This is a genomic window from Sphingobium soli (assembly GCF_020782245.1).
GTDB lineage: Bacteria > Pseudomonadota > Alphaproteobacteria > Sphingomonadales > Sphingomonadaceae > Sphingobium > Sphingobium soli.
Genome location: NZ_JAJGNP010000002.1, coordinates 1 through 111,547 on the forward strand (window position 1 = coordinate 1; position 111,547 = coordinate 111,547).

Below are 111,547 nucleotides of genomic sequence, written 5' to 3' on the forward strand. Positions count from 1 at the left end.
GGGACGAGTTCAACATGGGTCAATTCTCAGTGGAAATTTACGCCCTACCCGGGTCACTTCTCAGTGGAAATCAACAGGCTAAGGGACCATGCCATCCTGCAACTGCTCGCGACCTATGGCCTGAGATCGGGCGAGATCCGCAACCTGTTGATCGAAGACATCGACTGGCGCGCGGAATCGATCCGCATCAAGCACACCAAGACCCGCGCCTGTTCGTTCCTGCCGCTGATGGCGCCGGTCGGCGAAGCAATGCTCGCGTATCTGCGCGCGGGACGGCCTGTGACTGATGCCCGGGAAGTCTTCATCCGCACGCGCGCGCCCTATCGCAAACTTGGAATGCTGGCTAGCGTGGTGCGACGACGGCTTCGCGACGCCGGGGTCGAGCCACCAGGCAAGAGTGGTCCGCACATCTTCCGCCATGCCCGCGCGGTGGAAATGCTGCGCGCTTCGGTGCCGCAGAAGATCATCGGCGACATGCTCGGACACCGTTCGACCGAGTCCACGGCGCCTTACCTCAAGCTTGCGACGGAAGATCTCAGGGCCATCGCACTCGACGTGCCGGGACGGGAGGTGCGGTCATGACGATATGGCCCGATCCCGGCAGGATGTTGATGGCGCGCTATCTTGCGAGCCTTGGCCTGCGCAGCCCCAACAGCCGCGCCTATTACAAACAGGTGCTAGGCAGCTTCCAGGACATCGCCGAGCACCACGCCGAACTCGGCAACGACGTGTTGGTGGCCTGGCTGGAGTCGTTTTCGGCCCAGTGGGCAGCCACGACGCGGTTGCACCGCACTCGCATCATCGACCGGTTCCTCGACTATCTTCTGGAAGCCGGCGCGATTGAATGCAATCCCGTCGCCGCCTTGCGCGATGCGTGTAATATCAAACAGTGCAAGCCGGTGTGGCGGGCGCTGGCGTCGCGCGATCCGGACGGCGCGCTTGCCGAACTGCGCCAGCCCACGCCGTTCGGCAGCGTGCTAGGCGAAATGATGGCCGGGCACGTCGTCCTGATGCGGAGCCGCGGTTACAAATACACGTCGCAGCACGTGTGGCTCTTGCGGTTCGACCGTTTCCTACAGTTGAACCCGGCGCTTCAGGATCAGCCGCTCGGGGTTATGCTCGAGCACTGGTCATCAGCCAAAACGACACGCAATCACGCGAACGAGTGCGAAAAGCTGAAGCGCCTCCTTGCGAAAATCCTACGTCACCGGGATCCGTCGATCCCGCCGCGTCGGCCGGACCCGCGTCCGGGAAAGGAAGTGGCCAAGCAATGGCGCAAACCTCATATCTATACGCCCGCCGACGTGCGGCATATGCTCGACATTGCCCGTTCCTACCCCTCGCCAAGGGCGCCGCTTCGCCCGTTAAGCATCTACACCATGCTGCTGCTCGCCTATTGCGCGGGACTACGGCGAAGCGAGCTTGCCCGTCTCGATCTGAGTGACGTCGATCTCCAGGGAGGCACGATCACGATCCGACAGACCAAGTTCTACAAGACCAGAATCCTGCCGCTTCCCAACAGCGTGATGGCCGAGCTTCGGGCCTATATCGATGCACGGCGTAAGGCCGGTGGATCACATGATCCGCGCTCCGGCCTGTTCTGGCACGAGCAGCGCAGCGCCCGCTACACAAAGCAAGCCGTCGCATGGCTGCTCGTTGACGTCATACGCCGGGCCGGGCTGAAGCCGCGGCAGGGGCGAACGGGGCCTCGCCTGCACGACCTGCGGCACTCGATGGTCGTGAACCGTATTCTCGAATGGTACCAGACCGGCATCAACCCACAGGAGCGCCTGCCGTTCCTCGCGACCTATTTGGGCCATCGGGATATCAACTCTACCCTGGTCTACATCACGATCACGCAGGACCTGCTGCATCACGCCAACGAGAGGTTCCGCGCGGTGGGCGCACCATGCCTCAATCTGGAGCAGGAGGTGCGGGCATGAGCAAGATCAATCGGTTCCCGGACCTCATGCGCGCGTTCTTCTACGAATGGCTGGTCGAACAGCGCAACGCATCTATCCATACGGTCCGATCATACCGCGATACCTGGCGGCTGTTCCTCCGGTTCGTCGCCCAGCGTGCAAGGACGAAGGTGGCGATGATCACGCTGGCTAATTTGTCCGCCGGCGAGGTCATCGCGTTCCTCAGTCACGCCGAACATGAACGCGGTAGTACGATCGGCACCCGCAACTGCCGGCTCGCCGCGATCCGGAGCTTCTTCAACTTCGTGGCGACCAAGGATCCCGCGTTGATCGCGCAATGCGTCGAGGTCCTCAACATCCCAGTCAAGCGCAGACCTGTATCGGAACCCTGTTACCTTGACCCGGCGGAAGTGACGGCGATCCTCGCTCAGCCAGACCGTTCGACTGTTGAGGGTATGCGTGACCATGCGCTGCTCTCGTTCCTCTACAACAGCGGCGCACGAATACAGGAAGCGCTTGATCTGTGCCCCGGAGCGATCCGGTTCGAAAGCCCGAACTGCGTGAGCCTGATCGGCAAGGGGCGGAAGGAACGCATCTGTCCGCTCTGGCCGGAAACCGTGATGTTGTTGAAGAAGCTGCTCGACAGGCAGCCACGAGCGCCAGACCAGCGGCTGTTCGTCAACCGCTATGGCGAACCGCTCAGCGCTTCAGGAGTCCGGTTCAAGCTTGCCGCCTACGTGACCGCTGCGGCCGAAACCACGCCAACACTGCGCGCCAAGCATGTGACGCCGCACGCCTTCCGACACGCAACCGCCGTGCACCTCATCTCGGCGGGCGTCGACGTTACGGTCATCCGCAGTTGGCTCGGCCATGTGAGCCTCGACACGACCAATCACTATGCCAGGGCCAATCTGGAAACGAAGCGGAAGGCCTTGGAACAGGTTGCCGTTCCGGCAACTCCCGGCGGTCAGCCATCTTGGAAGCGCGATGCAAGCGTGCTCGCCTGGCTCGACACGCTCTGAAATAATGTAAAGGGACGTCGGAAAAAACCGTAGATATCAGCCAATCTGGCCGCGTTCCTTCACATTATCAGTACCTCGCGATTACTCGATTTATGTTCATCTCGCCATAACTTGATCCAAGCGCCGATGTAATCCGAGTGCCGCACCGTTGGCTGGATGCCGAGCGTTGCGCAGGTGAACGCCGCCGTCATCTCGGCTGCCAATTCTTCCTTTGCGTACTCGATAGAGCCGAACCGCCCGGACTGATCGCGCTCCAGCCGCCCCTTGCCGCCGACCCAATGACCCATTTCGTGCAACGCCGTGCGAAACCAGTTTATGGGCTCATGAAACGCTGCCTGCGGCGGCACCTGCACATAGTCCTGCCTCGGCGAATAGAACGCCTCGCTCCCGCCGATCCGGAAGTCCGCGCCGCTCGCGGCAATCAGCCTGTCCACCTCGGCAATCGCCATGACGGAATCGGGGACGACCGGCTCGGCGTCATACTGCTCGGGCAGTCCCTCGATCTGGTCGAGATTGAACACGGTGAAGCGCTTCAGGAAGGCAACCGTGCGCGCTTCGCGGTCCTCGCCTGCGGCCTTCGCCGCCTCAGCCTTCGGGGTGAAGCGGTCAGCATAGCAGATCACCGTGCCTTTCTCGCCTCGCCGCACATGCCCGCCTGCCTGCTCGGCCTGCTTGTAGGTCAGCCAGCGCTGCGAAGAAAACTGGCGTTCCACCGCCTCGCACCACAGTATAAGAATGTTGATCCCGGAATAGACCCGTCCGGACACGGCGTTATGTGGCATCGTGCAAGGGCACCGGGCGCTGTCCCAAGGCTGCACCCATGGAAGGCGTCCTTCCTCCAGCTCGGCGATCACGCGTGCGGTAACCTCGCCATAAAGGCTCTGACGGTCGGCCATGACTTCTCACTCCTTTCCTCAACCGCCATTGACCGGCGCCAGGGTGGCGGGGGGCGGCAGGAGCGAACCGGCAGCCCCGCCGGCTGAAGGCGGGGCGCACCCGAAGGGCTGAAATGAAATGGAGGACCCGGAAGCGAAGCGGACGGGTTGCGGCCCGTCGAGGCGGGGCTACAGGGCAGCGACGCCCCCCGCCACCTTGGAGCCGTCAAGGCTCAACGCCGCCGCGCGCAAAGCGCGGCGACCCTTGACGGGTGCCAGCAGCATCCCGACCGAACCGCCCAAGGCGGGGCGGAACGCGTCAGCGATCGTAGCGGCTATGCCGACGAGACGCCGCACGACGGCTCGGCTGGAGCGTCAGCGGAAGTAGAGCGCGGTCAGCCCGTGAGGGCTGGGACGCCGCACCACACTTGGTTCAACAAACCGTTCTAATGGTTCAACAAACCGTTCTAACATCGAGAGGCCTGTTCAACATCACTGCTGTTAAATGCGGATCGGGCTCCTAAACGCGCTGACGCAGCCCGCAAACCTCACGACCCGCTGTGGCCAAACTTGGGCCGCAGGATGGTGGCGCCGCCGCGCAGCTGATCAAGATGATCCGACCAGTGCTGCATCATGCGAACACGCTCCTCCCAGTATTGACCGCGTGCATAAGCGCGGCGGATGGAGTTGCCGTCCGCATGGGCGAGCTGACGTTCGATCGCATCGGGGTTCCAGCAGCCCATTTCGTTGAGCAGTGTTGCGGCCAGCGCCCGAAATCCGTGGCCGGTCATTTCGTCCTTGCCGTAGCCAAGACGCCGGAGCGCAGCATTGATCGTATTGTCCGACATCGGCCTGTCCACCGAGCGCAAGGAGGGGAAAAGAAAAGGGCTGTAGCCCGCATCGTGTTCGATCTCACCAAGTATGGCGACAACCTGTCGGGTAAGGGGGACAGCGTGAGGCCGGCGCATCTTCATCTTGTGACCCGGGATCGTCCAGACGCGCTTGTTCAGATCAAACTCGCTCCATTCCGCCCAGCGCAGTTCGCCGGGCCGCACGAAAACATGCGCCAGCAAACGCAGCGCGGTCCGCGTAAGCGGATAGCCGTCATATTCATCGATAGTCCGCAGCAAAGCCCCGGCTTCGATCGGCGTGGTGATTGCGGCCCGATGTGTCGTTCGAGGGGTGACGAGGGCGCCGCGAAGATCCGAGGCGATATCGCGCTCGGCTCGAGCCGTGGCAATCGCATATCGAAAGACCTGGCTGCCTGCGGTCCGTGCCCGATTGGCGGTGTCGTAGCGTTTCGTGGCCTCGATCTTCTTCAAGGCCAGAAGCAGCTCATGCGCAGAGATTTCGCGGATCGGGCGCTTTCCGATCGCAGGATAGAGCTTCGCGAGCAGCCAGCGTGCCTTCTTGAGCGTCATGGCTGCTGCGCCTTCAGCGGCTATCTTTTCGAGCCACTCGTTCGCCACAGCTTCGAAAGTGTGCGCCGCCGCGAGCATCTTCTGGATCTTTTCAAGCTTGGCATGCTCGACGGGATCGACCCCCTTGGCGAGAAGCCGCCGCGCATCCAGCAGTCGTTCTCGCGCCTCTCCCAGCAGCAGCTCTGGCCAACGCCCGAAGGTTATGGTTCTCTGCTTGCCGAGAAAGCGGTAATTCATTCGCCAGACGCGTAAGCCGCTGGGTTCGATCTGGAGGTAGAGCCCATCGCGATCGCTGAGCTTGTAGGCCTTATCTTTGGGCTTAGCACGCGACACCCAGGCGGCGGTAAGCCCGGACTTCTGCCGCTTTCCTTCCAACATGATGGTATCTCCCCATCGCTATGGCGGGGCGTACCATCAAATCTTCCATGATTGGGGTGAGATTTGGTGAAATGGCCCGAACCTGTCGGAGACATTTTACCACGTAAAAATGGCGGAAAACAGCCACTTATGCGATGCTCTCAGACCCTCTGAGAAGCAAAAATGGAGGCCCGAGCCGGAATCGAACCGGCGTGCACGGATTTGCAGTCCGCTGCGTCACCACTCCGCCATCGGGCCTTGCAAGTGGGACGCCGCAAATGTGCGGCTTTGATCGCAAAGTCAAGCCGGATGGCTTGGCGGCGCCCTAAGATTCTTGGGCGTGTCCATGCAAAGCCGCTTGGCGCGGCGCGCCCGCTGATTTAGAGGTCCGATGATCTCCTTAGTGTATTGCATTGCCAATACAGTTGTGCCAAGCGAGGAACTATCGTGAGCGAGCAGACCTATTCTTCGATGCGGACCGCCATGGTCGAAAGCCAGTTGCGCACCAGCGACGTGGACGACCAGCGCGTGATCGCCGTGATGGCCCGGGTGCCGCGGGAAGATTATGTTCCCGCCGAGCGCCGCGCCATGACCTATATCGACCGTCCCATTCCGCTGAGCGGTGGCCGCGCGCTCAACGCGCCGCTGGTGACCGGTCGGCTGCTCAAGGAAGCGCAGGTTGATGCCGGGGACAAGGTGCTGCTGATCGGCGCGGCGACCGGCTACAGCACCGCGCTGCTCGCCGAAATGGGCGCGCAGGTGACAGCGGTGGAAGAAGAAGGCGGTCCCGAGATTGCCGTCCCGGGCGTGACCCTCGTGCGGGGCGCTCTGGCCGCCGGCGCGCCCGATGGCGCGCCCTATGACATATTGTTCATCGATGGCGCGGTGGAGGAAGTCCCCGCCGCGCTCGTTCAGCAGCTTGCCGATGGCGCCCGCGTCGTGACCGGAATCATCGATCGTGGCGTCACGCGTCTGTGCGCGGGCCGGATGGTCGGCGGCGCGCTGGGGCTTAGCAGCCTGGCGGATATTGAAATGGTGGCTCTGCCCGGGTTCGGCGCGGCCAAGACGTTTACGTTCTAGAAGGAGGATGAGCGGGGGAGATGACAGGCAAGCGCACCTATAAACGGCACCATGCCGCAGCTGCCCTGCTGTTGCTGTCTTCCGCCATCAGCCTGCCCGTGCATGCCGAAACGCTGCAGGGTGCGCTGGCGAAGGCCTATGCGTCGAACCCGACGCTGACCGGCGCGCGCGCGGGGCAGCGCGCGACCGACGAAAATGTGCCGATCCAAAAGGCCAATGGTCGACCGGCCGCCGACATTCAGGGCAGCTATAGCGAAAGCATCCTCAAGCCCACGATCAGCTTCACCTCGCCCCAGCGCACGCTGAACGCCCAGGCATCCCTGAGCGTGCCGATCTATTCGGGCGGGTCCGTACGCAACAGCGTCAAGGCCGCCGAAGTGCGGGTGGAGGCGGGGCAGGCGGGCCTGCGCGGCACCGAAGCCAGCATTTTTTCGCAAACCGTCGCGGCCTATATGGACGTGATCCGCGACAGCGCGATCGTGTCGCTCAATCAGGCCAATGTGAATGTGCTGGAGGTCAATCTTCAGGCGACCAACGACCGGTTCGAGGTCGGCGACCTGACGCGCACTGACGTCGCCCAGTCCGAATCGCGGCTGGCGCTGGCCCGGTCCGACCTGCAGACGGCGCAGGCCAACCTCATCACCAGCCGCGAAAATTACATCGCGCTGGTGGGGGAAGCGCCCGATGCGCTGGAGCCGCCGCCGCAGCTTCCCGGCCTGCCGGCCGATCCGTCGATCGCGGTGCGCGTCGCGCTCAATGACAATCCCGACATATTGGCGGCCAAGAAGCAGCGCGATGCGCGGCGTTATGACGTGAAGGCGGCGCGCGGCACCGTGCTGCCGACCATCTCCGCCTTCACCCAGGCGGGTTATACCAACTATCTCCATACGCTCGGTGGCACGGCGCTCGACGCCGACGGCAACAGCATCGAAGGGCCGCAGGTCAACAAGCAGGCCGCCGCCGGCGTCCAACTGACGATCCCGCTCTATCAGGGTGGACGACCCGCCGCGCAGGTGCGGCAGAATCAGGCGCTCGAATCGCAGGCGATCGAGCAGGAGATTGAAACCGAACGCAACGTCATCGCGCAGACGCGTGCGGCCTATGCCAGCTGGCAGGCGTCGCTCCAGACGATCCAGTCCAGCCGCAAGGCGGTGGACGCCACGGGCTTGTCGCTGGAAGGCGTGCGGGCGGAAAATTCGGTGGGCAGCCGCACCATCCTCGACATCCTCAATGCCGAGCAGGAAGCGCTGATCGCCCGGGTCGAACTGGTGTCGGCGCAGCGCAACGCCTATGTCGCCGGCTTCACGCTGCTCGCCGCGATGGGGCACGCCGAAGCGAAGGATTTGGGACTGGAAAGCGGCACGCTCTATGATCCGATGGTCAATTATGACCGGGTAGAAGGCAAATGGTTCGACTGGGACTGGGGCGCCGCGCCCGCGCCAGTGGCGACGCGGACCGTTGACACGCCCGCGCAGGATGCCAAAGTCGATCCCGCGACGGCCCGCCAGCCTTAACCGCTTGTTAACCGGATCAGGTAATTCTAAGGCGGTATCGCTGCGCAATGGATTTTGGACGGGGACTATCCATGGGTGACATGACCAAGGAACCCTCGATGGAAGAGATACTCTCGTCCATCAAGCGGATCATCGCCGAGGAAGGCGAGGAAGCGGTGCAGGCCGCGCCCCGCCGCACCCGCGCCGATAGCGCCCGGGCGGCGTCCGTGCCGGTCGCGCCAGCGATCGAAGAAGTGCTGGAATTGACCGATGAGGTCGCGGAGGAGGAAGTGATGCCCGCTCCCAAAGCTGCTGCCACCAAGCCGTCCGATCCGAAAGGCGAGGATACGATCCTGTCGGTCGAAAGCGAGGTGGCCGCGCGCCATTCGCTTTCCGCGCTGTCCTCCATGCTGGTCGCGCCGCGCGATGGCGAGGAAAACACGCTGGACGGCCTCGTCCGCTCCATGCTGCGACCGATGCTCAAGGAATGGCTCGATGCACGCCTTCCCGCGCTGGTCGAGGATATGGTGGCCAAGGAAATCGCGCGCATCACCAGCCGCTAAGGCCGGTCTTGCGGCCGCTGACGCAGCGGCCTAGACCCCTGTCATCCTGACGGCGCACGGGCCTTGCGGCCTTAACCGTCGTCTGCACGACATGGGGACATATGCATGAAGACTTTGCTGCTTGCAGGGATCGGCGCGATGGCGCTGGCCTGCGCGCCCGCGCTGGCCCGGCCGTTCACGCCCGCCGACATGGTGAGCCTTGACCGGATCGGCGCGCCGGCGGTGTCGCCGGACGGCAAATGGCTGGCCTATCAGCTGCGCAGCACCGACCTGGCCGCCAATCGCGGGCGCACGGACCTTTATCTGCTTGCCATCGATCGGCCAGGCCAGACGCCGCGCAAGATCGCTTCGGTGGCGGACAAGAATGAAGCCTCGCCCGTCTTTTCGCCCGACGGGTCGGCGCTCTACTTTCAGTCGGACGCCAGCGGCGACGATCAGCTCTGGCGCGTGGCGCTGAGCGGCGGTGATCCGGTTCAGATCAGCAAGGCCCCCGGCGGCATTTCCGGTTTCCTGCTCAGCCCCGATGGCATGAAGGTCGCGCTATGGGCCGACCGGCCGGTGGGCGCGAAGACGCTGGACGATGTGAAGCCCGACGCGCCGGCGGATGCGGGCAGCGGCCGCGTTTACGAGCAACTGTTCGTGCGCCATTGGGATACATGGTCGGATGGCCAGCGGTCCCAAATCTTCGTCATGCCGGTTGCGGGCGGCCCCGCCATTTCGGTGATGGGCGGCTTGGTCGGCGACAGCCCGTCAAAGCCCTTTGGCGGCGCGGAAGAGATCGCCTGGAGCAGGGACGGCAAAACCCTGTTCTTCGCCTTGCGGGAGGCGGGACGGATCGAGCCGCTGTCGACCAATCTCGACATTTTCTCCACCCCCGCCGATGGCAGCGCGGCGCCGACCAACCTGACCGACGCCAATGACGCGACCGACACGATGCCGACGGTGTCGCCCGATGGCCAATGGCTGGCATATGCCGCGATGAAGCGGCCGGGTTACGAAGCGGACCGGCTGGTGCTGACGCTGCGTAATATCGCGACCGGCGAAACGCGCGCGCTGACCGAAGGATGGGACCGGTCGGTCGGGTCGATCGCCTGGACGGCGGATGGCAAGTCGCTGTTGGTGACGGCCAATGACGTGCTCGACAATCCGGTGTTCCGGGTCGATGCCACGTCGGGCAAGGTGACGCGCCTGACCGGCAAGGGCCATGCCGGCAGCGTCATTCCCTTGCCGCAGGGCGGGTTCGTCTATGCGCTCGACAGCATCCAGTCGCCCGCTGATTTCTGGAAGATGCCGGCCAGGGGCAAGCCGGTGCGCCTGACCCAGGTCAATGCCGACAAGCTGGCGGGCGTCGACGATGTGTCGGTCGAACGCTACAGCTTCAAGGGCGCCAATGGCGACACCGTCTGGGGGCAGATCGTCAAGCCCAGGGGCGTGACCGGCAAATTGCCCGTCGCCTTCCTGGTCCATGGCGGGCCGCAGGGCAGCTTCAACGACAGCTGGTCCTATCGCTGGAATCCCAAGGCTTTCGCCGCCCATGGCTACGCCGCGGTGATCGTCGATTTTCACGGCTCCACCGGCTATGGCCAGGCCTTTACCGACAGCATCAACAAGGATTGGGGCGGCAAGCCGCTGGAAGACCTGAAACTGGGCCTGGCCGCCGCCGCGGCGCAGGATGCGCAGGTCGATGCCGGCAATGCCTGCGCGCTCGGCGCCAGCTATGGCGGCTATATGATGAACTGGATCGCGGGGCAGTGGCCCGATGGGTTCAAATGCCTGGTCCAGCATGACGGCGTGTTCGATGCGCGGGCCATGGCCTATGAAACCGAGGAGCTTTGGTTCGACGAATGGGAACATGGCGGCCCTTATTTTGAGGTGCCGCAGGAGTTCGAGAAATGGAACCCGGTCAACCATGTCGCGCAATGGAAGACGCCGATGCTGGTGGTGACGGGGGAAAAGGATTTCCGCATTCCCTATACTCAGGGGCTGGCCGCCTTCACCGCATTGCAACGGCGGGACATCCCATCGAAACTGCTGGTTTTCCCCGATGAAAATCACTGGGTGCTCAAGCCCAAAAACTCGCTGCAATGGTATGGCGAGGCGCTGGGCTGGCTCGACAAGTGGACGGCGAAATAGACAGCAGCGCGGGCTGTGATAGACTGGCCGCTTCCTTGGGTAGGGGGCGGCCATGTTGATGGTGATGAGTGCGGCGATTGCCTTTGTCGGCACGCATTTCCTTTTGTCCCACCCCTTGCGCGCGCCGCTGGTCGCGCGGGTGGGGGAGAAGGGGTTTCTGGGGCTCTATTCGCTGGTGGCCTTCGCGACCCTCGGGTGGTTGGTCATGGCGTATCGTTCCGCATCCGTAACGGAAATGCTCTGGCCGGTTGGCGATGGCCTGTGGGCGCTGGCGACGATCATCATGTTGGTGGCGTCGGTCCTTCTAATGGGATCGCTGGTCGGCAATCCGGCAATGCCCGACCCGGACGGCGCGGTGCGCGTGCCGGCGCAGGCGAAGGGCGTATTCGCGGTGACGCGTCATCCCATGCTCTGGTCCTTCGCGCTGTGGGGGATTTGCCATATTCTGGTCTATCCGGTCGCCAAGAATATCATCGTCGCGCTCGCCATCCTGATCCTGTCGCTGGTCGGCGCGGCATTGCAGGACCGGAAAAAGGAACGGCTGCAACCGGCGCAATGGCGGGAATGGGAGGCGAAAACCAGCTACTGGCCGTTCGCCGCCATCGTGGCGGGACGGGCGCGGTTCGGGCGGTTCGGCGCGCATGCGTTGGCGGGCGGTGTGGTCGTGTGGCTGGCCGCGACCTGGGCGCATATGCCGCTTGCGGGCTGGGCGGCGGGCATCTGGCGCTGGATCGGCTGATAGTTTCGCTGGAATGGAGCGGGCAGGGCCTTTAAGGGCGCTGTCATGACCGAGCTGCCCAAGACATTCGACCCCGCGTCCATCGAAACCCGCTGGTATCAGCATTGGGAGGAAAAGGGGCTGTTCCGCCCCGACCGCCCCGATGCCACGCCTTTCACCATCGTCAATCCGCCGCCCAATGTCACGGGCAGCCTGCATATCGGCCATGCGCTCGACAACACGTTGCAGGATATCGTCATCCGCTACGAGCGGCTGCGCGGCAAGGATGCGCTGTGGGTGGTGGGCACCGATCATGCCGGCATCGCGACGCAGATGGTGGTGGAGCGCCAGCTCAACGCCAAGGGCGAAAAGCGCACCGATTACAGCCGCGAGGATTTCATCGCCAAGGTGTGGGAGTGGAAAGCCGAAAGCGGCGGCGCGATCACGCGCCAGCTGCGGCGGCTGGGCTGCTCCATGGACTGGGCGAACGAGCGCTTCACCATGGACGAGGGCTTTTCAAAGGCCGTGGTCAAGGTGTTCGTGGAACTGCACAAGCGCGGCCTGCTCTATCGCGACAAAAGGCTGGTCAACTGGGACCCGCATTTCCGCTCCGCCATTTCGGACCTGGAGGTCGAGACGGTCGAGACCAAGGGCGGCTTCTGGCGTTTCCGCTATCCGCTGGCAGACGGCGTGACGTTGGCCGATGGCAGCGACCACATCGTCGTCGCGACGACGCGGCCCGAAACGATGCTGGCCGACATGGCGGTCGCGGTGCATCCCGACGACGCGCGCTACAAGGATGTCATCGGCAAGCAGATCGTTCTTCCGATCACCGGCCGGCGCATCCCGATCGTCGCGGACGATCATGCCGACCCGGAACTGGGCACGGGCGCGGTCAAGATCACGCCAGGACATGACTTCAACGATTTCGAGGTGGGCAAGCGCGCGGGCTTCAAGGCCGGCGACATGCTCAACATGTTCGACGCAGACGCCAATGTCGTCCAGACCGCCGACGGCCTTATCCCCGACGCATTTCTGGGGCTGCACCGCTTCAAGCGCGACGGCGTCGATGGCGCGCGCGAAGCCGTGGTGGCGGCGATGAAGGCGCTCGGCTTCCTCGTGCCCCATGTGACGAAAAACAAGGAGGGCGAGGAGGTCACGGCCGATTTCGAACCGCGCACGATCCAGACGCCGTTCGGGGATCGCTCCGGCGTGGTGATCGAACCCTGGCTGACCGACCAATGGTATGTCGATGCGGCCAAGCTGGCGGTTGCGCCGATGCAGGCGGTGCGCGACGGCGCGATCGAGATCGTGCCCAGGACATGGGAAAAGACCTTCTTCAACTGGATGGAGAATATCCAGCCCTGGTGCGTGTCGCGGCAACTGTGGTGGGGGCATCAGATTCCGGCCTGGTTCGATGCGGACGGCAACAGCTATGTCGCTGAAACCGAAGCCGAAGCGCAGGCTCTGGCGGGCAACAAGGCGTTGACGCGTGATCCCGATGTGCTCGACACCTGGTTCTCGTCCGCGCTCTGGCCGTTCGGCACGCTGGGCTGGCCGGAACAGAGCGAGACGCTTTCACGCCACTATCCCAACGATCTGCTGATTTCAGGCTTCGACATCCTGTTCTTCTGGGACGCGCGGATGGCGATGCAGGGCATGGAGTTCATGGGTGATGTGCCGTGGCGCAAACTCTATCTCCATGGCCTCGTCCGCGCCGCCGATGGGCAGAAAATGTCCAAGTCCAAGGGCAATGTGGTTGATCCGCTGGGCCTGATCGACCGGTTCGGCGCGGATGCGCTGCGCTTCTTCATGGCGGCGATGGAAAGCCAGGGCCGCGACGTGAAGATGGATGAAAAGCGGGTCGAGGGCTATCGCAACTTCGCCACCAAGCTGTGGAATGCGGCGCGCTTCCTGCAAGCGAACGGGGTCACGGCGTCCACAAGCCATGAGGCGCCCGCCGCCCACCTGCCGGTCAATCGCTGGATTATCGCCGAGACGGTGGCCACGGTGCAGGCGATTGACCTTGCCATGGCCGACCTGCGCTTCGATGCAGCGGCCAACGCCATCTATCACTTCGTCTGGGACCAGTTTTGCGACTGGTATATCGAACTGACCAAAGGCGCGATGGATGACGAAACCCGCGCCGTAGCGGGCTGGGCGTTCGATCAGATTCTCGTCATGCTCCACCCGTTCATGCCATTCATAACCGAAGAGTTATGGAGCCTGACCGGCGCGCGCGCGAACGAACTGATCGTGGCGCAATGGCCGCAGGCGCTGGCCGCCGTCGACAGGCAAGCGCAGGCGGAAATCGACTGGCTGATCCGACTGGTGAGCGCGATCCGCACTGCGCGGACAGAACTCAATGTCCCGCCGGGCGCGAAGCTACCCATGGTCGTGAGCGGCGCAGCGGAGGACACGCACCGCCGGCTCGACCGGCAGGGCGTGGCGCTGGCGCGGCTTGGCCGGGTGGAGAGCCTGAGCTTTGGCGAACCGCCCGCCGGCGGCGCGGCGCAGATCGTGGTGGACGAGGCGACGTTCATCCTGCCGCTGGAAGGCGTGATCGATATTGCGGCGGAAAAGGCGCGACTTGCCAAGGCGCTGGCCAGCGCGGAGAAGGAGCGCGATGGTCTGGGCGGTCGCCTGTCCAATGCCAGCTTCGTCGAAAAGGCCAAGCCCGAAGCCGTCGCCAAGGCGCGCGAGGATCATGCTGAAAAGACTGCCGAAGCCGAGCGGTTGAAAGCGGCGCTGGATCGGTTGGGATAAGCACGCGCCTATGACCCGTTCGGGCTGAGCTTGTCGAAGCCTCTTTCTTCCTTGATAGAAGAATGGCCCTTCGACAGGCTCAGGGCGAACGGAGGCGGCCATGGTCCGCCTCCTCATCCAGCCTGTGCGGGGAGATGCAGACAATGGCGACAGGCAAACCAGACCGCAAAGACCTGACGCAGGGGGCGATCGGATCGACGCTGCTGCTCTTTGCCATGCCGACGCTGGCGTCCAACATCCTCCAGTCCTTGAATGGTTCGATCAACGCCATCTGGGTCGGGCGCTTTCTGGGCGCGCAGGCGCTGGCGGCGACCGCCAACGCCAATATCATCATGTTCCTCATGTTTTCCGTCGTGTTCGGGTTCGGCATGGCGTCGACCGTGGTGGTCGCCCAGTCGGTCGGCGCGAAGGATATCGATGCGGCGCGCCGCGCCTTCGGCACCGCCGTCGGCTTCTGTTCGATGCTGGGGCTGGGCGTCGCCATCGCCGGCTGGATCGGCGCACCCGCGCTGCTGCGCCTGCTCGCGACCCCGCAGGAGGCGTTCGACCTGGCGCTCGTTTATCTGCGCGTTATTTTCTTCGCCATGCCCGCGACCTTGCTGGTCGTCATGATCATGATGGGCCTGCGCGGCGCGGGCGACGCGCGCACCCCGCTCATCTTCATGATCGTCAGCGTCGCCATCGACCTGGTGCTCAATCCCGTACTGATCCTGGGGCTGGGGCCGGTCCCGGCTTTCGGGATTGCGGGGTCAGCGGCAGCGACGGCGGCGGCCGGGTTCATCAGCCTGATCGGCGTCGTCGCCTTCATCTATGCCAAGGACATGCCGCTGCGGCTGCGCGGGGCCGAACTGCGCTACCTCTGGCCCGCAGCAGACCAGATGCGCGTGCTGCTGGGCAAGGGGCTGCCGATGGGGTTGCAGATGATCGTCATGTCGCTCTCTGGCCTGGTGATGATCGGCCTCGTCAACCGGGAAGGGTTGCTGGTGACGGCCGCCTATGGCGCGGCCCAGCAGATCTGGACCTATCTTCAAATGCCCGCGATGGCCATGGGCGCGGCGGTCAGCGCGATGGCGGCGCAGAATATCGGCGCGGCGCGGTGGGACCGGATCAGCCGCATCACCGGCTATGGCCTGGGCTATCTGCTGGCCGTGACCAGTGCGATGGTGGCGGTGATCCTGCTGTTCCACGAACCACTGCTGGCGCTGTTCCTGGGCAATAATCAGGCAGCGATTGAGGCGGCCTGGACGATGCAGCTGCTCGCCAGCTGGAGCTTCATCTTCTTTGGCTGCACCATGATCCTGTTCGGGGTCATGCGCGCCAATGGCGTGGTGGTCGCGCCGCTGCTGATCCTTATCTTCACATTGTTCGCGGTGCGGCTGGGCTTTTATTATCTCGCCTATCCGGTGCTGGATGCGAACGCCCTGTGGCTGAGTTTCCCGGCCGGATCGCTGACCGCGCTGCTGCTCGCGTCGGCGGTGTATCTGCATGGGGGCTGGCGCAAGGCGAAGCTGATGGCGCCGGTCCATGCCGAACAATGCCGCGAAAGCGTGAACAGCGAAACCGAGCCTGCCGGCCGAATCGCCCCGGTAGGATAAGGTGTCAGCGCCCCTGGCTGCGCCAGCGGGTGATGGTGCGCGCCAGAATATCAGCCTCGCCGCCCGATTGCCGCCACAGATCGGTAAAGCTGGGATCATTGGATGCCGGGCGGCGCTGCGGCTCCAGATTGTCGAGCGCGACGCGGATCGGCACCGCGACGCCTTCGCCGCAGATGATCGCCTCGCGGTTGCGCAGCGCAGGAATGGTATCCAGGAAGCCGCGCGCGCCTTCGGGCATCGCCGCCTTCACGAACGCCTGGTCGCGATCATTGTTGAGTCGCATGGCGATGATGGTGCCGCATTGCGACAGCACGCCTTCGGCCAGATCGGATGGTCGCTGGGTGATGAGGCCCAGCGACACGCCATATTTGCGGCCTTCCTTGGCGATCCGCTCCAATATCTTGCGCACGGCCTGACCCGATCCGCTGGTGGAGGAGGGGATGTAGCGATGCGCTTCCTCGCACACCAGCAGGATCGGCCGCTGCGGTTCGTCCCGCGCCCAGATGGCATAGTCGAACACCAGCCGCGACAGCACCGACACAACGGTCGAGGTGATGTCGGATGGCATGGCCGACACATCGATGATGGAAATGGGCTTGCCATCGGAGGGCAGGCGGAAAATCTTGGCAATGAACTGCTGCATCGTGTCCGCGACCAGCATGCCCGAAAACATGAAGCTGTAGCGCGGATCGGCCTTGATCTCGTCGATCTTGGTCTTGAGCCGCATATAGGGCAGCGCGCCCGTGCCCTTGTCCAGCTTTCCCATCTCGTTCTGAAGGATGGTGGTGAGGTCGGACAGAAGATAAGGGACCGGCGAATCGACCGTCAGCCGACCGATGCTTTCGGCCAGCCGGTTCTTCGATCGCGCGGCGAGCAGGCATTTGGCCAGGATGTCGCTGTCGACCGTGCGGTCGGCCCCCTGCGAGGTCACGAACACCTCGCAATGCTCCTCGAAATTCATCAGCCAATAGGGCAGGGCCAGGTTGCTGACGTCATAGACCGCACCATTCTGCGCGAAGGCAGCGCCATATTCGCCATGGGGATCGATCATGACGATATGCCCCTGGGGCGACAGGTCGCAGATGCGATGCAGGATCAGCGCCGCGCTGGTCGACTTGCCGGTGCCGGTCGAGCCCAGCAGCGCAAAATGCTTGCCCAGCATCGAATCGACATAGAGCGCCGCGCGCGTTTCGCTGGTCGGGTAGACGGTGCCGATTTCGACATTGGCGCGGTCATCGGCGGCGTAGATTTGTTGCATGTCGGCGCTCGACACCGGGAAGATGTCGGTGCCGGGCGTGGGATAGCGGGTGACGCCGCGCCGGAAATGATGGATGCGGCCGGTCGCCGACTCCTCATCGCCTTCACCCAGAAAATCAATGTCCGCTATGACGCTGTGCGTCGCCTGATCCAGCGCCATGGTGCGCACGCTGGCGATGAGCCAGCAGCCGCCGACCCGCATCTTGACCTGGCTGCCGACCTGTCCCGCCATCGCGACGCAGGGATCGGCGTCCTGGCCCAATATCCCCAGGCGCTGCGCGTCGATCAGCACTTTGGAACTGGACCCGGCAATCTGGAAGATCATGCCCATGGAATGCGGATGATCCGGCGTGGACGACGCGGCAAAATTCTGGGCGTCCGACATGTAGGACATGGTGCATCCGTTTCCTTGGCGCCGATTGAGACCCGGCAAACATCAAGGCTTTAGAAGGAAGAGGTAAATTTTGGCTTAGCCGCGTCGGTCGTCTGTGATGCCGGTTGCATGCTAAGGCTGGACAAGGGAACATGGATCAGCTTCAGGCATTTCAAGCGCCAGCTGAACACAGGATGCTTTCTTGTCCGAAACGATAGTCGCCGACCGCGCACGCCGATCCGACGCCATCGCCATCGCGCGGGTTATCTGCATATTGGGCGTGGTCTATGTCCATGCCTGGACCGGGCTCAACGGCATTGCGCTGGCGGCTTTGCGGGGCACGGGGCAGGACACGCTGCGCTGGACGCTGATGGAGGTGTTCGGGCGCAGCGCGGTGCCGCTCTTGGGCCTGATTTCGGGCTGGCTGGTGGCGGGATCGGGCACCTCGCGCGCCTGGACCACCCATGTCGCGCGCAAGGCGCGGACGATCCTGCTGCCGATGGTGCTGTGGAACGCGCTTGCCATCCTGTTCGTGTCGGGCGCGGCCTTGCTGTTCCATCTTAAGGCGCCCACGCCCAGTTCGCTGGAATGGGTGGCGCAGGAATTGTTCATCCTGACGCGCAATCCCGACATCAATGTCCAGATGCCGTTCCTGCGCGATCTGTTCCTGTGCATGCTCGTCGCGCCCCTGTTGGTGCGGCTGCCTGGCTGGGTGCTGATTCTGATCGCACTGGCAGCAGCCGCCGCGCAGGTGGCGGGGCTGGGGCCGCCGGTGCTGATGCGCGCATCGATCCTGTTCTTCTTCGTCATCGGCATATTGGCGCGCCGGCAGGGGACAGAGCAGGTCGTGGCGCGCATGCCGCTATGGCTCGCGCTGCTGCCCTTCCTCTTGCTGATGATGGTGCAGCTTTACCGGGCCGTGGCCGTGGGGGATGGCGAATGGACGACGGTGCAGCGCGCAATCGACATGAGCGTGCGGATCGCTGCTGCCGTCGCTTTCTGGCGGATCGCCTGGACACTGGCGGGATCGGGCGCGCGGGGGCTGCTGCTGCGGATCGAACCCTATATGTTCTTTCTGTTCTGCGCGCATCTGATCCTGATCTGGCTGGGCGGCCCGTTGATCGGAAAGATCACCGGCGACATGGGATCGCCGCTCTATCCGATTTACCTGATCCTTCAGCCGCTGATCGTGCTGCTCGTCGTCATTGCGGTCGGATCGGCGCTGCGGCGCGTCGCGCCGCGCGCGGCGGCATTGCTGAGCGGCGGCCGGCTCGGCCCGGCCCGGGTCAGGGATCAACCGGTTCTGGTGCGCGCGCCGTAATCGCCTGCGCGGCGGCCATGGCGATGGCGAAGCTGTGCTTGCGCGCATCAGGATCGTGGATCTGCCCGGTCAGGATGATTTCATCGGCCTGCGTGCGATCCAGAAAGGCGGCAAGATCGCGTTCGACATCTTGCCTGGTGCCGATGCTCGACACGCTCATCACATCGGCCAGCATCGCGCGCGCCTGCATGGGCAGGCTGGCCAGATAATCGGGCACCGGCGGTTGCAGCTTGCCCGGCTGGCCAGTGCGCAGCCGCACGAAGGCCTGCTGCATCGAACTGGCGAGCAACGTCGCCTCCTCCTGGCTGTCGGCGGCGAAGACGTTATAGGCCGCCATGACATAGGGCCGGTCGAGCTGGGCGGAGGGGCGAAAGTCGCGCCGGTAGATGGCGATTGCCTCATCCAGCGCGGCCGGCGCGAAGTGGGATGCGAAGGCATAGGGCAGGCCCAGCGCGGCGGCGAGTTGCGCGCCATAGAGGCTTGAACCCAAGATCCACAGCGGCACGTCCGCACCGGCGCCCGGTGTCGCCTGAATGCCCAGTCGATCGTCGCCCGCTAGAAAAGCCTGCAATTCCATCACGTCGCGGGGGAACTGATCAGCGCCGCCGCTGAGGTTCCGGCGGATCGCCTGCGCGACCTTCTGATCCGATCCCGGCGCTCGGCCAAGGCCCAGGTCGACGCGGCCGGGAAACAGCGCGTCGAGCGTGCCAAACTGTTCGGCAATCACCAACGGCGCATGATTGGGCAGCATGATGCCGCCCGCGCCGATGCGCATGGTGGAGGTGGCATGGCCGATATGCGCCAGCACCACGGCGGTCGCGGCCGATGCAATCCCCGCCATGCCATGATGCTCGGCCACCCAGAAACGGTGATAGCCAAGGCGTTCGGCATGGGCGGCAAGGTCAGCTGTCTGGGCCAGCGCGGACGCGACGTCGCCGCCTTCGCGCACGGGGACAAGGTCGAGCAGGGAAAAGCGTGTCATGCCCACCATATGGGGGCATGATGCGTTTCAGTTCAAGACGTATTAGGTGAGGTCTGCGATCAGCCCGCGCGCCCGAAGCTGGCCTGCGGCGCGCCCACGCGGCGGCCAAAGCCCCCCGGACGGCGCGCCGCCAAAGGATTGGCATCACGGTCGAGCAGGGCGATGGTTTCGCTAAAACAGGGGCGTAGCGCGACGACCGTTTCGATCAGTTCGTCGGGCGTCTCATGCATTTCAACACAGCGGCGCGCGGTCATTTCGATCGTTTCGGCAAGCGCCGACAGGCGATGCGCGCAAAATTGGGCGGATTCGCCCTTCAGCGTATGGGCCGGGCGCACCAGCGCGGTTGCATTGCGGGTGCGCATGGCTTCCTCGATCTCATGGATCGATTTGACGCCGTCTTCCTTGAAATAGCTCAGGATGCGCAAATAGGCTGCGCCGAGCTCCGCGCGCGCGCGCGCCAGCTCGGTCAAGTCCACCAGGTCGGATTGTTGATGCAGCACGCGCCACTCCCTTACATGCGCGTGCGAACATAAGGGGGGCGCGTAAACAGCCGGTTAAATTTCGTGGGCTTCGGGTCCGCTCACGCGATGCGAAAGCCGATAGCGATCCTGCCCGATCGCGGCGAAATCCCAGCCATGCTGGGCCGACAGCGCGGCCAGTTCCGCGCCCGCGATGGGATCATCCGCCTCGATCAGGATGGCATGCGCCTCGCGCATCGCGCGGGCGGCGCGCAGTGCGGGCCAGGGGCATTTCATCCCCCGCGCGTTGATCGCCACCGAATCATCGTCATTTGCCAAAGGGGTTCTTCGCGCTGCGCAGCGTCAGCCGAACCGGCACCGCGCCAAAGCCCAGTTCCTTGCGGATGCCGTTCACCAGATAGCGGCGATAGCTTTCGGGCAGTTCGTCGAGCCGTGTGCCGAACAGAACGAAGGTCGGCGGCCGCGTCTTGTTCTGGGTAATGTAGCGCAACTTGATGCGCTTGCCGCCGGGCGCTGGCGGCGGATTGGCCTCCAGCGCGCGTTCGAACCAGCGATTGAGGATGCCGGTGGAAATACGCTGCGACCAGGCGGTGCGCGTTTCGAAGGCGACATGGATCAGGTCATCCAGGCCCTTTCCGGTCGCGGCCGACACGGTCATGATCGGCACGCCGCGCACCTGCGCCAGACCGTCGGACAGCGCCTGCTTGATGCCCTGATAGAGCGCCGAGCCATTGTCGACCGTATCCCATTTGTTGAGCGCGATGACGAGCGCACGCCCTTCCTCCAGCACCTTGTCGGCGATGCGCAGATCCTGCGCTTCCAGCCCGCGCGTGGAATCGAGCAACAGCACGACCACTTCGGCAAAGTTCACGGCGTTCAGGCCGTCGCTGACCGCCAGCTTCTCCAGCTTGTCCTGCACCTTCGCGCGCTTGCGCATGCCCGCTGTGTCGATGAGGCGCACGGGCCGCTCCAGCCCCTCGCGGCTGGTCCAACTCCAGTCGACGGCGATGCTGTCGCGGGTGATGCCGGCCTCCGGCCCCGTCAGCAGACGATTTTCCCCCAATAACCTATTGATAAGAGTGGACTTTCCTGCGTTCGGGCGGCCCACGATCGCCAGTTTAAGCGGCGCGTTCTCCATGTCCGCTTCGCTGTCGCCGTCCGCTTCCGGCTCCTCCTCTTCCTCACGGTCGAGGTGAGGCAGCAAGGCCTGGAACAGGTCGGCCATGCCCTGGCCATGTTCGGCGGAAAAGGGGATGGGTTCGCCCAGGCCCAGGCCAAAGGCTTCCATGACGCCGCCTTCGGATGCCCGGCCTTCCGCCTTGTTGGCGACCAGCACGACCGGCGCATCGCCTTCGCGCAGCCAGCGGGCGATTTCCTCGTCCAGCGGCGTGATCCCCGCGCGCGCGTCGACCAGGAACAGGGCGACGTCGCAATTGTCGACCGCCGCCTCCGTTTGGATACGCATCCGGCCCGGCAGCGACTGCGGATCCTCATCCTCATAGCCGGCGGTGTCGATGATGGTGAAGTCCAGACCCAGAAGATGCGCCTCACCTTCCCGCCGGTCGCGCGTAACGCCTGGCTGGTCATCCACCAGCGCCAGCTTCTTGCCGACCAGGCGGTTGAACAGGGTGGACTTGCCCACATTGGGGCGTCCGACGATCGCTACGGTGGGCAGCATGGCCCTTATCCTTCCAGTCAAAAAACAGATGCTCCCGCGCGGGCAGGGGGCTGGCCCATCGAGTGGACCCCACCCCCCTGCCTGCGCAGGAGCACGCTTAGCATGAGTATGCGGCTTAACGGAACGCCGTCAGCTTCCCGTCGTCGGCCAATATGTAGAGCATGTTGTTGGCGACGACCGGGGACAGCGACATGGAACGGTTCATGTCGACTGTCGACTGAACATCGCCAGACGCGGGATCGACATAGACCATTTCGCCCCGCGTGGACACCACGATCAGGCGGCCGCCCGCCAGCACCGGGCCGGTCCAGCGGATCGCCTTGTCCTTCTTCTTTTCCTTCACCCAGCGGCGCAGTTGGCTGATCCAGCGGATCTTGCCGGTCGCGCGCGATACACACAGCAGCTTGGCATCGCTGGTGACGGCGAAAACCCATTCGCCCACCACCGCCGGCGTCGAAATGCCCGCAATGTTGATTTCCCAGATGCGCTGGCCGCTGGTGAGTTCATAGCTGGCCATGCGACCGCCCTGGCCAATGGCGAAGACGCGACCGCGGTCGATAACCGGATCGGCATCGATGTCGGTCAGCGTGGCGACAGCGGTCGAGATGCTGGTGCGCGACAGCGCGTCACCCCACAGCGAACGGCCATTTTCATAGCGATAGGCGGAAATTTCGCCCGAGCTGTAGCCGGCGATCACCGTGCCTTGCGCGGCGGCCGGGGCTGCAACGCCGAAGATGCCCGTTACCTGCAACGTACCGCTGTCGGTCCATTGGGTGACGCCGTCGCTCTGGTTCAGCGCGAAAATCTGGTTGTCCTGTCCCATGACATAGACATGGCCATTTTCCAGCGTCGGCGCGCCGCGCAGCGGACCGCCCAAATGCTTTTGCCACAGGATCTTGCCGGTCGCCGCCTCCATCGAAACCACATCGCCGACGCCCGTGCTGGCGAACAGCCGGTCGCCCAGCACGCTGACGCCACCGCCGAACAGCGCCCGGCCATTGCCTTCGGCCGGCAGCGATGTCTGCCACAATCTGGAGCCGCTCGCGGCGTCGAAGGCGATCACATGCGCGCCCGCATCGATGACATAGAGCTTGCCGTCCGACACCACGGGGGACGCGGCCAAGCGCGCCTGGGGCTTGCTGCCCTGAATCGACACGGTCCAGGCCTGGCTGGGCGATCCGGCTAGCGAGACATGGCCCATCGCCTTGGACGAATTGCCGCCGGGCTGGCTCCAGCTGTCGTTGACATAAGGGGCGGGCAGGGTGACGGGCACGTCCGCCAGCGCCGGGTCCACTTCCACGCCCTGTTCGTTGGACAGGATCGACACGCGGTTGCCGACCACCGGGGTCTTGGGGCCGCCCTTCTTGCCACCGATGATGCCACAGCCCGCCAACATCGCGATCATCGCCGCCACGGTCATGGCGCGGCCCATAGGCGCCAGGCTCTTCATGCTCACCATCGCCATCTTGTCGCTCATCCCTCGCTCGGCTCTGCCGGAATCTCTACCGCGTCTATCCCCATGACGCCCGCCATCTGACGCGCGCGTGAACGGATCGACTGCGGCACCTTGTCATCCTTGGCCATGGCCGCGAACATTGGGCCGGCCAGATCATTCTTGCCCATCTTCATATACGCAACCGCGACCAGTTCGCCGGCGCTGCCGAACCAGGGCGCGCCTTCCACCGCCAGCGGCTTCAGCCGGTCGACCACCTGCTGGGGTTTGAGGCTGTCGAATTCCAGCGACGTCTGGCGGATCAGCGCCAGGTCGCGATAGGGCTGGTCCAGGCTGTCGTCGGCGGCAATCGCGCGATAGGCGGCGATTGCGGCCTTGGCGTCGCCCTTGCGCGCGGCGACGCCCGCCTGCACCAGAAGCGCCGATGCGCGATAGCCCGGCTGGCTGGCCTTGGTCAGCGCGGCGAGTTGCTTGGGATCGGGCGTTCCGCCGCCGACCGCCGTGTCGAGCAGCGTGTCCATCTGTTCCGACACCGCTTCCGACTGCGTTTTTTGATGATGCTGCCAGTAGAGCCACCCGCCAAAGGCCGCCAGACCCACCACCAGCACGACGATGAGGATGCGGCCATAGCGTTGCCAGAAGGTCGTCAGCTGGTCCTGCCGGACGGCGTCATCGACCTCACGCATGAAGGCTTCGCTGTTTTGCGGCGTCAGGGCCACGATATTCTCCGAGAAATGGATCAGAAACGTCTGGCGGAAGGCGCGATCAATAGCGGCGCTTATGCCACAGGCAAATCACTTTTTGGGGCGATAGACCTGATCGTCGGTGGGGAAGGCGCGGCTGCGCACATCGGCGGCGTAGCGGGCGGCGGCGTCGCTGATGGTTTCGGCCATGGCGCCATAGCGTTTGACGAAGCGGGGCGTGCGTTCGAACATGCCCAACATGTCCTCGGCCACCAGCACCTGCCCGTCGCAGCGCGCCGATGCGCCAATGCCGATGACCGGCACCGCCACCGTATCGGTAATGAGGTCGGCCAGTTCTTCCATCACGCCTTCGACCACCATGGCGAAGGCGCCGGCGGATGCGACGGCGCGGGCGTCGCCCACTATCTTGGCATGTTCCGCCTCGCTCTTGCCGCGCGCGCCGTAGCCGCCGAGCGCGTTCACCGCCTGGGGCGTCAGGCCGATATGCGCCATGACCGGTATGCCGCGCTGGCTGAGAAAGGCGATGGTGTCGGCCATGGCCTCCCCGCCCTCCAGCTTGACGCCCGCCGCGCCGGTTTCGGCCAGGATGCGGCTGGCGCTGGTAAAGGCCTGCTGCGGGGACGCTTCATAGCTGCCAAAGGGCATGTCGACGATGACGACGCTGTGATAGCTGCCGCGCACAACCGCCGCGCCATGGGCGATCATCATGTCCAGCGTTACGGGCAGGGTAGAAGGCAGGCCGTAGATCACCTGGCCCAGCGAATCGCCTACCAGCAGCAGGTCGCAATGCGGATCGAGCAATTGCGCTTGCCGCGCGGTGTAGGCGGTCAGCATGACGAGCGGCTCGGCGGTCTGCCCGTCCACCTTGCGCCGCTGAATGGCGGGCACGGTCAGCCGCTTCATCGGCGCTGGCGTCGGTGTGGCGCGGCTTGTCGCGGTGTCGATCGTGAAGGTCGTGGACATGATGGCGCTCTACCCCAGCGCGGGGCGCGGCGCAAATCATGCAAAGGGAAGAGGAGCGGCACTGCCATGCCGCTCCTCCTCAGGGGGCCGTACTTTAAAAATCCGCCTTGATGGTGAGGCCATAGGTGCGCGGGTCGCCCGGCTGCCCGGCGATCAGGCCGGTATTGCCCGGCGTGGTCGCCAGCACCTCCATATAATTGCGGTCGAAGATGTTGCGCACCCAGCCATAGACGTTGATCCCGTCGCTGTTGCGGAAGCCCAGGCGCAGATTGTTGAGGCTGTATCCTTTGATATCCATATAGATGGAGCGGGACGCGTTCGACGAGAAGGTCGAGCGATAGCTGCCATCCCAGCCGATATAAAATTGTCCGTCACCGCTCAGCACGGCTGTAGGCACGTTGAATTCCACGCCGTAGGATAGCGAATATTTGGAGATGCCGGGCAGCAACTGGCCGGATATGTCGCAGGTGGCCGGGCTGGACGATCCGCCTGACAGTTCGGGCGGGCAGGGGGCATTGGTGAAGCGCAGATATTTGGGGTCGGTATAGGCGCCGCTGGCATAGGTGCTGATCCGGTCGGACGGGCGGACGGAGAAGTCCGCCTCGATCCCGCGCACCCGCACCTTGTCCGCATTGGCGAGATAGCCGCGCAGGACGCTGTTCTGGCCATTGTTCACGATCGCCTGATAATCGCGGATTTCGGTCCAGAAGCCGCTCAGGTTGAGCGTCGCGCGCTTGTCCCAGAATTGCGTTTTCAGGCCGACTTCATAATGGTTGACCTTTTCCGGCTTGACGGTCGCCACGTCCAACTGCGGGTTGCCGTTCGCGTCCAGCGGCACGCCGTTCAAGTTGATGCCGCCCGATTTGAAGGCGCGCGACCAGGTGGCATAGGCCATCACATCGTCGCTCACTTCATAGGACGCCGTCAGGTCCCAGGACAGGTTCCAGTCGCTGAACCTGGCGTCGAAGGACTGCGGCGCCAGCACGCCCCGTTGCGCGACGATCCAGGGGTCGGTACTGGCGAAGGTGACAGTCTGGCGCGTGCCGTCCGACGCGGTGCCGGTGACGGCGGACTCGTAGCTGCCCGTCTTGCGGTCATAGTTGAGGCGCAGGCCGGGCTGGAGGCTGAGGCGGTCGGTCAAATGCCAGGTCAACTGACCAAACAGTGCCGCGCTGCTGTTCTTAAGGCGAATGTCATTGTCGGCGGTCAGCCCCTCCAGCACGGCCGGGATTTGCGACAGCGGGCTGGATGGGTTGAGCAGCCATGCGCTGGCGTCTGCGCCCTGCACCTGGCTGCCGGTGGTGTGGATCGTCTGGTGAAAGGCGAACGCGCCGACGACAAAGTCGATCGTCTGCCCTTCCTGCGCATAGCGCAGTTCCTGGGTCCATTGCTTCTGCTGGGTCGGGTTCTGCGACTTGGCGGTGATATCAAGGCCGGTGAAATCGCGGTCGTTGGACGGCTGCCAGTCCCAGTAGCGATAGGCCGACACCGATGTCAGCGTTCCAGCGCCAAGGTCCCATTCCGCCCGAAGCGACGCGCCGCCCATTTCGTTGCGCGCGCGCAGCGCCGCGTCAAGGTCGGTGAGGCGGTCATAGGGATTGGTGCTGGGCACCTGATAGCCAAGCGCCGCCGTCAGGGCAGGATATTGGCGGTTGGCCGCGCGCTGCGTCGGGCCATAGCCGGCATAGATTTGCGCGCAGCAGACCGGGTTCTGGAGATTATAGTCACCAGACAGAGTGAGGCTGAGCGTATCGGTCGCCTTCCACAGCAAGGATCCCTTGAGGCCCAGGAAATCCTGGCTGTTGACGCGCTGGTCGGTGGCGACGTTGTAAATCGTGCCATTGCGATCCGTGACCGATGCGCCGATGCGCACGGCCAGCCGATCGGTGATCGGTCCCGACACCGTCGCCTTGGCCTGTTTGAAGCCAAGATTGCCGACCGAGATTTCCGCCTTGCCCTCATAGCTGAAGCTGGGCGCGCGGGTGGTGATGTTGATCGCGCCGGCGGTCGTGTTCTTGCCATAGAGCGTGCCTTGCGGCCCGCGCAGGACTTCCACCTGCTCGATATCTACGAAATCCAGCGTCGCGGCGGCGACCCGGTTATAATAGACCTGATCGATATAGATGCCCACGCCCTGTTCGATGCCGTCGTTGGTGAGGCCGAGCGGCGCGCCGATGCCGCGAATGTTGATCGAACTGTTGCGCGGGTTGGTGGAATAGAATTGCAGCGTCGGCTGCAACTGCGTCAGCCGCTGGATATTGTAGCTGCCAGTCTGCTCGATCGCGTCGGCATTCAGGACGGAGACCGAGAGCGGCACATCCTGCAACTCTTCGGCGCGGCGACGCGCGGTGACGACGATGGCGCCGCCGACGATGGCCGCGTCCGCTTCCTGCGGGGCGGTGTCCTGCGCATGGGCGGCAGGCAGGATGAAGGATGCGCTCGCGACGCTCGCGAGCAACAGGAAACGCGCAATCATGACAAATCCCTTTCCGGCTGTCCGGTGGTTGTTGATCACGGCATTTCCGGCGGTCCGGTCAAAGCCACAGGTCTGTGCGGGAATGACAGGCGTTCAATTCATGCGGCTCACCCCCAAACCGCATGGGCCGATCGGGCGGGAGCCCGAAAAGGCTATGGTCGTCCGCTCAGGCGGTCAGTCGCGTCTTTTCGGTGACGTCGATCTGGACCACGCGCGCGTCATGAACGGTCAGCGTGATCGATCCGAAGCGAAGCTGTTCCAGAACATCGCGCACCTTGTCGATGCTGGCGACGATATCTCCGCGCATCCCGTCCGGGCGCGCATGGCGGTAATCGATCGGTCGTTGGTCGGTCATGGGCACCTCTTGCTGCTGCTTTTATCTCAATCATAATAGTAGACAAAAAAGGAAAAATAATGGGCGGTCAAGTTTGTCTTGTCCCACCCGAATGATGTGCGTGATGCGCTCAGGGATGGCCGGATGACCAAATGCTGCGGGTCGCTGATGGCCTTTGGCGCGGCGGGATCGGCGCCGCATCGGTGCTCAAGGCCAGGCTATGCGCGTCGTCGACCAGTTCGTCGAGCAGGCTCTGGCCAAACGCCCAGTCGCCAAGACCCGACTGCGCATTGATATGGCCGCGATGGCCGGCATCGACAAAGCGACTGCCCCAATATTTGCCCATGCTGTGCGCGCGTTCGAAAAAGATATAGGGGTCGTCGCGGCTGGCGACCAGGATCGACGGGAAAGGCAGCGACGATCGCGGTACCGGTCCGAAACTGCCGATCATATCGGGCGTTTCTGCCCGGTCGCAATCGGGCGGCGCGACCAGCAACGCGCCGGTCACTGGCCAGCCATAGGCCTGGTTCTGCAACGCGCCCCACCAGGCGACGGTGATGCAGCCCAGGCTATGGGCGGCCAGGACCACCGGCCCGTCAATCTGGCGGATGGCCGCGTCCAGTCGCGTCACCCAGGCGTTGCGGTTGGGGCTGGCCCAGCGGCCCAGGTCCACCCGCTGACAATCTCCGCGCTGATCTTCCCACAGCGTTGGCCAATGGCCTTCTCCGCTATTGTTAAGGCCCGGTACGGTCAGCACCACGGGCGACCGGCGGCTGCCGGCAGATCCGAATCGGTTCATGGTCCTTCTCCTCATCGTAATGGGGTAAAGACCTATACTCTATTTAATCAGTAGACAATAAAATGTCGCTGAGCCGTGCCTGGGCGTCGCCATCCGGAAAGCAGAAGGGGGCGGCAACGCTTGGCTGCCGCCCCCGACTAGTGCTGGGAAACGCTCTTACCAGGGATAGACCACGCCATAATATTGATAGACGTTGCGGCCATAGGCCTCGTCATAATCCGGGCGGGCATCGGCTGCGTAGCGCGGGGCATTGTCCAGCACGTCTTTGTCCAGGTCGATCACATAGCCGCCCTTGTCGGTGTCATAGGTCAGGACCGACCAGGGCAGCGGATAATGATCGTTGCCAATGCCCAGGAACCCACCGAAGGACAGGACGGCATAGCGCACCTGACCGCTGCGCTTTTCGACCATGAAATTGTCGATCTTGCCCAGATGCTCGCCTTCCCGGTTGTAGACGGCGGTTCCTTCCACCCGGTCGGATGCGATAAGGTCGTTCCGGCTGTCAGCCATAAAATCGGTCATTGTCACTCTCCTGCATGAAATTGCCTATCTAATGGCAACAAGGCGGGGCCACAGGGGTTCCCCCTTTCTTTGCCATGGAGACGCATATGAAGATCAATCGCAGCGGATCGGCGGCCTGGAGCGGCGGCCTGAAGGATGGAAAGGGCACGATTTCGACCCAGAGCGGCGCGCTCGACGCCTATCCCTATGGTTTCGCCACGCGGTTTGAAGGCGTGCCCGGCAGCAACCCCGAAGAACTGATCGCCGCCGCCCATGCGTCCTGCTTCACCATGGCGCTCTCGATGATCCTGGGCGAAGCGGGGCTGACCGCGGAGAAGATGGAAACCAGCGCTGTCGTGACCCTGGAACAACAGGATGGCGGCTTCGCCGTCACCGCCAGCCGCCTGTCGCTCAAGGCGACCATCCCCAGCGCCGACGATGAAACATTCCAGGAGCTTGCGGCCAAGGCGAAGGCCAATTGCCCGATTTCCAAGCTGCTGAAGGCCGAGATCAGCCTCGAGGCGGAACTGCTGAACTGACGACCGGTCGCCTGGCGCGGACATGTTCGCGCCAGGCGATATACAGGCCGCTGGCAACGATCAGGGCCGCGCCGATCCAGGTGGTGGCGAGCGGCCAGTTCTCGCCGATTGCGACGCCCAGCAACGTGGTCCAGATGATCGCGCTATAATCCATCGGCAGGACGACGGATACCGGTCCCCAGCGCAGCGCGGCAGTCAGACATAGCTGTGCAATGCCGCCGAACAGGCCGATCATCAGCAACAGGCCCCATGTCATCCAATCGTGATTTTGCGCGACAAAGGGCATGGCCAGCCCCAGCGGGATCATCGACAGGGTCGTGAACCAGAAGACGACGACGCCGGCTGGTTCTGTCCGACCAAGTTCGCGCAGGACCAGGCTCACGCTGGCCGTCACCAGCGCCGCAGCGATGGCGACGGCCACGCCCTGAAGCGGGAAATGGCCGGCATCCGGCCGGATCATCACCAGCACGCCGACAAAGCCAAGCGCCACCGCGCCCCAGCGATGCCATCCGGTCGCCTCGCGCAGGATGAGCGCGGACAGGATGGTGCCGAATATCGGCATGGTGAAGCCGATCGTCGCGGCTTCAGCAGGTGGCAGCAGGATATAGGAGAGGAAATTGAGGCACATGCCGGTGAGGCCTATGGCCATGCGGCTGGCATGGACGCCGATCCGCTTGGTGCGCACGGTCGCAAGCCCGCCTGCCGACATGAGCCAGATCGCCACCACCGGCAGGGCGAGCGCCTGGCGATAGAAGAGAGATTCGATGACATGCACGCCGCGCTCGCTTGCCAGCCGCACCGTGATGAACATCACCGACAGACAGATGACTGCGGTCAGGCGCAGCGCAATGGCGAAAAGCGGGCGGTGGGGGCGGGCGGGGGCAGTCACGCCCCCGCCTTAGCCTACCCGGGCGCGGGCGCAAGCAGCTTGCCCGCCGCCCGGATCATGCCGTGGGCTTGCGGAATTTCAGCGTCATCCGGTCGCTTTCGCCAATGCCCATATATTTGGCCTTGTCGACATCCTTGTTGCGCAGCACTGGCGGAAGGGTCCACACGCCCTTGTCCCAATCGGCTGTATCCTTGGGATTGGCGTTCACTTCGGACGCGCCGACATATTCAAATCCCGCGTCCTCGGCCAGCTTGCGCACGGTCGAAACCTTGAGATAGCCGCTCTTCATTTCCGCGGCGCTGTCGCGATCCTCCGGCAGACGGTGATCGACCACGCCCAGCGTGCCGCCGGGTTTCAGCATCGTGTAGAAGGCCTTGAACGTATCGGCCGCCTTGCCGCCCATGACCATGTTGTGGACATTGCGGAAGGTCAGGACCGTGTCCACGCTGCCCGCAGGGATGCTGGCGGCCTCTTCGGGATAGGCGACCAGCTTGACCTGATCATAGACCGGATTGGACGCCAGGAAGCTCTTATACCCGTCCAGATAGCTGCCGCTCGGTTGCAAGGCGTAAAAGGTGCCGTGATCGCGGATCAGCGGCGCCAGAATTTCCGAATACCAACCGCCGCTGGGCGAATATTCGACCACGGTCTGCATTGGCGTGACGCCGAAAAAGGCGAGCGTCTCGGCCGGATGGCGATATTGGTCGCGCGCGACATTGGCGGGCTTGCGGGTGGGCGCGGCAACGGCGGCGGCGATCGGATCGGCCGCCATCTGGTGGCCGGCATGGGCATCATGCTGCGCCAGCAGCGGCATGGCGGGCAGGGCTAGGCCGGCAATCGCCAGGCCAATCGGAACGAGACGGTTCATGGCACCAATCCTCTCTTCATCGCGGATGAAGGCAGATGTGCCGTTGTCGACAGGGGTGCGCAAGGGGCGGCGGGGAATATTCCCCGCCAGCCACGCAATGTTACAGACAGGCTTCCAGGAAAGGCTGGTCGAACCCGAACATCCGCGCCTTGTCCAGCGTATAGGGGCGCAGCCCCATGGAGCGATATTCGCCCACGATCTTCCCGCTATCGTCCTCGTCATGATATTCGAACTTGAACAGTTCCTGCGTGACGATGACGTCGCCTTCCATGCCGATGACTTCGGTGACGTTGGTGACGCGGCGCGACCCGTCGCGCAGGCGCTTCACCTGGACGATGAGGTCCACCGAATCGGCGATCTGCTTGGAAATGGCTTCCTTGGGGATCTTGATGTCGCCCATCAGAATCATGTTTTCCATACGGCCCAGGCATTCGCGCGGGCTGTTGGCGTGCAGGGTGCACATCGATCCGTCATGGCCCGTATTCATCGCGGCGAGCAGATCGAAACATTCCGCGCCACGAATTTCGCCCAGGATGATGCGGTCAGGGCGCATACGCAGCGCGTTCTTGACAAGGTCGCCGATGGTGATCGCGCCCTGACCCTCCAGGTTGGGCGGGCGGGTTTCGAGCGGCAGCCAGTGCGGCTGTTGCAGGCGCAGTTCGGCCGCGTCCTCGATCGTCAGCACGCGCTCGCCTGGGTCGATCATCTTCGACAGGGCATTAAGCATCGTCGTCTTGCCCGAACCGGTGCCGCCCGAAATGACGATGTTGAACCGGCACGCGCCCGCGATCTTGAGCGCGGTCGCCATCTTCGGCGACATTGCGCCCCATTGCGCCAACATGTCGATGGTGATCGGCTTGGCCGAAAATTTACGGATCGAAATCGCCGTGCCGCGCAGCGAAAGCGGCGGCACGATGACATTGACGCGCGAGCCGTCGGGGAGGCGGGCGTCGGCCAGCGGCGTGGTCTGATCGACGCGGCGGCCGACCTTGTTCACGATGCGCTGGGCGATCTGAAACAAATGCTCCTCATCGCGGAACTTGATCGGCGCGACCTGCAGCTTGCCCTTCTTTTCGATATAGGTCTGTTCCGGGCCATTGACCATGATGTCGGTCACATCCGGGTCGGACAGCAGCTCTTCGAGCGGCCCAAGGCCCAGCAGTTCATCGACCAGCACTTTTTCCAGCGCGAATTGTTCGCGGCGGTTGAGCGTCAGTTTCAGTTCCGCCAGCACTTCCATGATGATCGGGCGGAACTCCTCCGCCAGTTCATCCTTAGTCAGCGTCGCCGCCGCTTCGGGATCGACACGCTCCAGCAGGCGGGGCAGCACCTGTTCCTTGATCTTGTGGACGCTGGCTTCAAAACCCTGCGGCCCGGCATCGGGCACATGCTCTGCATTGGCGCGCTCGGACAGGCGCGACATGGCGTCGGCGTTGCGCTGCATCTGGCTGGTCGGCGCGGCAAGCGGATCGAACGGTGCTTCGCCGGGCAGGGATGCGATATCCAATGGCGGAAATTGATCGCCGCCGACCGGCAACTCCTCTTTGGTGGCGGTCCCGCCCCCCTGCATCGGGCGTGCAATGCCAAAGCCGGGCTTGGTGCCGGCAGGTCCATTCTTCCGTCCAAAGGCGCTCATATTTCTCCGCCATCATTGCGTGATCGGTCCGGCGAACCCGATAGGACCGATGTAAGACTGAAAAAGGTGAATAGGCTGGAAACTTTGATAAATGCCTAATGCCGGGGGCTGGCGATCGCAGGCGCAGTGACGAAGCGCGGGTCCGTGCCGAACCATGCGCCCACCAGCCGCGCGCCATCCAGCAGCTTGCGGCCCTGCGGCGTGATGTGGATACGCCCCTGGTCTACCCGGATATTGCCCGACAGGCTCTGTTCGGCGATCCGCCGGTCGATCTGGCGCATGTCGCCCAGATACTGGCGGACATAGACCTGTTCCAGCCCCGCAGCGTCCAATTGCCCGTCCTGCCGCTCGATCCGCGCGAGCAGAAACATGGTGATCGACCGGTCGAAGGTGACGGGAAAGACGATCAGGAAGCTGATGTTGAAGGCAAGCGACAGGGCGACCGCGCCTACCAGCGTCTCCGGGGACAGGTTAAGCCGATGCCGCGCGATGATGCCGGCGAACAGCAGGAGGAATGCGGTCACACCGGCGATTGCCACGCCCCTGTAAAACAGAATGGCGACGTAGCCCAGCAGCGGACTGCGGATCAACGCGACATAGAGCAGGAAGCCCAGCGCCATGGTGGCGCAATAGGCCAGCGCCAGCAGCAGCAGGCTGCGGATCAGGGTCATGGCAGGGTCTTTCTGGGCAGGACCTTTCGGGTCGGGGATGCGATGCAGATGTCGGCCGTGCGGTAGAGGCAGGGCAGGGCGGCGGGCGGGCCGCCCAGCGCCTTCCACGCCGGATCGCGCCGGGTGAAGAGCAGAGTGTCGCTCCGCCCGCGCGCGGCGCGATCCCGATATTGGGCCAGCGTCAGCGGCTGCGTGAAGACCGGCGTGAGCAGCGCCACGCGCGCGGCTACGGCGTGTCGGTCTGCCCCGAACAGGAAGGCGTCCCTGTCCGCGACCGCCGGCCAGTGCCGGGTATAGAGGCCGAAATCGAGCGCCCGCCGCTTGAGCACCGGATTATGCTGGAGCGTCGCGCCTTCGGGCAGATGCCGGTCGGCCCAGCGATAGGCCTCGCGCAGGGCGTAGGCCATGGCGGGGTCGTCATTCACCTCGATCGCGCGGACGGGGAAGGCGGGCGCGCGAATGAGGCGCATGCCGACAATGTCCCAGACCGTGCCGGTGAGGCCGAGAGCCAGGAGCAGTCCGCCCAGGACCCCAAAGCGCCGCGCCGCGTCGTCCTCCTGCGCCACCCGCATCGTCCAGACCATCAGCGGCACCAGGATGAACAGCGCCGCGCGCCAACCCAGATCATTGTTGATGATGACCGATTGCAGGAAGCTCGCGACCAGCAGTCCCACTACCAGGGTGCCGAGCAACAGGGCGCGCACCGGGCGGCCCGCCGCATCGGCCGGCCGCTCGCTGCGGGCATAGAGGCTTGCGCCCAGCATCACGAACCCAAATTCCAGCGCATAGTTGAGCGGCAGGAGGATAAGGCTCCAAAGCTGCGCAGCCATGTCATGGCCGGCGAACAACGAAGTGAAGGGTCGGATATGCAGCGCCACCGGAAAGACATCGGGCGCGCGGCCATGGATGAGGTCGAGGCATTGGGGCACCGACAAGAGCAGGGCGACGACGCCCGACAGCAGTAGCGTGCCATCCCGCCGCCATAGCGCCATCATGCCCCAGACGATCAGGACCGGCGCGAGGGTCAGGCTGATCCACACCGACGCGCCGAACATGCTGGCATAGGCCGCGCCAGCCCCTACGGCCAGCCACAGGCGCTCCGGCGTATCAAGGCTGCGCGCCCGCGCGTTCAGCAGCAATCCGGTCCACCCCGCGACCAGCGCTAGAATGTGGTGCGGCACCCAGATGGTCGAGGTGGCGAACATGCGGATCTCGCTGTTCCAATTCTCGATTTCCGGTTCGATCCGCCCGACCATCAGGTAGCGCAGCGCCATGAAGAGAAGGTCCGCGCCCGCGACAAAGCACAGCAGGATGGCGATCATCAGCACGCGCCGGCCACGTCCTTCCCGGATCAGGCTGGCGTCAGCGGCGATGCGCCACAGCAGGGCGACGACCGCAATGCCCGTCCAATAGGCGCAGGCGGCAAAGGCCATGACCGGCGATATGTGAAAGCCGCTCGCCCAGCGAATCGCGGCAGGCCAGACATAGAAATAATGATAATAGCCCGCGATCCCGTCGCGCGCGAAAAAGGGATCGGTGAAGGGAATGCCCTGCCGCGCAATCTGTTCGATCACGGCGCCGTGCTTCACCATGTCGAACACGACCAGGCTTTGATAGAGCCGCCCGTCGCGATCGAAATCCATGAGCGTCCAGGCGCAGATCAGCCACCAGCCAAGCGCGACGAGCAGGAACGCGCCCGTGCCGCGACAGGCGGGCGTGATGCCTCTCAACTGGTTGATGCCGAACAGAGCGAGTGCGCCATTGAGCAGCAGCATGCCCGGCATGCCGATAGCCCGGATCGCGAGGACATCCAATACTGGCAGGATGGCGAGCGACAGGAGTATCGCCCAGCCGGCGCGCGGCCAGAAGCCTTCCGCCGCCGCCAGTCCGGCACGGTCCAGCAGCCGCAGCAGTCCGAAGCCGGCGACGCAGAATAGCATCGGCGCGAGCAGCGTCGCGCCGAGCAAACCGCCAAGATTCTCTAGAAGATAGGACATGCACACTCCCCGACCGATCATCGATCTAGGCGCGCAAGGTTAAGGAGCCGCTAACCAGAAAAGGGCCGCGCCTCCATGTCGGAGGGCGGCCCTTTTCATTCCGGTGCAAGGGCGGGTCAGCCCGCCTTTTCGGCCAGGACCGTCAGACCCTTTTCATTCACTTCGGCAAAGCCGCCTTCGACCGGAATGACTTCCGGCGCGGCGCCCGCGCTGGCGAAAATCTGGATCGCGCCGTCGCGCACGGTCGACATGAAGGGGGCATGGCCCTCCAGCACACCGAAATCGCCATCGGTGCCGGGCACGACGACCTGATAGACTTCCACCGAGCGGACCAGCTTTTCCGGCGTCACGAGTTCGAAATGCAGTGCCATATCATTTTCTCCCCCCTCCCTATCAGGGAGGGGCCGGGGGTGGGTGCCATTGCGAAGCGATGGCCTGCGCCCTAGCCGAGAAGGTGGACGCTCGCTTCGCTCGCTACCCACCCCTCAATCCCCTCCCTATAAGGGAGGGGAGGGTTTGTTTTTACGCCGCTTCAGCGGCCAGTTTCTTGGCCTTCTCGACCGCTTCGTCGATGCCGCCGACCATGTAGAAGGCGTTTTCGGGCAGATGGTCATATTCGCCTTCCACCACGGCCTTGAACGACTTCACCGTGTCTTCGATCTGGACGAACTTGCCCGAAATGCCGGTGAAGACTTCGGCGACGTGGAAGGGCTGCGACAGGAACTTCTGAATCTTGCGCGCGCGGGCGACGGTCAGCTTGTCCTCTTCGCTGAGCTCATCCATGCCCAGAATGGCGATGATGTCCTGCAGCGACTTGTACTTCTGCAGGATCGACTGGACCGCACGAGCGGTTTCATAATGTTCCTGACCGACGACGCGGGGTTCCAGAACGCGGCTGGTCGAGTCCAGCGGGTCGACCGCCGGATAGATGCCCAGTTCCGAAATGGCGCGGTTGAGAACCGTGGTGGCGTCCAAGTGCGCGAAGCTGGTCGCAGGCGCCGGGTCGGTAAGGTCGTCCGCGGGAACATAGACGGCCTGCACCGAGGTGATCGACCCCTTGTTGGTCGAGGTGATGCGTTCCTGCAAAGCGCCCATGTCGGTCGACAAGGTCGGCTGATAGCCCACGGCCGAAGGAATGCGGCCGAGCAGCGCTGACACTTCCGCGCCCGCCTGGGTGAAGCGGAAGATGTTGTCGACGAAGAACAGCACGTCCTGATTTTCGACGTCGCGGAAATATTCGGCGATGGTCAGGCCCGACAGGGCGACGCGCGCGCGGGCGCCCGGCGGTTCGTTCATCTGGCCGTACACCAGCGCAACCTTCGACCCTTCGCTGATCGCGTTGCCGTCGGCATCCTTGGCGATGACGTTGGCGTCGAGGAATTCATGGTACAGATCGTTACCTTCACGAGTGCGTTCGCCCACGCCTGCGAAGACCGAGGTGCCGCCATGGCCCTTGGCGATGTTGTTGATGAGTTCCTGGATCAGCACGGTCTTGCCCACGCCCGCGCCGCCGAACAGGCCGATCTTGCCGCCCTTGGCATAGGGCGCCAGAAGGTCGATGACCTTGATGCCGGTGACGAGGATCGACGCATCGGTCGACTGGTCGATGAATTCCGGTGCCTTGGCGTGAATGGGCGAGCGCAGTTCGGTCTGGACCGGGCCGCGTTCGTCGATCGGTTCACCCACGACGTTCAGGATGCGGCCGAGCGTAGCCGGGCCGACGGGGACGCTGATCTGCGCGCCGGTGTCGGTCACTTCCTGACCGCGGGTCAGGCCGTCGGTCGAGTCCATCGCGATGGTGCGGACAGTGTTCTCGCCGAGATGCTGGGCGACTTCCAGCACAAGGCGCTGGCCGTTGTTGCTGGTTTCCAGCGCCGAAAGGATCGCCGGGAGCGCATCGGGGAAGGTCACGTCGACGACGGCGCCGATGACCTGCGAAATGCGGCCTACATTGTTGGTGGTTGCCATGACTTCGTTTCCTTGCCTCAATGCAATCTGCGTCTAAATCTAAAAACCAATAAAACCAGACTTAAGCCGGCACATAGCAGCGGTGCCCACAAAATTCCTCGGCCATCACCCCAAAGCAGATAGTAGCCTGTAAAAATCAAAACGTTTCCCATGAGTATGAACAGAACGACATCTTCCTGCTCAACCAACCTGTTTTCACGCTCTGTTTTTTCAAATGGCGTCAGCCTGCTTTCATCATATTCCTTCTGCTCTTTCCGAGCCCGCTTCATCGCAGCTCGAAAATTCCTGTCCATCTTTAAAGCGCCTCCGCGCCCGAGATGATTTCGACCAGTTCGGTGGTGATCGCGGCCTGCCGGCTGCGGTTATACTGGATGGTCAGCTTGTTGATAAGGTCGCCGGCGTTGCGGGTCGCATTGTCCATCGCGGTCATCGACGCGCCCTGTTCGGACGCGTTGTTTTCCAGCAGCGCCTTGAAGAGCTGTACTGTGACGTTGCGCGGCAGCAGGTCGTCCAGGATAGCTTCCTCGCTCGGTTCATATTCTACCGTCGCGGGGATGGCGTTGCGGTCGGCGTCGGCCGGGATTTTTACCGGAATGATCTGCTGCTCGGTCGGAATCTGCGCCAGCGCCGACTTGAAGCGCGAATAGAAGAGGTGCGCGACATCGAACTTGCCGTTCAGATACATGTCGGTCAGTTCATGCGCGATCGCCTGCGCCTGATCGAAGCCGGGCTCCTTGACCCCCGTGGTATCGAACTGCGCGACGATCTTGCCGGGATAGGTGCGGTTGATGACCGGACGGCCCTTGCGCCCGATTAGATAGAATTGCACCTTCTTGCCGTCCAGCTCCAGCGCGCGCGCCTTGGCCAGCGCGGCTTTCACGATGTTGGCGTTGAATGCGCCGGCAAGGCCACGGTCGCTATTGGCGACGACCAGCAGGTGGACGTCATCCTTGCCCGTGCCCGCCAGCAGCGGCGAAGCGCCTTCGCCCGAACCACCGGCAATCTTGGTCGCAAGGCTGGCGACGACCGCTTCCAGCCGCTCGCTATAGGGACGCGCGGCTTCGGCCGCGGCCTGCGCCTTGCGCAGCTTCGCGGCGGCGACCATCTGCTTGGCCTTGGTGATCTTCTGGGTCGATTTGACCGACCCGATCCGGATTTTCAGTTCCTTGAGGCTGGGCATGACGAACCTTCTGGTTCGTCATCCTGACGAAGGCTGAAACGAGTCACTTGCCTCATTTCAGGATCTCGTGCCGTCCAGGTCTGACCTGAGTGGCCTGAGATCCCAGCCTTCGCCGGGATGACGGATTTAACTCTTACGCGAAAGTCTTGCCGAAGCTGTCGAGCGCGGCCTTGAGCTTGCCCTTGGCGTCGTCGCCCAGATCCTTGCTGTCGCGGATCGCTGCCAGCACTTGCGGATGATCGTGGCGCAGATAGGCCAGCATCATTTCCTCGTAACGGGTCACGTCCTTGACGGCGACATTGTCGAGATAGCCGTTGGTGCCGGCGAAAATCGACGCGGTCTGCTCTTCAAAGGGCAGGGGCGAGAATTGCGGCTGTTTGAGCAATTCGGTGAGGCGCGCGCCGCGATTGAGCAGCTTCTGGGTCGAGGCGTCGAGGTCCGAACCGAACTGGGCGAAGGCCGCCATTTCGCGATACTGCGCCAGCTCCAGCTTGATGCTGCCCGACACCTTCTTCATCGCCTTGGTCTGCGCGGCGGAACCGACGCGCGACACCGACAGGCCGACGTTGATCGCCGGACGGATGCCCTGGTAGAAAAGGTTGGTTTCGAGGAAGATCTGGCCGTCGGTGATCGAGATCACGTTGGTCGGAATATAGGCCGACACGTCGCCCGCCTGCGTTTCGATGATCGGCAGCGCGGTCAGCGAACCGGCGCCGTTGGCGTCGTTCATCTTGGCCGCGCGCTCCAGCAGGCGGCTGTGCAGGTAGAAAACGTCGCCCGGATAGGCTTCGCGGCCCGGAGGACGACGCAGCAGCAGCGACATCTGGCGATAGGCGACGGCCTGCTTGGACAGATCGTCATAGACGATGACGGCGTGCATGCCATTGTCGCGGAAATATTCGCCCATGGTGACGCCGGTGTAGGGAGCCAGATACTGGAGCGGCGCGGGTTCCGAAGCGGTCGCGGCGACGACGATCGAATAGTCCATCGCGCCATTTTCTTCGAGCTGCTTGACGATCTGCGCGACGGTCGAGCGCTTCTGGCCGATGGCGACATAGATGCAATAGAGCTTCTTGCTCTCATCGTCGCCCGCGTTGATGCCCTTCTGGTTGATGAAGGTATCGATCGCGACGGCGGTCTTGCCGGTCTGACGGTCGCCGATGATCAGCTCGCGCTGGCCACGGCCGACGGGGACGAGGGCGTCGATCGCCTTGAGGCCGGTCTGCACGGGTTCATGCACCGACTTACGGGGGATGATGCCCGGCGCCTTGACTTCCACGCGCTTGCGCTCGGTGTACTGGATCGGGCCCTTGCCGTCGATCGGATTGCCGAGGCCATCGACCACGCGGCCGAGCAGGCCCTTGCCCACGGGCACGTCGACGATGGTGCCGGTGCGCTTGACGACGTCACCTTCCTTGATCTCGGCGTCCGAACCGAAGATCACGACGCCGACATTGTCGACTTCCAGGTTCAGCGCCATGCCCTGCACGCCATTGGCGAACTCGACCATTTCACCGGCCTGGACATTGTCGAGGCCATGGACGCGGGCGATGCCGTCGCCGACCTTGAGCACGGAACCGACTTCGCTCACCTGCGCTTCGGTGCCGAAATTGGCGATCTGGTCCTTGATGACCTTCGAAATTTCTGCGGCGTTGATATCCATGTTCAGCCTTTCAGCCTTTCATCGCGTGGGCGAGCGTGTTCAAACGGGTACGAATGGAGGAATCGATCATCTGGCTGCCGATCTTGACGACCAGACCGCCCAGGATCGCGGGATCGACCTTGGTGCTGACCGCCACGTCCCGGCCGACGCGCGCGCGCAGGTTCCGGGCGAGCGCGGCGACCTGATCGGCGTCGAGCGGATGGGCGCTGGTCACTTCGGCGCGGGCCTCGCCCTTGTGATTCGACAGCAATGTTTCATAGGCGCGGATAACCGCGGGCAGCTGGGCCAGGCGACGGTTCTGCGCCAGCACGCCCAGGAATTTCGTGGTCAGCCCGTCGATGCCCATGGTGGATGCGACGGCGGCGATCGTCTTGCCCGATGCGTCGCGGCTCAACACCGGATTGTTGATCAGCGCCTTGAGGTCCGCCGATTCGGCCAGCGCCGCCTTCAGCGCGGCCAGACTGCCGGCCACGGTGTCGAGCGACTGTGCGTCGCGCGCCAGATCAAACAGCGCCACCGCATAGCGGCCGCTGAGGCTGGCCTGTATCCCGCCGCTAGTCTCCACGCGCTTTCCGTCCTCCACTTGATTTGCAGGTCGTGCAAAAAAGAGGGGCGCGGTGTGATGCCGTCCCGAACCCCTGTCGCGGGCCGGTTAGCAGTGCCCATATGACTATGCAAGTCATGTGACACGATTCCGGCCTAAGGTCGGACGGGGGACTATTTGCCTGAGTTTTTATCGCTCAGCGATCAGCTCGTCCGGCTTCGTCGGCTGGCGCCAGCCGTCCCTTCTGGCAATGATAGACGATGCGCTCATTGGGCTGGGCCGGCAAAAGCGCGGCGGCGTCCGACCGCAGCGTGGCAATCTTGCGCAGCAGGTCGGCGTCGCTGCCGCATCCCTTGATCGGCTTGTCCTTCACCAGCGCGCGCAGCTTTTCCATCGTATCAAGGTCAGGCAGCCAGCGTTCCACCCGCAAGGTGCCGGTGGCGGGGTCAAATCGGCTGGAGGAGAAATAATTGCCCTCGGCAGGCACGATGGTGCGCTGCCAAGCGGTGCCGTCCGCGCCATATTGCGTCTCGCCATTGACGCAGCCGCCTTCGGCCCAGTTGAAGGCGATGTCATTGGGCTGCGACACGGTCAGGCGGCTGCGGGGCAGGTCAACCTTGCAGATATTGTCGCCGGCCCAGGCAAAGGCGCTGTTGGCGGTTACGCCCTTGTCTTGCGGCATCTTCACCCGCTCGTCGATGCCATCGAAGCTGGGCTTGAAAACGAACAGCCCCAGCGCGCCGAGCAGCGCCACGCCGCCGCCCGCCAGCAGCCAGGTCGCCTGCCTCTCCTTGCCCTGCGTATAGAACAGGCCGCCCGCGCCCAGCCCCAGCACCGCGATCGCCAGCAGCACCGCCGCGCCCGCCATCGCATTTTCGCGCGCGGTGATGATGTCGCGCTCCGCATCGTCGCGCGCCCTGGCGAGCGCGGCGTCGCGCGCCTGGCTGGCGGCGCGGTCCTTCTGCTCGCTCGCCTGCGCCTCGCGCTGCGTCAGCGACGCTTCGGCGGCGTCGGCCTCCGCCATCGACCGGCAGGGGACGACGGTGTGCAGCGACGCGACGCCCGCCTGCCGCAGGAAGGACGCGATTTCGCGCCAGGATACGGCAAAGCCGAACTCCGCGTCATTGCCGTCGGAAATCGACCCGAAGCTGTTGACCCCCAGCACCCGGCCGCAATCATCGACCAATGGCCCGCCGCTGTTGCCGGCCGCAAGCGGCGCGGTGTGCAGGATCGTGTCGAAACTCTGGCTCGCCCGCCCCGACGAGATATTGCCGCTGGTCTTCACCGTCGCCAGCGGTTCGACCATCTGCTTGAGGCCAAGCCCCTGCGCGCGGTCGACCGTGCCGGGATAGCCGATCGCGGTGACATGCTGACCATCGGCCACCGCGCCCGCGTAAAAGGTACTGACCGGCAGGCTCCCTTCCTCCAGCTGGATGAGCGCCAGGTCGTTGCCGGGCGAATAGGCGATGATTCGTCCGCCATAGGTCTTGCTGCCTTCGGACGGGATGACCCCGATCACCAGATTGCGTTCTTCCCGCGCCAGTTCGACGACATGGGCGTTGGTCAGCACTTTGTCCGGCGCGACCGCAAAGCCGCTGCCATGGCCCACGAAATAGGCGTCGGCCCCGTCCGTCGCGACCAGCGCCACGCGCACCACGCCGCGCGCGGCGGCGGCAATGTCCTGCTGTTCGGCATGGAGCGGCATCGGCGCCAGCAGCGCGAGGATAAGGCCAAGAAGGGGGGCGAAGCGGCGGAGTAGGGCGACCATCGTGGCGCATTCATATGCAATGCCGGGCGCGGTGCAATCGGGAAAAGGCGAAATGCTTTGACGGCAAGGCGTGGGAAGCAGGGCGCGCGGGGGAGATTTATGTCCTATATCCATGACACCCATGACTCGCCCTGCCCACGCCACCATGCCCGATCCCGACGCCTGCTGGGCCGCTTTCCTGCGCCGCGACCGGGCGATGGACGGGCGGTTCGTGGGCTGCGTGTCCACCACCGGCATCTATTGCAAGCCCAGTTGCGCCGCGCGCCATCCACGGCGGGAAAATATGTCCTTTCTGCCCCATCCCGCAGCCGCGCGCGCGGCGGGTTTTCGCGCCTGCCTGCGTTGCCGCCCGGACGAGGTCGGGCGCGACCGGCTGGCGGTGGAGGCGGCCATTACGATGATCGAAGGGGCGGAGGAAACACCCCGGCTGGACGCGATCGCCGCCCATGTCGGTTATGCGCCGCATCATTTCCATCGCCTGTTCAAGCGCGAAACGGGCATGACGCCCGCCGCCTGGGCGCGCGCGCTGCGAACCGAGCGGCTGAAAGTGGCGCTTGGAGCGGAATCGCGAATCACCGATGCCATTTACGAAGCGGGCTATGCCGCGCCCAGCCGCGCCTATGCCGATGCGCAGCGTCATCTGGGCATGACGCCGTCAGCGTGGAAGGATGGCGGGCGCGGCGTCACCATCCGCTGGGGCACCGTCAACACCAGCCTGGGACCAGTGCTGGTCGCCGCCACGGACAAGGGCCTGTGCCGCATCAGCTTTGGCGAGGGCGAGGCGGACTTGCGCGCGCGCTTCCCCCATGCGCGGCTGGGCCCGGCCGACGCGGCGCTCGACGTCATGGCCAGCCACGTCGCCGCTTTGGTCGAGGACCCGCGCGCCGATGTGGCATTGCCGACCGATGTACAGGGCACCGCCTTTCAGCAAGCCGTCTGGGCGGCGCTGCGCGCGATCCCGCCGGGCGAAACGCGCAGCTATGGTGAAATCGCCGCCGCCATCGGTCGCCCCGGCGCGGTCCGCGCGGCGGGCAGCGCCTGCGGCGACAACCGGCTGGCTGTTCTCATCCCCTGCCATCGTGTGCTGCGCAGCGATGGCAGCATGGGCGGCTATGCCTGGGGGCTGGAGCGCAAGCAGGCGCTGCTCGCTCGGGAAAAGGGCAAGTAGCGGAAAGATTTAGGCTTTCGTCCGCTTCCCTTTTGCGCCACCGTGATGCGGGGACTTGAGGGGGGTAGCATGGTGCGTTTGTGGGGACGGCTGCTGGTGGCATTGGGCCTGTTGCTGGCTGGCGCGGGCAGCGCGCAGGCGGCTTGGTGGCAGGCAAAGACCGACCATTTCACCGTCTATAGCGAAGGCAGCGACGACAAGCTGCGCGAGTTTGCGGAGCGGCTGGAAAAATTCGACTATCTGCTGCGCAAGATGACGGGCAAGACCGCGGCGGAAAAGGGCAGCCCGGTGAAGGTCTATCTTCTGTCCAGCGAAGCAAAGGTCAAGGACCTTGCCCGCAATCCCAATATCGCTGGCTTTTACACGACGTCCGATCGCAGCGCCTATGCCTTCCTGTCCCGCTCATCGAAGGGCGGCACGTTCGGGTTCGACGCGGAACAAATATTATTCCACGAATATACCCATCATTTCATGCTGCACTATTTTCCCGCAGCGTATCCGGCCTGGTATGTGGAAGGGTTCGCGGAATATTTTTCGGTCGTCGATTTTCCCAAGGACGGGTCCATCCGCTTCGCGCAGGTGCCGATGGCGCGCGTCCCCGGACTGGTGCTGGGCCAGCCCTATCCGCTCAAGCAGCTTTTTGCGCAGACTACCGATGGGCTCAATCGCGCGGATGGCGACCGCTATTATGGCACCGCCTGGCTGCTGACCCATTATTATTTCAATGCCAAGACCGGACGCAGCGCCGAATTGTCGGCCTATCTGAACGATCTTGCGCGCGGGGAGGCGGGCGAACCGGACAGCTATTTCGCAGGCGGGCTGGAGGGACTGGAAAAGGATCTCAAGGCCTATATGCGGCATCGGACCAATATGCTGGTGCTGAGGCCCGGCGAGATGCAATTGGGCGCCATCACCGTCAGCCCCGTCGATGCGGCTGACGGCGCACTGATCGAGGATGAATTGCGTCTGATCCATCGGCCGCGGACCGAGGACCTGCCGGGCATCGTGGCGTCGATCCGCGCGACGGCGGCGAAATTCCCGCAAAGCCCCCATGCGCTGGCATTGCTGGCCGAGGCGGAATGGAAGGCGGATATGCGCGATGCCGCCCTGGTCGATGCCGACCGCGCCATCGCCATCGACCCGCAATCCTCCCGGGCCTATGCGGTGCGGGCGGACGCCATGCTGGAACGCGCCCATGACAGTGACAGGGCGGACGACTGGAAGGCGGCGCTCACCGCCATCGTGCGCGCCAACCGCGCGGATACCGAAGATCCGGTGCCGCTGGCGCTATTCTACCAATATCATGCGATGCGCGGCGGCCAGATGCCCGAACTTGGCTATGACGGCCTGTACAAGGCCTATACCCTCCTGCCGCAAAATCCCAATTATCGGTTCAGGCTGGCGCATGCGCTGGCGATCCGGGGGGAATATGCGGCCGCCTCCATCCTGCTCGATCCCATCGCCTATTCGCCGCACGGGTCCGGCATGCGGGACGCGGCGCTGCGGCTCAAGGCGCAGTATGATGCGCAGGTGGCGGAAAAGGGGGCGCAAAATCCTGCACCCGCGCCATGACGGCGGCGCGCTGCGCATCGCTCATGCTGCGCCAGTGCACAACCTCCTCGATGGTTCGCCCGCAGCCCGTGCATGTCGCCCGATCCCGGTCGAGCGCGCACAGGTTGCGGCAGGGGCTGGCAATGGGCGTCGCCATCACATGAAACTATAGGGGTCGACGTCCACCGCGACCCGTGTGCCCGATTTCCACGCCAGATTGCCCAGCCATTCGCGGATCGCGGCCTGAATATCGACCTGCCGGCTGGCGTGGATCAGCAGGCGATGGCGATGCCGGCCGCGCAGCACGGCCAATGGGGCGGGGGCCGGACCATAGACGCGCATCCCCTCAATCACCGGCGCGGACTTGCCGATCAGTCGTGCGGTCTGCGCCGCTTCGTCGGCGTCCTCGCTCGACACGATGATCGCGGCGAAGCGGCCGAAGGGCGGGGCGTTGGCGCGCCGTCTGTTTTCCGTTTCCACGGCATAGAAACGCTCCGGGTCCGCATCGATCAGCGACTGGATGACTTCGCTTTCGGGCATCCGCGTCTGGATGAAGACATGGCCCGGCTTTTCCCCGCGTCCCGCACGCCCGGCGACCTGCATCACTTGCTGGAAGGTGCGTTCGGCCGCGCGCAGGTCGCCGCCCTCCAACCCCAGATCGGCGTCGATCACGCCCACAAGCGTCAGATTGGGGAAATGATAGCCCTTCGTCACCAATTGCGTGCCGATGATGATGTCGACATCACCCCCTTCCACCGACTTCACGAACTCGGCGGCGCGCGCGGGCGACCAGAGCGTGTCGGATGTGGCGATGGCGGTGCGCGCCTGCGGCCAGAGCGCCTTCACCTCGTCGGCGATGCGTTCGACGCCGGGACCGCACGCGACCAAGCTGTCCTCCTCCTTGCACTCCGGGCAGCGGCGCGGCGCGGGGATGACATGGCCGCAATGGTGGCACGCCAGCCGATGCGTCAGCCGATGCTCGACCATCCAGGCGGTGCAATTGGGACATTGGAAGCGATAGCCGCAATGGCGGCACAGCGTCAGCGGCGCGTAACCGCGCCGGTTGAGGAACAGCAGGCTCTGTTCGCCCCGCGCCATCGTCTCGTCGATCGCCTGGACCAGCGGCGGCGCGATCCAGCGGCCGCGCTCGGGCGGATCGGTCAACAGGTTGATGCCGTGAATGTCGGGCATTTCCGCCCCGCCAAAGCGCGACGGCAGCTTGATTTCGGCGTAGCGCCCTAATTCCACCTGATGCCGCGTCTCGATGGCGGGCGTGGCCGACGCCAGCACGACCGGGAATTTCTCGATCAGACCGCGCATCACCGCCACGTCGCGGGCGTGATAATGAACGCCATCTTCCTGTTTGAAACTCGCCTCATGCGCTTCGTCGACGACGATGAGGCCCAGCTTCGGGTAGGGCAGGAACAACGCCGACCGCGCGCCCACCACCACCTGCGCCTGGCCACTGGCGATGGCGCGCCAGGCACGCCGCCGCTCGCTCTGCCGCAGGCCGCTATGCCAGTTAACCGGAACGCATCCGAAACGTCTTTCAAACCGCTCCAAAAAGGGTTCGGTCAGCGCGATTTCGGGCAGCAGCACCAGCACTTGCCGATCGGCCCGCATGGCCGCCGCGATCGCCTCGAAATAGACTTCGGTCTTGCCCGATCCGGTCACGCCGTCGAGCAGGAAGGGCGCGAAGTCCGCTGCCCGCACCGCATCCGCCATCTGCCCCGCAGCGGCGCGCTGCGCTTCCGACAGGGCGGGCGGCGCATGATCGGGGTCGGGCATGGGGAAGGGCGTGTCGACGCTCACCTCCACCGGCTCGAATATGTCCTGCTTGATGAGGCCGCGGATCACCGCATCGCTCACCCCGCCGATCATCGCCAGCTCGCGGATCAGTCCTTGGCGCTCGCCGATCCGCTCCAGCGCCTGCGCACGCTGTTCGGTCATCCGTTCGGGCACCGCGCCGGTGGCGCGATATTCGATCACCGTCCGCGTCCCCTCCAGCGCCGACATGGACGACAGCGCCATGCGCAGCACGGCGGCCGGGGGGCTGAGATAATAATCCGCCGTCCATTCGATCAACCGGCGCAGCGGTTCGGGCAAGGGTGGCGCGTCCACCACCTCCAGCAGATTGCGCAGGCGATTGTCGCCCACGCTCTCGACATCGGGAAAGCGATCCTCCTCCCACACCACGCCGATGATCTGGCGCGGCCCCAATGGCGCGACGACGATGCTGCCATGCTCGACCCGCATGCCGTGCGGCACCCGATAGTCGAGCGGGCCTAGAGCGGCATTAAGGAGCAGGACGCGCGCGCGGGAGGACATGGTGCGTCCTTACCCCTTGGCGCGTCCCGCGCAAACAGCCCCGCCGCTAAATCCGCCAGTTGAGCGACAGCCAGGGTACATGGTTGAATGTGTCGGCTTTATTGTCGCGAAAGGTCTGCTGGCGCATGTAGAGCAGCTGGATATCGACGGATTTGCTCAAGGATCGACGAATGCCGCCTTGCAAGCGCATCACGGCAAGGCCCGTCCTGTCGCCGGGCTTTGCCCGATTCAAATGAAAGAAGAATTCGCTCGCCCCGACCAGCGCCCATTTCTTATCGGCATCCAGTGGCACCGTCGCCTGGATCCGTTCGCGCAGACGCCAGCTGGCTTCGTCGGCATTGTCGAAAAAGCGTTGCTCCAGCCGGGTGCGGCTTTGCAATATGCCATGACTGACGGTCAGTTGCTGGTGAAAGCGCAGCTCCTGATCGACTTCGCTTTTAAGATAGGCGAAACCGCCGCCGATCTGCACCTCGTCCGCTATCCTATGATCCCAGGTAATGCGGCTGAGCGATTGCTCGCCGCCACTTGTCCCATCGGACCGTGCGCGCTGGCTGAAGTCGATCGTAATGCTGTCATTGCCGTCCGCCTTGAACGTCAGTGCTTCCGACACCCACAGCTGCGTGTCGTCGGCGGCGTGGGCGGGGGAAGCGATCAGGGGCAGCACCAGCGCGGCCAGCAATATCGGGAAACGCATCGGTGATCCTTTGGAAAGGTATCGCGCCGTTACCTGTCCTGCGGCGTCCGGGCAACCGATGGCGAATCCCGGCCCCAAAGGCTAAAGGGAGCCGAATCGCCAATTGCCCTGGAGCATCCCCATGAAATTCTTCGTCGACACCGCCGACACCGCCGACATCCGCGAACTGGCCGCCACTGGCCTTTTGGACGGCGTCACCACCAACCCGACCCTGATCCACAAGTCGGGCCGTAAGTTCATGGAAGTCGTGGAGGAAATTTGCGGCATCGTCGATGGCCCCGTGTCCGCCGAAGTCGTCGCGCTCGACCATGAAACGATGATGAAGGAAGCGGAAATCCTGCGGAAGATCGCCGACAATGTCTGCATCAAGGTGCCGCTCACCATCGACGGGCTCAAGACCTGCAAGGCGCTGACGGACGACGGTACGCTCGTCAATGTGACGCTCTGCTTCTCGGCCAACCAGGCGCTGCTCGCGGCGAAGGCCGGCGCCAGCTTCATTTCGCCCTTCGTGGGTCGCCATGACGACAATGGCTTCGACGGCCTGAAGCTGATCGAGGACATTCGCCTGATCTACGACAATTATCAGTTCGACACGGAAATCCTGGCCGCTTCGCTGCGCCATCCGATCCATGTGCTCGAATGCGCGAAGATCGGCGCCGACGTCATTACCGCCCCGCCCGCCGTCATCAAGATGCTGTCCAAGCATGTGCTGACCGACAAGGGGCTGGAAGGCTTCGCCGCCGACTGGGCCAAGACCGGCCAGACCATCCTCTAAAGCGGCATCGGGCAGGCCGCGACCGGAACCGCCGCTCGTCCGGCTCATTGTGTCTTCGTAACAAGGAGGCATACTGCATGTTCGTCGCGGTTTATTGGTGGCGGGTCCATCCCGGCAAGGAGGATCAGTTCCGCGCCGCCTGGCGGCGTGGGACCGACCTCATCCGCGAAAAATATGGCAGCCTGGGGTCGCGCTTGCATCGCGATGCGGATGGACGCTTCGTCGGCTATGCCGAATGGCCCGACGAGGCGACCTGGCGCGCGGCCTTCGACCAGAAAATGGTCTATGACGATCCCGCCACGCGCGCCGCCTTTACCGACGCCATTGCCGAAGTGCCGGCCGATGCCGACCCCATTTTCACTATGACCGTAACCGACGATCTGCTCGTCCGTTCGGTCGCCAGCGCCGAGGACTGAGTCATGCGCGATCCCGACAAGCCCGACCTCGGCTTCCTTTGGTTTTCCCTGTTGCTGACCGCCATCGGCCTGCTGCTGATGCTTTTCTATGGATGATCGGCGGAACATCCGCCCGCGCGGCTGATTTTCGCCTTCACATAGATTAGGGGGAAGCGGATGAAGACACAGATGAATCCGCGCGTATTCTGGGGGGCGTCGATCATTGTCGCTCTGATGCTGTCCAGCACGCTGATCGCGCCCGGCGCGTCGGACCAGATATTCAGCGCCGCGCAAAGCTGGGCCATCGACACATTCGGCTGGCTCTACGTTGCGTCGGTCGCCGCTTTTGTGGTGGTGGTCCTCGTCCTGGGATTTGGACCAGCTGGCCGCCTGCGCCTTGGCCCCGACGATTCCGAACCCGATTTCCCCTATGTGTCCTGGCTTGCCATGCTGTTCGCAGCCGGCATGGGCATTGGCCTTATGTATTTTGGCGTGGCCGAGCCGGTCCAGCATTATATCTCCCCGCCTGAAGCGGAGCCCGGCACCATATTGGCCGCCCGCGAAGCAATGGCCATCACCTTCCACCATTATGGCATTCATGCTTGGGCCATCTACGCACTGGTGGGGCTCAGCCTTGCCTATTTCTCCTATCGCCGCGGGTTGCCGCTGACGATGCGGTCGGGGCTGCATCCGATCCTGGGTAAGCGCATCCATGGCCCGATGGGCGATGCGATCGACATATTCGCCGTGTGTGGCACCGTCTTTGGCGTGTCGACTTCGCTAGGTTTTGGCGTGTCGCAGATGACCGCCGGCCTTGCCTATAATTATGGTCTGGCCGACACGATATCCTTGCAGGTGGGCGTCATCGTCGTCGTCATGGGCGCGGCCACCCTGTCGGTGTTGAGCGGAGCCGATCGCGGCGTGCGCCGCCTGTCGGAACTCAACCTGACGCTGGCCGTCCTGCTGATGCTGTTCGTCATGCTGTGGGGGCCGACCTTGTTCCTACTCAATGCCCTGGTGCAAAATTTCGGCCTTTATCTCGATCATTTCGTCCAGCGCACCTTCACCCTCTACGCCTATGAACCGCGCGCCTGGATGGCGGACTGGACCTTGTTCTACTGGGCGTGGTGGATCGCCTGGTCGCCCTTCGTCGGCATGTTCATCGCGCGCATTTCGCGCGGGCGCACGATCCGGGAATTCGTCGTCGGTGTGCTGTTCGTGCCAGCGGGCTTCACCTTCCTGTGGATGACGGTGTTCGGCAACACCGCGATCGCGCTCGATCTTGGCGCGGCGCATGGGGCGATCGCCAAGGCGGTCGACGCCAATCTGTCGACGGCGCTGTTTAAGTTCCTGGCCTATTTGCCCGGTGCCGGCTTCACCTCCGCGCTTGCCATCACGCTGGTCGCGGTCTTCTTCATCACGTCCGCCGACTCAGGCGCGCTCGTCATCGACACGCTGGCATCGGGCGGGGCGGACGAAACGCCGCGCTGGCAGCGCGTCTACTGGTGCCTGCTGCTGGGCGTGACAGCGACATTGCTGTTGCTGGCGGGCGGCCTCGGCGCCTTGCAGACCGCGACCCTGCTCGCCGCGCTCCCCTTCTGCATCATCATGCTGTTGCTGGCCGTGGGCCTGGTGCGCCAGACCACGGCCGATCTGGAAGGCGTCGCCATCAGCGAAGATGCGCCCGCCGTCACCGAACGGCTCAAGCGCCTGTTCGTGCCGGCAAGCCGAAGCGATATCGCGCGCCAGATTGCCGCCAATGGCGTGCCCGCGCTGGAAACGGTGCGCGACGCAATGCTGGAAGAGGGCTGGGCGGAAAGCGATGTGCAAAGGAATGAGGACGGAGCGGCGGTACTGACGATCCGCTTCGCGCCCGATCGCGTCTTTCACTATCATCTGACCCCCCGGTCTCGTCCGCTCGCCGCCTATACCGCGCTGGAGGCGTCGGAAAGCCGCCGCAGCCACGGCTGGATCATGTCCGGCGGATCGGAGGGGCAACAGCGCAAACGCGATCTGACCGGCCTGTCGACCGAGCAGATCACGCACGACATATTGCTGCATCTGGAGGGCTGGCGTCCCGCCACGCCCTGAACGCAAGCCGATCGTTAGGGTGGCGACCCCGGCAGGATTCGAACCTGCGACCATCCGCTTAGAAGGCGGATGCTCTATCCAACTGAGCTACGGGGCCGTGGCATGCGCGATAGCGGCAGGGAAGGCCGCTTGCAATCGCCTGTCCGCCCGATAAGCAGGAGCGATGGACGACGGGGCGGTGCAAAGGATCGGAGCGGGGGCGCTCGGCGCACGGCCGCTGCGCTATTATGATTTCTTCATGGCGGCCTTTGTCGCCATCCTGCTGCTGTCGAACCTGATCGGCGCGGCAAAGCTGTCGACGCTGGGCGGCGTGACATTTGGCGCGGGCATCCTCTTCTTTCCGCTGGGCTATGTGCTGGGCGACGTGCTGACCGAAGTCTATGGCTATGCCCGTGCGCGCCGGTGCGTGTGGGCCGGCTTTGCCGCGATGCTGTTCATGGCGCTGATGAGCTGGGTCGTCGTTGCTTTGCCACCGGCGCAGGGCTGGCCCGACCAGGCGGCCTATGAGGCGGTGTTCGGCAGCACCTGGCGCATTGTCTTCGCCTCGCTCATCGCCTTCTGGGCGGGGGAACTGGCCAACAGCTTCGTGCTGGCGCGGATGAAGCTGCACACCCAAGGGCGGCATTTGTGGATGCGCACCATTGGATCGACCATCGTGGGGCAGGGGGTGGACAGCCTGCTTTTCTACCCACTTGCTTTCTACGGCGACTGGACCAACGCACAGGTGGCGACCGTCATGGTGACGAACTGGGCGATGAAGGTCGGGTGGGAGGCGATATTGACGCCCGTCACCTATGCGGTGGTAGGCTTCGTCAAACGGCGGGAAGGGCTGGACATCTACGACGAGGGCACGAATTTCACGCCCTTCCGCGCCAGCATCTCTCAGGGATAGGTCGCGCGCACGAAATACAGGCCATCGGGCGGCGCATTGAGGCCCAGCGCCGCGCGGTCCTTCGCCTCCAGGGCGTCGCGCAGATCGTTTGCGGTCCAGCGCCCCATGCCCACCATGGCGAGGCAGCCCACCATCGATCGCACCTGATGATGCAGGAAGGAGCGCGCGGCGGCATGGATGGCGATGCGGTCGCCCTGCCGTTCCACATCCAGCCGGTCGAGCGTTTTTAACGGGCTGTGCGCCTGGCAATGGGCGGACCGGAATGTCGTGAAATCATGGCTCCCCACCAGATGCTGCGCCGCCGCCTGCATCGCATCGGCATCGAGCGGCTGGACGACGCGCCACACCAGCCCCGCATCGAAGGTCAGCGGCGCGCGGCGATTGGCGATGCGATAGACATAGGACCGCCCGGTGCAGGAAAAGCGGGCGTGCCAGTCGTCCGCCACCGTTTCGCACGCCAGGATGGCGACCGGGGCGGGCCGCATTCGCGCATTGATTGCCTCCATCAGGCGAAAGGAGGCGATGTCTTTGGCGATATCGGCATGGGCGCGCATGGCGAGGCCATGCACCCCGGCATCCGTTCGCCCGGCGGCATGGATCACTGCCGCCTCGCCTGTAACGGCCGCGATCGCATCCTCGATCGTTTGCTGGACGCTGGGGCCATGCGCCTGCCGTTGCCAGCCCATGAAGGGCCGGCCGTCAAATTCGACGGTGAAGGCGAAGCGGGGCATGTTGCTAGCCGCGTTCGTTTCGAGCGGAGTCGAGAAACGGCATGGGATGCGCTTTCCGCGTCTCGACGGGGAGGAGGCGAACGGGGCTGTTCTTACCCATCCACCCGGCTCCCCGCCGGCATGTCATAGCCGCGCAGCAATTCGCCCGGGCTCATCGCGCCCTTGCCCGCGCGCTGGATCAGCGTGGGGCGGATCGCGTCATGGCCGCACCCGATCAGCAAACTGTCATCTAGCAATTGCCCGGCCGCGCCGGCATGATGTTCGACATGCGCGGCGAGGATGCGAAACCGCTCCCCCTGATAGGCGAAGAAAGCGCCGGGAAACGGGTTGAAGGCGCGCACCTGCCGCTCGATCGCATGCGCGTCCTGGGTGAAGTCGATGTGCGATTCCGCCTTGTCGATCTTGGCGGCATAGGTGACGCCCTCGTCCGGTTGGGGCACGGGCGGATGCAGCGACAGGTCGTCCAGCACCTCCACCATCAGGTCCGCTCCGGCCTGCGCCAGTTCCTGCGTCAGCGCGCCCGCCGTCTTGTCTTCGATCGGGGTGACATGCTTGGCGCGCATCGGGCCGGTGTCCAGCCCCGCCTCCATGTCCATGATGGTGACGCCGGTGACATTGTCGCCCGCCAGGATCGCACGCTGGATCGGCGCCGCCCCGCGCCAGCGCGGCAATAGCGAGGCATGGATGTTCATGCAGCCTTGGCGCGGCGCGGCCAATATGGCCGGCGGCAGGATCAGCCCATAGGCCGCCACCACGGCGACATCGGCATCCAGCGCCGCGAAAGCCGCCTGCGTTTCGGCATCCTTGAGCGACAATGGGGTGCGCACCTCCAGGCCCAGCGCCTCGGCGCGCTGATGGACGGGCGAGGCGCGCAGCCCCTTGCCGCGACCAGCGGGGCGGGGCGGCTGGCTGTACACGGCGGTGATCTCGTGACCGGCCGCTACCAGCGCGTCGAGCGCCGGAACGGCGAATTCGGGGGTGCCCATATAGATGATACGCATGATCGGCTCCTCAAACCCCTTGTCGTTGGGACATGCAACCCCTTATCTCACCTTATGGCTTCACCAGAAATCGAGACGTTGACGCAGGCCCTGTCCCGCTTGCCCGGCCTTGGCCCCCGTTCGGCCCGGCGCGCGGTCCTGCACCTGCTCAAGCGCCGCGAAGGCGCGATGGAGCCGCTGCTGCGTGCGCTGGAGGCGGTGAATGAGCGGCTGGTGACCTGTCATCTATGCGGCAACGTCGATACCGTGGATCCGTGCGGCATTTGTGCCGATCCGCGTCGTGATCCGCGGGCGCTGTGCGTGGTGGAGGATGTGTCTGACCTGTGGGCGCTCGACAAGTCACGCCTGTTCCCCGGCCGCTTCCATGTGCTGGGCGGCCGGCTGTCCGCGCTGGACGGCGTCCGGCCGGAGGATTTGACGATCGATGCGCTGGTCGGCCGGGTTGAAGCGGGCGGCATCGATGAAGTCGTGCTGGCGATGAACGCCACGCTGGAGGGGCAGACCACCGCCCATTATCTGGCGGAACGGCTGGAGTGCTTCCCGATCCGTCTGACGCAACTGGCGCATGGCGTGCCGGTGGGCGGGGAACTGGATTATCTGGACGAAGGCACGCTGGCGCAGGCGCTGCGGGCGCGACGGCCGGTAGGCTGAGGCGCGCAGACGCGTCGCGGACGGCTTGATAATGCCGCACGTTCCGCCTATGTTCGGCGCATGGCAATCCGTCCCATTCTCGAAGCGCCCGATCCCCGGCTGCGCACCATTTCGACCCGTGTCGAGGCGATCGACGACGATCTCCAGACGCTGATCGATGATATGTTCGACACCATGTATGATGCGCCCGGTATCGGCCTCGCCGCCATTCAGGTCGGCGTGCCCAAGCGGGTGCTCGTCATCGACTTGCAGGAACCCGAATCGGATGAGGAAGGTGCGCCGCCGGTCAAGAATCCGATGGTGTTCATCAACCCGGAAATCCTGAAGGGGTCGGACGATCTGTCCGTCTATAATGAAGGTTGCCTGTCGGTTCCCGACCAGTTTGCCGAGGTCGAACGGCCTTCCGTCATCCGCGCCAGCTGGATGGACCGCGAAGGCCGCATTCATGAGGAACAGCTGGAGGGTTTGCTCGCCACCTGCCTCCAGCATGAGATGGATCATCTGGAGGGCATACTCTTCATCGACCATCTCTCGCGCCTGAAGCGCGACATGCTGATGAAGAAACTCAACAAGGCGCGCCGCGCGGCTTGAAATCCTCAGGCTGATGAAAAAAGCCTCTCCGGTCTGGCCCGGGAGGCTTTTTTCATGCCGATCTGGTTTTTACCTTAGCGTCAGGCGACGCCATCCGTGTCCAGCGCATAACCGGCCGATCGCACGGTGCGGATGATGTCCTGATATTGCCCGTCGGCATTGATCGCCTTGCGCAGGCGGCGGATATGGACGTCGACCGTGCGCAACTCGATGTCGCTATCCTGGCCCCACACGCTGTCGAGCAGCCGCTCGCGGGAAAAGACCCAGCCGGGATGCTCCAGGAAATGCTTGAGCAGCCGAAATTCGGTGGGACCAAGCGGGATGACCTGGCCGGAACGGCGGACCTTGTGGCCGACCGTGTCCATTTCCACATCGGCAAAGGTCAGCGTCTCGCCCGCCAGCGCCGGGCGCACGCGGCGCAGCACCGCGCCGACGCGTGCCACCAGTTCACGTGGGGAAAAGGGCTTGGTCACATAATCGTCCGCGCCGGTTTCCAGCCCGCGCACGCGATCTTCCTCTTCGCCCCGCGCGGTCAGCATGATGATGGGCACGTTGGCCGTGCCGCTCATGCGGCGCAGGCGGCGGCACACTTCGATCCCCGACAGGCTTTCCACCATCCAGTCGAGCAGGACGATGTCGGGCACCGTTTCCTGCGCCATCAGCAGCGCCTCTTCGCCATCGACGGTATGGGAGACGTCGAAATCCTCGCGTTTGAAATGCCAGATCAACAGTTCGGCGAGCGCCGCGTCATCTTCCACCAGCAGCATCTTGGCCCGCGGCATGCTCAATCCTCCATCTGGATGTCGGGGCCGCGCTCCCGTTCGGGCAATGTCTTGCCCGTTGCGGCATAATAGACCATTTCAGCGACATTGGTCGCATGGTCGCCGATGCGTTCGATATTCTTCGCGATGAACAGCAGATGCGCGCATTCGCTGATCGTCTTGGGATTTTCGACCATGTAGGTCACGAGCGTGCGGAACACGCTGTTGTAGAAATCGTCCACCACCGTGTCGCGTTCGACCACCGCCAGCGCGAGGTCGGCGTCGCGCGCGGCATAGGCGTTGAGCACGTCATGCACCATCTCGCCCGCGACCTGCCCCATGGACGGCAGCAGCGAAATCGGCTCGACGGTCCGGCTGTTGGTCGCGACCAGCGGCACGCGCTTGGCGATATTCTTGGCATAGTCGCCGATCCGCTCGACGACGCTGACGATCTTCAATGCCGCGATCACGTCGCGCAGGTCGTTGGCCATCGGTGCGCGCAGGGCGATCACCTCCACCACCAGTTTCTCGACCTCCGCCTCGATCGCGTCGATGCGTCTGTCATCGGCGACGACCTCGGCGGCCAAGACCTTGTCGTGGCGTTGCAGCGCGAGCATCGCATTTTCGATCGCCGCTTCGGCCCGGCCACCCATTTCGGCGATCAAGCCCCGCAACCGGTCGATTTCGTCGTCAAACGCCTTGATTGTATGTTCTGCCATGATGCTTCTCTCCGCGCGGATCAGCCGTAGCGACCCGTGATATAATCCTTGGTCCGCTCCGCCTTCGGATTGGTGAAGATGTCGGACGTGACGCCATATTCGACCAGTTCGCCCAGATGGAAGAAGGCGGTGCGCTGCGACACGCGGGCGGCCTGTTGCATATTGTGGGTAACGATGACGATGGCGTAGCGGCCGCGCAATTCGTGGATCAGCTCTTCGATCTTGGCGGTCGCGATAGGGTCTAGTGCAGAGCAGGGTTCGTCCATCAGGATCACCTCTGGTTCAACCGCGATGGCACGGCCGATGCACAGGCGCTGCTGCTGGCCGCCCGACAACGCGGTGCCGCTGTCCTGAAGGCGATCCTTCACTTCTTCCCACAAGCCCGCACGGCGCAAGGACTTTTCGACGATCACGTCCATGTCCGCCTTGGACGCGGCCAGGCCGTGGATGCGCGGGCCATAGGCGATATTTTCGTAGATCGACTTGGGGAAGGGATTGGGTTTCTGGAACACCATGCCGACGCGCGCGCGCAGCTGGACGACGTCCATCGACGGGGCGTAGATATCCTCGCCATCCAGCGTGATCGTTCCGTCGACCCGCGCCGACGCCACGGTGTCGTTCATGCGGTTGAGTGTCCGTAGGAAGGTGGACTTGCCGCAGCCCGACGGGCCGATGAAGGCTGTGACATTATCCATGTCGACGTCGATGGAGACGCCCTTGATCGCCTGCTTGGGGCCGTAGAAAACTTTTACGTCACGCGCGGTCATCTTCGGATTGGCCGGGGCCAGGCTTTTTTGTTCGTCAGTCATGGGGCTGATTACCACCGTTTTTCAAACTTGTTGCGCAGGTAGATGGCGAGGCCGTTCATCGCGAGCAGGAAGACCAGCAGCACGATGATCGCGGCGGATGTCTTTTCGACAAAGCCCTTGGACACCTCGTCCGACCACAGGAATATCTGCACCGGCAGCACTGTCGCCGGATCGGTCACGCCGCCCGGCGGGGTCGCGATGAAGGCGCGCATGCCGATCATCAGCAGCGGCGCGGTCTCGCCGAGTGCGCGGGCCATGCCGATGATCGTGCCAGTGAGGATGCCGGGCAGGGCGAGCGGCAGGACATGCTGGAACACCACCTGCACCGGCGACGCGCCGATGCCGAGTGCGGCGTCGCGGATACTGGGCGGCACCGATTTGATCGCGTTGCGCCCGGCAATGACGATGACCGGCATCGTCATCAGTGCCAGCGTCATGCCGCCGACCACCGCGGCGGACCGGGGCAGGTGCAGGAAGTTGAGGAAGATCGAAAGGCCAAGCAGGCCGAAAATGATCGAAGGCACCGCCGCCAGATTGTTGATCGACACTTCGATGATGTCGGTCCACCAGGCCTTGGGCGCATATTCCTCCAGATAGAGGGCGGTCGCAACGCCGATCGGGAAGCTGAGCACCAGCGTCACCAGCATCGTGAGCAACGATCCCTTGAATGCGCCCCAGATGCCGACCTGCGTCGGGTCTGTACCATCGCTCGAGGACAGGAAGCTCCAGTTGAAGCCGGTCGACAGGATCCCCGCCTGTTTAAGGCGCTTGACGGCGGCTTCTGCGGCGGGCGTTCCATCGCTCTTGGCGGCGAGGTCGATGTCCGTCGATGCGGGCACGCGGATGACCTCCGTGCGATTGAGAATCGTCGGATCGGCCTTGATCGCGTCGCGCATGCTGATCCATGCGGTCGGGGCAAGCCATGCATCCGCTTCCTTGCCCAGCATCTTTTCCGCGACGCTGCTCGTCACCATCGGCAGATTGGCGTTGGCGAGTGCTTCGTCGGTGATCGCCTGCGGGTCGAGCAGCAGCGGCGATGCCGGGAAATCGACCTTGAGCGCGATTTCGGTCCGGGTGAAGCCGCGCAAGCCGTTGCCCATCATCGTCACCAGCAGGAAGGCGAGGAAGGCGGCGGACAAGAGAACCGCGCCTAGCCCCAGCAGGCGAAAGCGCCGTTCGGCGGCATAGCGCCGCGCGATCCGCTTGCGCATGGCGTCGGACTTCCAGTCGGTGGGAAGGCGTTCGGCAGGAGAAAGGGGAGAGCTCATTCGTAGGCCTCGCGATATTTTTTCACGACCCGCAGGGCCACGATGTTGAGCAGCAAGGTGACAACGAACAGGACAAGTCCAAGAGCAAAGGCGGCCAGCGTCTTGGCGCTGTCAAATTCCTGGTCGCCGGTCAGCAACTGGACGATCTGCGTGGTCACCGTCGTCACGCTGGCGAAGGGATTGAGCGTAAGGTTGGCGGCAAGGCCGGCGGCCATGACGACGATCATGGTTTCGCCGATGGCGCGGCTGACGGCCAGCAGCACGCCGCCCACGACGCCGGGCAAGGCGGCCGGCACGAGGACGCGTTTAATTGTCTCGCTCGTTGTCGCGCCCATCGCCAGGCTGCCGTCGCGCATCGACTGCGGAACGGCGGCGATGCTGTCGTCGGCCATGGATGACACGAAGGGGATGATCATCACGCCCATGACAAGGCCGGCGGCGAGCGCGCTTTCCGAACTCGCGCCCCGGATGCCGATGGCGACGGCAAAGTCGCGCAGGGCAGGCGCAACCGTCAGCGCCGCGAAATAGCCATAGACCACCGTCGGAACGCCCGCGAGCACCTCCAGCAGCGGCTTCATCCATTTACGGACCGCCGGGCTGGCATATTGGGTGAGGTAGACCGCGCTCATCAGCCCCAGCGGGATGGCGACGATCATCGCGATGATGGCGCCGATGAAGATCGTGCCCCAGAACAGCGGGATCGCGCCGAACGCATCGTCATTGCCATAGCCCATGGCCGCCGATTGCGGCGACCATTTGAAGCCGAACAGGAAGTCGATGGGATTGACCATCGAGAAGAAGCGAAAGCTTTCCCACAGCAGCGAAGCGACGATGCCCAGCGTCGTGACGATCGCCAGCAAGGACGCCAGCAGCAGCGCCATCATCACCAGCCGCTCGACGCGGGTGCGGGCGCGAAAATCCGGCCGGATACGCGTGAAGGCATAGGCGCCGCCGGCAAAGGCGAGGATCAGCGCGAGGACAGCGCCGGCAATGCCATATTCGCTGATCGCGGTGCGATAGGGGGCGACCAGCGCTTCGCTCGCAGGATTGAAGGCCCCGGCTTGCAGCCCGCTGGCGATAGCGCGCGCTTCCCCCAATATCGCGGATCGGGCGAAGCCATCGGCGGGCAGCGCCTGCGCCGCGGGGTCGGCCAGCACGCTCTGCGTGACGAGGCCCGGCGCGACATTGGCCCAGACGGCCAGGAAGATGGCGGCGGGGATCAGCGTCCATAGCGCCACATACCAGCCATGATAGCCGGGAAGCGAATGAACGGCGTCGCGTCGCCCGGTCGCGCGCGCGGCGGTTTGCAACCGCACGGCGCGGGCGCGGGCGCTGACCCAGGCGATGGCGCCCAGGCCTGCAAGCAGCAGAATGATGGCAGGTCCGGTCATGGGGGTTCGCTTATTTAAGGTCGGCACCGTCGAGCACGGTCAGCGATTTGACCGTCTCTGCATTCGCCTTGCGTACATCATCGGGCGCCGGAACCATGCCGCGCCTGGCGAGCACGCCTCCGGGACCCCAGTTTGACGCGAAGATGTTAAGATAGGCCTGGAGGCCGGGCACCGCCTGCATATGCGCCTTCTTCACATAGATGTAGAGCGGGCGCGCGCCGGGATATTGGCCCGTCGATACGGTATCATAGGTCGCCGGGATGCCGTTGATCGGGACATCCTTGAGCGTGTTCTTATTCTCTTCCAGGAAGCTGAAGCCGAAGACGCCGACCGCGTTGGGATTGGCGCCCAGCTTTTGCACGATCAGATTGTCGTTTTCGCCCGAATCGACATATTTGCCGTCTTCCCGGATACGGGTGCAGGTCGCCTTATATTCATCCTCATTCTTTTCCTTGAGCGCCGCCATGGCCGGATCGGTCCGGCAGCCCACTTCGAGGATCAGTTCAGCCAGCGAATCGCGCGTGCCGCTGGTCGATGGCGGACCAAAGACGGAGATGGGGATGGCGGGCAGGCTGGCGTCGACATCCTTCCATGTCTGCGCCTTGTTGGCATCCTCGCCATAGGGGTTGGCGGCCAGCGCTTCATAGACGATCTTGGGCGTCAGCGAGAGGCCGGGGCCTTCCTTCGATTCCGCGAAGGCCAGACCGTCGACGCCGATCTGCACTTCGATGATATCCTTGACCCCATTGGCCTGGCACTGGTCGAATTCGGACTTCTTCATGCGACGCGAGGCGTCTTCGATATCGGGATGCTGCGCGCCGACGCCGGCGCAGAACAGCTTCATGCCGCCCCCCGTGCCGGTCGATTCGATGATCGGCGATTTCATGCCGGGGTTGCTCTGGACGAACAATTCGGCGGCTGCGGTGGCGAAGGGGTAGACGGTGGAGGAGCCGACCGCGCGAATCTGGTCGCGGGTGCCGCCGGCGCCGCTCGACTGGTCTCCGCAGGCGGCGAGGCTGAGGACGCCCGTGGCAGCAGCAGCGAGCAAGGCGAATGTCTTCACGTCTATCTCCATCGTCGAAGCCGCGAATCCCGTGTCGCCGCCCCCCTTGGAGCCGGCCTTAGTCGCGGACAGTCGCGCCTTTGTGACATTGCCATTTCATTTTCATGACATCGTGCCCGATAGCGCCGATGGGCGCTTTTTTTCGTCCATCCTGCCTGGCGTCTCATCCGCTGGCGGGGGCAGTAGCACGGTGATGCTGGTGCCTTTGCCCAGCGTGCTGGCAATGTCCAGACGCCCCCGATGGCGTTCCACGATATGTTTGACGATGGCCAGGCCCAGGCCCGTGCCGCCCATGGCGCGGCTGCGGCCCGAATCGACGCGGTAGAAGCGTTCGGTCAGGCGCGGCAGGTGATCGGGGCCTATGCCTTCACCTTCATCCGCGACGCAGAGCCTCGCCATGCCACTGGAGCCTTCGGAAAGAGTCACGCGGATCGGCGTTCCGGGCCGGCCATATTTGACGGAATTGCCGATCAGATTGTGAATGAGTTGCGACAATTGCGCCCGATCACCCAGCACCGGTGCCAGCGAAGGCGCGATCTCCATTTCGACGTCGCGGCCACGATCGCCATGGCTCGACCGGAACACGCCGACGACTTCGGCCACCAGTTCGCTCAGATCCACCGCGCTGTCGGGCGTGCGATATTTCTCGGCCTCGATCCGGGACAGCGAAATCAGGTCGTCGATCAGCCGCTGCATCCGGCGGGCTTCGCCATCCATGATCTTGAGAAAGCGCTGCCGGGTTTCGACGTCCTTGCCCAGTTCGGGGTCGGCGAGCGTTTCGATAAAGCCCAATATGCCCGCCAGGGGCGTGCGCAGTTCGTGGCTGGCATTGGCGACGAAATCCACGCGCATCCGTTCGGCGGCATGGGTGCCGCTATGATCGACCAGATGGACCAGCCGCCGCATGGTGGCGACCGCGCCGACGGGCGCGACCCGCATCTGCCACCGTTGATCGCGCGTGCCCAGGCCCACCAGTTCGATCATGATCGGTTCAGCCAGTGGGGCCGTGCTCGCCAGCCGTTCGGCTGCGGCGGGGTGACGGATCGCGATGCGCGCATCCTCGCCTTCGATATGGGCGCCAAGCAGCCGCATGGCAGCGCGGTTCGCGCGGGCGATGCGGCCTTTTTCCACCAGCATCAGCGGATCGGAAATGCCTTCGAGCAGGCTGGGAAAGTCAGGATGCGCTGTGAAATCAATCTGTTCGGGCGGGGCTGCAAGCGGCGGGTCAGCCGGTCGCAGGCCAGCATCGCCCGATGTGATGATGAGGACCACGACGCCCGCCAATATCGGCAAGGCGATATGAAGGGGGTGCGCGCCCATCATCAGGGCGCCGCCCGTGCCCAGCAGCAGCATGGCAAGCGAGGCGGTGATTTGCGAGATACTGAGCCGATTCATGGTTACCGCACTGGAATTGTCGCGCATTTGCTGCGAATGTCTTGTTCCAATAGCGTGCAATCTTTACGCTTTGGCAAGTGCCCGATGCGAAATGGAGCGATATGACTGATCCCAAGCCCGATCAGGACAGGGATGTCCAGCATCAGCCCTCCGCGGCCGATGGCCTGGCCGAGGGCGGGGTCGCGTCGCGTCGCCAGTTGCTGATGGGCGGGGCGGTTGCCGCGTCGACGATCGTGTCCATCCGGCCGGCCCTTGCCAATACCGCGGCGTCGGTCCTCAATTGCACGATCCCCGTGCCCGATCAGGGCCGGGCCGGCAAATATATCGCCCCCAACGGCCAGGTGGTGCCGCCAGGCACGCCGGGCGCATTTCCCGGCACGGGGCGCAGCTATACCGGCGAGCAGGTGAAGCAGGCGCTGCGCGGCCGGCCGCTGCCGGGCACCAGTTACGATCAGAACCAGGCCTATCTCAACTATATCCGCCGGCTCCAGTCGGGAACGAGCGGCTTCACCTGTTACGCATCACTACAGATGCCGCGATAAGCCGACCCGCCAACGCGATGGAAACGCGGGGCGTGACGGCAACAGGGGAGCCGATACGGAACAGGCGCGTTGATGCCGTCAAGCCAGCAATACTGGTTCAGGCGGTGGAGACACAATGTTTCATCATGGCGTTCGGTCGCATACCGACCTGTCAGCAGCGATCTATTTATATCGGCCGGGCGACGGCGGGCTGGATCGGGTTGCCATATTGCTGGCCAATCATATGGCGCGCAGGGGCATGGCCGTCGAGCTGTGGATGGCGCACCTCGATGGTGTCAGCGCACATCTCATAGATCCCCGTGTACCCGTGCGGCGCGTTGCCGCATTGGGCGGCAATCGGCGCATGTCGATGATCGGACAGTTCCCTGCGCTTGCCGCGATGGTTCGGCGGCACCGGCCCGACATTCTTTATTCCGCGGGGAACCAGAGCAACATGCTGGTGGCGCTGGCTTGCGTGGGGACGGCGACCCGATCGGTCGCGCGCATCTCCAATCCGATCCTGCGCCCGGGCATGGGCGACTTGGCGAGTTGGACCAGGCTGAAGCGCTTTCGCGCAATCAACCGGATCAGCGACCTGACAATCGTCATGGGCGAATATGATCGCGCGCTGCTTTCTCGTAGCGGCGCGGTGCGTCTGCTGCCGCGGCCGACCGTGACCCCGGTCATGGAGAGGGTGCGCAGGCAGCGGCGACCGCGAGACGCCGACGCGCCGGTTCAAATGCTGATGGTCGGGCGACTGGTCGAGCAGAAGGATCATGCGACGGCATTGGAGGCGTTGGCGCGGCTGTCGCATGTTGACTGGCGATTGACGATCGCGGGGGACGGGCCGTTGCGCGCGGCATTGGCAGCGCAAGCGAACGCGCTCGGCATCGCCGATCGCGTCATCCTCGCCGGGTATGTTGCCGACCCCGAAAGGCTCGCCGAATTGATGGGACAGGCGGACCTGCTGTTGCAGCCATCCCGCTGGGAAGGGTTGTGCGCAACCCTGATCGAGGCGTTGGCCTGCGGCGCGGGCGTCGTGGCAACCGACAGTACGCCCAATATCCGTCCGGTCCTGGCCGCCGCTGGCCAGCATCCCCCAGTGCCGATCGGCGACAGCGCGGCGCTGGCGCGCGCGATCGAGCGCACTCTGGCGTCTCCTGCGCCCGTTCCCTTGATGGAGGCGGCGATCCGTGACCATGGCGCGGCGCGCGCGCTAGACGCCTATGTCGCTGCTTTTGCTGAACTGATCCCTTCTCCGACGCCAGTCATGCTGCCCTCGCCTGCATTGCCCTGATGCGTTAGCGTCTTGGCTACTCTCGCCCGCTATGGGTGGGATCATGCCGCAGGAAGACCGATTTTTGAAACCGATCAAGCGTTACCGGATCGACCCGCGCGACGCGTGCCGTGCGTGTGCGCTCGACGATCTGACGCTGCTCTATCATGCTCGATCGGGGCAGACGCACATGGTGATCAGCCCGGTGCCCGAAATACTGGATTCGATAGAGGACGGCGCATCTGTGACGGCGGATGACCTGTGGGATCGCCTGACGCAATCCTATGATCTGGGCGATCGCGGCGAAGCGCTGGCGCAGATCGGCGCGCAGTTGGAAGCGCTGGAGGCGCTTGGTCTGGTGCGTGCGGCATGAGGCATAGCTTGACCCTGCAAATCGGCCCGGCGACGTTCCGGATCGGGTCGGCATGGCGGCAGCCTGTTGAGGAACTGACGCGACTCTATGCCGGCTACCCCGATCGTCATGACGCGATCGCCGACTTTACGGTACGCCTGCAACCGACCGGTCCGTTGCGCCGATGGGTGCGGCCGTCGATCCTCATTACCGGCGACCATGGCTTGGCCGACGCTGCGCCCATGAGCCTGGCGCATGGGCTGCTGGCAGCGGAAATGGGCATGAATTTGCAGATGGCGCTGGGATGGCGGCGGCATTTGCTGCTGCATGCGTCGAGCGTCGAGAAGGACGGCCGGGCGCTGGTGATGACCGGGGAATCGGGGTCCGGCAAATCGACGCTGGCGGCATTGCTGGGGGAGCGGGGCTGGCGGTTGATGGGCGACGAGTTTGCGCTGCTGGACCTCGACAGTGGCGCGATCTTGCCCTTTCCCCGCCTCGTTTCACTCAAGAATCAGGCGATCGGCGTCGTCGAGGACGTCGTGGGCGCGCAGCGTATGGGGCCGATGCTGCAAGCCACGGCCAAGGGCGACATTCGCCATCTGGTGCCGCGACCCGATGCCGTGGCGCGAATGGCCCAGGGGGCGATGCCCGCGATGCTGCTGTTCCCGCGCTTTGGCCATGATGCGGCGATCCGGCCCGTGGGTCAGGGGGAAGCCTTCATGCGGCTGACCCAGGCTTCGACCAATTATGTCGCATTGGGCGAACCGGGCTTCGCTGCGCTGACGCGCTTCGTAACGGATGTACCCGCCTGCGCGATGGATTTCCCGTCAGGGGAGGCAGCGTTCGATATGATCGACCGGCTGTGGGAGGACGGCGCATGAGCGCGGCCTTGCTGGTGCGAGCGCTGCGTCAACCCGCCACTGTCGAGCATCTGGATGCAGCGCAGTGGAACGGCCTGATCGCGGCGGCGAAGGCGGAGCGGCTGATCGCGACATTGGCGTGGCGGGTCGATGGAATGCGGCTGCCGGAACCGGTCCAACCCATCCTGCGCGACGCGCGCATGGACGCGGCGCGGGAGGCGCGCCAGGCCTTGTGGGAGGCGGATCGCGCGGCGGCGGCGCTGGCGCCGCTCGGCGTGCGGCTGGTGGTGCTCAAAGGCACGGCCTATGCAGCCGCTGGACTGGTGGCGGGGCAGGGCCGCTTCATCGGCGACCTGGATATTCTGGTGCCGCGTTCGGCAATGTCGCAGGTCGAGCCGGCGCTGATGGCGGCGGGCTGGGAATGGGTGAAGGAAGACGCCTATGACGACGCCTATTATCGCCAGTGGATGCATGAACTGCCGCCGATGATCCATGTCGAGCGTGACCGGATGATTGACGTGCATCATACCATCCTGCCGTTGACGGCGCGGCCCAAGCCCGATGCCGACGCTCTGCTGGCAGACGCGGTGCCGGCGGGGGAGAATGTCTGGACGCTGTCGCCCGAAGACCGGGTGATCCACGCCGCCGCCCACATGCTGGCCGATGGCGATTTGCAGGGTGGGCTGCGCAACCTGTGGGATATTCATTGCCTTTGCAGCGAAGGCGGGCGCGCCGTGCCGGACTTCTATCTCTTCCTGTTCGAACGCGCGGCCTTTCACCAGTTGGTCCCCGCCGTCTGGCGCGCGTTGCGACTGGCCCATGATCTCTACGGCACACCGGTCGTCGCCTATCGCGCGCCGATCACGGTCGATTATCGGCTGCGGGCGAGCGATCGGATGTTCATTGCTCGCCTGCTCGCACGCGATGGCTGGGGGCGGGAGACGCGAAAGCTGCTCGTTTTCGCCTTTTATCTGCGGTCGCATTGGCTGCGGATGCCGCCCCTGATGCTGGCCCGGCATTTATGGACAAAGTGGCGCAAGGGGCACAGGCCGCGTTAGGCGGGCGTCGGCTCCAGCATTGCCCGGATCGCCAGGGTGGCCATGTCCGCGACAGCGGCCAGGCGCTCGGGCGGATGACCCGCGCGCGCATCAGCTGACATGCCGGACATGACCGCCGCGACATAGTCCGCGACGACGTCCGCCTTTTGCGGATGGGTGCAGGCGATGAAGTCGCGGATGCGGCCGCGTCCCAGGTCAAGCCAGGTCCGCGCGCGGCAGGCGGCGTCAGGGTCGGCACTGCGCGCGCCCTCCAGCACCAGGCATCCCGCCATCTGCGGATCGGCGGCATAGATATGCGCGGCCTCGCGCAGCAATTGGGGGATGGCGACAGCAGGATCTGCACCCGGCTGCATCAACGCGTGGAGCGGCGCCGCGGCTGCATCGTAACGCGCAGCAGGGACCGCTCGACATATTGGTGGTCAATGCCGGCGTCGCGATGATCGGCGATCCGCTGACCTTCGATCCTGACGCCGTCGACCGGATGATCGATATCAATGTGCGCGCGCCCTATCATGCCGCCGTGGAGGCGGCGCGAACCATGGCGGATGGCGGGCGCATCATCGTCATCGGATCGGTCAACGGCGACGCGGTCCCCTTTGCCGGGGCAGCGGCCTATGCGATGACTAAGTCCGCGTTGCAGGGCATGGCGCGCGGATTGGCGCGGGATCTGGGCGAACGCGGCATCACAGTCAACGTCGTCCAGCCCGGCCCGGTCGATACCGACATGAATCCCGCGGATGGAGAGATAGCGGGCATGGTCATGCCGTTTATGGCGATCAAGCGCTATGGCAAGGCGGACGAGATTGCAGGGCTGACCGCCTATCTGGCCGGTCCCGAAGCCGCCTATATGACCGGCGCTATGCACACGATCGACGGCGGCTTCGGCGCCTGAGCGCGCGGGGTGCCGGTGAAGGCGCCCCGTTTGTCAATCCTTCTTCAATATGTCGAGCGCCAGCACGGTCATCGCTTCGCTAGCCGTGGCGATGACCTTGTCGGCCTCGGGCGCCCAGAAGGGGCTGTGGAGCGAGGGCAGGCTGATCTGGCCTGCCTTGGCCGCCGCCATCTTGTCGGCCGGCACGCCGCCGACCCAGAAGATGAAGCTCTTGATCGACTTGTCGGCGCGGTAGAAGCGGCCGAAATCCTCACCCCCCATGACCGCGCTCGTTTGGACGACGCGCCCTTCGGGGAAATTCGCCTTGAGCAGGCCCGCCATTTCCTCGGCAAATTCGGGCGGATTGTAGGTGGAGGGGGTAAATTCGTCCTTCACGCTCACCACCGGCATCTTGTCGTCGGGCATGCCGGCGGCGATCGCTTCGCCGCGCGCGACCCGCTTAATCCCGTCGATCAGCTTCTGCCGGGTTTCGTCGGAATAGCTGCGCACCGTCAGCAGCAGCTTGGCTTCATCGGGGATGATATTATGCTTGGCCCCGGCCTGGAAACTGCCGACCGTGACCACGGCGGGATCCTGCGGGTCCTGTTCGCGGCTGACCAGCGTCTGGAGCGTGCCCACGATGCGCGATCCCAGCACGATCGGGTCTTTCGCGGTCTGCGGATAGGCGCCGTGGCCGCCCACGCCCTTCACGTCGATATCGACGCTGTCAACATTGGCCAGCGCATAGCCGGGCGTATAGCCGATGACGCCGGCCTCAAGATTGGCCGCGTCGTGAAAGGCGAGCGCGTGCGTCGGGCGCGGGAAGCGGGTGTAAAGCCCGTCTTCCAGCATGTCCCGCGCGCCCTTGCCCACTTCCTCGGCGGGCTGGAGGATCATGACCAGCGTGCCCTTCCAGTCATCCTTGCGCGCGGCGAGCAGCTGGGCGGTTTCGATGAACGCGGTCATATGCGTGTCGTGGCCGCAGGCGTGCATGACGCCGGTTTCAACGCCCTCGGGCGTCTTGGTGCGGACCTTCGACGCGAAATCGAGGCCGGTCTGTTCGACCACGGGCAGGCCATCCATATCGGCGCGGATCAGCAGCGTGGGACCGGTGCCATTCTTCATCACCGCGACGACGCCGGTGCCGCCCACTTTTTCGGTCACGTCATATTTGAGGGCCTTCAACCGCTTGACGAGCTTGGCGGCGGTGTTGACTTCCTTAAGCGACAATTCGGGATTGGCGTGCAGGTCGCGATAGAGCGTCATCATCGCGTCCATATCCTTGGCGACCGCCGCGCCGATCTCGCTTTGCGCGGATGGGGTGGCTTGGGCGGGTACGGCGGTGCTGGCTGGCTCCGTCTGGGCGGCGGCGGCGGACGTAAGGCTGGCAACGGCCAACAGGGCCGCGAGCGTGTGACGCATGTTCAAAATCTCCCTTGCTGGCGCGCAGCATAAGGGCAATTTGCCGCGGTTGAAGAGCCAAGTTTTCGCCATCCCGATCACCGCTGGGAAATGAAGGCGCGAATATCGGCGCTCAATTTGCGCAGGTCGTCGGGGCGGACATACATCATGTGGCCGGCGTCATAATAATGATAGCGGATGCGCGCGGGATCGAAACCGGTGCGGCTCATGGCATATTCGGCACCGAAGAAGGGCGTGGCGAAATCATACCAGCCCTGACCGACAAACACCTTTAACCCGCTATTTTCCCGCAGCGCTTTGCCAAGATACGGTGCGACGCTTGTGTAGACCTCGCTGGCCCGGCCATTTTTGCCCTCCAGTTTCCAGTCCCAGCCGCTGACCCCTCCGATCGTCACATAAGAACGGTCGGTGCGATATTTCAGCGTGTCGCGGGCATAGCTGTTCATCGCGGCGGTATAGGCGCCGTCGATTGCGTAAAAGCTGGGATCGTTATCCGGCTCCTCGCCCGCCGCGTCATAATCCTTGCCGGTATAGCGGGTGTCGAGGCGGCCGATGCTGACTCCCTGGTCGCGTAGCAATTCCTTGTAGAAGCGGCCGGGCGATACGCGCAGGTCGGCATGATCGACAAAGGTTTCGGAAAGCCCCGTCAGGCGGGAGAGTTCAGCGCGGACGCTCGCGCGCTCTTGCGGGGGCAACTGATTGCCCTTGAGCAAGGCGGCCGCATAGGGGCCGATGGCAAAGGCGCGCGCCTGCTGCGCGGCCTGCGCTACGGTGGCCGGCGGATTTCCCATTTTCTTGTGATACCAGGCGGTGGTCGCCATTGAAGGCAGATTGATGATGTAGGGCATCTCATTACCCTGGACTTCGGCCGTGGCCCCGAAGTCGAGGATGGTCGAGATCAGAATGATGCCGTTGACCGCGACATCATTATAGGTGCCTTCCAGTTCGTTGATGAGCGCCACCGATCGCGTCGTGCCGTAGCTTTCGCCGCCAATATATTTGGGCGAGGACCAGCGGCCATTGTCGTTCAGCCACAGGCGGATGAACTGGGCAATCGACTTGGCGTCAGCGGAGACGCCCCAATAATCCTTCGGGTCCTTGTCGCCAAGGGCGTGAGAAAAGCCGGTGCCGACAGGATCGATGAAGACAAGGTCGGTAACGTCGAGCAGGGATTCGGCATTGTCGACCAGTGGATAGGGGGGCGCGCCATCATCCTGCGCGTCGGGGAGGACGACCCGCTTGGGACCAAAAGCGCCCATGTGCAGCCACAGCGAGCCTGAGCCGGGGCCGCCATTATAGAGGAAGGTGATCGGGCGGCTCCCGTCGCCGCCATCCTTAACGTAGGAGGTAGCAAAGATCGCGGCGAGCGGCTTGCCATCCTTGTCCTTGAGGTAGGTTTCCCCGGTGGTCGCGGTATAGCTGATCGCCTTGCCGCCGAACACGCCCTTGTGCCGGGTCACCGAGACATTTGGGGCCGGAACAGGGGCTTCGGCTGCCTCGTCCTTTTTCTTCGGTTCGTCCTGGGCATGAGCGATGGTGGCGGAAAAGGCCAGCGCCAGGGCGGCGAGGCTGGACGTCAAACGCATGATAATCCCCTTGTCTTATGTGCGTCTGGCTAGCGGAGGGCAGAGCCGGAGGGAAGAGGCGACGCGCCGGCGACGCGCCGGCGACGCTATCGGGCAAAGTTCACGCGCTTTTCCAATTTTCGCGCGGAAGCGACCTCAAGGCGACGCCGAAGCGACCACAACGCGACCGCGAAGCGACAGGGGGGCAGGACGGCGCGGGCGGCTATGAACAGGAACAGGGCGCGCGTGAATGACCGGGACCGGCATCCCGAAGGGTAGATCAGGTAAAATCCTATTTTGGAAGGATTTTTTGCGAACCGGGCGCTACCCTGCCGGCAAGCGGAGAGCGGGACCCTGGCGCTAGGCCGGGGGCCCGCCTGACCTTATTGCGCGGTCCAGCCGCCATCGATGGACAGGTTGGCGCCGGTGACTTGCGCGGCGGCGTCGCTGCACAGGTAGAGGGCGGTGGCGGCGACCTGTTCTGCCGTCACGAATTCCTTGGTCGGCTGGCCGGCCAGCAGCACGTCGTTCATGACCTGCTCGCGCGTCATGTTCCGCGCCTTCATCGTGTCGGGGATCTGGTTTTCAACCAGCGGCGTCCAGACATAGCCGGGCGAAATGCAATTGGCGGTGACGCCGAAGGTCGCCACTTCCAGCGCCACCGTCTTGGTGAAGCCCGCAAGGCCGTGCTTGGCGGTCACATAGGCGCTTTTATAGGGGGAGGCGACCAGCGAATGAGCGGACGCCGTCTGGATGATGCGACCCCATTTCCTGTCCTTCATATAGGGCACGGCAAGGCGCGTCGTATGAAAGGCGGCGTTGAGGTTGAGCGCGATGATGAGGTCCCATTTGTCGAGCGGAAACTCCTCGACCGGCGCGACATGCTGCATGCCGGCATTGTTGATGAGGATATCCACCCCGCCAAAGGCGTCGGCGGCGTCCTTCATCATCGCCTCGATCTGGTCGACCTTGGTCAGGTCATGGCCCGAATAGAGCGCCTTGGCGCCGGAGAGGCTTTCAAGGCCCTGGCGTTCCTTTTCGATCGCATCCGCGTCGCCGAAACCGTTGATGACGATATTTGCGCCTTCCCCGGCCAGCGCCTTGGCATAGGCAAGGCCGATGCCGGAGGTCGATCCGGTGATCAGCGCCGTCTTGCCCGTGAGGAACTTGCTCATGCGGTTTTCTCCTTCAGATGATCGGGTGCGTCGAGATCGAAGGTCGCGCTTTTGCCGTCGAGGATGTTGCGGGCGATGAGATCGCCCTTGTGCATGACTTCCTCCACCGCCTCGCGGCCCTGGCTCCAATGGTCGAGCATGGTCGAGCGGGAAAATTCGAAATCCTTGGCGCCGCTTTCCCAGTTGCGCGACCGGTAGATGAGGTGGACGATGTTGACCGACCCCTGGTCCAGGCATTGGCGCAGGGATTGGGCCTCGGACGAATTCTGAAGGTCGGGCGGTAACTTCTTGAGCAGCGCCTCAATCGCGCCATGTTCGCGGCGCAGGCGCAGATACTGGTCCGTCACCTGGCGGGTTCGGCTGCTATACTGAATGTCTTTCATGCGCGAATAGACATCGGTCATCTGGCGCGGCATCGGCCCTTCGGCGGGGAAGAGATCGACCTGGAAGACCAGCATGTCTTCTGTCTGGTGCGTCAGGACATGGGCCAGCGGGGTGTTGGAAACGATGCCGCCGTCCCAGTACCAGCGCCCGTCAATCTCGATCGGCGGCAGGCCGGGCGGCAGCGCGCCAGACGCCATGATATGCCGCGCGTCGATCCGGGTGTTGCCGCCAGGTCCGCGTGTGTCCCAATAGGCGAAATTGCCGCTTTCGACATCCACCGCGCCGACCGACAGGCGCACCGGGCCGTCATTGAGCAGGTCCCAGTCGACACAGCTGTCGAGCATGTCCTTGAGCGGCGCGCTGTCATAGAAGCTGATCGCGCCGGGCGATCCTTCGGGCATCAGCGTGGCCGGCCAGAGGCGCGGGCGGAACATGCCGGGCACGCCGAAGCTGGCGACGGTGGCGGCGGCGCCCAAATGCGCGACTTCGCGGATCTGGTCGATTTCGGGCAGGATCATATTGGGTATGCCGCCCGACACGGTGTACCAGAATTTCTTGAGGCGGCTGAGCCGGCGATGCGGCTCATTGCCCGCGATGATCGCGGCGTTGACCGCGCCGATCGAAATGCCCGCGACCCAGCTGATGTCGATGCCCAGTTCGTCGAGCCGTTCAAATACCCCGGACTGGAATGAGCCAAGCGCGCCGCCGCCTTGAAGCAACAGCGCGACTTCGCGGGGAAGCGAGAGCGAGGTGCGCGCGCGCCGGTGCGGACGGTGCTGTGAAGCCGTAGGTTCAATGTCTGCCATGTCGCAGTGCAATATAGGCATTGTCGCGCGCGTTCCAACTCAATGTCTCGCAAGAATGCAGGCCGTTGGCGCAACCTTCCCGATTACCGGCGGTTTTCGCGCCACGATGAATCGCGTAGGAACGGCGCGGGCAACAGGGAGGACGCGATGCGGCTGGACGACGAACAGGAAAGCAGCCATTTCGAGGTGCAGGACGGGCGCGGCGGCGGTGGATTTGGCGGCGGCGGGCTGGGTATGCTGCTGCCGCTGATCGGCAGCCGGTTCGGATGCGGCGGCATCGTGGTGGTGCTGGTGATCATGGTCGTCATGGGGATGAATCCGCTCAGCCTGCTGGGTGGCGGCGGCGGTGGCCAGTCAGTCCAGACGGAGCGGCCGTCGAGCGCAGAGTTGAGCGACGTGCAGCGCACCTCGCTCAAGGTGCTGGGGTCGACCGAGCGCCGCTGGACCGAGATTTTCCGGGCGCAGGGGCAGAATTATCCGCCGCCCACGCTCGTCTTCTACAGCCAGAACGGGCAGTCGGGTTGCGGCGCAGCAATGTCGGCCATGGGGCCGTTCTACTGCCCGGCCGACCAGCGCATCTACCTCGACACTGATTTCTTCCGCGAGATGGAAACGCGGTTCAACGCGCCGGGCGATTTCCCCATCGGCTATATCATCGCGCATGAAGTGGGCCATCATATCCAGACCATCACCGGCGAGGCCGACCGCATCCGCAAGGCGCAGCAGCGCGCATCGGAGGCGCAGGGCAACGCCCTTCAGGTGAAGATGGAATTGCAGGCGGATTGTTATGCCGGCGTGTGGGCGGCGCGGGATGACAATCTGATGGAGCCGGGCGATCTGGAAGAAGGATTGCGCGCGGCGGAGGCGATCGGCGACGACACGTTGCAGAAAGCGGCCGGGCGGCGGCCCGTGCCCGAAAGCTTCACCCATGGGTCGAGCGCCCAGCGAATGGAGTGGCTGCGCAAGGGGTTGGATACAGGCGACCCGGCGCAATGCGACACATTTGGTGGTTCGATTTGAGGGGAAGAGGTGGCTTGCCCCAACAGCTGCCAAGTGCCGGATCGTCGCGTCAAAATTCGGCGTTCGGCGATCCCGGTGGGGCCTGCTGCGGGGTAGAATAGGGGTTGGCTCCGCCATTGGTCGACGGGGGCGGTTGGGGCAATCCCTGGCCCGGCGAGAGCATGGGCTGCCCCGCGCCGGGAAGCGGCTCGCCCGCTGCGGGCATAGGAGGCGCGAAGTCTGTGGGAGGCGGGGAGGGTGCGGGAACCGCTGGCGCGGCATTGGGCGCGACGAGCGGCGCAGGGGCGGGGGTGGCGGGTGTCGCGGGCGGCTGGTCCTGCACGCCCGATGGCGGGGCAGGCAAGAAGTTCTGCACGGCCATGACGATCACGGGTGCAGCAACTAGGGTCGCGATGGCGAAACTGCGATACATCATGGCGACATCACTCCGGTCCTAATGCCCGAACGTCACGCCATCATACGCCCCTACCCGTGAACAAAAACTTAATCTTAATGTCGATCAAGTTTTCCAAGCAAATCCATCATATCGTCGGGCAAGCCATCGCGAGGCGGCACGTATGTGGAACGCAGCGCTTTTCCTACCCCTTCATAGGGCGCGGGAAGGCCAACGGTGACAATACGGCCAAGTTCGCCGTCTCGCCCCAACGCTGGTTGGCCAGTCATTTTGCGTTGCATCTCCATGGGGGGGAAACGGGCGAGGCGCGCAAAAGTTTCTGGAATTCATCGCCTTTGCGCGCGATAGCCCGGCTCGATAAGGAGAAGATGGTGTCGAACTGGCCACAAATCGAGGCGCGTATCTGCGCGCATTCGCCATTTCTGGCGCGGGCGATGGAGCGCTATCCCACCGTGGCGGCGCAGATGGCGCAAGGGGATATGGACGGGGCTCTGGCGGCTGCCCATGCCGCCGCCGATCCGCAGGACGGAGTCGCGCGATCCCTGCGGCGGCGGCGCGGGGCGATCGCGCTCGCGGTGGCGGGCGCGGACCTGTCTGGCGCGTGGGACCTGGATCGGGTGACGCGCACGCTGTCGGATTTTGCCGATCAAGCGCTGGAGGAAGCCATCGCGGCGGCGATGCAGGAACGCTATCCCGATGCCGACCATAGGGGCTTCGTCGTGCTTGCGCTGGGAAAGCATGGCAGCCGCGAACTCAATTATTCATCCGATATCGATCCAATATTGCTCTACGACCCCGCTACCCTGCCGCATGGCGCGCGGGAGGATGTGGCGGACGCCGCGGTGCGGATCGGCCGACGGGTCAGCGAATTGCTCAATGCGCGGGACGGCGATGGCTACGTCTTTCGCGTCGATCTGCGCTTGCGCCCATCGCCCGAGGCGACGCCGATCGCGCTGCCGGTGGACGCGGCGATCGGCTATTATGAATCGACGGCCCTGGGATGGGAGCAGGCCGCCTTCATCCGCGCGCGGGCAGCGGCCGGGGACAGGGCGCTGGGGGAGGATTTCCTGCGCCAGATTCGCCCGTTCGTCTGGCGCCGCAGCCTGGACTTCGGCGCGATCGACGCCATCGTCGATATTTCCCGCCGCATCCGCGACCATTATGCGCAGGGGCAGGCCTTCGGGCCGGGCTATGACTTGAAGCGCGGGCGCGGCGGCATACGCGAAGTCGAGTTTTTCGCACAGGTGCATCAGCTGATCCATGGCGGGCGCGACCCGTCGCTGCGCTCGGGCAATAGCCGCGAGGCGCTGCGTGCGCTGGCCGAGGCCGGGGTGATCGAGCCGGAGGTCGCGACGCGGCTGGACGAAGCCTATGTCCTGCTGCGCACGATCGAGCACCGGTTGCAGATGGTGGAGGACCGCCAGACGCATGAATTGCCGCCGACGATGGCCGGGGTCGATAATGTCGCACGGCTGCACGGGCTGGAGGATGGCGCGGCGATGCTGGAGTTGCTGCGGCCGCAGGTGGAATGGGTCGGGCGCAATTATGACCGGCTGAGCCCGGACAGCGACGACACGTCCATGTCGCAGGACGGAGACAAGCTGAAGGCGCAGCTGACCGACATGGGTTTCGCCGATCCTGACACGCCGCTCGCGCGGATCGGTCGCTGGCGCGGCGGCGCGGTGCGGGCATTGCGCAGCGCGGCCTCTCGCGAGGCGCTGGAGCAGTTGCTGCCGGGGCTGATGCGCGCGCTGGCGCAGGCGCCCGACCCGACCCGCGCGCTCAACCGGCTGGACGACATGATCGGTCGCCTGCCGAGCGCGATCAATTTCTTCAAGCTGCTGGCGGCGCGCCCGGCGCTGGTGGAATTGCTGGCGGAGGTGTTGAGCCACGCGCCGACGCTGGCCGACGCGCTGGGACGACGAGCGGAATTGCTGGACGGGCTGATCGACGCAAGCGCCTTTGATCCGCCGCCGCCGGTGCCGCAACTGGCGGTGCAATTGTCCGCGCTGGAGCCGGGCGAGGATTATCAGATGCTGCTCGACCGGGTGCGGCAGAAGGTCGGCGACCGGCGCTTTGCCCTGGGCGTGCAGATCATCCGGGGCGGCGACCCGATCGAAGCGGGGCGGGGCTATGGCCGCGTCGCGCTGGCGGCGATCGAGGCGCTCAGCGCGGCGACGGTCGCCGAGTTCGAGGCGGCGCATGGCAAGGTGCCGGGCGGCGAGTTGCTGATCCTGGCGCTGGGGCGGCTTGGTGGCGGGGTGTTGACGCACGCGTCGGACCTGGACCTGGTCTATCTGTTCACTGGGGATTTCCTGGCCGAATCCGATGGTCCCAAGCCTTTGGGCGCGACGCAATATTTCAACCGGTTGGGGCAGCGGATCACGAACGCGCTGTCGGTGCACACAGCGTCGGGGCCGCTTTACGAAGTTGATACGCGGCTGCGGCCATCGGGCGCGCAGGGGCTGCTGGCGGTCAGCCTGGACAGTTTCGCCCGCTATCAGCGCGAGGACGCCTGGACCTGGGAGCATCTGGCGCTCACGCGGGCGCGGCCGGTCTTTGGTTCGGCGCAGGCGCGCGCGGCGCTGGACGCAGTGCTCAAGCAGACGCTGGAGCGGCCGCGCGACACGGAGGAACTGACGCGGCAGGCGGTCAAGATGCGCGGCGACATCGCCCGCCACAAGCCGCCCGCCAGCGACATGGACGTCAAGCTGGTGCCCGGCGGCCTTGTTGACCTGGAATTTCTGATCCATGTCAGCCAGTTTCGCCACGGCATGGCGTTCGATCCCGACCTGTCGGTTGCGCTGTCGCAATTGGTGGAGGCGGGGCATCTGCCCGCCGCGCTGATCGAGGCGCATGACCTCATCACCCGTTATCTCGTCGTGTCGCGATTGGTGTCGCCTGGATCGACCGAGCCGCCCGAAGCGACGCGGTCGCTGGTGGCGCGCGCCTGCGGCCAGGCGGATTGGGATGCGCTGCTTGCAAGCTATGCCAAGGCGCGGCAATGCGTGGGCGACACATGGGCGGCGATCGCCGCGCCCTATCAGGAGGACGCATGATGCTGGAGCCAGGGGACGCCATTCCCGCAGTGACGCTGATGGATATGGAGGGCGTGGAGTTCGCGCTGGACCATTATAGCGGCAAGCCGCTGGTGGTGTATTTCTATCCCAAGGCCGATACGCCCGGATGCACCAATGAGGCAAAGGACTTCACCGCGCTTGCGGATGAATATGCCGCCGCCGGCGTGCCGGTGATCGGCATTTCCCGCGACAAGCCGGCCAAGCTTAAGAAATTTTCCGAAAAATATGGGCTGAGCGTCATATTGGCCTCGGACGAACCGGGCGACGCCTGCGCGGCGTTCGGCACCTGGGTCGAAAAATCCCTGTATGGCCGCACCTATATGGGGATTGAGCGAGCGACCTTCCTGTTCGGCGCCCAAGGAAAGGTGCAGCGGATCTGGCGCAAGGTGAAGGTGAAGGGCCACGCGGCCGAAGTGCTGGAGGCGGCAAGGGCGCTTTGACCCTGCCCGCGCATATCGAGACGGTCGGCGCGGCGTGCGCGCATGTGCTGACGACGCCTGATCCACCCGCCAAGCTGATGGCGGCGCGGGCGGTGGCGCGCGCCTGGCGGCTGGGGCGGCTGGCGCATCGGTTCGAGACGGCGATGCCCGACGTGCCGGCACGCCCGGCCGCGCCGGCCCTGTTGCCGCCCAACCAGATGCCACGGCGTGGCAGGATTGGGTCGGAGCGATCGCGGATCGCGATGATCCATGCGCTGGCGCATATCGAATTTGTGGCGATCGACCTGGCGTTCGACCTGATCGGGCGGTTCGGCAGCGAATTTCCCGCGGCCTTTACCGGCGAATGGATGCAGGTGGGCGCTGAAGAGGCGATGCATTTCGCGCTGCTCGACCGGCGGCTACGGCAGATGGGCAGCCATTATGGCGCACTGCCCGCGCATGACGGCCTATGGGATGCGGCGCGCGAGACGGCGGGTGATGCGCTGGCGCGGCTGGCGATCGTGCCGATGGTGCTCGAGGCGCGCGCGCTCGACATCACGCCCGCGACCGTGGTGCGGTTCGAAAGCGCAGGCGATGCGGTGACGAGCCGTATCCTGCGCCGGATTGTCGAGGATGAGATTCGGCATGTCGCGGCCGGGACGGGGTGGTTCAGCTGGGCGACGAACCGAAAAGGACTTAGCGCGCCCGATCACTATCAAATGCTTGTGAAACGGCATTTTCGTGGGTGCCTGAAGCCGCCTTTCAACGGCTCGGCGCGTCGATAGGCCGGTTTAACCGAAGATTTTTACGTGGCGCTTGCAAGCTGAGCGGTGATTTGCAGTCTGCATTTCCAGCGGGGGCGGCATCTGTCGCCAAACATACAACACGGGAAGCGCCGAGAGGCATAGTCTCCGGCTGATAGTCGGGGTCTGCATGTCGGTTCTTCATATGGTCAATGCGCGCGGTTCGATGATGTTCCAGACCGCTTCGAAGTTTTTCACATTGCTAGGAGGGGTGGCTGTTGCAGGCGCATTGAGCGTTGCCGCCCCGGCGCAGGCCGCGACCGATGATGATGACCCCTATGGCGATGTGCCCGCCGCTGCGGCCAAGGCCGATCAGAATGACGCGGGCTTCGCCAACCTCTTCGCCAGCCTTCAGCGCCTGGACGGCGTGACCAAGGCATCGGCCTATATCCCGTCGGGTCGCCCTGTTTCCAAATTGTCGCTGACCTCCAATTTCGGCGTGCGGTCCGATCCGTTCAATGGCGGCGCGCGGATGCACAAGGGCATCGACATCCCCGGTCCGGTCGGCACGCCGATCTACGCGACCGCCGATGGCGTCGTCAGCCGCGCCGGATGGGCGAACGGCTATGGCAATCTGGTCCAGATCACCCATGGCAGCGGCATGGAAACGCGCTACGGCCATATGTCGAAGCTGCTGGTGTCGCCCAACAGCTATGTGAAGCGCGGCCAGATCATCGGTCTGATGGGTTCGACCGGCCGGTCCACCGGCAGCCATCTCCATTATGAAGTGCGCGTCGATGGCGCTGCGATCAACCCCATTCCTTTTGTGTCCGGCCCCGATTATCTGGTGGCGATGAACACCAAGCCGCCGGTCGCCATGGGCGGTCCGACCAAGGCAGAAGAACAAGCGGCCGATTGATCCCCCTTTTTCCGGCACTTTCGCAAAGGCCCGGCGCCCTATGGGTTGCCGGGCCTTTTGCCTGATCCTATCTAGGTGCCATGGCCGACATCGACCTCACCCCCTCCGCCGCCGCCCGCGTCGCGGCGATCGCCACCAAGCAGGGCAAGCCCGCCATTCTTCGCCTGTCGGTCGAAGGCGGCGGTTGTTCCGGCTTTCAATATCGCTTCGGCCTGGCCGAGGCGGTCGAGCCGGAGGACATGGCGGTGGAGCGCGATGGCGTGACGCTGGTGGTGGACGATGTCAGTATCGATCTGGTGCGCGGATCGGCGGTGGATTTCGTGTCGGATCTGGGCGGGCAGGCGTTCAAGGTGACGAACCCCAATGCGACCGCCGGCTGCGGATGCGGGACCAGCTTTTCGGTGTGACGCTTCTTCCGTTTGAAAAGGCGGGCGCGGCTGCGTAGGCAGAGGCCTATTCCTTTCTGAACGGATGGCCTTCTTCATGCGCATCGCGACCTTCAATATCAACGGCATTAAAGCGCGTCTGCCGCGTCTGCTGGAATGGCTGGACGAAACGCGGCCCGATGTCGCCTGCCTTCAGGAGATCAAGACCAGCGACGAGACCTTCCCGATCAAGGATATCGAGGACGCCGGCTATGGCGCGATCTGGCACGGGCAGAAGGGCTTCAACGGCGTCGCCATCCTGGCGCGGGGGGACGCGCCGGTCGAAGTGCGGCGCGGGCTGGAAGGCGAGCCCGAGGACGAACATAGCAGGTATCTGGAGGCCGATGTGAAAGGGGTGCGGGTTGCCTCCATCTATCTGCCCAACGGCAACCCGCAGCCGGGGCCGAAATTCGATTACAAGCTGCGCTGGATGGACAGGCTGCGCCGGCGCGCGGCGGAAATCTGGACCGAAGAAGTGCCGGCGGTGCTGGCGGGCGACTATAATGTCATCCCGCGCGACGTGGACACATTTTCGGTCAAGGCGATGGCCGACGATGCGCTGATGCAGCCCGAAAGCCGGGCGGCCTATCGCCGAATGCTGAACGACGGATGGACCGACGCGATATTGACCCGTCATCCCGCCGGCGGGGTGTGGACCTTCTGGGACTATCAGGCCAATAGCTGGCCGCGCGACGCGGGGTTTCGCATTGACCACTTGCTGCTGAGCCCGGCAGCAGCCGACCGCCTGATCGATGCGCAGGTCGATCGCGATTTCCGAGGGCGCGAAAAGGCGAGCGACCACGCCCCGACCTGGGTCGAACTGCGGCAGCCTGAATATTACCCGGATCATATTGACGTAATAAAATCCGGGTAATAATGTCCCGCCGGAGGAGATTCGGGATGGATGGGACACTAACGGCCTTCGCCGGCGAATTGTGGATCGCTACGGGCGACCGGGGCGAAATCCGCGCCGCGCTCCAGGCGATGGGCGATGACGCGCAGAATATCCTGTTGTTCGACGACCGGACCGGCCGGCAGGTCGATATAGACCTGGAGGATTCCGTTTCGCAGGCGCCACGCGGGCGGGGACGGCCCAAGCTGGGCGTCCAGGCGCGCGAGGTCACGTTGCTGCCCCGCCAGTGGGACTGGCTGGCGCAGCAGTCAGGCGGCGCTTCGGCGGTGTTGCGACGGCTGGTGGACGACGCGCGCAAAGCGGAAGCCGGGCCGACGTCACCGCGCGCGGCGATGGACGCGGCTTATCATTTCACGACGGCGATGGCGGGCGACCAGCCCGGCTATGAGGAGGCGATCCGGGCGCTCTATGCCAAGGATGCCGCGCGATTCACGGCGCTTTCAAGAAATTGGCCGTCCGGCATTCGCGACCATGCGCTGGCGCTGGCGGCACCGGCCTTCGCCTGACGGGGCTCGTCAGGCCGCGAGGCGGAGGAAGGGGACCGGCTCGGTCGAGCGCAGGACAATCGGGCGGCCCTCGGAGGCTTCGAACAGTTCGCCGTCCAGAATGACGCTGCTATGATCGCCCTCGATACGGATCATGTCGCCCTGTTCCAGATGGATGCCGTGCATCTTGGCCTTGCCGACGCGGCCCCACAGGCTGGCCCATACCAGGCGGAGCAGGGCGGGAATATTCTGGTCCACCGCCATCAGTTTCATGTTGCCGCGGCTGCTGTCGCCGGGCTGGACGCCCAGGAGCAGTCGTTCAAGTGTCGTCACGATCAGCACGGCGAAGCGCCCGGCGATCTGGCCGTCGCGAATCAAGGAAATGCTGACCGGCTTGCCCGACGGCGGCAGGAACCGCGCGCGAATGCCGAACAGCAGCGACACGATGACCGCCAGCGCAGTGATGAAATGGCTGAGGCCATTGGAAAGGCCCAGCGGGTAAATCTGGTTGCGGCAATAGAGCATATAGTCGGCCAGGCCCGCCCCGCCCAGAAACATGCCGAGCACCGGGCGGCTGCCCGCCGCGCCATCGGACAGGGCGATGAGTTCGCGCGCGACGACATGATCGTCGACGCCTGACTTGGCGATGGCGACGATGCGCTCCAGCGCCTTGATCGGATCGCCATGGATGCCAAGGTCGAGCGCGATGAGGTTGGTCTTGCCATTGGGCAGCACCGCGATCGGCGGCACCCGTCCGGTGAAATGTTCGCCCTGATAGAGTTCGGTCAGCGACGCCTGCACCGTGCCGTCGCCGCCATTGATGACGATGACGGCCGGATCGACGCGGGCGATCGTCTGGAACGCCCGGCCGATCTGGTCGACATGCTCCACTTCATAATGGAAGATATCGGGGTTGCTGGCGCAATAGCTGCGGACGCGCGGGAGTGTCTGACGGTTGCCCGTAGACTTGGGGTTGGACAGAAGCGCGACGCAGACCATGGCAATGGTTCACATATATTTGAGGTTGATCGTGATTTTGGTCACGCCGGGGCCAGCCTGAAACGCGGCCTTGCTGATGCTCGGCTTGCCCAGGTTGAAGATGTTGATCGACGGATTGTTGGAAAAGCCGCCGCCATCGCGCGAAATGTCGGTCTTGCCATTGCCGTCGCGATCATGCCGCACTGCAATGCCGTAGGTGCCCGAATGCGGCACCGGCATGCAGAAGCGCATGCTGCCATTGGTGGGCTTTACAGGGACGTCGATGCGATAGAGCCATTCGCCCTTTTCCAGCCAGGCCGCCTTCGTGCCCGGATAGGATTGCACGCGCACCTTGCCGGTGGGCGCGACGAAGCCGCGCACATCAACCAGAACCGCCGGCCCCTTCGCATCGGCCGCGCAGCGTTCGAGATTATTCGGGATTTCCTGCCCATGGGCCATGGCCGGCACGGCGATCACCATCGCCGCCACCGACATCAGACCCATTGCAACTTTTACCATGACCATCAGACTCCTGGAAGCTATAGCCATCCGCATGGATCGGATGGCGAGCCCCTGTTCGCCCCACAAACTTACCCGTCCGGATATGGGCGGGCTTTGCGGCCAAAACATGGTGATGGGACGACGACTTAGAGAATGCTGACCGCCACCGACCGATATCTCGCCCGCCTGATCGCCGTGCCGATGCTGGGCACGCTGGTGATCGCAGCGATGCTGCTGGTGCTCGACAAGATGCTGAGCCTGTTCGACTTCGTCGCGGCGGAGGGCGGGCCGGTCAGCGTGGTGTGGCGGATGCTGGCCAATATGCTGCCCGAATATCTGTCGCTGGGCATTCCGATCGGCCTGATGCTGGGCATATTGCTGGCGTTCCGCAAGCTCGCCATGTCATCGGAACTGGATGTCATGCGCGCGGTCGGCCTGTCATATGGGCGTTTGCTGCGCGTGCCCTATATGTATGCGATCGCGCTGGCGCTCATCAATTTCGGCATAGTGGGCTTCGTCCAGCCCCTGTCTCGCCACGCTTATGAAGCGCTGCGGTTCGAGCTGCGGTCGGGCGCGCTGGGCGCGTCGATCAAGGTCGGGGAGTTCACCAATCTGGGCAAGCGCATGACGCTGCGCATCGAGCGCAGCCGCGACCAGGGGCGCAATTTGCAGGGCATTTTCGTGCGCGCAACCAGTCGCGACGGGCAGTCGGTCGCGGTGACGGCGGCGCAGGGCACATTCCTGGCGACGGACGACCCCGATGTCATCATTTTCCGCCTTCGCGATGGCGTGCTGGTCAACGACGCGCCCAAATATAAGACGCCGCGCATCCTGTCCTTTTCCAGCCATGACCTGCCGATCGACCTGCCGCAGATCGAAAGTTTCCGCGGGCGCGACAATGACCGGGAAAAGACGATTCCCGAACTGGTGGTGATCGGCAAGAATCAGGCGACGCCCCCCAAGCTGCGCAACGAGGTGCGCGCCAATTTCCATTTCCGGATGGTGGAGGTGGTGTTTATGCTGTTGCTGCCGCTGGCGGCGCTGGCCTTCGCCATTCCGCCCAAACGATCGACGTCCGCGCTGGGCGTGTTCCTGTCTATCGTGTTCATCGTGACCTATCACAAGGTCAATCAATATGGCGAAAGTGTGGGTGCCTTGGGCAAGATCGATCCGATCATCGCTTTGTGGGGGCCATTCCTGCTGGCGTCAGGACTGGTGCTCTGGATGTATCATGTGATCGCCCATCGTCCGGGCGGGCAGCCAATCGCCGCGCTGGAATTCGCCTTTGCCAAGATCGGCAAGCAGGTGGGCCGGCTGATCCGGCTGGGCCGGCGACGTGCTTCGGCGGAAGGAGCCGCCTGAGCCATGCATGTGAACTTCTTCCCGTCGCGCCAGATCAGCCTGTATATGGCGCGGCTGTTCCTGACCCGCACCTTCGCGGTGCTGGCGATGCTGGTGGTCGTGCTCCAGACGCTCGACCTGCTGGGCAATTCGGGCGATATCCTGGCCTATCCCGGCAATAGCGACGCGCAGCTATGGCATTATGTCGGCCTGCGCGCGCCGCAGATCATCGCCACCTTCCTGCCCTTTTCGGTGCTGCTGGGCACGCTGGTGATGCTGGCGACGCTGAACCAGAATAGCGAGATCATCTCGATGAAAGCGGCGGGGCTGTCAGCGCACCAGATATTGGCGCCGCTGGTGCTGGCGGCGCTGGGCGTGTCGATCATCAGCTTTGTTTTCAACGAACGGATCGTGGTGCGATCGACCGCGGCTTTGAGCGCGTGGGAGGCGGTGGATTATGGCCCGGTGCCCCCCGATAGCGGCGTCAAGTCCAACCCCTGGGTGCGCGACGGCAATAATCTGGTCAACGCGGCCATTGTCGCAGGGCGTGGCACCGCGGTGCAGTTGCGGCAGGTGGAAATCTACAACCGCATCAACAATCGGCTGACGACGATCGTCCAGGCGCCAAAGGGCCATTATGATGTCGCGTCGAAAAGCTGGGTGCTGGAAGGCGCGCGGCAGTTCGACGTCGCGCGAGGAACGGTCAGCAATATCGGCACGGTCCGGTTCGGGCGCGATATCAGGCCTGATCAGTTCACGCTGGCGCGGGTCGATCCCGACGCGTTGACCTTCCATGAACTGGAAGCGGCGATCGGCGACCTGCGCGACGCAGGCCGGCCGACCAAGGAATTGGAGGGCAGTTTGTGGCACAAGCTGTCGGGGCCGCTGTCGGCGTTGCTGATGCCGATATTGGGATCGGTCGCGGCCTTCGGCCTGGCGCGGTCGGGGCAGTTGTTCATGCGCGCGGTGCTGGGCATGGCGCTGGGCTTTGCCTATTTCGTCGCGGACAATTTCTCGCTCGCGATGGGCAATCTGGGCGCCTATCCCCCGGTACTGGCGGCCTGGGCGCCCTTCTTCCTGTTCCTGCTGGTGGGCGAGACAGTGCTGTTCCGCACCGAGGAATAGACAAGAAAAAGGCCCCGGCGACCAAGGGGTGTCGCGCGGGGCCTCGCCTCTAGGGGGCGTCCCGGCCCTCATGAGGGGGAGGGGTAGGACCGGAACACCCGCGATATGGGCAGGAGATTGCCCGTTTCAAGCTGCAACCGAAAAATTTTGCAGTTTCGCGCTTTTCAGGCCCGGCGCGTCATGGTGCTGCGCGCGATCTTGCCGACCAGCGGAATCATGCCGGTGTAATTGCCCCGATGATAGGGCGACTCCGCGTCGATCATGGCCATCAGGCAAGCATGGGCCTTGCCCAGCGCATGATAGGGCACGCTGGGCAGTAGGTGATGCAGCGCATGATAGCGCAGGCCAACAGGCGCCCAGAGCGCGGGCAAAGTGGCGGGCGGGGGCACGTTGACCGAATCAAGATATTGCGCGGTGACGGTCATCGCCTCGCCCTCATTTTCCCAGAGATGGGCAACCAGCGTGCGCAACTGGTTGATGACGGTCATCGCGGAATGGACGGCCATATAGACGAGCAATGGCTTCCATCCGAAGGCGAAGACGCTGCCCACCAGCGCCAGCGCAACGATGCAGGCCCCCGCTTCCTGCCATGCCCATTGCCGCGCAAAGGCGCCTTCGGGCGTGCGGCGGCGATAGGCGGGATTGATCGAGAGCGCGGAAAATTCCGCAACCACCTTGCGCCGGAGCGCGGGGATCAGCAGCGACAGCGGCGTCAGCACGCCAAAGCGCAGAATGAGCCCGACAGGGGCGAGCGCGGCAACCAATATGAACAGCGGCAGCGACCAGGGCTTCATCAGCGCCAGCGGCAGATATTCCGGGTCCTCCGCCGTGCCATAGCGCGTGCGGGCATGATGCTGCGTATGCACCCCTTCATACATGAAGGAGGGGATCATCAGCGGCAGGCCCACAAAGAGGTTCCATCCCATCCGGAAGCCCGGCAGCGCGCCCTTGCGGATGTGGGTCAGTTCATGGATGAAGCTTGCCGCACGATAGAGGGCGAGCATCGAGACAAGGCCGCAGGCCAGCGCGATCGCCAGATTGTCGATCAGGATCGCGCCCGCCAGCGCGCTCCAGCCGATCAGCGCGGAGGCCAGCAGGTCGGGCCAGTAGATACGCGGGTCGGCATGCGCATATTCGCGCGCCAGTTCGGCCGCCGCGCGCAGCATCACCGTATCGTCGGGAATGGCCGCGCGCGCGCGTTGGGCGGCGGCAAGTATGGGATCATGCACTGTCATGCGGGCCGTCCTAATCTCCAAATGCGCTCGATTCATGGCAGCACCATGTCATGTTTGTCTTCATAGCCGCAGCTATGATGCGCATGATTGACATTGCGCAAACAAGCGCCGAACTGCACCGCATCCCTGATATTTTCGAAGGCGGCATCCGTGGCGCATACTGATCTGGTTATCACTCCTGTTTACGGCAAGGCCGATATGAAGGCTTTCATCGACCTGCCTTGGCGGCTTTATGCCAAGGACGCCAACTGGGTGCCGCCGCTGAAGGCTGAGGTGAAGGAACTGCTGACGCCGGGAAAGAATCCGTTTTTCGGTCATGCCAGGGCGCAATATTTCCTGGCTCGGCGCAACGGGCAAGTGGTGGGGCGGGTGTCGGCGCATATTGACGAGCTTGCCCTTCGCCAGCCGCCTGAACAGGGCATGGGGCCGGGCACGGGCAATTTCGGCCTGTTCGAGGCGGAGGATGCGCAGGTTGGCGAGGCGCTGATCGCAGCGGCCGAGCAATGGCTGCGCGCGCAGGGCATGACGCGGGTGCTGGGGCCGATCTCACTATCCATCTGGGAAGAGCCGGGGCTGCTGGTCGAGGGCTATGATCATCCGCCCACGGTGATGATGGGGCATAACAGCCCGGCCTATCAGGCGATGATCGAAGGCGCGGGCTATGTGCCGGTCAAGCAGCTCAAAACCTATGAGCTGGACATCACGCAGGATTTTCCGCCGCTGATCCAGCGCATCGTCCAGTCGGGCGAGAAAAATGGCCGCATCCGTATCCGCAAGGTCGACAAAACGAAGTTCGATCAGGAAGCGGCGATCATCCTTGGCATACTGAATGACGCGTGGGGTCAGAATTGGGGCTTCGTGCCGATCACCGACGCGGAAGTCGCGCATACCGGCAAGAAGCTCAAGCCGATCGTGTTCGAGGATCTGATCATGATTGCGGAGCTGGATGGCGAGCCGGTGGCGTTCATGATGACGCTGCCCGACCTTAACGAAGCGATCGGCCCGCTTAATGGATCACTGTTTCCGTTCGGTTGGATCAAGCTGCTGCGCTGGCTCAAGAAACCGCAGGTGCGCACGATGCGCGTGCCGCTGATGGGCGTGGTGCAGCGATTGCAAAGTTCGCGCATGGCGAGCCAGCTGGCCTTCATGATGATCGAATATATCCGCCGCGCCGCAATCACCGAATATGGCGCGACGCGTGGCGAGATTGGCTGGGTGCTGGACGATAATCAGGGCATGAACGCGATCGCCGACGCGATCGATAGCCAGGTGAACAAGATCTATCAGATCTACGAGAAGGCGCTGTAGGCCAGAGGGCCTTACAGCGCCGTCGCGCGATCCTGATCGAGGAAGGCGGCGACATCGTCCAGCGCGACATCCTTTGACAGGAATGTCCGGCCGATGCCGTGCGCGAGCAGGAAGGGCAGGGTGCCGGCCGCCATTTTCTTGTCATGCAGCATATGCCCGACTAGCGTGGCGCCATCGGCAGTGACGTGGGCGCTGGCCAGATCATGCGGCAGGCCGACCGCCTTCAAATGCGCGGTGACGCGCACGGCATCTTCGGCCGGGCACAGGCCAAGGCGGGCAGAGTAGCGGAAGGCGAGCGCCATGCCCGCAGCGACGGCTTCGCCATGCAGCAGCGTGTCGGAAAAGCCGGTGTCGGCCTCCAGCGCGTGACCGAAGGTATGGCCAAGGTTGAGCAGCGCACGGCGGCCGGAAGTTTCGCGTTCGTCATCAGCGACGATCGCCGCCTTGGCCGCCACGCTTTTGTCGATGGCATGGGTACGCGCTGCGGGATCGCCCGCGAGCAGGCGGTGGCCATCGCTTTCGCACCAGGCGAAGAAATCCGGGTCGTCGATCAGGCCATATTTGACGACTTCGGCATAGCCGGCGCGGGTTTCGCGGGGCGGCAGGCTGTCGAGCGTGGCGGGGTCGATCAGGACCAGCGCGGGCTGGTGGAAGCTGCCGACCAGATTCTTGCCCGCGCGGGTGTTGATCGCGGTCTTGCCGCCGACCGACGAATCGACCTGCGCCAGCAAGGTGGTGGGCAGTTGCACGAAATGGCAGCCGCGCTTGAGGATGGAGGCGGCAAAGCCGACGAGGTCGCCAATGACCCCGCCGCCCAGCGCGACGATATGGTCGCCGCGTTCGATCTCCAGCGCGAGCAGGGCGTCGAGCAATTGCTCCAGATGCCGCCAGCTCTTGGTCTGTTCGCCCGGCGGCAGGATGATGGGTTCGATCCCGACATTGGCGGCGCGCAGGCTGGCGTCCAGCCGGGGCAGCTGCGCGGCGGCGACGTTGGCGTCCGTGACGACAACGAGCCGGCCGCCCCGGGCGAAGCGGGCAAGCTGGTCCCCGGCGCGATCGAGCGCGCCCTGTTCGATCAGGATGTCGTAGCTGCGCGCGTCCAGCGCGACCCGGACTAAGGCCATTGCGTCAATTGCTCCATGATGCGGTCGACCGCGACTTCGTGCGGGGCCGCGATGCTTTTCACATGAATGGGGGCGAGCGCGTAGACAGGGTTGCGCACCGCCGCCAGTTCGGTAAGCACGGTGCGCGGATCGCGATCCTTGAGCAGCGGGCGGCTGTCGCGGCGGGACACGCGATCGACCAATATGTCGATGTCGGCGTCGAGCCAGATGGCGATGGCGGCGTCCAGGATCAGCTGGCGGGTTTCGTCCTGCATGAAGGCGCCGCCGCCGGTCGCGATCACCTTGGGCGCGCCATCGAGCAGGCGGGCGATCACACGCCGTTCGCCGTCGCGAAAATAGGCTTCGCCATAGCGTTCGAAAATCTCGCTGACGCTCATGTCAGCCGCTTTCTCAATCTCTTCATCCGCGTCGACGAAGGCGAGGCCCAAGCGCGCGGCAAGGCGGCGGCCGACGGTCGATTTGCCCACGCCCATCATGCCCACCAGGACGATGGGACCGCGCCTGCCGGGGCTGTGCGGGATTTTGCTGTTTCGTTGCATGGCAGGCGGGGCTATACAGCCAGCCGTCACTGAGGCAAATCGCATCTTTCCAAGTCACCCGGCCTTGCAGGCCTGGACAGCCAAGCCAAGGACCCATGAAGAATAATCGCACCTTCAGCAGTTTCGAGGGCAGTGCGCGTCGCCGTGGCGGCCGCTTGCCGATCATCCCCATCGTCATCGTCATTCTGGTCGTCGCGCTGCTCGCCTTCTTCTGGTCGCGCGGTGGTGAAAAGCCGCAGCAGCGCGTCGAAAAGGTCATCCCCGCCGAGAAGCTGGGTCAGTAAGGCCGATGCGCTGGCCGCGGGGGAACGCCAAATGGGCGCTGGGCAGCTTCGCGCTCGCCCTGACCTTGCCCGTGGTCGCGCAGCAGGCGCCCGAATCGCTGCTGCCGCCGGGATTTGGCGATGCGCCCGAGACGCCCGCGCCACGTCCGTCGCGGCCTGCTCCGCCAGCGCCGAGCGGCACGCCTGCGCCAACGCCGACGACGCCAGTGGCTCCTCCGCCCGTGCCGATGGTGCAGCCGCTCGATCCCGCCTTGAGCGCGGCGCTGGGCGACAATGCCGGTAATGCGGCCGAAGACGAGCTGACGCCCGAGGAAATCGCGGCGGAAAAGGCCAAATATGACCTGCCCGACAGCGCGCGCCGGTCGCTGGACCGCATTGGCCCGCTGACGCCGCAGACGCGGGGGTTCGAGCCGGACGCCTTTGGCAATGAACAGGGCCAATATCTCGCCGCGCTGATGCGCAGCACCCATGCGCCGATCGTGTCGCGCTGGGCCTCCATCCTGCTGCGGCGCGCGCTGCTGAGCGCGACCGATACGCCGCGCGGGATCAATGGCGCAGACTGGGCGGCGGAGCGGGCCTGGCTGTTGCTGCGGATGGGCGAGGCCGATAGCGCGCGGCTGATGGTGCAGAGCGTCGACGCCGACCAGTTCACGCCGCGCCTTTATGCCGTGGCGATGGAAACCTATCTGGCGGCCGCCGATCCGGCTGGCCTGTGCCCCCTGTCGGCCGGGGCGTTGCGCACCAGCAAGGCGCCGGGATGGGACATGACGCGGGCGATCTGCCCGGCGCTGTCGGGCGACCAGGGCAGCGCGAGCGGCGCGCTCAATCAGGCGCAGCGGCGCGGCGTGGTGCGTGGCATCGATTATCGGCTGGCGGAAAAAGTCGTCGGCACCGGGTTCAACGCGCGGCGGTCGGTCAATATCGAATGGGACGGAGTCGATCGGCTGACCGCCTGGCGTTTTGGCCTGGCGACCGCGCTCAATGTCGAGATACCGGACGATCTTTATGCGACGGTCGGGCCGCATGTGCGAGCGTGGGAAGCGCGCGCGCCCGCGCTCAGTCCGATGCGCCGCCGGCCGGGCGCAGATATTGCAGCGCGGCTTGGCGTGTTTTCGAGCGCGGCGCTGGTGGGCTTTTATAGCCAACTGGACAGCGAAGGCGACAGCTCCGGCGAGGTTGCGGATCGGATCGATGCGCTGCGCACCGCCTTTGCGGGCAACACGGTGCGCGACCGTATCGGCGCGATGCGGACATGGTGGGGCGATGGGGCGCGGCCCGATTATGTCGGGCTGATCGCGACGGCGCGGGCGGCGGCCGCGTTGCCTGTGGCGCAGGCGGACGGGCAGGATGCCGCCAATCTGGTCGGGTCGATGCTGACCGCCGGCTATGATCGCAATGCCGCGCGCTGGGCGCGTGCGATCGGCCAGCTGGACGGCGATGGCGCCAGCCAGGTCTGGGCCTTACTGGCAGTGGGTGCGCCGAGCCCGGTCGTGGACATCGGTAGCAGCCGGGTGTCGTCCTATATCGACGTCATGGGCGCGGACAAAGGCCGGGCGCTGATCGCGGCGCTGGCCGGGCTGTCGCGCTTGTCGCCGCAGGAGGCGGGATCGCTGGCGCAAGATAATGGCCTGTCGCTGGCGGCGGGCAGCCGCTGGGCGCGTGCGATCGGCGCGGCGGCGCAGCGTGGCGAAAAGGCGACGGTGGCGTTGCTGGCGGCCGTGGGCATGCAAGGCCAGGACTGGAGCGGATTGCCCGCGACGCATCTTTATCATGTGGTGGCGGCGCTGCATCAGGTGGGGCTGGACCCCGAAGCGCGGATGATCGCGGCAGAGGCGCTGACCCGTAGCTGATATGGGGCAGGAGGATGCCGCCCTGATCGACCGCTTCCTGGAGATGATGGCGGCGGAACGCGGGGCGTCGCGCAACACGTTGCTGGCCTATCGCACCGACCTGACCGGCGCAGGCGGCCTGCTGGGCGGACTGGCGGGCGCGAGCAAGGAGGGGCTGGGGACGCTGGCGACCCATTGGGCGAGCCTGGCGGGGTCCTCGGTAGCGCGCAAGGCATCGGCGCTTCGGGCTTTCTACGGTTTTCTGGAGGAAGAAGGGCTGCGCGCCGACAATCCATCGGTCGCGCTGCCGCGCCCGGTGACGCGGCGGCCGCTGCCCAAGATATTGTCCACTACCGAGGTCGATCGGCTGTTCGCGCTGATTGCCGAGCGGCTGGAGGTGGCGCATCCCGCACCGCTGGACCTGCGGCTGTCCGCGCTGATCGAGCTGCTCTATGGATCGGGCTTGCGCGCGACCGAACTGGTGTCGCTGCCGCGCCGCGCGCTGGCGGCGGATCGCCCGTTCCTGATCCTGAAAGGCAAGGGCGCGCGCGAGCGGCTGGTGCCGATTTCGGATCGGGCGCGGGCGGCGGTATCCGCCTGGCTGGTCCATGTGCCGGGGGACAGCGCCTGGCTGTTCCCGTCGGGCAAAAGCCATTTAAGCCGCATTCGGCTGTACCAGCTGGTGAAGGCGCTGGCCGGGGCGGCGGGGATCGCGCCGGAGAGGGTCAGCCCACATGTTCTGCGTCATGCTTTTGCGACGCATTTGCTGGAAGGGGGCGCGGACCTGCGCGCGCTACAGGCGATGCTGGGCCATGCCGATATTGGGACAACGCAAATCTATACCCATGTCGACAGCCGACGGCTGGTCGAACTGGTGAACCAGCGCCACCCGCTGGCGACCATGGCGGTGCGCCAGCCGCAACGCCGCGTTGACGACGCGCCGCCATCGCCTTAACGCCATCGCCCATGGTAAGCTTTCTGGAATTCGAAAAGCCGATCGCGGAGCTGGAAGCGCGCATCGTGGATCTGCGCGCCACCGCGAGCGTGGGCGACATCAATATCGACGGCGAGATCGCGACGCTGGAGCAGCGCGCGGCCAAGCTGCTGGCCGACACCTATGCCAAGCTGACACCGTGGCAGAAGACGCAGGTGGCGCGTCACCCCGACCGCCCGCACTTCAAGGATTATGTCGCCGGCCTGTTCGACAATTTCATGCCGCTGGCCGGCGACCGCGCCTTTGCCGACGATCAGGCGATATTGGGCGGGTTCGCGACGCTGGGCGAGCGCAAGGTCATGGTGATCGGCCATGAAAAGGGCGATGATACGGCAAGCCGCGTGCGCCATAATTTCGGCATGGCCAAGCCCGAAGGATACCGCAAGGCGATCCGCCTGATGGAACTGGCCGACCGGTTCGGCCTGCCGGTGGTGACGCTGGTCGACACGTCGGGCGCCTTTCCGGGCGTGCAGGCGGAGGAGCGCGGCCAGGCCGAAGCGATCGCACGGTCGACCGAGGCGTGCCTGAAGCTGGGCGTGCCGATGGTGGCCGCGGTGGTGGGCGAAGGCGGGTCGGGCGGCGCGATTGCGCTCGCTGCCGCGAACCGTGTGCTGATGTTCGAGCATGCCGTCTATTCGGTGATTTCGCCCGAAGGCTGCGCGTCGATCCTTTGGCGCACGGCGGACAAGGCGAGCGATGCGGCGACCGCGATGCAGGTGACGGCGCAGCATCTCAAAGGGTTGGGCGTGATTGACCGGATCGTTGCCGAGCCAGTAGGCGGCGCACATCGCGAACCGGTGGAAGCGATCGCCAATCTGGGCGCGGCGATCGAGGCCGAACTGGAGTCATTGGGTTCGATGGACGCCGATGCGTTGCGCACCGACCGGGCCGACAAGTTTCTGGCGATCGGCGCCTGATCGCCTGACGATATTGTCACGGAACGTCCCGCCGGGGTTGCTTGTTACGTCAGGGTAACGGCAAAGGGTGAGGTTTATGAACTGGAAGATGGCGCTGGGCGGCACCGGCGCTACGCTGGCGATTGCGATGAGCGCACCGGCGGTGATCGGGCAGCAGCGGGCGATCCGCACCGTGTCTTCGATCAGCCAGCAGGACAAGGCGTCGGGGGCCAAGCAACATCCTGAATTGTTGAAGGAATTTGGCGGCCCCTATGCCGGGCCGCAGGCGCGCTATGTCGAGACGGTGGGGCGGCGGATTGCGGTCCAATCGGGCCTGTCCAATGCGCAGGGCGACTTTACCGTCACCTTGCTCAATTCCCCGGTAAATAACGCCTTCGCGATTCCCGGCGGCTATGTTTATGTGACGCGCCAGTTGATGGCGCTGATGAATGACGAGGCCGAACTGGCAGGCGTGCTGGGCCATGAAGTGGGCCACGTCGCCGCGCAGCATGGCCAGCGGCGGCAGAAGACGGCGCAGCGCAACGCGATTGGCGGCGCATTGTTGCAGGTGCTGACCGGCGCGTTGCTGGGCGATTCGGGCTTTGCCGGACTGATCCAGCGCGGCATCGGCACGGGCAGCCAGCTGCTGACGCTCAAATTTTCGCGCAGCCAGGAATATGAGGCAGATGACCTGGGCATCCGCTATCTGGCGTCGGGCGGATATGATCCGCGCGCCCTGTCGGACATGCTGGCGTCGCTGGCGGCGCAAAGCAATCTCGACGCGCGGGTTGCCGGCAGCGCGCGGTCGATGCCCGAATGGGCGAGTACGCACCCCGACCCCGCGTCGCGCGTCGACAGGGCCGCACGCGAGGCGCAGGCAACGCGATCGACCAGCACGACGCGCAATCGCGACGTGTTTCTGGCGGCGCTGGATGGCGTGCTCTATGGCGACGACCCCAAGCAGGGCGTGATCGACGGCAGCCGGTTCCGACACCCCGACTTGCGGCTGAGCTTTGCCGCGCCCAGCGGGTTCGGAATGGAAAATGGCAGCGATGCGGTGTCGATCACCGGATCGGGCGGGCAGGCGCAGTTCGGGACGGCCGCCTATCGCGGCGATCTGAACGCCTATATCGACAGCGTGTTTTCGGCCCTGGGTGACGGCAAGGGGGTGCCGGGCGGGGCGGTGAGCCGCACGACGATCAACGGTATTCCGGCCGCATGGCGCACGGTGCGGGCAACCAGTCAGTCGAACCAGGTCGATGCGACGGTGTTCGCCTATGACTTTGGCGGCGGCAAAGCCTATCATTTCCTGCTGCTGACACCGGCAGGGCGGGGCATCGGCCCCTTCACCTCTATGGTGCAGTCAGTGCAGCGGCTGTCGGCCAAGGACGCGGCGGCGATCAAGCCGCGCCGGATCGACGTGGTGACGGTGAAGGCGGGCGACACGGTTCAGTCCTTGAGCCGGCGCATGGCCTATAGCGACTTGCAGCTGGAGCGGTTCCTGACGATCAATGCGCTGGACGCCAATGCGACGCTGCGGCCGGGGCAGAAGGTCAAGATCGTCATCTGACGGATAACGGTAACGCAAAAAAAAGGGCGGCGGACTTGGTGTCCGCCGCCCTTTTTTTTATATTTGACCTATTATTGGTCGCCCGACGCCGCAGGCGTTGCCATGTTGTCGCTCACTTTCGTGAAGGTGTTGGTGAGATTGCCACCCAGGCTGGTCATGGCGCCGATGGCGGCGACAGCGATAAGCGCGGCGATCAGGCCGTATTCGATCGCGGTGGCACCCTTTTCATTCTTCAGCATCTTACGGACGAACTGCATTTCATGTCTCCTTGATGGACATACGCACTAAAACTACCCCGCCGCCCCCGTTCGACTTGTTCGTGGTCAGCGAAAATGGATTTACCGGCGTTCGGTTGAAATTTGCTTAATGGTCGAACCGACTGTAAAAAACTTATGGTTAAGCATCAGTAACCTTGTTTTCGACATCGTCCCACATATGGATCGTCCGGCTGGCGACGTTCGACAGCGCTACGATCATGGCGAGCACGATCATCGCGAGGATGAGGCCGTATTCGACCGCCGTTGCCCCGCGTTCGCATTTGATGAGCCCCTGTCGGGCGATGATGTCGATAAGCCCGCGCATGCGCTTCCCCAGTTCGCTACAGACAGTCCCGGGCAGATGTGTAAAGCGGGGAGGGTTAACAAATAGCCCTCGGTGCCTTCTGAAATGACGTCTTTTTCTCCCCTGCTGGTGGTCGCGGTCGCTTTGGTGGACGCCGAGGGGCGGGTGTTGTTGCAGCAGCGCCCGCCGGGAAAGCCGATGGCGGGGCTGTGGGAATTTCCCGGCGGCAAGGTTGAGGCGGGGGAAACGCCCGAAGCGGCGCTGGTGCGCGAGCTGGAAGAGGAACTGGGCATTGCCACGCAGGAAAGCTGCCTGGCACCGGCGAGTTTCGCCAGCGACGCGCTGGGCGATAGGCATTTGCTGCTGCTGCTTTATGTCTGCCGCAAATGGCGCGGGGTGCCGGAAGCGCGCCATGCAACCGCGCTGGCTTGGAAGCGGCCCGCGCAAATGTATGCGCTTGACATGCCGCCCGCTGATTTGCCGCTGATCGGACTGCTCGACGCGCTGCTATAACGAACAAGGGGGCGCTCCTTCATCAGGAACGCCCCCTTGTCCATGCGCCACTGCGTGTCGTCAGTCCTGCGCGGGCTGGCTTTGCAGCTGGATATAATTCTGGATGCCCATCCGCTCGATCATTTCGAACTGGGTTTCCAGCGTGTCGACATGCTCTTCCTCGCTCTTGAGGATATAGTCGAACAGGTCGCGGCTGACGAAGTCGCGGATCGATTCGCAATAGGCGATCGCGTCACGCAGGACCGGTAGCGCTTCATATTCGAGTTCAAGGTCGGACTTGAGGATTTCCTCTACCGTTTCGCCGATCTTGAGGCGGCCGAGCAGCTGGAAATTGGGCAGGCCGTCGAGGAACAGGATGCGTTCCGCCAGCTTGTCGGCATGCTTCATCTCGTCGATGGATTCTTCATATTCGAACTTGGCGAGCTTCTTGACGCCCCAATGGTCGAGCATGCGATAATGGAGGAAATATTGGTTGATCGCGGTCAACTCGTTCTTGAGGACCTCGTTCAGATAATCGATGACCTTTGGGTCGCCCTTCATGGCGTTATACTCCGGATTGCGGGAACGGGCGGAGTATAGCGACGAGGGCGGCGGCTGTTAAGCGCGAAAACCCTTGAAATCAGCCATTTATAGCTCTGCTATTGCTTCGGGGTCGCGCGCAGGGGCTGCGCATGATTTGCAATCTTGTCAGGCGGAGGCGCGTTCGGCCGCGATAATCGTGCGCGCGAAGGACACGCACTGGCCGCATTTGGGGCGGCGACCATAATGGGCATAGGCGCTGCAGGGCGTATCCGCACCGTTGCGCGCGGCTTCCCGCACGTCCTTTTCCCGAATGGCATTACAAACGCAGACGACCATATGCGACGCTCTCCTGTCCCTTGCAGAGATAGTCGATATGATAATAGGTCGCAATAGTAATCAGCTGCTCTTGCGAATCTTTTGCGGCTTTGCCCGGACGAGGCTGCGCCAGACCCATTCGGCCGGGCCAGTCGCGAATCGATCGGCATAGGGCTGTGACCAGAGCAGCATGGCCGCCCAGCCCACAGCGACGAACAGCGGCAGTGCGCCGAGCGGGACATGCGCGAAATTGCCAAGACCCCAGCCGTAGAAGATGGCGGTCATGACAAGGCTGGTGCCCAGATAGTTGCTGAGCGCGAGGCGGCCCGCAGCGCCAAGGCGCGACGCCAGCGGGTGGCCCGGATTGCGGTTGAAGAGCCAGAGGATGAGCGCGGCCCAGCCCACGCTTAGTGGCACGCGGAAGGGGAAGGACCAGGCAAGTGCGGTGCCCAGCGCGGGGAGAGCCGCAAAGCCGCTGGCCCAGACCCAGATCGCCAGCGCGCCCATCGGCGGCACACCAATCAGGAAGCAATGGCGGGCGGTGCGGCGATATTGCTCCGCATCCCACCGCCCGGTCAGAAAGCCGCTTTTGAGCATCGCCATGCCGAGCAGCATGAAGCCGAGCGATTCGAGCGCGCTGAGCGTGAAGCCCAGAAACCAGTTGCGCGGCAGATCGACGATCTTGTGCAGCAGGATGGAGAGGAAGTCGCTGCGATAGAGGGCGATTTCACGCTGGATGGCGGGACTGGCGGGATCGGACAGGCTGGCCGCGAAGGATGCGAAACCCTGTGCCCCGCCACTGGCGTGGCTCCAGGCGTAGAAGGACGCGACATAGCCGGCGACCAGCAGGAAATGCAGCAGGAAGAACAGGAAGGCCGCCTTGACCAGCTGCATCGGATCGCGATGGGCAAAGCGCAGCGCGGCCAGTCCGACCAGCGCATAGAGCGTCAATATGTCGCCCCACCAGAGCAGCAGATAATGCGCCGCGCCGATGGCGAACAGCCAGCCAGCGCGGACCATCTGGGTGCGGGTGCCATCGCGCCCCGCCATTTCCTCCCGGTCGATCAGCAGCAGCATCGACGCGCCGAACAGCATCGCGAACAGGCCGCGCATCTTGCCATCGACCAGGATGAGGCTGATCGCCCAGAAAGCGATGTCGCCTGTCGTGAGCGGCCCAGCGGCGGCCGGATTGATATAGGCGCTTTGCGGCTGGGCGAAGGCGGTGATGTTCATCCACAATATGCCCATGACCGCGCAGCCGCGCAGAACGTCCATGGCGGGAATGCGGGAGGAGGGGGGCATGGGAAAATCCTTGAAGATGCTGGCCAGCGGCGAACGGCTCTGCCAAGGGGCCTAGCCATGAACGAGGGCCGCAAGCAACGGATAAGCGACGCATTCGGCGCGGCGGCGGCGCATTATGACGATCATGCCGGGCCGCAGCGCTTCGCCGCGCGGCTGGTCGCGGACCTGGCGCAGCGGCAGGGGCCGAGCGATGCTGCGCGCATATTGGAGATTGGCTGCGGCACCGGGTTGCTGACGCGCGACATTCAGGCGCGCTGGCCGGGCGCGCAGCTGGTCGTGACCGACTTGTCGCCTGCAATGCTGGACCGGGCGGCGGCGCAGGGGCTGGTCGGCGGCACATTCCTGGCGATGGACGGGGAGTCGCCGCCGTTCGAAGGCGCATGGTTCGACCTTATCCTGTCGAGTCTCGCCTTTCAGTGGTTCGATGATTTGTCCGGCGCGATCCGAAAGCTGGTGAATCTGCTGACGCCGGGCGGCAGCCTCATTTTCTCGACCATGGGGGAGAGGAGTTTTGGCCAATGGCGCGCGGCGCATGCTGCGTGCGGGCTGGAGGCCGGCGTGCCGGATTATCCCTCGCTGGCGGCGGTTCGGGCGATGCTGGCGGCGTATGACGACAGTTTCGCCTTTGACGAGACGGTGGCGCTGGACAGTGGCGGTGCGCGTGGGTTGATCACGCATTTGAAGGGCATTGGCGCTGTGGTTCCGGGGGCGGGGCGCAGGCCGCTGACGCCTACGCAATTGCGCAGCGTGATGGCGGCGTTCGAGGCGGCGGGTGGCGCGGATGCCTATCAGATCCTGTTCGGGCGGATCACGCGCGCGGGTGATGGGCGCTGAGGTTGCGCGGCGACGCGGGGGATGCCATCCACGGGCCATGGTGCATGATAATCTGACGATCAGGCGCGCTGGGCCGGCCGATGCCGCCGCCCTGTCCGCGCTCAAGCTCGCCGCGTTTCGCGAGACGTTTCTCGATGGGTTCGCCATTCCCTATCCGCCCGCCGACCTGGCGCGGTTCGAGGTCGAAAGCTATGGCGAAGCGACGGTGGCGGCGGAACTGGCCGCGCCCGATCATGCGAGCTGGGTGGCGGTAGAGGGGGACGGGCGGCTGGTCGCCTATGCCCATGCTGGACCGTGCAAATTGCCGCATCCGCAGGCGTCGGCGGCGCAGGGGGAATTATATCAGCTTTATGCGCTGAAGGCAGCGCAAGGGCGGGGCGTTGGCCGGGCGCTGATGGATGCGGCGCTCAATTGGCTGGCGCAGACCTTTCCCGGCCCGCAATGGCTGGGCGTGTGGTCCGGTAATAGCCAAGCGCAGGCGGTCTATGCCAAGCGCGGCTTTGAGAAGGTCGGCGACTATGGCTTCAAGGTCGGCGACTGGACAGATGCGGAGTTCATCTATCGGCGGGGGTAGTTGGCGGCGGTCGCGTCGCGCGATTTCGCGGGAAAGGCGCCTGGCGCGGGCTTGGGTCCCCGCCTGCGCGGGGACGACGGATCGGGTCAGGGTGCGTTATTTGTCACGGCAGTGATGATGGTTAAAGTTCGTTGTTCATGAGGGCGGGGAAGAAGCCTTCATGGGCCTTGCGGAGCATGTCGAGGGCGACGTCTGCGACAGTGTCACCGCCGACCGTGCCGATCCGCGTCGCGCCGGGGATGTCGGTCCCGGCAGGCGCGGTGACGACGTAGCGGGCCTGGTCCTCGCCGAAGGCCGAGGCGGTGGTGAGGGTGATGTCGAGCGCCGCGCCCGTGTTGCCGGCGAGCGCCATTTCGGCGAGCGTGACGAGCAGGCCACCATCGGAAATGTCGTGGACGGCGTTGATCGTGCCGGCAGCGACGAGGCCGCGCACGGCGTCGGCATTGGCGCGTTCGGCGGCGAGATCGACGACAGGCGCGTCCCCGGCTTCCCGGCCAGCGACTTCACGCAGCCAGATGGACTGGCCCAGATGCGTGCCTTCGCCGCCGATCAGCCAGATCGCGTCGCCTTCATTTTTGAACGCAACGGTCGCCATGACGTCCACATCAGCGAGCAGGCCGATGCCGCCGATGGCAGGCGTAGGCAGGATGGCGGAGCCGCCACCCGTCGCCTTCGATTCATTATAGAGGCTGACATTGCCTGAGACGATCGGGAAGTCGAGCGCGCGGCAGGCGTCGCCCATCCCCTCCAGACAGCCGGTCAGCTGTGCCATGATTTCGGGGCGTTGCGGATTGGCGAAATTGAGGCAGTTGGTGACGGCGAGCGGGGTGGCGCCGACGGCGGAGAGGTTGCGATAGCATTCTGCTATCGCCTGCTTGCCGCCTTCATAGGGGTCGGCATAGCAATAGCGCGGCGTGCAGTCGGTGCTGATCGCGATGCCCTTTTGCGTGCCATGGACGCGCACGACGGCCGCGTCGCCGCCGGGGCGCTGCACCGTGTCGGCGCCGACCATATGGTCATATTGTTCCCAGATCCAGCGGCGGCTGGCGATGTCGGGGCTGCCCATCAGCGTGACGAGGTCCGCGCCGAGGTCGGCGCTTGTCGGCAGGTCGCCGAGCGGTTCGACCTTCGCCCATGCCTTATAGTCGTCCTTCGGCATGGACGGGCGATCATAGAGCGGCGCGTCATCGGCCAGCGGGGCGAGCGGGATGTCGCAAACGACCTCCCCCTTATGCTCCAGCACCATGCGGCCAGTGTCGGTGACATGGCCGATGACGGCGAAGTCGAGTTCCCACTTTTTGAAGATCGCTTCGGCAAAGGCTTCGCGGCCGGGCTTCAAGACCATGAGCATCCGCTCCTGGCTTTCCGACAGCATCATTTCATAGGTGGTCATGCCGGTTTCGCGCTGCGGCACATCGTCCATCTTGAGGTGGAGGCCGACGCCGCCCTTGGACGCCATTTCGACCGAGGAGGAGGTAAGGCCGGCCGCACCCATATCCTGAATGGCGACGATCGCGTCGGATGCCATGAGTTCAAGGCAAGCCTCGATCAGCAGCTTTTCGGTGAAGGGGTCGCCGACCTGGACGGTGGGGCGCTTTTCCTCGCTGTCCTCGCCGAAATCGGCCGAGGCCATGGTCGCGCCATGGATGCCGTCGCGGCCGGTCTTGGACCCGACATAGACGATTGGATTGCCGACGCCGCTGGCGGCCGAATAGAAGATCTTGTCGGTGTCGGCGACGCCCACCGTCATGGCGTTGACCAGGATATTGCCGTCATAGGCGGCGTGAAAATTCACCTCGCCGCCCACGGTCGGCACGCCCACGCAATTGCCATAGCCGCCAATGCCGTGGACGACGCCGGCGATGAGATGCTTCATCTTCGGGTGGTCGGGCCGGCCGAAGCGCAGCGCGTTCATATTGGCGACCGGGCGCGCGCCCATGGTGAAGACGTCGCGCAAGATGCCGCCCACGCCCGTCGCCGCGCCCTGATAGGGTTCGATGTAGCTGGGGTGATTATGGCTTTCCATCTTGAAGATGGCGGCCTGGCCATCGCCGATATCGACGACGCCGGCATTTTCGCCCGGTCCGCAAATCACCTGCGGCCCCTTGGTCGGCAGCTTCATCAGGTGGATCTTGGAGCTTTTATAGCTGCAATGTTCCGACCACATCACCGAGAAGATGCCGAGTTCGGTCAGGTTCGGCTCGCGGCCGATAGCCTTTAACACGCGGTCATATTCTTCCGGGCTGAGGCCATGTTCGGCGACGACTTCCGGGGTGATCTGGGTGGCGGTGCTGGACATGCCCGCGCCTTTAGCGAGGGCGTCGCGGATTCACAATGGGAAGGCTGCGCCGGTTGCATTTCATGCTAGGGTCGCGGCGGAGGCCGCAAAGAGGAGCGCCCATGACCATATTGGACTGGATGATATTACCGCTGCGTCGCTATGCGCGGTTCAACGGGCGGGCGCGGCCACGCGAATATTGGATGTTCGTGCTGTTGGTGGTGTTGGCACTTGTCGCGCTGTCGATCCTGGAGACGGCATTGGGTCTTGCTGTGACGGAACAATGGGTGCGCACCGGGCCATGGGGCGCAAGTGCGATCTATCGCACCCATGGCGGGCCGCTGACCGGCCTGTTCGCGCTGGGCATCCTCATTCCCCATCTGGCGGTGATGGTGCGGCGGCTGCATGACACCGATCGCAGCGGTTGGTGGCTGCTGCTGGGATTGCTGCCGCTGCTGGGCGGCCTGTTGCTGCTGATCTTCTTCATCATCGGCGGCACGCGCGGGCCGAACCGCTTTGGCGACGACCCGGTCGAAGTGGGCGAAGGCGCCACATAGGGCTAGGCGAAGCCAGACAAGGAAAAGGCCGGCCTCCTGCGAGGACCGGCCCTGAATTTTTCGAAACTGAATCGTCAGGCGATCAGACGTGGCAGCTCTGCGCCTTCTTGCCGGGAACGGCAATCTGCACTTCGTCGCCCTGACCCGACACTTCATAGCCGCCCTCGGCGGTGAAAGCCTGGCCCGCTTCGGCCGCTTTCAGCTGGGTCGGTTCGCCGCCCTTCTTCGTGCGGAAATTGGCGGTCTTGTCGTCGGTCATGAAGTCGACGAAATAAAGGCTGTTGTCCTTGCACCGATACTGCTTGGTCGCCTTGACCGAAGGCGGCAGTTCGACGGGCGCGGCGTTGGCGAGCTGGTCAGCCATCGGGTCGGCGGGGCCGCCCACGACTTCGGGTTCGTCATTCTTGTTGCAGGCCGACAGCAGGGCGACGCCGGCCAGGGCGATCATGGGGAGAGAGAGTTTCATAGCGATCCTTTTATGTGCATGTGCAACATGCCACGTCAACGCAAAAGCACGGGATAACCGCCATCTCCCCTGAAATGACGTCATGACGCGGTGATGACAAGGATGTCGAAAGCGGTGCTGTGCGGCCCGCAGGCCCTTGCGCACTTGACCGGGGCGTTGGGCGCGGCCAATGCAGGGCCATGGCTGAGGAAATGTCCCCCGATCCGTCGTCTTTGTCCTTCGAGGATGCCCTGCGCGCGCTGGAGCAGATCGTGCGCCGGCTGGAAAGCGGGGACGTTCCGCTGGACGAATCGATCGCGCTCTATGCCAAGGGCGAGGAATTGCGCAAGCGCTGCGCCGACCGATTGCAGGCGGCCGAAGCGCGCATCGCCAAGCTGACGGTTGACGCCAATGGCGCCGTCACCGGCGCCCAGCCGTTCGGCGCGGACTGAGATTGATGACCGAAAGCGGGGGCGCGGTCACGGACATGCTGGCGCGGGCGCGCGATGTTGCGGCGCACATAGATATGGGCTTCGACCGGTTGCTGGCCGTGCCCGACGATGCGCGCGCGCGGCTGTATGACGCGATGCGTCATGCGGCGATCGGCGGGGGCAAGCGATTGCGCCCGCTGCTGGTGCAGGCGGCATGCGATCTGTTCCACATTTCGCGCGAATCGGCGCTGCGCGTCGGGCTCGCCATCGAATGCATCCATGTCTATTCGCTGATTCACGACGATCTGCCGGCGATGGACGACGATGATATGCGCCGGGGCAAGCCCACGGTGCACAAGGCGTTCGACGAGGCAACGGCGATCCTGGCGGGCGATTGCCTGCATGACCTGGCGTTCGAGGTGCTGGCGGACGCGGAAACGCATCCCGATCCGTTCGTGCGCATCGAACTGGTGAAGGCGCTGGCAACATGCAGCGGGCCGGCGGGCATGGCCGGCGGACAGATGATGGACCTGGAAGCCGAACGCACAAGGTTCGACCTGGCGACGGTCACGCGGTTGCAGAATCTCAAGACCGGGGCGCTGATCTGTTTTTGCGTCGAGGCCGCGGCGATCATGGCGCGGCTGCCGCAGGAGGCGCGCACGGGTCTGCACGGCTATGCCCGCGACATCGGCCTGGCCTTCCAGATTGCCGACGATCTGCTGGACGTGGAGGGCGACGTGGCGCTGGCGGGCAAGGCGCTGGGCAAGGATGCGGCGGCGGGCAAGGAAACATTCGTGTCTTTGCTGGGCGTCGAGGCCGCGCGCGAACGGGCGCATATGCTGGTCGATCAGGCGAAGGACCATTTGCGCAACCATGGGGCGGAGGCCGACCTGTTGCGCGCGATCGCCGATTATATCGTGGAGAGGGACCGCTAATATCATGAGCAAGCAGCGCATCGGCGTCTATCCCGGCACGTTCGATCCCATCACGCTGGGGCATATGGACATCATCCGGCGCGGCGCGACGCTGGTGGATACGCTGGTCATCGGCGTCACCACCAATATCGCCAAGTCGCCGATGTTTTCCGACGAGGAACGGTTGGAGATGGTGCGCCGCGAATGCGCCGACATCGACAGCGACATCCGCGTGGTGGGGTTCAATTCGTTGCTGATGGATTTCGCCGAATCGCAGGGCGCCAGCGTCATTATCCGCGGGCTGCGCGCAGTCGCGGACTTCGAATATGAATATCAGATGGCGGGGATGAACCAGCAGATCAATAGCAGGGTCGAAACCGTCTTCCTGATGGCGGACGTGTCCCTGCAGCCGATCGCATCGCGGCTGGTCAAGGAAATCGCGCTTTATGGCGGACCGATCCATAAATTCGTCAGCCCTTGCGTCCGCGACGAAGTGGAGGCGCGCGTGGCGCGCAATGGCCGCAAGGGCGCGGGCTGACGCGGCCATCCCGGCGTCGTTTCAGCCTGGGTTCAGTTGCCAATCGCGATCAGCGCGCTATCAGGGCGGGGAATGACAGCCCCGTTTCGGCTCACACGATCAAGGAAGTTCTGCCTCATGCGTTTCACTTGCGCGCTCAAGACCGTGGCGATCACCGTCGCACTGACCGCGTCCGGCGTGGCCTTTGCCCAAGGCGGCGGCGGGGGCCAGGGCGAGGATTTCAAGAAGGCCGAAACCGCTGCGCGCGCGCAGGAAAATGCCAAGTCGCTGGAAGGGTCGGACACGCCGCAATTGCCGCCCGCGACCGTGCCGGTGGACCCGCAGAATGTGTGGGACCTGGACCTGTCGAGCGGCGGGCGGGTGCGCGTCCAGCTGCGCCCCGATATCGCGCCCAACCATGTCGAACGGATCAAGACGCTGACGCGGGAGGGCTTTTACAATGGCCTGAAATTCCATCGCGTCATCCCCGGCTTCATGGCGCAGGGCGGCGACCCCAAGGGCGATGGCACCGGCGGATCGCCATTGCCCGACCTGAAGGCCGAGTTCAATCCGATGCCGCATCTGCGTGGCACCGTGTCGATGGCGCGCGCGCAGAGTGAGGACAGCGCCAACAGCCAGTTCTTCATCGTGCTGTTGCCGCGCATGCAGCTGGACAAGAAATATACCGTCTTCGGCCGGGTGATCGAAGGCATGCAATATGTCGATGCGATCGCGCAGGGCGAACCGCCCGCCAACCCGACAGTGATCCTGCAGGCGTCGATCGAGAGCGACGGCAAGCCGCCGGTGACGGCGCCGGTTGCGCCAGCAGCGCCAGCCGCACCCGACGCGCTGCCGTCCGGCGCGCTGACGCCGCCGGCGCAATAAGCGACGCCTTCGCCTGAGGCGTTCCCATGCGCGTAGACCTGTTCGATTTCGATTTGCCGCCGGAGAATATCGCTCTGCGGCCCGCGTCGCCGCGCGATTCGGCGCGATTGCTGGCGGCGGCGGGACCGAGCGGCATTGAGGATCGCGCCGTGCGCGACCTGCCGTCGCTGTTGCGGGCGGGCGACATGCTGGTGTTCAACGACACGCGCGTGATCCCGGCGCAGCTGGAAGGGCGCCGGGGCGAGGCGCGGATCGGCGCGACGTTGCACAAGCGAACCGGGCTGCGGCAATGGCAAGCCTTTTTGCGCAACGCCAAGCGGGTGCGGGAAGGCGACCGGATCGAATTTGGCGCTGGCGTCACGGCGATCGCCGGCGCGCGCGACGAGGATGGCGGCGTGACGCTGGAATTCGAAGGCGAGGAGCCCGTCGAAATCCTGCTCGAGCGCGCAGGGACCATGCCGTTGCCGCCTTATATCGCCAGCAAGCGACCGACCGACGAGCAGGATCGCAGCGATTATCAGACGATGTTCGCGCGCGAGGATGGGGCGGTGGCGGCGCCCACCGCGGCTTTGCACTTCACGCCAGAGCTGATGGACGCGATCGCGGCGGCCGGCGTGCTGACTCAGACGCTGACGCTGCATGTCGGGGCGGGCACGTTCCTGCCGGTCAAGGCGCAGGATACCGACGATCATCGCATGCACGCCGAATGGGGAAGGATCGACGCGGCGGCGGCCGATCGGCTGAACGCCGCGCGCGCGGCGGGTGGGCGGCTGATCGCGGTGGGCACCACGTCGCTGCGGCTGCTGGAAAGCGCGGCGGGCGAAGATGGGGTGATCCGCCCCTTCGCCGACGAAACGCGCATCTTCATCACGCCGGGCTACCGGTTCCGGGCCGTCGATGGGCTGATGACCAATTTCCACCTGCCCAAATCGACCTTGTTCATGCTGGTCAGCGCGCTGATGGGCCGCGAGCGGATGCAGGCGATCTACGCCCATGCGATCGCGCAGGGCTATCGTTTCTACAGCTATGGCGATTCGAGCCTGCTGCTGCCCGAGAAATAGGGAAAGCCGTTTCCGTTTTTTGCCATCCCTGCTGCTGACAGGGATCCGACACCGCCTGCTGGGATCACGCACCGGCGCGGCTTCCTGATAGATGCAGGTGCGGCCGGCAATATGGCCGTGGCCGCAAAAGGATGAGCGACAATGGTTCCCGATCAGTAAAATCGTGCTGTCGAAAGGAACAATTGACGATTCGTCTTGGCGATGTAGAAGATTTCGACAGTAGAGGGGCCGGTGGGGTCGGTTCTCGTCAAGACTTTCCGCTGCGGGCGCAGGTGGCAGACAAGTCTTGATCCGGATATAGGGGAGAAGTGGGCGTGCCTGACATGTCGAGGGTCGGGCGCCTTTTGGCGGACGCGTCTGCGCGCGCGGCGTCTGCGAACAAGGCGCATTTTGGTATTGGCGATCTGGCAGATTTGCTGGAGCATCAATTTTCGGCTCGGCGTGGGGACACCGCCGCCGACAGGACTTCGGTCGACAGCAAATATGTAAGCGAACCGCGCGGCATCAACCGGCTTTTCTTCGGTCGCGTGCCACCCGATCCGATGGCCTTGCCCCTGGCGATGCCGATCGAGGATGGCGGGGCTGAGGACACTGGGGGGTGCATGGCACCGGGTCATGAAGACTGGGCACCGGTCCTGGAGGGCCTTGAGGCGATCTGCCAAGGCCATGAGGCATTGCTGGGCATACTCGACATGACGTGCGTGGGCATGTTCATATTTGATATCGACGCCCATCTGGTCTTCGCCAATCGCTATGGGGAGGACATGCTGGCGGAAGGCGGCGACTTGCAGATCGGAGGCGGCAAATTGTCGGCCAGTCGGCCCGATAATGTCGCGCGCATCAGCCATCTCTTCGCGCGTATGGCGTCGGCGGATGAGCAATCCGTCGGCATGACGCGCATCGAGCGGCAGGGTGGGTCGGCCTATGTGATGGTGCTGACGCGATGTCTGCTGGGACGCAACGAGGCGCTGGTTGCGCTGGTGGGCGATCCTGACCAGCGCGTGACGGTCGCCGGCGACATGCTGCGCGAATTATATGGCTTGGGCCGGGCGGAGGCGGAGATTGCTGTCGCGCTGGCGAAGGGCCTGGATCTGGAAGCTATTGCCGAGCTTCGCGTCACCAGCATCGGGACGGTCCGTAATCAGGTGAAGTCGATCGCCGCCAAGATGGATTGCACGCGGCAGATCGACATCGTCCGGCGCATTCTGTCCATCCCGATCATCTGCCCGCCCCGCAAAACCGAGCAAAGTTAAATATCTGGGAACAAACTGCCCCAAGCTGAAACAGCCAACCACATTTCGAGAGGGATATACCAAATGGGAGATGCGACTCGCGCCGCAGAGGCTTAACGAAGCCTTAATAACAGGGTCGAGTTACTTCATAGCCTTTCGTGGGAGTGGGGCGTGCAAAGGTTAGTAGTCTCGACACTGGCACTATTGTGCCTGGGGTATCCCGGTGCGTCTTTCGCACAGGATCTGGTTCATTCGCCCATCAGCCCAACCTTCGGGGGTAATCCGTTCAATTCGGCCCATATACTGGGCACGGCCAACGCGCAGAATGACTATCGCGATCCAAAGGCGGCGTCATCCTCGTCACAGGCGGATATTTTCGCTCGCCAGTTGCAGTCCCGGCTGTTGTCGGCCCTGTCTTCGCAACTGGTCGATGCGATCTTTGGCGAAAACCCGCAGGAAAGCGGCACCATCAGCTTTGGCGGGCAGACGATCGATTTCGTGCGCGGGCTGGAAGAGGTGACGATCAACATCTTCACCGAGGCGACAGGCGAAACCACGACGATCGTGGTGCCGACCTTCGTCGATGTGAACTGAAGAAGGGGCGGGGGCTCTTTGCATGATACGGCAGATTTTCCTGGCTTCGGGCGCGGCGCTGCTGCTGGGCGGATGCAATTCGCTGGCGACGACGGGGCGGGACGATATCCCCTCGATGAACCCGATGGCGGTCTATCCCCGCTATACGCAGGCCCAGCGGCAGTTGATGGACTTGCCGCCGCCGCAGCGGCCGGTGGCGATCGCCGTCTATAATTTCTCCGACCAGACCGGCCAGTATCGCGTCGGGGAAGGCGGCACGCAGACGCTGTCGCGCGCGGTGACGCAGGGCGCGGCGTCCATCCTGGTGCGGGCGTTGCAGGATGCGGGCAACCGCAAATGGTTCACGATCGTCGAGCGCGAGCAGCTGCGCAACCTGCTGAACGAACGGCAGATCATCCGCGAAATGCGCGAACGCTATCTGGGTGAAAATAACGTCAACCCGCAGGCGCTGCCGGCGATGCTGTTCGCCGGCGTGCTGCTGGAAGGCGGGATCATCAGTTTCGACACCAATACGGTGACGGGCGGCGCGGGCGCATCCTTCCTGGGGATCGGCGCCAGCACGCAATATCGGCAGGATACGGTGACGGTCTATTTGCGCGCCATTTCGGTGCGCACCGGCGAGGTGCTGACCACCGTCACTGCGTCCAAGACGATTGCGTCCCAGTCGCTGGGCGCGTCGGCCTTCCGCTTTGTCGGCTTCAAGGAGCTGCTGGAGGCGGAAGTCGGCATGACGACGAACGAGCCGGATCATATCGCCCTGCAACAGGCGATTGAGAAGGCGGTCTATGGCCTCGTGATGGAGGGCATTGACCTGAACCTGTGGAATTTCGCGGACACCCAGGCGGGCTGGCCGATGCTGTGGCGCTACCGTCAGGAGCGCGATGGCGTCTTCACGCCCAAGCAGGTGGAAGCGGCAATGGATACCGCGCGCAAGGCTGCGCCCATGAAGATGAAGCCACGCGCGGTGCCAATGACGGAAATGCCCAAATCCTCCAGCAAAGCCAAGCAGGGAGGGCCGGGCGTGGGTCGTTAAACGAAACGATTGACCGCCATCAGGCAGTCAGCGTTTCAAAAGGTTCGGAGGACCGCCTGGTGTTCCCCGGACCATGACAAGAACCAGGCGAACAGTCGCCCGCCGGAGGTGGAAGCTCCGACGGGCGAGCATGAGTGAATGAATGTGCCACCAATCATGCGGCCCTGAAGTAAGCTTACTTCGGGACAGCATGGTTATCGCCCTTTTCAAAAGGAATGACAACCATGAAACGGACCATCTATACTTCGGTTTCGGCCCTGGCGCTGCTGGCAGCAGCCCCGGCTTTCGCGCAAAGCAACGATTCGACCGTGACCCAGTCGGGTGACAGCCAGACCGCATCGGTGACGCAGAGCGGCGCCAACGACGTGTCGTTCGTGACGCAGGAAAACGCGGATAACGACGCCACCGTGTCGCAGGCTGGCGGGACCGGCAGCTATTCGAACGTCCTTCAGACCGGCGCGGGCAACACCGCTTCGGTGACGCAGGATGACGATGGCACCGGCGTTGCGCCCACCCAGACGTCCGAAGTCCAGCAGACCGGCAGCGACAATGATGCGACCGTCACGCAGACGCAGACCTCGTCCTTCCTGGGCACGACCAACGATTCGACGGTCGTCCAGTCGGGCAGCAGCAACGTCGCTGCGGTTTCGCAGGCGGATGATGGCCAGTTTTCCAGCCTCTACCAGACGTCGGACAACAATATCGCCAATGTGAGCCAGGGCGTCGACGGCGCGCCTGAAGGCGGTTCGGCCGGCACCACTTATGAAAATACGTCCTATGTCACGCAGGGCGGCACCGGCGGCAATGACGCCACCGTTACTCAGAGCGGCTATGTCAACTATTCGTCGGTAAATCAGCAAGGCGCCGACAGCATTGCCGATGTGACGCAGAGCGGCAATCTCAACACGTCGGAAGTGTCTCAGCTTGACGACGCCGGTGGCACGGCAACCGTCACGCAGAGCGGCGACAGCAATGATTCGACCGTCAATCAGACGTCGAACGGGTCGATCGCGACCGTCGATCAGTCCGGCTCGGGCAACCTGTCGGTGCTGAACCAGGGACGCAATGACGGCAATCCGTTCCAGACCAATGGCCAGCAGGCGTTGATCACGCAGGGCGGCGACAATAACCAGTCCTATGCGACCCAAAGCGGCTCGTCGGGCGACCTGAATGTCAATCAGTCAGGCGACAACAACCTGTCGGATGTGGTCCAGTCGGGCTTTGACAATTCGGCCGGTGACAATACCGGCATGGTCGGCGTCAATCAGGAGGGCAACAGCAACGAAGCCTATGTGACCCAGGCGG

The 111,547-nt window shown here is 64.3% G+C and carries 111 protein-coding genes, 2 tRNA genes and 1 pseudogene (1 of these 114 cut by a window edge); 55 read left to right on the forward strand and 59 right to left on the reverse strand.

Annotated features, from left to right (window positions below):
- The 3 genes from LL253_RS02630 to LL253_RS02640 form a co-directional block, all read left to right on the forward strand.
- Nucleotides 1–582, forward strand: a 582-nt coding sequence (locus LL253_RS02630; protein ID WP_228226105.1) for a site-specific integrase, incomplete at its 5' end; no start/stop codon positions are given.
- Entirely contained in the window at nucleotides 579–1,943 is a 1,365-nt protein-coding gene (locus LL253_RS02635; protein ID WP_228226106.1) for a tyrosine-type recombinase/integrase, read from the forward strand. The genes LL253_RS02630 and LL253_RS02635, both read left to right, overlap by 4 nt.
- Nucleotides 1,940–2,944: a site-specific integrase gene (locus LL253_RS02640; RefSeq protein WP_228226107.1), complete on the forward strand. Its 1,005-nt coding sequence runs from the start codon at nucleotides 1,940–1,942 to the stop codon at nucleotides 2,942–2,944. The genes LL253_RS02635 and LL253_RS02640 overlap by 4 nt, the downstream gene beginning before the upstream one ends.
- A 59-nt stretch (nucleotides 2,945–3,003) precedes the next feature.
- Here LL253_RS02640 and LL253_RS02645 read toward each other — a convergent pair whose 3' ends face one another.
- From LL253_RS02645 to LL253_RS02660, 4 genes are all read right to left on the reverse strand, one after another.
- Nucleotides 3,004–3,840 (reverse strand): ArdC family protein, encoded by an 837-nt coding sequence (locus LL253_RS02645; protein WP_228226108.1) that lies wholly within the window; start codon nucleotides 3,838–3,840, stop codon nucleotides 3,004–3,006.
- A 168-nt stretch (nucleotides 3,841–4,008) separates the two neighbouring features.
- Nucleotides 4,009–4,176, reverse strand: a complete 168-nt coding sequence (locus LL253_RS02650) for a hypothetical protein (RefSeq protein WP_228226109.1) — start codon at nucleotides 4,174–4,176, stop codon at nucleotides 4,009–4,011.
- Between the two features lie 191 nt (nucleotides 4,177–4,367).
- Nucleotides 4,368–5,618 (reverse strand): tyrosine-type recombinase/integrase, encoded by a 1,251-nt coding sequence (locus LL253_RS02655; protein ID WP_228226110.1) that lies wholly within the window; start codon nucleotides 5,616–5,618, stop codon nucleotides 4,368–4,370.
- Nucleotides 5,619–5,781: 163 nt separating this feature from the next.
- Nucleotides 5,782–5,855, reverse strand: a tRNA-Cys gene (locus LL253_RS02660).
- A gap of 189 nt (nucleotides 5,856–6,044) precedes the next feature.
- Here LL253_RS02660 and LL253_RS02665 point away from each other — a divergent pair.
- The 7 genes from LL253_RS02665 (at nucleotide 6,045) to LL253_RS02695 (ending at nucleotide 15,945) form a co-directional block, all read left to right on the forward strand.
- Complete coding sequence (locus LL253_RS02665) at nucleotides 6,045–6,677, forward strand: protein-L-isoaspartate O-methyltransferase family protein (protein ID WP_228222027.1); 633 nt, start codon at nucleotides 6,045–6,047, stop codon at nucleotides 6,675–6,677.
- Between the two features lie 20 nt (nucleotides 6,678–6,697).
- Complete coding sequence (locus LL253_RS02670; protein WP_009821054.1) at nucleotides 6,698–8,191, forward strand: TolC family outer membrane protein; 1,494 nt, start codon at nucleotides 6,698–6,700, stop codon at nucleotides 8,189–8,191.
- A gap of 71 nt (nucleotides 8,192–8,262) precedes the next feature.
- Entirely contained in the window at nucleotides 8,263–8,733 is a 471-nt protein-coding gene (locus LL253_RS02675) for a DUF2497 domain-containing protein (RefSeq protein WP_009821055.1), read from the forward strand.
- 105 nt (nucleotides 8,734–8,838) lie between these two features.
- Nucleotides 8,839–10,866 carry an alpha/beta hydrolase family protein gene (locus tag LL253_RS02680; protein WP_228226111.1) on the forward strand — a complete coding sequence of 676 codons (2,028 nt, stop codon included), beginning with the start codon at nucleotides 8,839–8,841 and terminating at the stop codon, nucleotides 10,864–10,866.
- A 52-nt stretch (nucleotides 10,867–10,918) separates the two neighbouring features.
- Nucleotides 10,919–11,605: an NnrU family protein gene (locus LL253_RS02685; protein ID WP_228226112.1), complete on the forward strand. Its 687-nt coding sequence runs from the start codon at nucleotides 10,919–10,921 to the stop codon at nucleotides 11,603–11,605.
- A 45-nt stretch (nucleotides 11,606–11,650) separates the two neighbouring features.
- The gene (locus LL253_RS02690; RefSeq protein ID WP_228226113.1) at nucleotides 11,651–14,350 is read left to right on the forward strand and encodes a valine--tRNA ligase; all 2,700 of its coding nucleotides are present in this window, start codon (nucleotides 11,651–11,653) and stop codon (nucleotides 14,348–14,350) included.
- A gap of 143 nt (nucleotides 14,351–14,493) precedes the next feature.
- Nucleotides 14,494–15,945 carry an MATE family efflux transporter gene (locus LL253_RS02695; RefSeq protein WP_228226114.1) on the forward strand — a complete coding sequence of 484 codons (1,452 nt, stop codon included), beginning with the start codon at nucleotides 14,494–14,496 and terminating at the stop codon, nucleotides 15,943–15,945.
- Nucleotides 15,946–15,949: 4 nt separating this feature from the next.
- On the opposite strand, the gene LL253_RS02700 is transcribed toward LL253_RS02695, so the two are convergent.
- Nucleotides 15,950–17,587 carry an ATP-binding protein gene (locus tag LL253_RS02700; protein WP_371388878.1) on the reverse strand — a complete coding sequence of 546 codons (1,638 nt, stop codon included), beginning with the start codon at nucleotides 17,585–17,587 and terminating at the stop codon, nucleotides 15,950–15,952.
- Nucleotides 17,588–17,777: 190 nt separating this feature from the next.
- Between LL253_RS02700 and LL253_RS02705 the strand changes: the two genes are divergently transcribed.
- Nucleotides 17,778–18,896 carry an acyltransferase family protein gene (locus tag LL253_RS02705; protein WP_228222021.1) on the forward strand — a complete coding sequence of 373 codons (1,119 nt, stop codon included), beginning with the start codon at nucleotides 17,778–17,780 and terminating at the stop codon, nucleotides 18,894–18,896.
- On the opposite strand, the gene LL253_RS02710 is transcribed toward LL253_RS02705, so the two are convergent.
- The 11 genes from LL253_RS02710 to LL253_RS02760 all read right to left on the reverse strand — a co-directional run bounded on the left by LL253_RS02710 (nucleotide 18,862) and on the right by LL253_RS02760 (nucleotide 29,286).
- Entirely contained in the window at nucleotides 18,862–19,878 is a 1,017-nt protein-coding gene (locus LL253_RS02710; protein ID WP_228226115.1) for an LLM class flavin-dependent oxidoreductase, read from the reverse strand. The genes LL253_RS02705 and LL253_RS02710 overlap by 35 nt on opposite strands.
- Nucleotides 19,879–19,937: 59 nt before the next feature.
- A complete protein-coding gene (locus tag LL253_RS02715; protein ID WP_009821063.1) occupies nucleotides 19,938–20,378 on the reverse strand; it encodes an Hpt domain-containing protein in 441 nt (146 codons plus the stop codon).
- A 54-nt stretch (nucleotides 20,379–20,432) separates the two neighbouring features.
- Nucleotides 20,433–20,675, reverse strand: coding sequence for a sulfurtransferase TusA family protein (locus tag LL253_RS02720; protein ID WP_009821064.1), 243 nt, complete (start codon nucleotides 20,673–20,675; stop codon nucleotides 20,433–20,435).
- Entirely contained in the window at nucleotides 20,665–22,035 is a 1,371-nt protein-coding gene (gene der, locus LL253_RS02725) for a ribosome biogenesis GTPase Der (RefSeq protein ID WP_009821065.1), read from the reverse strand. Before der ends, LL253_RS02720 begins: the two co-directional genes overlap by 11 nt.
- A 115-nt stretch (nucleotides 22,036–22,150) precedes the next feature.
- Nucleotides 22,151–23,467: a PQQ-binding-like beta-propeller repeat protein gene (locus tag LL253_RS02730; RefSeq protein WP_407696078.1), complete on the reverse strand. Its 1,317-nt coding sequence runs from the start codon at nucleotides 23,465–23,467 to the stop codon at nucleotides 22,151–22,153.
- A gap of 41 nt (nucleotides 23,468–23,508) precedes the next feature.
- On the reverse strand, nucleotides 23,509–24,207 hold the full coding sequence (locus LL253_RS02735; RefSeq protein WP_228226117.1) for a tetratricopeptide repeat protein: 699 nt from the start codon (nucleotides 24,205–24,207) through the stop codon (nucleotides 23,509–23,511).
- 75 nt (nucleotides 24,208–24,282) lie between these two features.
- Entirely contained in the window at nucleotides 24,283–25,155 is an 873-nt protein-coding gene (gene panB, locus LL253_RS02740) for a 3-methyl-2-oxobutanoate hydroxymethyltransferase (protein ID WP_228226118.1), read from the reverse strand.
- A 94-nt stretch (nucleotides 25,156–25,249) separates the two neighbouring features.
- Nucleotides 25,250–27,631, reverse strand: coding sequence for a TonB-dependent receptor (locus LL253_RS02745; protein ID WP_228226119.1), 2,382 nt, complete (start codon nucleotides 27,629–27,631; stop codon nucleotides 25,250–25,252).
- A gap of 166 nt (nucleotides 27,632–27,797) precedes the next feature.
- A complete protein-coding gene (locus LL253_RS02750) occupies nucleotides 27,798–27,986 on the reverse strand; it encodes a YezD family protein (protein ID WP_009821071.1) in 189 nt (62 codons plus the stop codon).
- A 109-nt stretch (nucleotides 27,987–28,095) separates the two neighbouring features.
- A complete protein-coding gene (locus LL253_RS02755; RefSeq protein WP_228226120.1) occupies nucleotides 28,096–28,764 on the reverse strand; it encodes an RBBP9/YdeN family alpha/beta hydrolase in 669 nt (222 codons plus the stop codon).
- Between the two features lie 156 nt (nucleotides 28,765–28,920).
- Complete coding sequence (locus LL253_RS02760; protein WP_228222013.1) at nucleotides 28,921–29,286, reverse strand: PRC-barrel domain-containing protein; 366 nt, start codon at nucleotides 29,284–29,286, stop codon at nucleotides 28,921–28,923.
- Nucleotides 29,287–29,372: 86 nt separating this feature from the next.
- Here LL253_RS02760 and LL253_RS02765 point away from each other — a divergent pair, with 86 nt between their 5' ends.
- Nucleotides 29,373–29,804: an OsmC family protein gene (locus LL253_RS02765; protein WP_037542555.1), complete on the forward strand. Its 432-nt coding sequence runs from the start codon at nucleotides 29,373–29,375 to the stop codon at nucleotides 29,802–29,804.
- Here LL253_RS02765 and LL253_RS02770 read toward each other — a convergent pair.
- From LL253_RS02770 to LL253_RS02825, 12 genes are all read right to left on the reverse strand, one after another.
- Complete coding sequence (locus tag LL253_RS02770) at nucleotides 29,776–30,654, reverse strand: DMT family transporter (RefSeq protein ID WP_323133403.1); 879 nt, start codon at nucleotides 30,652–30,654, stop codon at nucleotides 29,776–29,778. The two genes, LL253_RS02765 and LL253_RS02770, sit on opposite strands and share 29 nt — an antisense overlap.
- A gap of 94 nt (nucleotides 30,655–30,748) precedes the next feature.
- Nucleotides 30,749–31,561, reverse strand: a complete 813-nt coding sequence (locus LL253_RS02775) for a class I SAM-dependent methyltransferase (protein ID WP_228226122.1) — start codon at nucleotides 31,559–31,561, stop codon at nucleotides 30,749–30,751.
- Nucleotides 31,562–31,661: 100 nt separating this feature from the next.
- Nucleotides 31,662–33,197 (reverse strand): CpaF family protein, encoded by a 1,536-nt coding sequence (locus LL253_RS02780; RefSeq protein WP_009821077.1) that lies wholly within the window; start codon nucleotides 33,195–33,197, stop codon nucleotides 31,662–31,664.
- A 95-nt stretch (nucleotides 33,198–33,292) separates the two neighbouring features.
- Entirely contained in the window at nucleotides 33,293–33,868 is a 576-nt protein-coding gene (locus tag LL253_RS02785) for a hypothetical protein (protein WP_009821078.1), read from the reverse strand.
- Nucleotides 33,865–35,865, reverse strand: coding sequence for a hypothetical protein (locus LL253_RS02790; protein ID WP_228226123.1), 2,001 nt, complete (start codon nucleotides 35,863–35,865; stop codon nucleotides 33,865–33,867). The genes LL253_RS02785 and LL253_RS02790 overlap by 4 nt, the downstream gene beginning before the upstream one ends.
- Before the next feature lie 116 nt (nucleotides 35,866–35,981).
- The gene (locus LL253_RS02795) at nucleotides 35,982–36,236 is read right to left on the reverse strand and encodes an ATP synthase F1 subunit epsilon (RefSeq protein WP_009821080.1); all 255 of its coding nucleotides are present in this window, start codon (nucleotides 36,234–36,236) and stop codon (nucleotides 35,982–35,984) included.
- A gap of 151 nt (nucleotides 36,237–36,387) precedes the next feature.
- Complete coding sequence (gene atpD, locus LL253_RS02800) at nucleotides 36,388–37,833, reverse strand: F0F1 ATP synthase subunit beta (RefSeq protein ID WP_009821081.1); 1,446 nt, start codon at nucleotides 37,831–37,833, stop codon at nucleotides 36,388–36,390.
- 17 nt (nucleotides 37,834–37,850) lie between these two features.
- Complete coding sequence (locus LL253_RS02805) at nucleotides 37,851–38,126, reverse strand: hypothetical protein (RefSeq protein WP_037542103.1); 276 nt, start codon at nucleotides 38,124–38,126, stop codon at nucleotides 37,851–37,853.
- 2 nt (nucleotides 38,127–38,128) lie between these two features.
- Nucleotides 38,129–39,013: a F0F1 ATP synthase subunit gamma gene (locus LL253_RS02810; protein ID WP_228226124.1), complete on the reverse strand. Its 885-nt coding sequence runs from the start codon at nucleotides 39,011–39,013 to the stop codon at nucleotides 38,129–38,131.
- A gap of 133 nt (nucleotides 39,014–39,146) precedes the next feature.
- A complete protein-coding gene (atpA, locus tag LL253_RS02815) occupies nucleotides 39,147–40,676 on the reverse strand; it encodes a F0F1 ATP synthase subunit alpha (RefSeq protein ID WP_228226125.1) in 1,530 nt (509 codons plus the stop codon).
- A 10-nt stretch (nucleotides 40,677–40,686) separates the two neighbouring features.
- A complete protein-coding gene (locus LL253_RS02820) occupies nucleotides 40,687–41,241 on the reverse strand; it encodes a F0F1 ATP synthase subunit delta (RefSeq protein WP_228226126.1) in 555 nt (184 codons plus the stop codon).
- Between the two features lie 175 nt (nucleotides 41,242–41,416).
- Entirely contained in the window at nucleotides 41,417–42,988 is a 1,572-nt protein-coding gene (locus tag LL253_RS02825; protein ID WP_228226127.1) for a S1C family serine protease, read from the reverse strand.
- Nucleotides 42,989–43,100: 112 nt separating this feature from the next.
- On the opposite strand from LL253_RS02825, the gene ada reads away from it, so the two are divergent.
- Both ada and LL253_RS02835 read left to right on the forward strand, forming a co-directional pair.
- Complete coding sequence (ada, locus tag LL253_RS02830; protein ID WP_228226128.1) at nucleotides 43,101–44,156, forward strand: bifunctional DNA-binding transcriptional regulator/O6-methylguanine-DNA methyltransferase Ada; 1,056 nt, start codon at nucleotides 43,101–43,103, stop codon at nucleotides 44,154–44,156.
- A gap of 69 nt (nucleotides 44,157–44,225) precedes the next feature.
- Complete coding sequence (locus LL253_RS02835; protein ID WP_228226129.1) at nucleotides 44,226–45,728, forward strand: tetratricopeptide repeat protein; 1,503 nt, start codon at nucleotides 44,226–44,228, stop codon at nucleotides 45,726–45,728.
- Here LL253_RS02835 and LL253_RS02840 read toward each other — a convergent pair.
- From LL253_RS02840 to LL253_RS02850, 3 genes are read right to left on the reverse strand one after another with little or no spacing between them, the layout of a single operon-like run.
- Nucleotides 45,664–45,864, reverse strand: coding sequence for a DUF1289 domain-containing protein (locus LL253_RS02840; RefSeq protein WP_228226130.1), 201 nt, complete (start codon nucleotides 45,862–45,864; stop codon nucleotides 45,664–45,666). The genes LL253_RS02835 and LL253_RS02840 overlap by 65 nt on opposite strands.
- Nucleotides 45,864–48,035, reverse strand: a complete 2,172-nt coding sequence (locus tag LL253_RS02845) for a primosomal protein N' (protein ID WP_228226131.1) — start codon at nucleotides 48,033–48,035, stop codon at nucleotides 45,864–45,866. Before LL253_RS02845 ends, LL253_RS02840 begins: the two co-directional genes overlap by 1 nt.
- A 46-nt stretch (nucleotides 48,036–48,081) precedes the next feature.
- Nucleotides 48,082–48,729: a DUF2490 domain-containing protein gene (locus tag LL253_RS02850; protein WP_228226132.1), complete on the reverse strand. Its 648-nt coding sequence runs from the start codon at nucleotides 48,727–48,729 to the stop codon at nucleotides 48,082–48,084.
- 121 nt (nucleotides 48,730–48,850) lie between these two features.
- Between LL253_RS02850 and fsa the strand changes: the two genes are divergently transcribed.
- The 3 genes from fsa (at nucleotide 48,851) to LL253_RS02865 (ending at nucleotide 51,990) form a co-directional block, all read left to right on the forward strand.
- Complete coding sequence (gene fsa, locus LL253_RS02855) at nucleotides 48,851–49,504, forward strand: fructose-6-phosphate aldolase (RefSeq protein ID WP_009821090.1); 654 nt, start codon at nucleotides 48,851–48,853, stop codon at nucleotides 49,502–49,504.
- Nucleotides 49,505–49,581: 77 nt separating this feature from the next.
- Entirely contained in the window at nucleotides 49,582–49,920 is a 339-nt protein-coding gene (locus tag LL253_RS02860; protein ID WP_009821091.1) for an antibiotic biosynthesis monooxygenase family protein, read from the forward strand.
- A gap of 156 nt (nucleotides 49,921–50,076) precedes the next feature.
- Nucleotides 50,077–51,990, forward strand: a complete 1,914-nt coding sequence (locus LL253_RS02865; protein WP_228226133.1) for a BCCT family transporter — start codon at nucleotides 50,077–50,079, stop codon at nucleotides 51,988–51,990.
- Between the two features lie 20 nt (nucleotides 51,991–52,010).
- On the opposite strand, the gene LL253_RS02870 is transcribed toward LL253_RS02865, so the two are convergent.
- Nucleotides 52,011–52,087 (reverse strand) — tRNA-Arg (locus LL253_RS02870).
- Between the two features lie 66 nt (nucleotides 52,088–52,153).
- Between LL253_RS02870 and LL253_RS02875 the strand changes: the two genes are divergently transcribed.
- Complete coding sequence (locus LL253_RS02875) at nucleotides 52,154–52,882, forward strand: queuosine precursor transporter (RefSeq protein WP_228226134.1); 729 nt, start codon at nucleotides 52,154–52,156, stop codon at nucleotides 52,880–52,882.
- On the opposite strand, the gene truA is transcribed toward LL253_RS02875, so the two are convergent.
- Nucleotides 52,873–53,613, reverse strand: a complete 741-nt coding sequence (gene truA, locus LL253_RS02880) for a tRNA pseudouridine(38-40) synthase TruA (RefSeq protein WP_228226135.1) — start codon at nucleotides 53,611–53,613, stop codon at nucleotides 52,873–52,875. The two genes, LL253_RS02875 and truA, sit on opposite strands and share 10 nt — an antisense overlap.
- A gap of 92 nt (nucleotides 53,614–53,705) precedes the next feature.
- On the reverse strand, nucleotides 53,706–54,614 hold the full coding sequence (gene fmt / locus LL253_RS02885; protein WP_228226136.1) for a methionyl-tRNA formyltransferase: 909 nt from the start codon (nucleotides 54,612–54,614) through the stop codon (nucleotides 53,706–53,708).
- Between the two features lie 54 nt (nucleotides 54,615–54,668).
- On the opposite strand from fmt, the gene recR reads away from it, so the two are divergent.
- Both recR and def read left to right on the forward strand, forming a co-directional pair.
- Entirely contained in the window at nucleotides 54,669–55,265 is a 597-nt protein-coding gene (gene recR, locus LL253_RS02890) for a recombination mediator RecR (protein WP_228226137.1), read from the forward strand.
- Between the two features lie 60 nt (nucleotides 55,266–55,325).
- A complete protein-coding gene (def, locus tag LL253_RS02895) occupies nucleotides 55,326–55,856 on the forward strand; it encodes a peptide deformylase (protein WP_228220544.1) in 531 nt (176 codons plus the stop codon).
- Nucleotides 55,857–55,936: 80 nt separating this feature from the next.
- Here the strand turns inward: def and phoB are convergent, their stop codons facing one another.
- From phoB to LL253_RS02930, 7 genes are all read right to left on the reverse strand, one after another.
- On the reverse strand, nucleotides 55,937–56,638 hold the full coding sequence (phoB, locus tag LL253_RS02900) for a phosphate regulon transcriptional regulator PhoB (RefSeq protein ID WP_228226138.1): 702 nt from the start codon (nucleotides 56,636–56,638) through the stop codon (nucleotides 55,937–55,939).
- A gap of 2 nt (nucleotides 56,639–56,640) precedes the next feature.
- Nucleotides 56,641–57,336 (reverse strand): phosphate signaling complex protein PhoU, encoded by a 696-nt coding sequence (phoU, locus tag LL253_RS02905; RefSeq protein ID WP_009821133.1) that lies wholly within the window; start codon nucleotides 57,334–57,336, stop codon nucleotides 56,641–56,643.
- Between the two features lie 20 nt (nucleotides 57,337–57,356).
- Nucleotides 57,357–58,145: a phosphate ABC transporter ATP-binding protein PstB gene (pstB, locus tag LL253_RS02910; RefSeq protein ID WP_009821134.1), complete on the reverse strand. Its 789-nt coding sequence runs from the start codon at nucleotides 58,143–58,145 to the stop codon at nucleotides 57,357–57,359.
- 8 nt (nucleotides 58,146–58,153) lie between these two features.
- Nucleotides 58,154–59,413: a phosphate ABC transporter permease PstA gene (gene pstA, locus LL253_RS02915; RefSeq protein WP_228226139.1), complete on the reverse strand. Its 1,260-nt coding sequence runs from the start codon at nucleotides 59,411–59,413 to the stop codon at nucleotides 58,154–58,156.
- Nucleotides 59,410–60,804, reverse strand: a complete 1,395-nt coding sequence (gene pstC, locus LL253_RS02920) for a phosphate ABC transporter permease subunit PstC (RefSeq protein WP_228226140.1) — start codon at nucleotides 60,802–60,804, stop codon at nucleotides 59,410–59,412. The genes pstA and pstC overlap by 4 nt, the downstream gene beginning before the upstream one ends.
- A 10-nt stretch (nucleotides 60,805–60,814) precedes the next feature.
- The gene (locus tag LL253_RS02925) at nucleotides 60,815–61,867 is read right to left on the reverse strand and encodes a substrate-binding domain-containing protein (RefSeq protein ID WP_407696074.1); all 1,053 of its coding nucleotides are present in this window, start codon (nucleotides 61,865–61,867) and stop codon (nucleotides 60,815–60,817) included.
- A gap of 102 nt (nucleotides 61,868–61,969) precedes the next feature.
- Nucleotides 61,970–63,289, reverse strand: coding sequence for a sensor histidine kinase (locus LL253_RS02930; protein WP_407696075.1), 1,320 nt, complete (start codon nucleotides 63,287–63,289; stop codon nucleotides 61,970–61,972).
- A gap of 74 nt (nucleotides 63,290–63,363) precedes the next feature.
- On the opposite strand from LL253_RS02930, the gene LL253_RS02935 reads away from it, so the two are divergent.
- From LL253_RS02935 to LL253_RS02955, 5 genes are all read left to right on the forward strand, one after another.
- Nucleotides 63,364–63,804 carry a hypothetical protein gene (locus tag LL253_RS02935; RefSeq protein ID WP_009821139.1) on the forward strand — a complete coding sequence of 147 codons (441 nt, stop codon included), beginning with the start codon at nucleotides 63,364–63,366 and terminating at the stop codon, nucleotides 63,802–63,804.
- A 115-nt stretch (nucleotides 63,805–63,919) separates the two neighbouring features.
- Nucleotides 63,920–65,080 (forward strand): glycosyltransferase, encoded by a 1,161-nt coding sequence (locus LL253_RS02940; protein WP_228226142.1) that lies wholly within the window; start codon nucleotides 63,920–63,922, stop codon nucleotides 65,078–65,080.
- Between the two features lie 43 nt (nucleotides 65,081–65,123).
- The gene (locus LL253_RS02945; RefSeq protein ID WP_228226143.1) at nucleotides 65,124–65,432 is read left to right on the forward strand and encodes an HPr-rel-A system PqqD family peptide chaperone; all 309 of its coding nucleotides are present in this window, start codon (nucleotides 65,124–65,126) and stop codon (nucleotides 65,430–65,432) included.
- Entirely contained in the window at nucleotides 65,429–66,292 is an 864-nt protein-coding gene (locus LL253_RS02950; RefSeq protein WP_228226144.1) for an HprK-related kinase A, read from the forward strand. Before LL253_RS02945 ends, LL253_RS02950 begins: the two co-directional genes overlap by 4 nt.
- A complete protein-coding gene (locus tag LL253_RS02955) occupies nucleotides 66,289–67,329 on the forward strand; it encodes a nucleotidyltransferase domain-containing protein (protein WP_228226145.1) in 1,041 nt (346 codons plus the stop codon). Before LL253_RS02950 ends, LL253_RS02955 begins: the two co-directional genes overlap by 4 nt.
- Here the strand turns inward: LL253_RS02955 and LL253_RS02960 are convergent.
- The gene (locus LL253_RS02960) at nucleotides 67,326–67,682 is read right to left on the reverse strand and encodes a hypothetical protein (protein WP_228226146.1); all 357 of its coding nucleotides are present in this window, start codon (nucleotides 67,680–67,682) and stop codon (nucleotides 67,326–67,328) included. The genes LL253_RS02955 and LL253_RS02960 overlap by 4 nt on opposite strands.
- Nucleotides 67,683–67,717: 35 nt before the next feature.
- Between LL253_RS02960 and LL253_RS02965 the strand changes: the two are divergent.
- A pseudogene (locus tag LL253_RS02965) lies at nucleotides 67,718–68,221 on the forward strand (SDR family oxidoreductase); the annotation flags it as partial.
- A 33-nt stretch (nucleotides 68,222–68,254) separates the two neighbouring features.
- Here the strand turns inward: LL253_RS02965 and LL253_RS02970 are convergent.
- The 4 genes from LL253_RS02970 to LL253_RS02985 all read right to left on the reverse strand — a co-directional run bounded on the left by LL253_RS02970 (nucleotide 68,255) and on the right by LL253_RS02985 (nucleotide 73,552).
- Complete coding sequence (locus tag LL253_RS02970) at nucleotides 68,255–69,622, reverse strand: amidohydrolase (protein WP_228226147.1); 1,368 nt, start codon at nucleotides 69,620–69,622, stop codon at nucleotides 68,255–68,257.
- A 77-nt stretch (nucleotides 69,623–69,699) separates the two neighbouring features.
- Nucleotides 69,700–71,208: a S10 family peptidase gene (locus LL253_RS02975; protein ID WP_228226148.1), complete on the reverse strand. Its 1,509-nt coding sequence runs from the start codon at nucleotides 71,206–71,208 to the stop codon at nucleotides 69,700–69,702.
- Between the two features lie 362 nt (nucleotides 71,209–71,570).
- Nucleotides 71,571–72,362, reverse strand: coding sequence for a 3-hydroxybutyrate dehydrogenase (locus LL253_RS02980; protein WP_009821148.1), 792 nt, complete (start codon nucleotides 72,360–72,362; stop codon nucleotides 71,571–71,573).
- Nucleotides 72,359–73,552 (reverse strand): patatin-like phospholipase family protein, encoded by a 1,194-nt coding sequence (locus LL253_RS02985; protein WP_228226149.1) that lies wholly within the window; start codon nucleotides 73,550–73,552, stop codon nucleotides 72,359–72,361. Before LL253_RS02985 ends, LL253_RS02980 begins: the two co-directional genes overlap by 4 nt.
- Nucleotides 73,553–73,699: 147 nt before the next feature.
- Between LL253_RS02985 and ypfJ the strand changes: the two genes are divergently transcribed.
- Nucleotides 73,700–74,572 (forward strand): KPN_02809 family neutral zinc metallopeptidase, encoded by an 873-nt coding sequence (gene ypfJ / locus LL253_RS02990; RefSeq protein WP_228226150.1) that lies wholly within the window; start codon nucleotides 73,700–73,702, stop codon nucleotides 74,570–74,572.
- 49 nt (nucleotides 74,573–74,621) lie between these two features.
- Here ypfJ and LL253_RS02995 read toward each other — a convergent pair whose 3' ends face one another.
- Nucleotides 74,622–74,987: a hypothetical protein gene (locus LL253_RS02995; RefSeq protein ID WP_228226151.1), complete on the reverse strand. Its 366-nt coding sequence runs from the start codon at nucleotides 74,985–74,987 to the stop codon at nucleotides 74,622–74,624.
- Nucleotides 74,988–75,334: 347 nt separating this feature from the next.
- Between LL253_RS02995 and LL253_RS03000 the strand changes: the two genes are divergently transcribed.
- The 7 genes from LL253_RS03000 (at nucleotide 75,335) to LL253_RS03030 (ending at nucleotide 81,971) form a co-directional block, all read left to right on the forward strand.
- A complete protein-coding gene (locus tag LL253_RS03000; protein WP_228226152.1) occupies nucleotides 75,335–78,025 on the forward strand; it encodes a bifunctional [glutamine synthetase] adenylyltransferase/[glutamine synthetase]-adenylyl-L-tyrosine phosphorylase in 2,691 nt (896 codons plus the stop codon).
- A complete protein-coding gene (gene bcp, locus LL253_RS03005; RefSeq protein WP_037542581.1) occupies nucleotides 78,025–78,486 on the forward strand; it encodes a thioredoxin-dependent thiol peroxidase in 462 nt (153 codons plus the stop codon). Before LL253_RS03000 ends, bcp begins: the two co-directional genes overlap by 1 nt.
- On the forward strand, nucleotides 78,483–79,250 hold the full coding sequence (locus LL253_RS03010) for a ferritin-like domain-containing protein (RefSeq protein ID WP_228226153.1): 768 nt from the start codon (nucleotides 78,483–78,485) through the stop codon (nucleotides 79,248–79,250). Before bcp ends, LL253_RS03010 begins: the two co-directional genes overlap by 4 nt.
- 148 nt (nucleotides 79,251–79,398) lie before the next feature.
- On the forward strand, nucleotides 79,399–80,127 hold the full coding sequence (locus LL253_RS03015; RefSeq protein WP_228226154.1) for a M23 family metallopeptidase: 729 nt from the start codon (nucleotides 79,399–79,401) through the stop codon (nucleotides 80,125–80,127).
- An 80-nt stretch (nucleotides 80,128–80,207) separates the two neighbouring features.
- Entirely contained in the window at nucleotides 80,208–80,534 is a 327-nt protein-coding gene (gene erpA / locus LL253_RS03020; RefSeq protein ID WP_009821155.1) for an iron-sulfur cluster insertion protein ErpA, read from the forward strand.
- Nucleotides 80,535–80,610: 76 nt separating this feature from the next.
- Nucleotides 80,611–81,426 (forward strand): exodeoxyribonuclease III, encoded by an 816-nt coding sequence (xth, locus tag LL253_RS03025; protein WP_228226155.1) that lies wholly within the window; start codon nucleotides 80,611–80,613, stop codon nucleotides 81,424–81,426.
- 26 nt (nucleotides 81,427–81,452) lie between these two features.
- Entirely contained in the window at nucleotides 81,453–81,971 is a 519-nt protein-coding gene (locus LL253_RS03030; protein WP_228226156.1) for a DUF2239 family protein, read from the forward strand.
- A gap of 9 nt (nucleotides 81,972–81,980) precedes the next feature.
- On the opposite strand, the gene LL253_RS03035 is transcribed toward LL253_RS03030, so the two are convergent.
- Both LL253_RS03035 and LL253_RS03040 read right to left on the reverse strand, forming a co-directional pair.
- Nucleotides 81,981–82,949 (reverse strand): diacylglycerol/lipid kinase family protein, encoded by a 969-nt coding sequence (locus LL253_RS03035; protein WP_009821158.1) that lies wholly within the window; start codon nucleotides 82,947–82,949, stop codon nucleotides 81,981–81,983.
- A gap of 9 nt (nucleotides 82,950–82,958) precedes the next feature.
- Nucleotides 82,959–83,453, reverse strand: coding sequence for a DUF2141 domain-containing protein (locus LL253_RS03040; protein WP_037542119.1), 495 nt, complete (start codon nucleotides 83,451–83,453; stop codon nucleotides 82,959–82,961).
- Nucleotides 83,454–83,582: 129 nt separating this feature from the next.
- Between LL253_RS03040 and lptF the strand changes: the two genes are divergently transcribed.
- Nucleotides 83,583–84,791: an LPS export ABC transporter permease LptF gene (lptF, locus tag LL253_RS03045; RefSeq protein WP_009821160.1), complete on the forward strand. Its 1,209-nt coding sequence runs from the start codon at nucleotides 83,583–83,585 to the stop codon at nucleotides 84,789–84,791.
- Between the two features lie 3 nt (nucleotides 84,792–84,794).
- Entirely contained in the window at nucleotides 84,795–85,895 is a 1,101-nt protein-coding gene (gene lptG / locus LL253_RS03050; RefSeq protein WP_009821161.1) for an LPS export ABC transporter permease LptG, read from the forward strand.
- A gap of 164 nt (nucleotides 85,896–86,059) precedes the next feature.
- Here the strand turns inward: lptG and LL253_RS03055 are convergent, their stop codons facing one another.
- Entirely contained in the window at nucleotides 86,060–87,130 is a 1,071-nt protein-coding gene (locus LL253_RS03055; RefSeq protein WP_228226157.1) for a fatty acid desaturase family protein, read from the reverse strand.
- A 150-nt stretch (nucleotides 87,131–87,280) separates the two neighbouring features.
- Between LL253_RS03055 and LL253_RS03060 the strand changes: the two genes are divergently transcribed.
- Nucleotides 87,281–88,438: a GNAT family N-acetyltransferase gene (locus tag LL253_RS03060; protein ID WP_228226158.1), complete on the forward strand. Its 1,158-nt coding sequence runs from the start codon at nucleotides 87,281–87,283 to the stop codon at nucleotides 88,436–88,438.
- Nucleotides 88,439–88,449: 11 nt separating this feature from the next.
- Here the strand turns inward: LL253_RS03060 and aroB are convergent, their stop codons facing one another.
- Nucleotides 88,450–89,562 (reverse strand): 3-dehydroquinate synthase, encoded by a 1,113-nt coding sequence (aroB, locus tag LL253_RS03065; protein WP_228226159.1) that lies wholly within the window; start codon nucleotides 89,560–89,562, stop codon nucleotides 88,450–88,452.
- Entirely contained in the window at nucleotides 89,553–90,101 is a 549-nt protein-coding gene (locus LL253_RS03070) for a shikimate kinase (RefSeq protein ID WP_228226160.1), read from the reverse strand. Before LL253_RS03070 ends, aroB begins: the two co-directional genes overlap by 10 nt.
- Nucleotides 90,102–90,196: 95 nt before the next feature.
- Here LL253_RS03070 and LL253_RS03075 point away from each other — a divergent pair, with 95 nt between their 5' ends.
- The 5 genes from LL253_RS03075 (at nucleotide 90,197) to LL253_RS03095 (ending at nucleotide 95,674) form a co-directional block, all read left to right on the forward strand.
- Nucleotides 90,197–90,385 (forward strand): hypothetical protein, encoded by a 189-nt coding sequence (locus LL253_RS03075; protein WP_009821167.1) that lies wholly within the window; start codon nucleotides 90,197–90,199, stop codon nucleotides 90,383–90,385.
- A gap of 5 nt (nucleotides 90,386–90,390) precedes the next feature.
- Nucleotides 90,391–92,235 (forward strand): hypothetical protein, encoded by a 1,845-nt coding sequence (locus LL253_RS03080; RefSeq protein WP_228226161.1) that lies wholly within the window; start codon nucleotides 90,391–90,393, stop codon nucleotides 92,233–92,235.
- Nucleotide 92,236: 1 nt separating this feature from the next.
- Entirely contained in the window at nucleotides 92,237–93,169 is a 933-nt protein-coding gene (locus LL253_RS03085) for a tyrosine recombinase (protein ID WP_009821169.1), read from the forward strand.
- 11 nt (nucleotides 93,170–93,180) lie between these two features.
- Entirely contained in the window at nucleotides 93,181–94,125 is a 945-nt protein-coding gene (locus LL253_RS03090) for an acetyl-CoA carboxylase carboxyltransferase subunit alpha (protein ID WP_009821170.1), read from the forward strand.
- A 76-nt stretch (nucleotides 94,126–94,201) separates the two neighbouring features.
- A complete protein-coding gene (locus LL253_RS03095) occupies nucleotides 94,202–95,674 on the forward strand; it encodes a M48 family metalloprotease (protein WP_228226162.1) in 1,473 nt (490 codons plus the stop codon).
- Between the two features lie 71 nt (nucleotides 95,675–95,745).
- Here LL253_RS03095 and LL253_RS03100 read toward each other — a convergent pair whose 3' ends face one another.
- Both LL253_RS03100 and LL253_RS03105 read right to left on the reverse strand, forming a co-directional pair.
- Nucleotides 95,746–95,931 (reverse strand): Flp family type IVb pilin, encoded by a 186-nt coding sequence (locus LL253_RS03100; RefSeq protein WP_228226163.1) that lies wholly within the window; start codon nucleotides 95,929–95,931, stop codon nucleotides 95,746–95,748.
- Between the two features lie 139 nt (nucleotides 95,932–96,070).
- Nucleotides 96,071–96,256 (reverse strand): Flp family type IVb pilin, encoded by a 186-nt coding sequence (locus LL253_RS03105; RefSeq protein WP_228220513.1) that lies wholly within the window; start codon nucleotides 96,254–96,256, stop codon nucleotides 96,071–96,073.
- 84 nt (nucleotides 96,257–96,340) lie between these two features.
- On the opposite strand from LL253_RS03105, the gene LL253_RS03110 reads away from it, so the two are divergent.
- Nucleotides 96,341–96,748, forward strand: a complete 408-nt coding sequence (locus LL253_RS03110; RefSeq protein ID WP_228226164.1) for a (deoxy)nucleoside triphosphate pyrophosphohydrolase — start codon at nucleotides 96,341–96,343, stop codon at nucleotides 96,746–96,748.
- 60 nt (nucleotides 96,749–96,808) lie between these two features.
- On the opposite strand, the gene bfr is transcribed toward LL253_RS03110, so the two are convergent.
- From bfr to LL253_RS03125, 3 genes are all read right to left on the reverse strand, one after another.
- Nucleotides 96,809–97,288 (reverse strand): bacterioferritin, encoded by a 480-nt coding sequence (bfr, locus tag LL253_RS03115; RefSeq protein ID WP_009821175.1) that lies wholly within the window; start codon nucleotides 97,286–97,288, stop codon nucleotides 96,809–96,811.
- 147 nt (nucleotides 97,289–97,435) lie between these two features.
- Complete coding sequence (locus LL253_RS03120; protein ID WP_009821176.1) at nucleotides 97,436–97,606, reverse strand: (2Fe-2S)-binding protein; 171 nt, start codon at nucleotides 97,604–97,606, stop codon at nucleotides 97,436–97,438.
- Nucleotides 97,607–97,666: 60 nt separating this feature from the next.
- On the reverse strand, nucleotides 97,667–98,887 hold the full coding sequence (locus LL253_RS03125; RefSeq protein WP_228226165.1) for a DUF418 domain-containing protein: 1,221 nt from the start codon (nucleotides 98,885–98,887) through the stop codon (nucleotides 97,667–97,669).
- A 57-nt stretch (nucleotides 98,888–98,944) separates the two neighbouring features.
- Here LL253_RS03125 and LL253_RS03130 point away from each other — a divergent pair, with 57 nt between their 5' ends.
- Both LL253_RS03130 and LL253_RS03135 read left to right on the forward strand, forming a co-directional pair.
- A complete protein-coding gene (locus LL253_RS03130; RefSeq protein WP_228226166.1) occupies nucleotides 98,945–99,721 on the forward strand; it encodes a methyltransferase domain-containing protein in 777 nt (258 codons plus the stop codon).
- Nucleotides 99,722–99,758: 37 nt separating this feature from the next.
- A complete protein-coding gene (locus LL253_RS03135) occupies nucleotides 99,759–100,295 on the forward strand; it encodes a GNAT family N-acetyltransferase (RefSeq protein WP_228226167.1) in 537 nt (178 codons plus the stop codon).
- A 121-nt stretch (nucleotides 100,296–100,416) separates the two neighbouring features.
- On the opposite strand, the gene purL is transcribed toward LL253_RS03135, so the two are convergent.
- On the reverse strand, nucleotides 100,417–102,594 hold the full coding sequence (purL, locus tag LL253_RS03140) for a phosphoribosylformylglycinamidine synthase subunit PurL (RefSeq protein ID WP_228226168.1): 2,178 nt from the start codon (nucleotides 102,592–102,594) through the stop codon (nucleotides 100,417–100,419).
- 101 nt (nucleotides 102,595–102,695) lie between these two features.
- Here purL and LL253_RS03145 point away from each other — a divergent pair, with 101 nt between their 5' ends.
- On the forward strand, nucleotides 102,696–103,130 hold the full coding sequence (locus tag LL253_RS03145; RefSeq protein ID WP_228226169.1) for a DUF805 domain-containing protein: 435 nt from the start codon (nucleotides 102,696–102,698) through the stop codon (nucleotides 103,128–103,130).
- A gap of 82 nt (nucleotides 103,131–103,212) precedes the next feature.
- Here LL253_RS03145 and LL253_RS03150 read toward each other — a convergent pair whose 3' ends face one another.
- A complete protein-coding gene (locus LL253_RS03150) occupies nucleotides 103,213–103,596 on the reverse strand; it encodes a hypothetical protein (protein WP_228226170.1) in 384 nt (127 codons plus the stop codon).
- A 179-nt stretch (nucleotides 103,597–103,775) separates the two neighbouring features.
- On the opposite strand from LL253_RS03150, the gene LL253_RS03155 reads away from it, so the two are divergent.
- The 9 genes from LL253_RS03155 to LL253_RS03195 form a co-directional block, all read left to right on the forward strand.
- Entirely contained in the window at nucleotides 103,776–104,027 is a 252-nt protein-coding gene (locus tag LL253_RS03155; protein ID WP_009821183.1) for an exodeoxyribonuclease VII small subunit, read from the forward strand.
- A gap of 5 nt (nucleotides 104,028–104,032) precedes the next feature.
- The gene (locus LL253_RS03160; protein ID WP_228226171.1) at nucleotides 104,033–104,941 is read left to right on the forward strand and encodes a polyprenyl synthetase family protein; all 909 of its coding nucleotides are present in this window, start codon (nucleotides 104,033–104,035) and stop codon (nucleotides 104,939–104,941) included.
- A 4-nt stretch (nucleotides 104,942–104,945) separates the two neighbouring features.
- Complete coding sequence (gene coaD, locus LL253_RS03165; RefSeq protein ID WP_009821185.1) at nucleotides 104,946–105,458, forward strand: pantetheine-phosphate adenylyltransferase; 513 nt, start codon at nucleotides 104,946–104,948, stop codon at nucleotides 105,456–105,458.
- A gap of 117 nt (nucleotides 105,459–105,575) precedes the next feature.
- Nucleotides 105,576–106,322 (forward strand): peptidylprolyl isomerase, encoded by a 747-nt coding sequence (locus LL253_RS03170; RefSeq protein WP_228226172.1) that lies wholly within the window; start codon nucleotides 105,576–105,578, stop codon nucleotides 106,320–106,322.
- Nucleotides 106,323–106,348: 26 nt separating this feature from the next.
- Entirely contained in the window at nucleotides 106,349–107,383 is a 1,035-nt protein-coding gene (queA, locus tag LL253_RS03175; protein WP_228226173.1) for a tRNA preQ1(34) S-adenosylmethionine ribosyltransferase-isomerase QueA, read from the forward strand.
- Nucleotides 107,384–107,697: 314 nt separating this feature from the next.
- Entirely contained in the window at nucleotides 107,698–108,636 is a 939-nt protein-coding gene (locus LL253_RS03180; RefSeq protein ID WP_228226174.1) for a helix-turn-helix transcriptional regulator, read from the forward strand.
- Between the two features lie 150 nt (nucleotides 108,637–108,786).
- Complete coding sequence (locus tag LL253_RS03185) at nucleotides 108,787–109,209, forward strand: curli assembly protein CsgF (RefSeq protein ID WP_228226175.1); 423 nt, start codon at nucleotides 108,787–108,789, stop codon at nucleotides 109,207–109,209.
- Nucleotides 109,210–109,231: 22 nt separating this feature from the next.
- Entirely contained in the window at nucleotides 109,232–110,242 is a 1,011-nt protein-coding gene (locus tag LL253_RS03190) for a CsgG/HfaB family protein (RefSeq protein ID WP_009821190.1), read from the forward strand.
- A gap of 224 nt (nucleotides 110,243–110,466) precedes the next feature.
- Nucleotides 110,467–111,547 carry the 5' portion of a beta strand repeat-containing protein gene (locus tag LL253_RS03195; RefSeq protein WP_228226176.1) on the forward strand. Its footprint extends 512 nt past the window's final position, so only the first 1,081 of its 1,593 coding nucleotides appear in the window; it begins with the start codon at nucleotides 110,467–110,469; its stop codon lies off the right edge, out of view.

Excerpts from the sequence above, each read along its gene's own strand:
- LL253_RS03120 (WP_009821176.1), bottom strand. The coding sequence starts at position 97,606 with ATGGTCGTCTGCGTTTGTAATGCCATTCGGGAAAAGGACGTGCGGGAA.
- lptG (WP_009821161.1), top strand. The coding sequence starts at position 84,795 with ATGCATGTGAACTTCTTCCCGTCGCGCCAGATCAGCCTGTATATGGCG.
- der (WP_009821065.1), bottom strand. The coding sequence starts at position 22,035 with ATGCTGCCCACCGTAGCGATCGTCGGACGCCCCAATGTGGGCAAGTCC.
- LL253_RS03145 (WP_228226169.1), top strand. The coding sequence starts at position 102,696 with ATGACCATATTGGACTGGATGATATTACCGCTGCGTCGCTATGCGCGG.
- LL253_RS02935 (WP_009821139.1), top strand. The coding sequence starts at position 63,364 with ATGACTGATCCCAAGCCCGATCAGGACAGGGATGTCCAGCATCAGCCC.
- pstB (WP_009821134.1), bottom strand. The coding sequence starts at position 58,145 with ATGACTGACGAACAAAAAAGCCTGGCCCCGGCCAATCCGAAGATGACC.
- LL253_RS02730 (WP_407696078.1), bottom strand. The coding sequence starts at position 23,467 with ATGGGCCGCGCCATGACCGTGGCGGCGATGATCGCGATGTTGGCGGGC.
- fsa (WP_009821090.1), top strand. The coding sequence starts at position 48,851 with ATGAAATTCTTCGTCGACACCGCCGACACCGCCGACATCCGCGAACTG.
- LL253_RS02940 (WP_228226142.1), top strand. The coding sequence starts at position 63,920 with ATGTTTCATCATGGCGTTCGGTCGCATACCGACCTGTCAGCAGCGATC.
- LL253_RS02840 (WP_228226130.1), bottom strand. The coding sequence starts at position 45,864 with ATGGCGACGCCCATTGCCAGCCCCTGCCGCAACCTGTGCGCGCTCGAC.
- LL253_RS03085 (WP_009821169.1), top strand. The coding sequence starts at position 92,237 with ATGGGGCAGGAGGATGCCGCCCTGATCGACCGCTTCCTGGAGATGATG.
- LL253_RS02985 (WP_228226149.1), bottom strand. The coding sequence starts at position 73,552 with ATGGCAGACATTGAACCTACGGCTTCACAGCACCGTCCGCACCGGCGC.
- phoB (WP_228226138.1), bottom strand. The coding sequence starts at position 56,638 with ATGCCGCGGGCCAAGATGCTGCTGGTGGAAGATGACGCGGCGCTCGCC.
- LL253_RS02995 (WP_228226151.1), bottom strand. The coding sequence starts at position 74,987 with ATGATGTATCGCAGTTTCGCCATCGCGACCCTAGTTGCTGCACCCGTG.
- LL253_RS02850 (WP_228226132.1), bottom strand. The coding sequence starts at position 48,729 with ATGCGTTTCCCGATATTGCTGGCCGCGCTGGTGCTGCCCCTGATCGCT.
- ypfJ (WP_228226150.1), top strand. The coding sequence starts at position 73,700 with ATGCGGCTGGACGACGAACAGGAAAGCAGCCATTTCGAGGTGCAGGAC.
- LL253_RS02695 (WP_228226114.1), top strand. The coding sequence starts at position 14,494 with ATGGCGACAGGCAAACCAGACCGCAAAGACCTGACGCAGGGGGCGATC.
- LL253_RS03075 (WP_009821167.1), top strand. The coding sequence starts at position 90,197 with ATGAAGAATAATCGCACCTTCAGCAGTTTCGAGGGCAGTGCGCGTCGC.
- LL253_RS03105 (WP_228220513.1), bottom strand. The coding sequence starts at position 96,256 with ATGCGCGGGCTTATCGACATCATCGCCCGACAGGGGCTCATCAAATGC.
- LL253_RS02975 (WP_228226148.1), bottom strand. The coding sequence starts at position 71,208 with ATGCGTTTGACGTCCAGCCTCGCCGCCCTGGCGCTGGCCTTTTCCGCC.
- LL253_RS02645 (WP_228226108.1), bottom strand. The coding sequence starts at position 3,840 with ATGGCCGACCGTCAGAGCCTTTATGGCGAGGTTACCGCACGCGTGATC.
- LL253_RS03155 (WP_009821183.1), top strand. The coding sequence starts at position 103,776 with ATGGCTGAGGAAATGTCCCCCGATCCGTCGTCTTTGTCCTTCGAGGAT.
- LL253_RS02690 (WP_228226113.1), top strand. The coding sequence starts at position 11,651 with ATGACCGAGCTGCCCAAGACATTCGACCCCGCGTCCATCGAAACCCGC.
- LL253_RS03150 (WP_228226170.1), bottom strand. The coding sequence starts at position 103,596 with ATGAAACTCTCTCTCCCCATGATCGCCCTGGCCGGCGTCGCCCTGCTG.
- LL253_RS03190 (WP_009821190.1), top strand. The coding sequence starts at position 109,232 with ATGATACGGCAGATTTTCCTGGCTTCGGGCGCGGCGCTGCTGCTGGGC.
- LL253_RS02640 (WP_228226107.1), top strand. The coding sequence starts at position 1,940 with ATGAGCAAGATCAATCGGTTCCCGGACCTCATGCGCGCGTTCTTCTAC.
- LL253_RS02950 (WP_228226144.1), top strand. The coding sequence starts at position 65,429 with ATGAGGCATAGCTTGACCCTGCAAATCGGCCCGGCGACGTTCCGGATC.
- pstC (WP_228226140.1), bottom strand. The coding sequence starts at position 60,804 with ATGACCGGACCTGCCATCATTCTGCTGCTTGCAGGCCTGGGCGCCATC.
- LL253_RS03160 (WP_228226171.1), top strand. The coding sequence starts at position 104,033 with ATGACCGAAAGCGGGGGCGCGGTCACGGACATGCTGGCGCGGGCGCGC.
- LL253_RS03035 (WP_009821158.1), bottom strand. The coding sequence starts at position 82,949 with ATGGTCTGCGTCGCGCTTCTGTCCAACCCCAAGTCTACGGGCAACCGT.
- bfr (WP_009821175.1), bottom strand. The coding sequence starts at position 97,288 with ATGAAGGGCGACCCAAAGGTCATCGATTATCTGAACGAGGTCCTCAAG.
- LL253_RS02710 (WP_228226115.1), bottom strand. The coding sequence starts at position 19,878 with ATGACACGCTTTTCCCTGCTCGACCTTGTCCCCGTGCGCGAAGGCGGC.
- LL253_RS03135 (WP_228226167.1), top strand. The coding sequence starts at position 99,759 with ATGGTGCATGATAATCTGACGATCAGGCGCGCTGGGCCGGCCGATGCC.
- LL253_RS03095 (WP_228226162.1), top strand. The coding sequence starts at position 94,202 with ATGAACTGGAAGATGGCGCTGGGCGGCACCGGCGCTACGCTGGCGATT.
- LL253_RS02685 (WP_228226112.1), top strand. The coding sequence starts at position 10,919 with ATGTTGATGGTGATGAGTGCGGCGATTGCCTTTGTCGGCACGCATTTC.
- LL253_RS02635 (WP_228226106.1), top strand. The coding sequence starts at position 579 with ATGACGATATGGCCCGATCCCGGCAGGATGTTGATGGCGCGCTATCTT.
- def (WP_228220544.1), top strand. The coding sequence starts at position 55,326 with ATGGCAATCCGTCCCATTCTCGAAGCGCCCGATCCCCGGCTGCGCACC.
- LL253_RS02675 (WP_009821055.1), top strand. The coding sequence starts at position 8,263 with ATGGGTGACATGACCAAGGAACCCTCGATGGAAGAGATACTCTCGTCC.
- LL253_RS02760 (WP_228222013.1), bottom strand. The coding sequence starts at position 29,286 with ATGACCGATTTTATGGCTGACAGCCGGAACGACCTTATCGCATCCGAC.
- LL253_RS03100 (WP_228226163.1), bottom strand. The coding sequence starts at position 95,931 with ATGCAGTTCGTCCGTAAGATGCTGAAGAATGAAAAGGGTGCCACCGCG.
- phoU (WP_009821133.1), bottom strand. The coding sequence starts at position 57,336 with ATGGCAGAACATACAATCAAGGCGTTTGACGACGAAATCGACCGGTTG.
- LL253_RS02810 (WP_228226124.1), bottom strand. The coding sequence starts at position 39,013 with ATGCCCAGCCTCAAGGAACTGAAAATCCGGATCGGGTCGGTCAAATCG.
- recR (WP_228226137.1), top strand. The coding sequence starts at position 54,669 with ATGGCTTCACCAGAAATCGAGACGTTGACGCAGGCCCTGTCCCGCTTG.
- LL253_RS03040 (WP_037542119.1), bottom strand. The coding sequence starts at position 83,453 with ATGGTCATGGTAAAAGTTGCAATGGGTCTGATGTCGGTGGCGGCGATG.
- xth (WP_228226155.1), top strand. The coding sequence starts at position 80,611 with ATGCGCATCGCGACCTTCAATATCAACGGCATTAAAGCGCGTCTGCCG.
- LL253_RS03080 (WP_228226161.1), top strand. The coding sequence starts at position 90,391 with ATGCGCTGGCCGCGGGGGAACGCCAAATGGGCGCTGGGCAGCTTCGCG.
- ada (WP_228226128.1), top strand. The coding sequence starts at position 43,101 with ATGACACCCATGACTCGCCCTGCCCACGCCACCATGCCCGATCCCGAC.
- LL253_RS03130 (WP_228226166.1), top strand. The coding sequence starts at position 98,945 with ATGAACGAGGGCCGCAAGCAACGGATAAGCGACGCATTCGGCGCGGCG.
- LL253_RS02745 (WP_228226119.1), bottom strand. The coding sequence starts at position 27,631 with ATGATTGCGCGTTTCCTGTTGCTCGCGAGCGTCGCGAGCGCATCCTTC.
- LL253_RS02945 (WP_228226143.1), top strand. The coding sequence starts at position 65,124 with ATGCCGCAGGAAGACCGATTTTTGAAACCGATCAAGCGTTACCGGATC.
- LL253_RS03000 (WP_228226152.1), top strand. The coding sequence starts at position 75,335 with ATGGTGTCGAACTGGCCACAAATCGAGGCGCGTATCTGCGCGCATTCG.
- LL253_RS02970 (WP_228226147.1), bottom strand. The coding sequence starts at position 69,622 with ATGCGTCACACGCTCGCGGCCCTGTTGGCCGTTGCCAGCCTTACGTCC.
- fmt (WP_228226136.1), bottom strand. The coding sequence starts at position 54,614 with ATGCGTATCATCTATATGGGCACCCCCGAATTCGCCGTTCCGGCGCTC.
- LL253_RS03055 (WP_228226157.1), bottom strand. The coding sequence starts at position 87,130 with ATGACAGTGCATGATCCCATACTTGCCGCCGCCCAACGCGCGCGCGCG.
- LL253_RS02655 (WP_228226110.1), bottom strand. The coding sequence starts at position 5,618 with ATGTTGGAAGGAAAGCGGCAGAAGTCCGGGCTTACCGCCGCCTGGGTG.
- LL253_RS02700 (WP_371388878.1), bottom strand. The coding sequence starts at position 17,587 with ATGTCGGACGCCCAGAATTTTGCCGCGTCGTCCACGCCGGATCATCCG.
- LL253_RS02680 (WP_228226111.1), top strand. The coding sequence starts at position 8,839 with ATGAAGACTTTGCTGCTTGCAGGGATCGGCGCGATGGCGCTGGCCTGC.
- LL253_RS02775 (WP_228226122.1), bottom strand. The coding sequence starts at position 31,561 with ATGAACCGTCTCGTTCCGATTGGCCTGGCGATTGCCGGCCTAGCCCTG.
- panB (WP_228226118.1), bottom strand. The coding sequence starts at position 25,155 with ATGTCCACGACCTTCACGATCGACACCGCGACAAGCCGCGCCACACCG.
- LL253_RS02795 (WP_009821080.1), bottom strand. The coding sequence starts at position 36,236 with ATGGCACTGCATTTCGAACTCGTGACGCCGGAAAAGCTGGTCCGCTCG.
- LL253_RS02765 (WP_037542555.1), top strand. The coding sequence starts at position 29,373 with ATGAAGATCAATCGCAGCGGATCGGCGGCCTGGAGCGGCGGCCTGAAG.
- LL253_RS02755 (WP_228226120.1), bottom strand. The coding sequence starts at position 28,764 with ATGAACCGATTCGGATCTGCCGGCAGCCGCCGGTCGCCCGTGGTGCTG.
- purL (WP_228226168.1), bottom strand. The coding sequence starts at position 102,594 with ATGTCCAGCACCGCCACCCAGATCACCCCGGAAGTCGTCGCCGAACAT.
- LL253_RS03110 (WP_228226164.1), top strand. The coding sequence starts at position 96,341 with ATGACGTCTTTTTCTCCCCTGCTGGTGGTCGCGGTCGCTTTGGTGGAC.
- LL253_RS02805 (WP_037542103.1), bottom strand. The coding sequence starts at position 38,126 with ATGGACAGGAATTTTCGAGCTGCGATGAAGCGGGCTCGGAAAGAGCAG.
- LL253_RS02785 (WP_009821078.1), bottom strand. The coding sequence starts at position 33,868 with ATGACCCTGATCCGCAGCCTGCTGCTGCTGGCGCTGGCCTATTGCGCC.
- atpD (WP_009821081.1), bottom strand. The coding sequence starts at position 37,833 with ATGGCAACCACCAACAATGTAGGCCGCATTTCGCAGGTCATCGGCGCC.
- pstA (WP_228226139.1), bottom strand. The coding sequence starts at position 59,413 with ATGAGCTCTCCCCTTTCTCCTGCCGAACGCCTTCCCACCGACTGGAAG.
- LL253_RS02835 (WP_228226129.1), top strand. The coding sequence starts at position 44,226 with ATGGTGCGTTTGTGGGGACGGCTGCTGGTGGCATTGGGCCTGTTGCTG.
- LL253_RS02790 (WP_228226123.1), bottom strand. The coding sequence starts at position 35,865 with ATGTCCTATCTTCTAGAGAATCTTGGCGGTTTGCTCGGCGCGACGCTG.
- LL253_RS02955 (WP_228226145.1), top strand. The coding sequence starts at position 66,289 with ATGAGCGCGGCCTTGCTGGTGCGAGCGCTGCGTCAACCCGCCACTGTC.
- LL253_RS02825 (WP_228226127.1), bottom strand. The coding sequence starts at position 42,988 with ATGGTCGCCCTACTCCGCCGCTTCGCCCCCCTTCTTGGCCTTATCCTC.
- lptF (WP_009821160.1), top strand. The coding sequence starts at position 83,583 with ATGCTGACCGCCACCGACCGATATCTCGCCCGCCTGATCGCCGTGCCG.
- LL253_RS03090 (WP_009821170.1), top strand. The coding sequence starts at position 93,181 with ATGGTAAGCTTTCTGGAATTCGAAAAGCCGATCGCGGAGCTGGAAGCG.
- LL253_RS03125 (WP_228226165.1), bottom strand. The coding sequence starts at position 98,887 with ATGCCCCCCTCCTCCCGCATTCCCGCCATGGACGTTCTGCGCGGCTGC.
- LL253_RS03030 (WP_228226156.1), top strand. The coding sequence starts at position 81,453 with ATGGATGGGACACTAACGGCCTTCGCCGGCGAATTGTGGATCGCTACG.
- LL253_RS02980 (WP_009821148.1), bottom strand. The coding sequence starts at position 72,362 with ATGAGCAAGTTCCTCACGGGCAAGACGGCGCTGATCACCGGATCGACC.
- LL253_RS03170 (WP_228226172.1), top strand. The coding sequence starts at position 105,576 with ATGCGTTTCACTTGCGCGCTCAAGACCGTGGCGATCACCGTCGCACTG.
- LL253_RS02860 (WP_009821091.1), top strand. The coding sequence starts at position 49,582 with ATGTTCGTCGCGGTTTATTGGTGGCGGGTCCATCCCGGCAAGGAGGAT.
- LL253_RS02960 (WP_228226146.1), bottom strand. The coding sequence starts at position 67,682 with ATGCAGCCGGGTGCAGATCCTGCTGTCGCCATCCCCCAATTGCTGCGC.
- LL253_RS02865 (WP_228226133.1), top strand. The coding sequence starts at position 50,077 with ATGAAGACACAGATGAATCCGCGCGTATTCTGGGGGGCGTCGATCATT.
- aroB (WP_228226159.1), bottom strand. The coding sequence starts at position 89,562 with ATGGCCTTAGTCCGGGTCGCGCTGGACGCGCGCAGCTACGACATCCTG.
- LL253_RS03015 (WP_228226154.1), top strand. The coding sequence starts at position 79,399 with ATGTCGGTTCTTCATATGGTCAATGCGCGCGGTTCGATGATGTTCCAG.
- LL253_RS02845 (WP_228226131.1), bottom strand. The coding sequence starts at position 48,035 with ATGTCCTCCCGCGCGCGCGTCCTGCTCCTTAATGCCGCTCTAGGCCCG.
- erpA (WP_009821155.1), top strand. The coding sequence starts at position 80,208 with ATGGCCGACATCGACCTCACCCCCTCCGCCGCCGCCCGCGTCGCGGCG.
- atpA (WP_228226125.1), bottom strand. The coding sequence starts at position 40,676 with ATGGATATCAACGCCGCAGAAATTTCGAAGGTCATCAAGGACCAGATC.
- LL253_RS02670 (WP_009821054.1), top strand. The coding sequence starts at position 6,698 with ATGACAGGCAAGCGCACCTATAAACGGCACCATGCCGCAGCTGCCCTG.
- truA (WP_228226135.1), bottom strand. The coding sequence starts at position 53,613 with ATGCCCCGCTTCGCCTTCACCGTCGAATTTGACGGCCGGCCCTTCATG.
- LL253_RS02930 (WP_407696075.1), bottom strand. The coding sequence starts at position 63,289 with ATGCGCGACAATTCCAGTGCGGTAACCATGAATCGGCTCAGTATCTCG.
- LL253_RS03070 (WP_228226160.1), bottom strand. The coding sequence starts at position 90,101 with ATGCAACGAAACAGCAAAATCCCGCACAGCCCCGGCAGGCGCGGTCCC.
- LL253_RS02750 (WP_009821071.1), bottom strand. The coding sequence starts at position 27,986 with ATGACCGACCAACGACCGATCGATTACCGCCATGCGCGCCCGGACGGG.
- coaD (WP_009821185.1), top strand. The coding sequence starts at position 104,946 with ATGAGCAAGCAGCGCATCGGCGTCTATCCCGGCACGTTCGATCCCATC.
- bcp (WP_037542581.1), top strand. The coding sequence starts at position 78,025 with ATGCTGGAGCCAGGGGACGCCATTCCCGCAGTGACGCTGATGGATATG.
- LL253_RS02780 (WP_009821077.1), bottom strand. The coding sequence starts at position 33,197 with ATGAGCGCCTTTGGACGGAAGAATGGACCTGCCGGCACCAAGCCCGGC.
- queA (WP_228226173.1), top strand. The coding sequence starts at position 106,349 with ATGCGCGTAGACCTGTTCGATTTCGATTTGCCGCCGGAGAATATCGCT.
- LL253_RS02875 (WP_228226134.1), top strand. The coding sequence starts at position 52,154 with ATGGACGACGGGGCGGTGCAAAGGATCGGAGCGGGGGCGCTCGGCGCA.